Genomic DNA, 110457 nt, shown 5'->3' with positions numbered 1-110457 from the left:
CCAGGGGGCGCGTGCCTGACCGGGTCACCCGCCCGGCCGTTCATCAATGGGCGGCCGGGCGGGCGCACTGATTGGCTGGCGGGACGGGGTTTCCGATCCGCCAGGAGGTCAGGCAGTGCGTCCCAACAGCTTCATCGGTGCCGTGGTCGCCACAGCGGCCACGGCACTGCTGTGTTCCGCGGGCCCCTCGGTGGCCTCCGCTCCGCGCGAGGCGGCGTGCACGGCGCCGGCCGGACCGTACCAGCGGCAGCTGGAGAAGCATCTCGGACTGCCCGTCGACGGGCGCCAGTCCGCCGCGGACTGCCGGGCCATCCGCGCCTTCCAGACCGCGCACGACCGCCCGCACGCGGACGGTCTCGCCGACCTCGGCACGTACCGCACCATGCTCGTGGTGGAGGCGACCCCGAATCCGAACGCGGCCGGGCACTGCCCGGTGGAGTCCTCACGGGTGACGTGCGTCGACATGGACCGGCAACTGCTGTGGGTGCAGAAGGGCAAGACGGTCGTCTTCGGGCCGGTGCCCACCCGTACCGGCCGTGACGCCCAGGAGACTCGGCCCGGCCGCCACACGATCTACTGGCGGGACCGCGACCACGTCTCCACGATCTACGACAACGCGCCGATGCCGTACTCGCAGTTCTTCGACGGCGGGCAGGCGCTCCACGGGCACCCGGGCGATCTCTACGACGGCGGCGGCTCCGCAGGGTGCGTCAATCTCACCGTGGACGACGCGGCGAAGCTGTGGGACCTGCTCGCTCTGGACGATGTCGTCTATGTGTGGGGAGTCAAGCCCGGGACCGGCGACTGAGCCGGGTCCTGAGGTCGGTGTCCAGGAGGCGGACCAGTTCGCCGACGCGTCCGCCGCCGTCCGGGGCCGCGGGGAAGCGGGTGAGGACGTCGACGACGAGCGGAGTGGCGTGCCGTGCCAGTTGCCGGAGGTGGCGGGGGCCGACGTTCCGGTCGTCGTCGGCGAGGAGTTCGGCCGTCCGCGCCGCGTGGGCGCCCGCTCCGAGGATGTGCTTGACCTGGGTCGCCCTGGCCAGGGGGTGGAGGTACGCGGCGGCGGCCGCGGACATGGCCGCCCAGGCGGCCTGCCGTCCCGCCTCGGTCTCCGCGCACTTGGCCGCTCCGAGGGCCGCGGTCGCGGTGTCCCTCAGGGCCTTTCCCCGTGCGCCGCCCCTCGCGAACTCCCCGGCGGCGGCAAGGGCGTCGCGGGGCCGGGTGTCTCCCGGCCGATCGTCCTCGAAGGCGCCGAGCGCCCCTTCCGCGCACGCGGCGGCGAACGCGGTCACGGCGCGCAGATCCTGTGTGCTGAGGGCGATCGTGTCGCTGTCTTCGGTCATCCGGCCATCCTCCCCGAAAGGCGGGCCGGGGGCCGCCGGGTCCCGTCGTCGCGGGGCGGGGAGTGCCTGCCGCGAAAGCCGGTTGAGCCGGGGCCGGGTGTCGGCGAGAGTCGTGCGCATGGAGTTCATCTGCTATCACCGCGACCGGCCCGGTTCCCTCCCTCTGCGTCAGGCGTTGATCGAGGAGCACTGGTCCTACATGGACCGGTTCGAGAAGGAACTGATCGCCCGCGGCCCGGCCTTCGACGCCGCCCGCGAGGTGCCCGTCGGCAGCGTGCACGTCGTCGCCCTGCCGGACCCCGCTGCCGCGCGGGCCTTCGCCTTCGACGAGCCCACCTACCAGGCCGGTGTCTACCGCGACGTGCTGCTGCGCCGGTGGCGCAACCTGCTGGGCCGCACGATGTGGGAGTTCCCGGGGGGCACGGAGGGGGAGGACCGCTATCTCGTACTCGGACTCGGGCAGGGGCAGGCGGTCGACCTCGACCCGCCGGCGAACCGGGACGACCTGCTGGCGTACGGACCGCTGCTGTCCGACGACGGTGGGACCTGGCTCGGCACGGCGGCGCTCCTCCGGGCCTCGGGCCCCGAGGCGGCGCGGGCCGTCCTGACGCCCGACGCGTACGCGTCCGTCGAGGTGCGGCCCTGGGAGTGCGGCGGGCGGCGTTAGCGACGAGGGCACCCCGGCACGAGAAGGGCCCTGAGGCGGAACGTGCCGCCGTCCGGCCGGGCCTGCACGGGCAGGTCCGGCGGGACGGCGGCGGGGCCGGGCAGGTCGGTGCCCGGCCCCTGGGAAGGGAGTTCACGGACCGTCACGGGGTGGAGGTCCGTGAACTCCCCTCCGGTCGGTGGGGTGGTCAGCGCCGGTGGTGGTGGCGGTGGCCCCGGCCCCAGGACTCGGTGTCGACGGTCCGGCCCCGGCTGTCGCGCAGGGTGGCGGTGTCGGTGTAGTTGTCCCAGACGTAGTCGCGACGGTCCTGGTAGAGGTCGGTGCGGGTGTCCCGGCCGTGTCCGGTGTGGACGCGCACGGTGGCACGCCCGGCCAGGCGGACGTCGTCGAAGCGGTAACGGTGCCCGTCGGAGCTGCGGAGGGTCCAGCCGTCGAGGTTCACCGCGTGGCGGCCCCGGTTGGTGAGCTCGACCCATTCGGCGTTCAGGGACCGGTTGGACCCGTCGTCGCGTCCGGGGCTGTCGGCCCGCACGTCGCTGATGACCACCTGGGCGCGGGAGGGATGCCGGTCGTGGTCGTGCGCGGAGGCCGGCAGGGCCGCGGCCGAGACGAGGGCGCCCGCCGTCAGGACGGTCGCGGCGATTCGGCGCGGGGTCGAAGAAGCAGACAAGGTGATGTCTCCTCAGGAACAGTGCCCCGGATGGTCCGGCGTGGGCCGGCCGGGGCGGTACGGGTTCCCGGTCCGTTGCGGGCCGGGAGCCAGAACTCTGCGCCTCGGGACGCCGCCGTGTCGGGCGTCGGCGGCCCGGTTACCGTTCGCGGACATTTCCGCAACTCTCGGCTGTATCCGGCACACATATGCGCCGGGCGTGGCCCTGACATTCACTGAACGTCGCACCGACCCGTTCAACGCTCAACAGGAAGCCCTTTCGGTCACGCTCCGACCGGCGGGGTTCCTCCCCCCAGGCATCCGATCGGGCCGCGGCAACCACGTAACGGCTGTTCTGCACGTTTCTTCGCACACAAGGACTTATTCAGCGCATGCCACCGATTACGGGTGGAAGGGTGCGGATCAGCGCGTGGTCGGGGTGAACTCGGGCTGGTCGAGAAGACGCAGCCAGCTTCCGTCCGGCTGGCGGCGGACGACCTGGGCCCGCGCGCCCGCGCCGTCCCTGGGCGGGGTCGAGGTGAGCGCGATCCCGTCGCTGATCAGGGTCGGCAGCGGCTGCTCCTGCTCGAAGCGGGGCCGGTTCGCGAGCACCTTCTCCCACAGGGCGCGGATCGCCTCACGGCCCTCCGTCCTGCTTCCCGCCGGATAGGCCATCACCGCGTCCTCCTCGTAGAGCGCGGCGACCCCCTCCGCGTCACCGGCGTTGGACCGCTCGACGAAGAGGCGGGTGATGTCCTCGGGGTGCATGGCCTTCTCGTACTCGGTCATGTCCGTCTCCTTGAATGAGCCGCACCGGGAGCCCCTTCACGGGCGAACGGTGCGGCGCGTGCCGTTGTGCCTCCCAGCCTGCGCGGAGTCCAATGAGAAGTCCAACAGATGGTTCTTGTGCGAGCTAGAATTACCAGTCATGGAACTGAGGCAGCTGGAGTACTTCGTCGCGGTCGCCGAGGAACGCAACTTCACCCGGGCCGCCGCGCGCGTGCACATCAGCCAGTCCGGTGTCAGCGCGCAGATCCGGCAACTGGAACGGGAGTTGGGCGCCGAGCTGTTCGACCGTTCGGCGCGGACCGTCACCCTCACCGTCGCGGGGAAGGCCGCGCTCGGCCACGCGCGCGCGGCGCTCGCCGCAGCCGGGGCGGTCGGTCAGGCGGTGGGCGAGGTGACCGATCTGATCCGGGGGCGGCTCACCGTCGGCATGGTCGTCGGCTGCACCCTGACGCCGCTGTTCGACGCCCTCGCCGGGTTCCACCGGGCGCACCCCGGGGTGGAGGTCTCGCTGCTGGAGGACACCTCGGAACGGCTTGTGGAGGGAGTGCGTACGGGGGCGCTGGACCTGGCCCTCGTCGGGGCGGCGAGCGCACCGCCCGAGGGCCTGGAGGCGCTCGTCCTCATCAGCGAGCGGCTGGTCGCGGCGGTCCCGGCCGGACATCCTCTGACGTCACGGCCGGGGCTCGCCCTGAGCGATCTCGTCGCCCATCCCCTTGTGTGCATGCCGCCCGGAACCGGGCTGCGCACCGTGCTCGACCAGGCGTGCGCCGCACGGCGGCTCACGCCGCTGGTCACCCTGGAGGCGGGCGCCGCGGACGCCATCGCCGCCCTGGCCGCGCGGGGGCTGGCCGTCGCCGTCCTCAGCGAGTCGATGGCCGCGGCCTACCAGGACACCCTCGTCGCCCTCGCCCTCGACGACGTGGACACCCCCGCCCTGCTCGCCCTCGTCTGGAAGGGCACGCACAGCCCCGGCATGCGCGAGCTGCTGGTGCACAGCCGGCGCGCGTTCGCGCTGCCCGAACCCCCGCCGCCCGCCGCCTGACGGGGCCCGGCGCCCTCAGTCGAGGCAGAACTCGTTGCCCTCGATGTCCTGCATCACGAGGCACGACTCGTTCTCCTCGTCCGCCTCCATCAGATACAGGCGCTTCGCGCCCAGTTCGGTCAGGCGCGCGCATTCCGCTTCGAGCACCGCCACCCGTTCCGCCCCCACCAGACCGGTGCCGACGCGGACGTCCACATGCACCCGGTTCTTGACCACCTTGCCCTCGGGCACCCGCTGGAAGTACATCCGCGGCCCCACCCCCGTCGGATCCATGCACACGAACCCGGCGTCCCGGCGCTCCGGCGGCAGCGTGCTCTCGTACGCGTCCCAACTCGCGTACCCGTCCGGGGGCGACGGAACGACATACCCGAGCACCTCGCACCAGAACCGGGCCACGCGCTGGGGCTCCGCGCAGTCGAAGGTGATTTGGACTTTCTTGATCGTCGCCATGGGGCCACCCTAGTCGGGCGCGTTCACGCGGTTCCGTGGCAGGGATGCCGGGCCGGTCGGCCCCGAACGCCCTCCGGCCGGGCGCCGCACCGCTCTTGACCCTGACGCGCGGGTCAGGGGTTAGCGTCGCCGCACCTCGTGGCCGGTGGCGGTCGTGCCGTCGGCCGGGTTTCGGTCAGGAGTGGTCCATGGGTACATCGCTGCCGCGCGTCACGCGGGAAGTCCGGCTCGTCTCGTCGCCGGAGGGGTTGCCGAAGGCGGCGGACTTCCGGGTGGTGGAAGCGCCGTTGGGGGCGGTCGGGGACGGTCAGGTGGTGGTCAGGAACCGGTTCTTCCTGGTGTTCCCGGGGCTGCGGACCCTGATGGGCGACGAGCACGACGGGGTGCCGCTGCCGCCGCTGCGGAAGGGCGACGCTCTGTTCGGGCCGGCGGTCGGGGAGGTGGTGGCGGCGCCGGAGGGTGCTGCGGTGAGGGTCGGGGACCTGGTGACTCATCTGCGTGGATGGCGGGAGTACGCGGTACTGCCGGCCGGTGAATGCGCGGTGGTGGGTGAGGAGTTGCCGGACCCCGTGGCGCATCTGGCTCAGGGATCCTCGGGATACGGCGCGTTGACGCGACTGGCGGGTGTGCGTGAGGGCGATGTGGTCTTCGTGACGGGGGCCGCCGGGGCGGTGGGGTCGTTGGCGGGGCAGACGGCCAGGCTGCTGGGCGCCGGGAGGGTGATCGGCAGTACGGGCTCCGCGCGGAAGGCGGAACGGCTCGTGTCCGAGCTGGGGTACGACGCGGTGGTGGTGCGCGGAGCCGGTCCGATCGCGGACCAGTTGGCCGTCGCGGCGCCGGAGGGGATCGATGTGCTGGTCGACACGGTGGCGGGCGAGCAGTTGGTCGCGGCGATCGGCGCGGCACGACAGGGAGCCCGGTTCGCGCTGGTGGGGGCCTTGTCGGGGCAGTTGTCCGCACGACGGGGCGGGGGCAGCGCGCCGGTGGAGGTGGACGCCTACCGCCTGGTAGTGAAGGGGATCTCGCTGCGCGGGTACGCCGGCCTGGACCACCCCGCTGTCGAGAAGGAGTGGGTCGGCCGTTTCGGCGACTGGCTGCGCTCCGGGCGGATCACCTTCGCGCACAGCCGGATTCCGGGCATCGATCGCGCTCCCGGGGCGTTGCAGGAACTGATCGAGGGCCGCCATTTCGGTTCCGTGGTCGTGGAGTTGTGACCCGACCCGACCCGGATCCGGTGGCGGCGGTCGTGGACTTCGGGTCACGGGAACGGGAGTGAGAGCGGTGCGGATCGGTGAGGCGGCGGCTGCGGCCGGAACGACGGCCAGGGCCCTGCGGTTCTACGAGCAGCGGGGGCTGCTGCCCCCTCCCGAGCGGACGGCGTCCGGCCAGCGGGAGTACGGACCCGACGAGGTGGCGCGGGTCCGGGTGATCCGTGATCTGCTCGGTCTGGGGCTCACGGTCGAGGATCTGCGCGGCTGCGCCGACCGTCTGCATCTCGTGACCGAGGACGTCTCGCCCCGGTGCGGATCAGCCGGGGCCGGAGGCGCGCCCTCCGGCGTCGTCGGCCGCAGACTCGCGGCCCTCGACTCCGAGATCGGCCGACTCGTCGCGCTCCGCGAGAACCTGGCACGACGAGCCTCCGGCCGCTGATTCCCGCCGGACACGGTGGGGGCTCCTCCCGGCGGAGTGGAAACCCGGGAGCGCGCGGGTCGGCCCGGCGGACCCAGCAGGTTGGCGGGCCGGCACACAGGGCAGACCCGGCAGACCCGACGGGTCCGACAGAGCGCCGACCCGCCGCGCCCGCCGGCCCGCGCCCCCGTCCCCGAGTTCGCCGCCGGTTCATCGCGTCTTCTGGCCCGGTTGTCCCCGCGCTGCTGCACTGGCCGGAGCGGCCGAGATCCACACGGTGCCTGCGGGCCCCTCCGGATCGGCCGCCCGCCCACGATCAAGCTTGACGTGCACACGTCTTGACTCATGGTCACTTTCGCAGCGACCTTTACTGAGCCGATCTTTCCCCGGGGAGACATATGAACAGCAAGGTTCTCGGCGCGGCCACGACGCTCGCCCTGTTGGCCGTGGTGGGGACCTCGCCGTCCCCCGCCGCCTCCGCGTCCCGTACGGCCCCCTCGGCCGGTCTGCCGCTCGGTGCTCCCGGGCTGACCGAGACGCGTACGACACGGACCCTGCAGCCGGGCGTCACGCTCACCCGGATCGTGCGGGGCGCCGATGCCGCCGCGCTCGCGTGGACGGTCGAGTTGTCGATCCCCGGCGGAGCGACCTCGCCCGACCCGGACGCGCCGCCGTCCGCGCTGAAGGACCGGGCCAGCGCCGACGAACTGGCGGCCGGTGTCCGCGCCCGCGGCTTCGACGCCCGCGTGGAGGACGTACGGACCCCGGCCGTCGCGGACTTCGCCGGAGGTTCGCTCGGCTGGCGGGTCCGGGTCGGCAGGTACGACTCCCAGGCCTCGGCGGCAGCGGGGCTGGCCGCGCTGAGGAAGGCCGGGTTCACCGGGTCCGCCCTGTACACCGGCTGGGACGGCGAGGCCACGGACCGCGGGCCCTGGCGCGTCGACGTGCTGACCATCGATCCCCGGCGGTTCCGGGGCGGTCTCACCGCGTCCTACGGGCCCGACCTGGAGAACCGGGAGACGACCAGCGCCCTGGCCAACGCCTCGGGCGCGACCGCGGCGGTCAACGCCGGGTTTTTCGTCCTGGACCCGAAGGCGGGCGCGCCGGGTGACCCGGCCGGCGCCGGCGTGTACCGCGGGCGGCTGCTCAGTGAGCCGGTGAGCGGGCGGCCCGCTCTGGTCCTCCGGGACGACGCCCGCGCCACCGGTGTCGCACGGTTCACCTGGACGGGCCGCGTCACCGCGCGGGGCTCCTCGCTGGCTCTGGACGGCATCGACCGCGTCCCGGGGCTCATCAGGAACTGCGGCGGCACGGCGGACGACACCCCCACCTCGCTCCCCCTGCACGACGTGACCTGCACGGACGACGACGAACTCGTGGCCTTCACCCCGGAGTACGGGCAGCGGACCCCGGCCGGCGAGGGGCTGGAGGCCGTCCGCGACGCCCGCGGCCGGGTCGTGGAGCTGCGCTCACCGCGCGGCGGGGCGCTGCCGGCCGGTGGCTCCTCCGTCCAGGCGACCGGCGACCGGGTCGCCGCCCTGGCGGCCCTGGCCCGGACCGGCCGGCCGTTGCGCGTCGAGACCGCGCTGCGCGACGACAAGGGCCGCCGGATCACCCCCTCCCCCGCGACCAGCGTCGTCAACGGGGGCCCCGAACTGGTCCGCGACGGCCGTACGCACATCACGGCGGCGGCCGACGGCATGGTGCAGCCGGACAATCCGAGCTTCTACTACGGCTGGGTGCACAAGCGGAACCCGCGCACCCTCGCCGGGGTGGACGCGGCCGGCCGGACCGTCCTGGTCACCGCCGACGGGCGCGACACGGACGCGCTCGGGCTCAGCATCCCCGAGGCGGCGGCCGTCGCGCGCTCCCTCGGACTGCGTGACGCGATCAATCTCGACGGCGGCGGGTCCACCACCCTGGTCGCCGGCGGCGAGGTGCTCAACGACCCGTCCGACGCCGCCGGTGAACGGCCCGTGAGCGACGCCCTGCTGATCCTGCCGGCCCGGCGGGAAACCGCCCCGCGGTGACGTGAACCGGCCCGGCCGAGCCGCACGGTCCCGGCCGACGGCCGCGACCTTCCCACCACCAGGAGACGACGATGACCGCGATCCCCGTCCGCAGAGCACGTCTCGTGCTCGTCGTGGCCGCACTGCTGCTGACGCTGGTGACGGCGCCGCCGCTGACGGCCCCTGCCTCGGCCGCCCCGCCCGGCACGGGGACGGGGACGGGGGCCGCTCCCTCGCGGGGCGCCGAGGTCGTCGGGGTCACCCGGGTCGCCGACCGGCAGGTCGACCTCTCGGTCCGTTCGGCGGCGCTCGGCGGGCGGACGGTCAAGGTGCGGCTGCTGACGCCCGACGGCTGGGCGCCCGGTGAGCGGAGCCGGCGCTGGCCGACGCTATGGCTGCTGCACGGCTGCTGCGGCGACTACACATCGTGGACGGCGCAGACGGACGTGGCCCGGACGGAGAGTCTGCGCAACGTCCTGGTGGTGATGCCGGAGGCCGGCTGGAACGGCTGGTACAGCGACTGGTGGAACTACGGCGAGGGCGCCGACCCGGCCTGGGAGACCTTCCACACGAAGGAACTGCGTTCCCTGCTGGAGCACGGCTGGGGTGCGAGCACCGACCGCGTCGTCGCCGGTCTGTCCATGGGTGGTCAGGGCGCCCTGCTGTACGCGGCCCGGCACCCGGGCATGTTCAAGGCGGCAGCGGCGTACTCGGGTTCGGCGCATCCGCTGCTCGACGACGAGTCGGTCGGCCGCATCATGGGGTTCTTCGCCGGGCAGGGCAACGACCCGCTGAGGGTGTGGGGCGACCCGGTGGCACAGCGCGAGGTGTGGGAGGCCCACGACCCGTACCACCTGGCGCGGCGGCTCACGACGCTGCCCGTCTATCTGTCGTGCGGTGACGGCAGCGCCGGTCCGTTCGACCCGCCGGGCAGCACCAACGCGCTGGAGGCGGACTTCAACCGGCAGAACCAGGCCCTGGCGGACGAGCTCCACCGCCTCGGCGCCAAGCGGCTGACCACGAACTTCTACGGTCCGGGCACCCACGGATGGAAGTACTGGCAGCGCGAGCTGCACGCCTCGCTGCCGATGCTGCTCCACGCCCTGCGCGCCGACCGCTGACGCGGACGTCCGGTCCCCGGCATCGGGTGATGCCGGGGACCGGTCGTGTGCGCGGGGAGGTGCGGGGTCAGGAGGCGACGAATCGCGCGATCTGGCCGAGGACCACGGTGTCGGCCAGGTAGCCGATGTGGGTCTGGCAGAGCACGTTGTTGTTCGTCGCTCCGCTGAGCTTGGTGCTGGTGTACGGGAGGATGATGCCGTCGCACGCCGAGTACCAGGTGGCGTACTTGGTGTCGCCGGGCGTCTCGTCACCCGAGGTGATCTGGGAGATGAACGAGGAGCCGGGGTACATCTGCTGGCACGTCGTGTAGATCAGGCAGGCGCCGGCGTACGTGGTTCCGTGGTTGGCGCCCGCGATGGAGGCGAGGTGGCTGACGCTGGTGTTTCCGCCCAGGACCTTCAGGTAGTACTGGCTGACGAGGCCGCCCATCGAGTGGTTGACGATCGCGACCTTGCTCGCCCCGGTGCGCGCCTTCACGTTGTTCACGAAGGCGGCCAGGCCCTGGGCGTTGGTGATGTTGTTGCCGTAGGAGTCGTACTCGTACGCGAAGAGGTTGGAGCTGGACCAGCCGTTGAGGCGGAAGACGCTCATGGCGGTCACCCAGTTCGAGGCGCTGCCGGTGTAGCCGTGCACGAACACGACCGGCGTGCTGGTCGACAGCGGCTGCACGGCGGCCGCGGTCGCCGTGGCGGGGGTCCGGGCGGGGGCCGCGCCGGCCGCGGAGGCCGAGGAGAACAGGGTGAACGCGACCGTGACGGCGGCGAGGGCGCCGAGAAGCCGGCGTGGTGAACGACGACGCATGGGGGACTCCTGACGGGGATGGGTGCGGACGGATGTCCGCCCGGTCCAGAGTCGGGGCGCCCGGCGCCGCCGCCATCGGTGAAATCACCGGCCTTCGGCCGAGAACGCCGGGGAGCTACCGGGGCGGGTCGTGGGTGATCAGCTCGCCCGGCTGGCAGTCCAGGACCTCGCAGATCCTCGACAGGGTGGAGAAGCGGATGGCCTTGGCCCGTCCGTTCTTCAGGACGGAGAGGTTGACCACGGTGATTCCCACGAGAGCGGAGAGCTGGGTGAGGGTCATGCCGCGCTCGGCGAGGACCCGGTCGAGATGGATCCGGATGGCGTGGTGCTCCTCCTCGGCCATCAGATGGTCCCTTCGAGGTCCTCTCGCATCCGTACGCCCTCGGTCATGATCTTACCCATCACGACCGCGGCCAGACCGGCCAGGATGAACTCCTGCGCGCCCACCACCTCCGGTCCGGACCCGACGACGGGGTCCATGCTCCCGGCGAGCCAGGACTGCGACCAGCCGACCACGAGTCCGGCGAGCGGAGTTCCGGCGGTGACGAACCAGCCGAGAACGGAGAGCCGGCGTGCCACGGCCCGGGTGAACGGCCCCTGTTCGACGACCGCCTTCATCATGCGGGAGAAGAGGAACAGGGCGACGGCGGCGAAGAGCAGCCACGGCAGTTCGCCACCGAGGTCGGCGGCGCGCTGGGCGGCGGACGGGTCCTCCTGGCACAGGCGGGTCGTGCTGCTGGTCGCCGTGACACCCGGACCTCCCGGGGTCCGGTCGGAGGCCAGCCGGGCGTTGTGCCAGAAGTCCGTCTCCACGCAGACCGCGCCGTCGTCCAGCATGTGCGTGGCCGCCGTACCGAGGAAGGCGAGCCCGAAGAGCACCGCCAGCACGGCGGTCAACGCGCCCAGGGTCCTTGTCAGTCGCGTGTTCACCGCACCCTCTCCTTATCGTTTTTCGATATGCCGAAGACTAGCCCGACCTATCGATATTCGACAAGTCGAGTGAGGGTGGACCACGGCGGGAATAGCGGCGGCCGGGCGCTGTTGACGCCAGCATGACTTCTGAGACGCACAAGGACTTCGGACGGATCGGCATCTGGAGCGGTGCCCTGCATCCGTCGCGGACCGACGACGCGGGACGGGCGGCGATCGCCGAAGCCCTGGCCGAGCTGGACGAGTTGGGCTACGGAACCCTGTGGCTCGGCAGCAGCCCCTCCCCCGAGGACGCGGCCGAGATCGTGACCGCGACGCGCAGGATCACCGTGACCACCGGGATCCTGAGCATCTGGAACCACGACGCGGCACAGGTCGCGGCACGGATCGCCGCACTGGACCCGGCCGACCGCGAGCGGTTCGTGCTCGGCCTCGGGGTCAGCCACGGTCCTCTGGTGCCGCGGTACGCGAAGCCTTACAGCGCGATGGTGGCGTACCTCGACGAACTGGACGCGGCGGCCGAGCCCGTCGGATCCGGCCGGCGGGTGCTGGCGGCGCTCGGTCCCCGGATGCTGAAGCTGGCCGCCGAGCGGGCGCTCGGCGCGCATCCGTATCTGGTGACCGCCGAGCACACGGCGGAGGCCCGCACGGCGCTCGGCTCCGGCGCGCTGCTGGCCCCCGAGCTGACCGTCGTGCTCGGTACGGACCTGGACCTGGCCCGCACGACCGCCCGCGGCGTACTGAGCCGCTATCTGCAACTCCCCAACTACACCGACAACTTGCTGCGCCTCGGGTTCACCGAGGACGACTTCGGCGGCGGTGGCAGTGCGCGGCTGCTGGACGCCCTGTTCGCGCTGGGCGACGCCGGCCGGGTGAAGGAGCGGGCCGGGGAGTACTTCGCGGCGGGCGCCGACCACGTGGCGCTCCAGGTGTACACGGCCGGGGACGACGGCTCCGCGCTGCCGCGTGCCGCCTGGCGCGAGCTGGCCGAGGCCTTCGGCGACGAACTGTAGGACGGCGGGGGCCGGCCGGGGCGCCCGGGGCCCGGCCGGCCCGCGTACGGGTGCGGGCTACGGCGTACGCAGCAGCGCGCAGACGAAGTCCTCCTCGACGGCCCGCAGCCGCTTGAGCAGGGCGGGTTTGTTCGTCTTGTTGACCTGGGTGGTGAGGGAGAGCGTCAGGGACCGTTCGCCGTCGGGGGTGGCGGCGATCAGCTGGGTGTAGCCGGGGAAGTTGCCCGTGTGGCCGTACACGACACCGCAGCGGGTGGCGTAGCGGAAGAGGGCCAGACCGGCCCGGTTGGTGCCGGGGCCCGCGGGCTCGGAGGCGCCGTCCACCCAGGTGCGCTGGTCACGGCGGGTCGGGGCCGAGAGCAGGGTGCGGCCCGCGTAGCCGCGGACGAAGGCCGTCATGTCCTCGGGGGTCGAGACGATGCCGCCCGAGGCCCAGACCCCCGACGCGCTGAGCACCTCGCTGACGTCCTCGGGCCGGGTCGGCGGGGTGCCGACGTCGTAGCCGTGCATGAAGGGGACCGGCATGCGGTAGCCCTGCGGCAGAGTGGTGTCGCGCAGGCCGAGCGGGCGGTACACGAGCCGGGCCAGCAGGTCCTCGTAGCGCCGGCCCGTCGCCGCCTCCGCCATGAGCGCGACGGCGATGTTGTCCGAGTTGGAGTACGCGTAGCGGGAGCCCGGCCGGAAGAGGAGCGGGCGGTCGGCGACGTAGTCGAGGAGCCGGCGGGAGTCGAAGTGGCGGCGCGGGTCCTCGGTGACCAGCGCGAGGAACTCCGCGTCCTGCGAGTAGTCCGGGAGTCCGCTGGTGTGCTGGAGGAGCTGGCGCAGGGTGACCCGGTGCCAGGCGCGCGGGAGCCGGGGAAGGACGCGGCCGACGGTGTCGTCGAGGCGCAGGCTCCCCCGGTCGACGAGGCCGAGGGCGACGGCGCCGCTGTAGGCCTTCGCGGTGCTGGCGATCCGCATGTGGTCGGTGACCCGGAGCGGGCGGCCGGTGCGGATCTCGGCCGTGCCGGCCCGGTGCACCTCGGTGCGGGTTCCCCGGCGCAGGACGGCGATGGCTCCGGGCGGGCCGCCGGGTGCCGTGGTCAGCTCGCGCAGCCCGCGGTCCAGTGCGTCGCGGCGTCCGTGGTCCGTGTCGGCGGCGGCGCCGGTCGGGGCGAGCAGCGGAGCGGTCAGACAGGCGGCGGCCAGCAGGGCGATCAGGGGACGGCGGACGCGGGGTGGGACGGTGGGCGGCACGGGCGGGCTCCTGGGGCGTGGACGCGGTGGGGCGTCCAGCTTCGCCCCGGGTCCGGCCGGTGGCGCGGGACCGTGCTCCATCCGGCCGAGGGCGGGCGGGCAGACGCCGGCCACCGTGCCGGGACCGGGGAGGACGGGAGCGCGGCGGTTCCGCCCTCCCCGGTCCCGGTCCCGGCGGCCCTGGGGTCAGCCGCTGTTGCGGACCGTTCCGGAGGCCTTCACGTCCGCGCCCGTGCCGTCCGCCGGGGTGGCGGTCAGCTTCCAGGTGTAGTTGCCGGACGGCGCGGCCGTACCGGCGTCCGTGGTCCCGTCCCAGGTGACCCGGACCGTGCCGGGGGTGTGCTCCCCGGTCCAGGTGCGCACGACCGTCCCGGTCGACTGCTGGGTGAGCGTGAGACGCCAGGAGGCGGCCGGCTTGGAGAGCCACCAGGCGGCGGCCCATTCGCCGGTCCAGGCGGGCGGGGCCTCGGTGCGCGCGACGCGCAGGGCGGAGACCGCCTGCTGCGGCGCGGTGATGTGCACGGTGTCGTCGGCGCCGACCGTGACGAGCTTGCCCGCGGCCTCGTCGAGGGTCCAGGTGGTGCCGCGTCCGTCACCGCTCGCGGGCTCCTTGACGTCCGTCACGGTGCCCAGGTCGGAGGTGGTGCCGTCGGCCAGGAGCGCGGTGAGGCGGATCCCGGTGCCGGCCTCGCGCCGGGCCAGGAAGTGGTCCCCGAGCAGGACGCCGGAGGCCGGGGCTTCGTACGTCCGCCCGGTCGCCAGATCCCGGACGCCCGCGGCGTTGCTCGCACCGCACGCCCAGTACAACAGGGTTCCGCTGAGCTGGAGTTCGTCGGGGACGCAGGCCGTCCCCAGCGCGGTGGTGCGGGTGACGGTGCCGGTGAGCAGGTTGATGGTGTTCACCGTGCCCGGCTTGTTCGGCGCCGCCTTGAGCAGGCGCTTCTGGTCGAGCACCGAGGCCATGGCGGGCTGTTCGCGGACGATGAGGTCGCGGACGGTGTCGACGACGTACTGGCGGCCGGATGCCTCGTAGAGGACGAAGTCCGGTGCCGTGTCGACGATGCGGCCGTCCGTGCCGGGCAGGGTGAAGCGGTCCGCCGGGTGCTCCGGGTCGTCGCCGGTCACGAGGACGTCGGCTCCGCTGTCGGGATCGGCCACGAGACGGGCGAACCCCTCGTCGTTGCCGTCGGCGAAGCGGCCCGCGGCCAGGCCCGGGAACTCCGGCAGCGGTTCGCCCTCGACGGGGTCCAGTCCGGTGCCGATGTTCCTGCCGTGGAGCGTACGGGTGCCCTGGAGGGCGTTCACGTAGCGCAGGCGTCCCCGGTCGAGACCCAGCGCCTCGATCGAGCCGTCGGCGGTCTTGACCTTGGGCACCTCGTGCAGGGGCAGCGCGAAGACGCCGCCCGAGCTGGTCCAGCTGAGCAGGCGCACCGCCCGGTCGCCGTCCGGCTTCCTGCCGAGCGCGAACAGGGTCGACTCCTCGGCGCCCTGGAAGATCTGCTCGATGTCGTCCAGCGGCGTGCCCAGGGCGGCGGATCCGTCGAGGGGGCTGAACCACAGCGGTCCGTCGCCCTCGCGCCAGGCGACGCTCTCCCGCACCACGTACGTCGTGACGTCGCTGTCGGGCGACCGCGTCGGCAGCGGGAAGATCCGGGGCGCGGCGCTGCTGCCGCGCTGCATGATGCGCACGCCCGGCTCGCCCGAGCGGGAGTACCAGCTGATGGTGGTCTGGGTGATCCGGACGTTGGTGGCGTCCGCCTCGACGGGCAGCGGGGCGACCGTGCCGTTGTAGGCGGTGAGGATGCCGTGGCCCGGTGTGCCGTCGGCCTTGCGGTAGCGGATCAGGAGCTGGTTGTCCCAGCCGCTGACCACGTCGGGCACGGCGCCCGTGGTGGCGCCGGCGGGCAGTTGCACGACCGGGTCCGGGTACGGGGAGCCGACGCCGCGCACGACGCGCAGCTGGTACGTGCCGTCGCCCTGGTCGACGGTGGCCAGCGGCCAGCCGCTGACGATCCGCAGGTTGAGGTAGTTCGCCGGGACCACCGTGACGCCGGAGTTGCGGGGGTCCTCGACGCCGATCTTCACGATGTCGGTGCCGCCGTCCTCGCGCGGGCGGAGGTACATGACGCGGTTGTACCCGTCGTGGCCGCTGACGATCGCGTCCTCCGCCACACCGTCGAGGTCGGTGATACGGGTGGTGGCGCTGTTGTACGTGTTGGTCCACAGGTAGGCGTCGCCCTCGCGGTACAGGACGCCGTTCCTGCCGGTGGCCAGCAGCTTCGCGGAGCCCTCCGCGTACGCGTCGGGCGCGGGTATCGCGACCTCGGCGGCCTCGGCGGCGTGGGCCGTGGCCGGCAGTACGGTCGTCAGGCCCGCGGCGAGCACGGCGGCGACGGCTGCGGCGGTGGCCGTGGTGCGCGTGCGCCGGGTGCGGTGTGTCGTGCGCAGGTGATGAGACACCTGACCCCCCTCTTGGTAACCGCACACATGTGCGTGATGCGGTGATCGCGGCCAAAGATACCCAGCTGTGCAGGAGTTGTGATCGGATTGTGCGTACTCCGTGTGTCGTGGAGGGACTTGGCGGCTACGCGGTTCATCGCGCGTCCGTCTTCCCTTTCCTCAACCGTCTCTCCTCGGGCTCCCGTTGATCCCTCACGGGGCCGTACGATGCGCGTGCGACCGGGGGAGGCGTGATGCCGGGTGGAGCGTACGGGGGCCGTTCGTCCGTGCTGCCCGAAGAGGTGCGGGACGTACTGCCGGAGGGCGTCGAGGTGTACCGCCTGGGGCCGGGCGGGCGGATCGAGCTGGCCCGCCGCGACGGGGTGCGGGAGTTGGGGCCCGAGCGGGAGTTCCTGAGGTTCATCGACGACGGACAGTTCGCCCGCTATCTGGTGGGCGACGCGGCGACCTCTCCCGAACGGCCCTCCAACGCGACGGTGAAACTCGGCGTCGTGGGACCACGCAGCGCCTTCACCCCGCACGCCCACGGCGGGGAACACTTCGTGCTGAGCCTCGGTCACGCGGCGTGCGGGCTGTCCGACGTGCGGGCCGGGCGCGTCGTCGACGTACCGCTGCGGCCCGGCATGCTCATCCGGATTCCGGAGCTGATGCCGCACTCCTTCGCGAACCGGGGACGGCGTCCGCTGACGATCCTCGCGGCCAACACCGGATACGGGATCGATCACGAGGACTACGCGATCACCGCGGCCGAGGCCGAACGGCGCGCCACCGAGGAGCCTCCCGCCGGCCGGCCGCTCGCGGTCGCCGCCCCCGTGGACTTCCGGGCGATGGGCGCGGCCCTGCGGGACATCGAACGGCTCCAGCGCGAGCGCGGCATCGGGGCCGTCACCGTGCGCGAACGGGCCGCGGCCGGCCTGCGCAGGATGGCGGCCGTGCTGGAGGGCCACCGGTGATCTGTCCGCACTGTGCCCAGAACCTGCTGTTCAAGGAGCGGCCGGGCCACACGTGCTCCAAGTGCGGCCGGGCGTTCGCGCTGGATCCGAGGACCAACGCGCTCGGGCTGAGCGATCTGCGCGTGCGACGGGTCCTCGCGAGGATCACGCGGGAGGGCACGGTCACGGTGACACCGGACCAGTTGTGGTACGCCCTCGCGCGCACCCGGCTGGAGGAGTCCCGGATCCCCCGGGGGCGCGGCGGGGCGTTCGTGCTGATCGGACTGGTCGTCGGGGTGCCGGGGCTGGCCGTGGGGGCGGCTCCGATGCTCGTGGTCTCCGGTGTGCTGCTGGTGATCGGGGCCGGCTGTGCGGCGGCCCGGATGGCGGGGGCGGGGCGCGGACGGCCGGTGATGGACCGGGCGGCGTTCAGGAAGAAGGCGCTGGGCGCCTGGCGCCGGGTGTACGGCGGGCTGCCGCCCGGTGTGGCCGACGACTCCGCTCCCCCGGCGTTCACCGCCCCGGGCGGGGCCACCGCGCAGGACTGGTCCGGGGGCGTGCTGCTGTGCACCGACCCGGGGATCAGGACGTTCCTGGCCGCCAACGGGCTGCCCGACCGGTGCGGTGTCGCGCTGGCGGGCCGTCCGGATCTGCTGCCGGCACGGGCGTCGGACGGTCCGGTGGTCGTGCTGCGGGACGCGGACGCCTCGGGCGAACTCCTGGCGCGTGCGGTGCGCGAGGCCCTGGCCCCTCGGCCGGTGATCGACGCGGGGCCGGATCTGCGCACCGCGAGAGCCCTCACCCGGGCCGTTCCGCTGCGCGAGCGCGGGGCACGGCCGGGACCGGCGGCGCTGGCGCGGCTGACCGCGCTCGGCGGGTTCACCGAGCAGGAACTCGCCTGGCTGGGGAAGGGCTGGCGGATCCCGCTGATCGCCCTGCCGCCGGCCCGCCTCCTGGAGACCGCCGCCCGGCGGGCCGGGCGGGCCGTGGGGCCCGGTCCGGAACGCCGTCGCGCGGCGGCCACCGGATTCATGACCTGGCCCGCCCAGGAGACCGAAGACGGGACGGGGGAACGATGATCTGTCCGCACTGCGCCGCCTCCCTCACGCGCCGGGAGCGCACCGGGAACGTCTGCGAGCACTGCCGGAGGCGGTTCGCGCTCGATCCGGCCGTCCACGGGCCGGGTATGACGGACGTCCGGGTGCGGGCCGTCGTGGAGCGGGCCACGGACCGCGGCCGGCTGACGGTGACACTGGGTCAGCTCTGGTACCTGGCCCGGACGCAGAACCACGCGTGGGCGGGGCGGGAGGCCTCGGGGGTGCCGGGCTGGGTGCGGGCCCTGGTGGCACTGCCGGTGGCCGGTGCGCTCTTCGTGTGCACGGCGCCCGCGGACGGTCCCCTCGCCGTCGCGGCCGCGGTGGCCGGATGCGCCGTCCTCGTCGCCGCGGTGGCGCTGCGGCACCGTCCGGCCCGGCCGGACGTGTCCCGCGTCGTTCCGTCCGAGGACGCCTTCCGGGCGCTCATGAAAGGTGCCTGGACCACCACGTACGGCCGGCTGCCGAAGGGGGTCGTGGACGACGCCCTTCCCGATCGGAAGCGGTCGCGGACGGGCGGGACGGGGTCCGTGCCCCGGGCGGTGATCCTGTGCACCGACCGGGTGGTGGCCCGCTTCCTGGCGGTGAACCGGATTCCGGACCGGCTCAACGCGCTGCTCGTGGAGCCGGGCGGACGGACGAGGAGGGCCGCGTCACCGTTCCCGGAGAGCGCCGGCATCCTGCTCAAGGACGCCCTCGACGCGCTCGCGCCGTACAGCGGCGGGCTCCCGGTCGTCGTGCTGCACGACGCCGATCCGGCCGGGGTGCTGCTGGCCCCGATGCTGCGCGCCGCCGCACCGGAACGGGTCGTCGTGGACGCCGGGCTCCCCGTCCCGGACGCGAGGACCGCCCCGGGGGCCGTCCGGCTGTTCCGCAGGGACGACACCGTCGACCCGGCCGTGCTGAGCGGCCTCGGCGGACTGGCGGAGCGCGACGCCGCGTGGCTGGCCGAGGGATTCCGGAGCCCGGTCGCGGCGGTTCCGCCCCGCGTCCTGGAGTCCGTGGTGACGCGGGCGGTCGAGCACGCCGCGACCGCCGCGGTACCCGCTACGGGGGCGGGCCGCGAGAACGGCTTCCTCTCCTGGCCCGAGGGCCCGTCCGCCGTCCGCACGCCCGGGAGGAAGGGGGCGGACGGCGCATGACCCCGCACCGCTCGTCCTCCGCACCGGCCGCCGGGCCCGGGGCGCGCCTGATCGGCGCGGCGCTCGTGCGTGCCGCCGCCCGCGCGGCGGGCCCCGGCACGGTGAGGTTCACAGGGCGGCAGCTCTACTACGAGACCTGCCGGGTCCTGGATCCCGCGTCGTCGCTGCTCCGCCGTGTTCCGCGCACCACCTCTCCGCTGCTGCGCCCCGCCGCCTTCGCCCGCGCCCTGGAGGCCCGGGGCCCGGAGTCCGTGCCGGGGCTGCTGCCGCCGGCCGGGGTCCACCCGCCCAGGGACCCGGCCGACGCGCCGGAGCCCGATCTGTACGCGTACGGACTGCCGCGCGTCCTGGTCTGCCAGGACCCGGAGATCGCGGCGATGCTGCTGGCCAACCAGGTCCACCTGGAGGCGGCCTGCCCCGTGCTCGCCGCCGGGCACGCGCTGCCGCTCGCCCCGCATCTGCGCGCGGCCCTGGAGCGGGCGGAAGGGGCCGTGGTACAGGTGCTGCACGACGCGAGCCCGGCCGGGATCGCGCTCCCCGCCCGGATCCGGGAGGCGCTCGGGCCCGTGCCCGGGGTCCGGGTCGTCTCGATGGGGCTGGTGCCCCGGCACGCGGCGGCGCTCCGGCTGCCCAGCGGCAGGGGGCCCTCGCCCGCTTCCGGGGCCGGGGAACGGCCGCCGGGGCTCACCCCACGCGAGTGCGCCTGGCTGGACCGGGGGCGCTTCGCCGAGGTGGCGGCCGTACCCCCGCCGTGTCTGGTGCGCACCGTGCTCCAGCTCGCCCGGGGGCCGCGGCCGCCCCGGTCCTCCCTGCGGTCGGACCTGCGCGGGCTGCGCACCGCGGGCTTCCTCACCTGGCCCGCCCCCTGAGACCTCGTCCCGGACGGCCCGTTGCCCGTCCGGGCCCGCCCCTCCGACAGACCCGAGGACGCCCACGATGATCCGGCCCCAGGAGATCGGCTACTCCGACGAACTGCTCGCCGACGGCAGCGTCCACCGGCGCTACGAGGACGGCCGGGAGGAGTGGCGCCGCCGCGCGGACGGCACCGGCCGGCTCGTCCGCTGGAACGACGACCGGGGCGGCTCCGGCACCGATGAACTGCTCGGCGGGCGCGTCGTCAAACGGACGCTCGCCGACGGCACCGTGACGTTCGCCCGCGACATCGGCTACGGGCGCACGGTGTGGGGGCGCGGGGAGCGCGTGACGGTCAACCGGACCTCCTTCGGCGGCCGGATGGGGGTCCTGCTGGCCGGGCTGGGCGTGGCGGGTCTCGTCGTCACGGCCGCGCAGTTGCCGCCCGTGAGCCTGACACCGGAGGAAGAGGAGGAACTACGGCAGCAGGCACGGGCCCAGTCCTCGTCCGCGGGCGACGGAGGTGACGGGGGCGACGGCTGGGACGCGGACTGGGACCACGGCGAGGACACCTGGAGCGACGACGACTTCGGCTGAGTGCGCGGGCACGCCCCGCACCCGTGCGGAGGACCGGCACGGACGCACACGACAGGGAACAGGAGGAGGGCGGCGGTGACACGGTTCTGTGTCTGCCTCTCCCCGACGACCGGGCGGGCCCGGACGGAGATCGAGGCCATGACCGGGGCGGACCCGGTGACGGTGGAGGGTGCGGAGGGTTTCGCGCTGGGGCTGCTCCGGGACGAACCGGGGCGCGCCGAGGGCCCGTTCACGGCGGACGGGGTGACGGCGGCCGGGGAGGTGACGCTGCACAATCGCGCCGAACTGGTGGCCGCGCTGCGTGCCTCGGGGGCCGTTGTGCCCGAGGGCTGCCGGGACGGGGAGGTGCTGCTGCGCTGCTGGTCGCGGCTGGGTGAGGCGGGCGTGGCGCGCGCCGAGGGGATGTTCGTCCTGGTCGTGCCGGACCGGGCCGGCCTGGTCCTGATCCGCGACCAGGTGGGCGCACGCACCCTCTTCTACGCGCGCGCCCGCGGTTCCTGGGCGGCCTCGACCTCGCTGCGGGCACTGCGGCGCTGGCCGGCGCTGGGCACCTCGATGAATCTCGCCGCGGTCCGCTCCTTCCTCACCTTCGCCTATCTGCCGGGCGAGGAGACCCTGCTGACGGGGGTACGGGAGGTGCTGCCCGGACGTGTGGTGCGCCTGGCGGCGGACGGCTCGGTGACACGGTCGGTGTACTGGGAGCCGCGCGAACGCGTGGCGCGGCCCGTGCCGGAGGATCCGGCGGAGTACGTGGCTACGCTCCGGTCCCTGCTGGAACGGGCGACGGCGGACCGGCTCCCGGCAGCGGAACCGGCGGCCGTGCTGCTGTCCGGCGGGATCGACAGTTCGCTGGTCACCGCGCTGGCGGCCCGGCTGCACGACCGTCCCGTGCGCACGTACTCGATCAGCTTCGGTGACGGTCTCCCCAACGAGCTGGGGTACTCGGGCCTCGTGGCCGCGCACTGCCGCACGCGTCACCGGGTCCTGAGCGTGACGGGGACGACGGTCGCGTCCCGGCTCGCGGACGCGGCGGCGCTGCTGGACAGTCCGGTGGGCGATCCGCTGACCGTGCCGAACCTGCTGCTCGCGGAGGCCGTCGCGGCGGACGGGGCGACCTGCGTCCTCAACGGCGAGGGCGGCGATCCGGTCTTCGGCGGGCCGAAGAACCTGCCGATGCTGGTGCAGGAGATGCACCGCGTGCCCGGTGCCCCCTGGGACGAGGACCGGGCGACGGCCTATCTGCGCTCGTACCGCAAGTGCTGGACGGACCTCCCGGACCTGCTGACGTCGGGCGCGCTGGAGGCGCTGCGGGACGCCCCGCTCCCGCAGCGGTTCGTCGCGCCGTACCTGGGCGGCGGGGCCGAGGATCCGTACCGGATGGGCCATCTCCTCAACCGGCTCCTGCACTGCAATCTGCGGACGAAGGGCGCGCACCACATCCTCACCAAGGTGGAACGCCTCACCGCTTCGCAGGGCATCGAGGGGCGGTCGCCGCTCTTCGACCGCCGGGTGATCGACCATGCCTTCGCCACTCCGCCGGAGTTCAAGCTGCGGGGCACGGCGGAGAAGTGGATCCTCAAGGAGGCGGTGCGCGATCTGCTGCCGGCGACGGTCGTCGACCGGCCGAAGAGCGGGATGCGGGTCCCGGTGCAGCAGTGGCTGGCGGGGCCGCTGCGGGAGTTGGGGCACGATCTGCTGCTGAGCCGGCGGGCGGCGGCGCGCGGGTTGTTCCGCCGGGACACGGTGCGGACCTGGATGCGGGGCGAGGGCACGCTGCTGCCCCGCCAGGGCGGCAAGCTGTGGCTGGTGCTGACGCTTGAACTGTGGCTGCGCTCCTACGCGTTGTAGCGTGGGGACCACCGCGGCGGCGCCCGGTCCCGCCGGGCGCCGCCGCTCCCTTCCGGAGGGTTACGGCGTCACGACGCTGCCCCCGAAGGTGACGACGAGCCGGCCGTCCGAGGCGAACGACCAGCCGAGGGCGCCGTCGTACGCGGCGCAGCGCGAGCCGTTGGACCCGGTCCAGAACTGGTTGGAGCCGTCGGCATCGCCGACGGTCTTGTCGTTGGAGCCGCTGCCGTCGCGGCAGGACGTGTTGTCGCGGAAGACGGAGGTGCCCTTGTCGAAGGAGAAGTTGCGTTCCTCGTTGTCGATGCCGACGTTGTCCGAGATCGTCATCGAGCCGGGGTTGCTGTTGTACGTGAATCCGTGGTGCCCGTTGGCGTAGGCAATGCTGCGGCGCACGACGTGGTCGACCTCGATGCCGTCCCCGCCGAGCTTGTAGCCGTTGCGGTCGCCGTCCTCGTTCACCGTCCCGTCCGAGAGCGTGCCGTTGTGGTAGGAGAGGGAGTCCTCGATGGTCACCGGGCCGATGGGGCCGGTCTCGTTCTTGGTGTAGAGGTCCCAGCCGTCGTCGATGTTGTTGTGCGACACGGTGTACCGGAAGACGTTCCCGGGGCCGGAGGTGAGCTTGGAGGCGAAGCCGTCGGCGTCCTCGCCGTCGGAGTCGGCGTTGTCGTGCGATTCCGAGCTGAGCACGAGGTTGTCCGACGGCCAGTCGTCCTCGGGCGTGGTGGAGGCGATCCGTGAGATCTGCAGCCCGGAGTCGTGGTTGAAACGGGTCACGACGCGTTCGATGACGTTGTCGCTGCCGCCGACGAAGATCCCGTTGTCCCCCGCGTGCTCGACGGTGATGCCGTTGAGGTGCCAGTAGTCGCCGTTCACGGCGAGCCCGCGGTTCGCCGGGTCCTCGCTCATGGCCGCGAAGTTCAGCACGGGCTTCTCGCCCGGGTAGGCGGCCATGGTGGTGCGGGCCGCCGAGGTGCCGTCGTTCCCCGGCGGAATGGTGACCGTCGTCGCGTAGTGGTACGTGCCGCCGCGCAGGTAGATCGTGCCGCCGGAGGAAACGCGGGCGATCGCCGAGGAGAGCGTCGTCGGATCCGATTCGGTGCCGGCCGCGGAGTCGGTGCCGTCGGGCGCCACGTACAGGGCACCGGCCGCGAGCGCGGCGGGGACGGCCGAGGCGCGGGCGGCGGTGGGGGGCGCGGCCTGGGCGGTGGCGGCCGGCACGGCGGCGAGCGAGCCGGCCAGCAGGCCGAGACCGACGAGGACGGGTTTGATCTGCATCGTTCGACTCCAAGTGGGGGTGTGGTTTCGACGAGTGCGCGCATGTGTCTGTTCGACTCCATGAACGGACCCGGGTGTGGGGGTTGCCCCAGATCCGCACAAGCGCTTTCTATGGACCCTAGGCATGCACCATGTTCACGTCAATGAACATGTACATGAATTTCGTTTACGCATATGACCCACGAATCATTCGCCGCACCCGGTAACGCACATGCATTTGTTCGTTCTCCCATCAGAGTGATAGAAAATGGCCATGAGTGTCGCCCATCGCCTTGACCTGACCCTGCGCCTGGTGCAGGGATCGACGCGTGTCTCCGTCGCCGAACTCGCCCAGCGTCTCGGGGTGTCGGAGATGACCGTGCGCCGCGATCTCGACGCGCTGGAGGGCCGGGGGCTCGTGCGCCGCGTGCACGGCGGGGCGGTGGCCACGCGGTCACGCGCCGAGGACGCCGGGTTCGACGCGCGCGCCTCCTGGCAGGCGGCCACGAAGGACCGCCTGGGAGCAGCCGTCGCCTCGCTCGTCGAGCCGGGCTCGCGGGTGCTGCTGGACGCGGGGACCACCACCGTCCATGTGGCCGAACAGCTGGCGTCCCGGGGGCCGTTGACCGTGGCCGTGCTGAGTCTTCAGGCGGCGGTGCGCCTCGCCGACCGGCCGGGCATCGACCTCCTGGTCGTGGGCGGGCGCTCCCGTCCGGGCGAACGGTCCTTCGTCGGCCCGCTCGCGCTCGCCACCCTGGAGGAACTGGCCTTCGACTGCTTCGTGATGTCGATCGGCGGTGTGCACGCCGAGCACGGCTGGTCGGAGTTCTCGCTGGAGGACGCCGCCGTGAAACGGGCCGGGATCGTCCGGTCCGCACGCACGGTCGTGGTGGCCGACGCGACCAAGCTCGGGGTCCGGGCCTTCAGCCGCGTCGCCCCGCTCGACTCCGTGCAGCAGTTCGTCACGGACAGGGCGGCGGCCGACTCCGACACCCATCCCGGCGGGCCGCAGACCCTGGACGCCCTGCGCGAGGCGGGCGTCGACACCGTCCTCGCCTGAGCCGCGCCCGCCCTCCGATCCTCATCGTTTCCCGTTCCCTCCGTACCGAGGAGTGTGCCGCCGTGGCCACCGCACCCCGTCCCCTGATGATCCTGGTCGCCGGTCCGTACCGGTCGGGCACCGGGGACGACCCCGAGAAGCTCGAAGCGAACGTCCGGGCGATGAACCGCACGGCCCTCGCGCTGTTCCGGGCCGGGCACCTGCCCGTCACCGGCGAGGCGCTCGCCCTCCCGCTGCTGGAGAGCGCCGGGGGCGCCCGGCCCGGCGATCCGCTCTTCGACGAGATCTTCCACCCCGTCGCCGAACGCCTCCTCGCCCGCTGCGACGCCGTGCTGCGCATCGGCGGCCCCTCCGAGGGCGCGGACCGGATGGTGGCCCTGGCCCGCGCCGGCGGCAAGGCCGTCCACACCGCTCTGGCCGACGTCCCGGACGCCCGATGACGGCCGGGATCGACACCCCCGACCGCCGTGGTCGCACCGGCCTGGACCGGCAGGGCCTCGGCCTGACCGGCAACCCGCGCGTACGGATCCGGCAGGTCGAGGTGCTGTCCTGCGACTGGTACGTCCTGCGCCGGACCACGTTCGACTACGAGCACAGCGACGGGCACACCAGCCGGGAGCGGCGCGAGACGTACGACCGGGGCGACGGCGCGACGATCCTGCTGTACGACGGGGAGCGCGGAAGGGTGCTGCTGACCCGGCAGTTCCGGCTGCCCGCCTACGTCAACGGGCACCCCGACGGCATGCTTCTGGAGACCGCCGCCGGGCTGCTCGACGGGGACGGGCCGGAGGAGGCGATCCGCCGCGAGGCGGCCGAGGAGACCGGGCACGTCATCGGCACGCCCGAGCACGTCTTCGATGTGTACATGAGCCCCGGCTCCGTCACGGAGCGCCTGCACTTCTACGCCGCTCCCTACGATCCGGCGGACACGCCGGACGGGGCGACGGGGGTCGCGGCGGAGGGCGAGGACATCGCCACGGTCGAACTTCCGTTCGCCGAGGCCCTGGCCATGGTCCGGGACGGCAGGATCGCGGACGCCAAGACGATCATGCTGCTCCAGTGGGCCGCGCTGGACGGCCCGTTCCGCCCCGCCGGGCCGCTCCCCCGCCAGGGCTGAGGCACAGCCGCCACGCCGTCGCTCAGAGCGCGGTGAGCAACGCGTCGAGCGGGGCGGGCACGCGATCGGCGTCGAGCGCTTCGACCAGGACCCTGCCGTACTGGATCTTCCGTCCCTTCTTCGTGCCCAGGAAGCGGCGCAGCTGGCGCTCCGGCGGGCGGCCCAGCTGGGCGGGCTGGCGCTGGAACGTCCGGAGGGCGCGCAGATCGCCCTCGGCCCGTACGGCCTCCTCGGTCCGGAGCACGCCGAGCGCCCGGATCAGTTCGTCCTCCAGATCGGCGGAGCAGACGAAGAACTCCCCCTGTCCGGCTCCGGACCGCTCCAGCCCCCGTGTGTAGTAGGGCAGTTCGGCCTCGTCGCAGAGGCCGGTGAGGCGCAGGTCCAGGCCCGGGGGTCCGAGGAGGGCGGTGAAGCGTCCCACGCTCATCGCGCCGCCCATCGGCAGGACACAGACCCCCTCGTCCTCCAGATCGCGGCCCCGGCGCCCGGCGAGGGCGTCGACCGCCGCCGCGTCGCTCGGCCCCTCCAGCAGGACGACGGCGCGGACGGGCAGCCGTGCCGCCAGGTCGCAGGCGGGGCCCGGCGGGCCTCCGGCCGCCCAGGCGATGACCGCGTTCCGGAAGAGATTCATGTCCGACATGGGACGAGTCTGCGCCGGAACCGGCTCGGGCGACACGGAATTTCACCGCGCCGGGACCGGGGCCGGCGCGTATGGCGGCCGGCCGGGTCCGGGGCGGCGGTGCGTCTACGCGTCCCGGGTCATGTCGCGGACCAGGGCGCGCGGTTCGTACCCGGCCGCCCGGTACGTGGCGACGGCTGCGGTGTTCGACGCGGGGGTGCAGACCATCGCGCTCGACGCGCCCATGTCGCGCAGCGCGGCGGCGGCCGCGACGCTGATCGCCCGGCCGTGGCCGCGTCCCCGGTGGTCGCGGTGGACGCCCATGGGCTCCAGCAGTCCGGGGCGGCCGGCGCCCGCCGACCACACCGTCACACAGGCGACGGCCGCGCCCCCGTCGTCGTACGCGAGAAGCGTCCGGGCGTCCGCGAAGGGCAGTCCGGCGGCCATGGTGTGCCAGCGCTCCTCGGTGAACGTCGAGCCGTCGAACGCGGACCGGTGGACGGCGGTGCTCTCGGCGGCGAGTCCGGGGCCGACGCGTTCGACGCGCACACCGGGAGGGGGCACCGGCTGCGCCAGGTCGCGGTGGAGCGGGGTCCAGGGCTCGTCGGCGTGCCACCCGGCCCCGGCCAGCAGGTCCTGGAGACGGGCGGTCATCGGGGCCTCGATGCTCGCCCTCCCGGCGGGCAGCACGCCGCGGTCCGGGTCGGTCACGTCGGCCAGCATGCTCCGCGCCAGTTCCTCGTCCCGCCGGGCGTCGCGGGCGATCGTCAGGCGCAGGAGTCCGGGCCCGTCCAGGAGTCCGACGGCGAGGATCCGGCCGTCGCGGCTCCAGGTCCGGACGGCGGTGGCGGTCGCCTCCGGCCCCGCCCTCCAGAACCAGCCGAGGTCCCCGGGGTGCAGTTGCAGCGGTGACGCGTCGGACTGCCAGCCGCGCAGTGCGGCGACGGCCTCGCCCAGTCCGTTCACGTCCGGCTCGCTCAGCTCGATCGACATGAACCGATCAGACACCAGCCGCCGCGCCCGTCGCATCCGAATTCCTGCCGAGCGTGCGGTCCAGCACGGTCAGGAGCAGGTAGACGACGCCCGCGCCGAGCATGAACCAGGCCAGGTGGTGCATGCCGCCGGTGGTGACGTGCGGTCCGAAGGAGAGCGCGGCGGTCGCGGAGGCCACCATCGAGCCGATGTAGGCGAAGGTGCGGAGCAGTCCCGCCGAGGAGGCGATGCGCTCGCTGTCCGCCTGGGCGTAGACGCAGTTCTGCAGGGCGAGGCTGTTGAGCCCCTGCGGCACGCCGAAGACGAGGGCGACGAGGACCAGCGTCCAGACGGGGCTGTCACCGGCGAGCGTCAGCATGACGACACAGGCGGCGACCTGCCCGAGCGCGCCGACGAGCAGCTTGCCGCGGACGGCGGTGCTGCGGCCGGAGAGCAGGGAGACGCCGATGGCCACGAGGAACATCGGGATCTGGACGAGTCCGGCGTGGAACGGGGAGAGCCCGTAGCCCTCCTCGGTCCACTGGGTGAAGCCGTAGAGGAAGGCGTAGGAGACGGTGTAGGTGACCAGGGCGCGTCCGTAGGTGACGAGCAGGGGTGTGTTGCCGCCCAGGACGCGCAGGTCGATGAAGGGTGCGGGGGCCCGCAGTTCGCGCCGGACGAATCCGGCACCGGCCGCCGCCCCGATCACCGGGAGGTACCAGTCCTCCGGGCGCAGATTCATCAGGAAGAGCAGCAGCGCGACGAGCATTCCCGCGAACAGGGCCATGCCGGGCAGGTCGAGCCGGGTGGCGAGGCGCGTCCGGGGTGCGGTGCCGGCCGCCGGGGCGTCGCTCCCGCCGGGCGGGGTGTGCCGGGGCAGCCGGAGCAGTCCGAGCGCCACGGCGAGGGCGGCGAGGGGGACGTTCAGCGCGAAGGTGGCGCGCCAGCCGCCGACGGAGACGAGGAGTCCGCCGAGCAGCGGGCCGATGACGGCGATGGTCTGGTTGGCGACGGCGAGGGCGGTGAGGACCCCGGCGGGGCTGCGGATTCCGGTGCGGCGCTCCTCGCTGCGCAGCAGGGCCATGGCTGCGGGGTAGCCGGCGCAGGTGCCGAACCCGAGGAGGACCCGGGAGCCGATCAGGACGCCGAGGTTCGGGGCGAGGGTGCCGACGACGCCCGCGACGCCGACGAGCGAGGTGCTGATCAGGAAGAGCCGGCGCGGTCCGAAGAGGTCGATGAGGCGGCCGACGACGGGCTGGCCGAGCGCGGTGGCGAGGTAGAGGGCGGAGACGAGCCAGGCGGTCTGCGAGGGCGGGACGCCCAGTGCGTTGCCGATGGGTATGAGGGTGACGGCGATGATCGTCGAGTTGACCGGGTTGAGGACGGAGCCGAGGATCATCGGGGGCAGCAGCCGGCGGTCGAATCCGGTGGCCGTGGCGCCGGTCCGTGCGGTGGTCGTCCGCTCAGTCATGGGTCAGTCGTTCCAGAACGGTCATGGCGGTGATGACCGCGCGCCGCTCCTCCTCCGTGCACCGGCTCTGCAGTTCGCCGGCCAGCCATTCCTGCCGGGCCTGGCGTCCTTCCGCCACGCGCCGGCGCCCCTCGGGAGTGAGGGAGACCAGCATCCGCCGCCCGTCTTGCGGGTCCCGGTGCCGTTCCACGAGGCCGAGCTTCTCCAGGGCCGCGACGGTGGACGTCATGGACTGGTGGCGCACCCCTTCGGCGGCGGCGAGGTCGCTGGCGGTGACACCGCCCTCCAGTCCGGTCAGCCGGGCCAGCACGGAGGCCTGTCCGAGGGTCATGTCCTCCGGTTCCGCCGCGTTCAGGATGCGGCGGCGCAGGCGGCTGATGACCGCGCGGACCTGCTGGGACGCCTGGACCGCCGAGGGCGAGGGGCGGGGGTTCTTCTCGTTCACGTCTCCAGGCTAGAACCCACAGTTTGAGTTGTACAGTTTCACCTGTGGATTACGGCCGGGCGGACCGCCGCGGCCGGTTCGGCGCTCCCCGGGGACGTCCGGCGGACGGCTCGGGCGACCGTGACGCGTTCCAGGACCCAGAGCACCACCGTGCCGGCGGCGAGGGAGGCTCCCAGGACGGAGACCCCGGCCCACCCGGCGCCCGCCCAGACGACCGAGGTCAGCGCGGAGCCGGCCGCTCCGCCGACGAAGAACGAGGTCATGAAGGCGGAGTTGATGCGGTTGCGGGCCTCGGGGCGGAGCGCGTAGATCACGTTCTGGGTGCTGTTGAGCACCGCCTGGTGCGCCAGGTCCAGGACGACGACGCCGATGAGCAGCCAGACCAGCGAGTGCGATCCGGCGGCGACGGCCGCCCAGGACAGCACCAGCAGGACCGTGCCGGCGCCCGTCACCTTCTGGACGTGTCCGCGGTCGGCGAGCCGTCCGGCGGCCATCGCGGTCACCGCGCCCGCCGCGCCGACCAGACCGAACAGGCCGATGCCCGATTCCGACCAGCCGTACGGGGGCCGCACGAGGAGGAAGGTGAGGGCCGTCCAGAGCACGCTGAACGAGGCGAGACTGAGGGCACCGATCCCTGCGCGCCACCGCAGCAGCGGCTCGTACCGGAACATCGCGAGCGTCGAGCGCAGCAGCGCCGGGTACGACAGCCCGTCACCCGTGCCGCCCAGTCGGGGCAGCCGTGTCCGCAGAAGGACGGCGGTCAGCGCCATCAGCCCGGCGTCGGCCCAGTAGACCGTGCGCCAGCCGCCCAGTTCCGAGAGCGCGCCGGAGGCGGTCCGGGCCAGCAGGAGGCCGAGGAGCAGCCCGGTCATGACGGTGCCGACGACCCGGCCGCGTTCCGCCGGGGCCGCCAGGGAGACGGCGAAGGGGACGATCACCTGCGCCCCCACGGAGGTGAGCGCGGTCAGGGCGGTGCCGATCAGGAGCACGGTGCCGTTGGCGGCGGTGGCCGAGACCAGCAGGAAGAGCGCGGTGGCCCCGTACAGGGCGACCGCGAGCCGCCGGCGCTCGACGAGGTCGCCGAGGGGCACCAGCAGGATCAGGCCCAGCGCGTAGCCGAGCTGCGCCACTGTCACCAGTAAGGCCGCGGCGGTGGTCCCGAGGCCCAGTTCACGGCCGATCAGGTCGAGCAGCGGCTGGGCGAAGTAGTTGCCCGCGACGGCGAGGCCGGTCGCGGCGGACATGAGGAGGAGAAGCCCGCGGGAGAGGCCGCCTTCGGAGGCGGTGGGTGTCGTGGTCATGGATGCAGCTTCGCGGGAGTCTCATTGATGAGTCCAACACATGTTTGTCATCGGAATGATCGTGGTTCACGATGGATCGATGGACCTTCAGCAGATGCGGTACGTGGTGGCCGTGGCGGAGACGAGGAACTTCACGCGCGCCGCCGAGCAGTGCCTGGTCGTGCAGTCGGCGCTGAGCCATCAGATCGCCCGGCTGGAACGCGAGCTGGGGGCCCGGCTGTTCGAGCGGACCAGCCGGAGGGTCCGGCTGACCGCCGCCGGTGAGGCGTTCCTGCCCGCGGCCCGGCAGTCGCTGGAGGCGGCCGACCGCGCCCGCGCCGAGGTGGCGGCCGCCGCCGGGGTGATCCGGGGCCGGCTGGCCGTCGGGACCATCCCCACGGTGACGGCCGTCGATCTGCCCGGGGCGCTCAAGCGCTTCCACGTCCGCCACAGCGAGGTGGGGATCACCCTGCGCTCGGGGGCGAGCGAGGAGCTGGTCGAGGGCGTGCGCCAGGGCCGTCTCGACGTCGCCTTCCTGGGACTGCCGCCGGGCCCCCGGCCCCGTGGGGTGCACGGCAGGGAGTTGGGGCGCGGCCGGCTGGTCGCGGTGCTGCCGCCGGACCACCCCCTGGCGGGCCGGGAGAAGGTGGGGCTGGAACGGCTCGCGGACGAGACCTTCGTCGACTTCCCCTCCGGTACGGCCGGGCGCGTCCAGTCGGACAACGCCTTCGCCGGGGCCGGGGTGCGCCGCGAGGTCGCCTTCGAGATCACCTCGCCCGGTTCCATGGTGCAGCTGATCCGGCTGGGGCTGGGGATCGGAATGCTGCCGACCGGTTTCGTCTCGGAGTACCCCGATCTGCCCTTCGTCGAGGTGCGCGACGCGCCGACCCGGGTGGAGCACCTGGTGTGGAGCGGCGCCCGCCCCTCCCCCGCCGCCGCCGCGTTCCTGGCGATGCTCGACGCTCCCGGGCCGGAGGCGTCCGCCGGCGGGGAGGGCGGGGCGCAATCGTAGGCGCACCGGTCCGGTGGGCCGATCGCGGCACGTGACGCACGCCATCCTTTGCGCCCGCGATCTCGGGGAAGGTCTCCGGTACGGTGTCGAACGCTCCGGCCCGAGAACGCCCGGGGCGCTCCGTCCTCCGCACCGCCACCCGACCACCGGATGCCGGACCGTGCATCCCGTGCGACACCGTCCGTTCCGGGGCCACCCGCCCGTGACACGTCTGGGGAGTTGGATGTTCGACAAGGTACTGGTCGCCAACCGCGGGGAGATCGCGATCCGCGCGTTCCGCGCGGCGTTCGAGCTCGGCATCTCCACGGTGGCCGTCTATCCCCACGAGGACCGCAACTCCCTGCACCGGGCCAAGGCGGACGAGGCGTACCGGATCGGGGAGCCCGGACATCCGGTACGGGCGTACCTCTCGGTCGACGAGGTGATCAAGGCGGCCCGGAAGGCGGGCGCCGACGCGATCTACCCGGGATACGGCTTCCTCTCCGAGAACCCGGACCTGGCGGCCGCCTGCGCCGCGGAGGGCATCACGTTCGTGGGTCCGCCCTCCTCGGTGCTGAACCTGACGGGGAACAAGTCCCGTGCGGTGGCCGCCGCGCGGGAGGCCGGGGTTCCCGTGCTGAGGTCGTCGGAGCCGTCGGAGGACGTGGACGCGCTCGTCGCCGCGTCGGCGGACATCGGCTTCCCGGTCTTCGTCAAGGCCGTGGCCGGGGGCGGCGGCCGGGGCATGCGCCGGGTCGCGGAGCCGGGCGAGCTGCGCGAGTCCATCGACGCGGCGATGCGGGAGGCCCGGTCCGCGTTCGGGGACGCGACGGTCTTCCTGGAGCAGGCGGTGATCAACCCCCGCCACATCGAGGTGCAGATCCTCGCCGACGCCGAGGGCAACGTCGTCCACCTCTACGAGCGCGACTGCTCGGTGCAGCGCCGTCACCAGAAGGTCGTCGAGATCGCGCCCGCGCCCAATCTGGACCCGGCGCTGCGGGAGCGGATCTGTGCCGACGCGGTCGCGTTCGCGCGCCACATCGGATACGTGAACGCGGGCACCGTCGAGTTCCTGGTCGACGAGCGCGGCCATCACGTCTTCATCGAGATGAACCCCCGGATCCAGGTCGAGCACACCGTGACCGAGCAGGTCACCGGACGCGACCTGGTGATCGCCCAGCTGCGCATCGCCGCCGGGATGACGCTCCCGGACCTGCGGCTCACCCAGGACGTGATCACCCTCAACGGGGCCGCGCTCCAGTGCCGCATCACGACGGAGGACCCGGCGAACGGCTTCCGCCCGGACACCGGCACGATCTCCGCCTACCGCTCGCCGGGCGGGCCCGGTGTCCGGCTGGACGGCGGCACGGTGCACACGGGCGCCGAGGTGTCGGCCCACTTCGACTCGATGCTGGTGAAGCTGACGTGCCACGGGCACGACTTCGCCAACGCGGCCCGCCGCGCGCGGCGGGCGATCGCCGAGTTCCGCATCCGGGGCGTGGCCACCAATCTGCCGTTCCTGGGCGCGGTGCTGGAGCAGCCGGACTTCAAGGCCGGGCACATCACGACGAGTTTCATCGACGAGCACCCGGAGCTGATCCACGCCCGCCCGTCGGCCGACCGGGGCAGCCGGATGCTCAGCTATCTCGCCGAGACGACCGTGAACCGGCCCTACGGGCCCCGCCCCTCGGTGATCGACCCGGCGGACAAGCTGCCCCCGCTGCCGCAGGGGACCCCGCCGGCCGGTTCGCGGCAGCGGCTGGCCGCCCTGGGCCCGGAGGCCTTCGCGGCCGAACTGCGGGCGCAGTCGGCGGTGGCCGTCACCGACACCACGTTCCGCGACGCCCATCAGTCGCTGCTCGCCACCCGGGTGCGCACCCGCGATCTGCTGGCCGTCGCCCCGCATGTGGCGCGTACCGTCCCGGAGTTGCTGAGCGTCGAGTGCTGGGGCGGTGCCACGTACGACGTGGCGCTGCGCTTCCTCGCGGAGGACCCGTGGGAGCGGCTGGCGAAGCTGCGCGAGGCGGTGCCCAACATCTGTACGCAGATGCTGCTGCGCGGCCGGAACACGGTGGGCTACACGCCGTACCCGACCGAGGTCACCGAGGCGTTCGTCGCCGAGGCCGCGGCCACGGGCATGGACATCTTCCGGATCTTCGACGCGCTCAACGACGTCTCGCAGATGCGTCCGGCCATCGACGCGGTCCGCGCCACCGGGACGGCCCTGGCCGAGGTGGCCCTGTGCTACACCGCCGATCTGTCGGACCCGTCCGAGTCCCTGTACACGCTGGACTACTACCTGCGGCTCGCCGAGCAGATCGTGGACGCGGGCGCCCATGTCCTGGCGATCAAGGACATGGCCGGACTGCTGCGTCCGCCGGCCGCGCGCACGCTGGTCACCGCGTTGCGCGAGCGGTTCGATCTGCCGGTGCACCTGCACACCCATGACACGGCGGGCGGTCAGCTGGCCACGCTGATGGCGGCCGTGGACGCGGGGGTGGACGCGGTGGACGCGGCCGTCGCCTCGATGGCGGGCACGACCAGCCAGCCGCCGCTGTCGGCGCTGGTGGCGGCCACCGACCACACGCCGCGCGCGACCGGGCTGTCGCTCCAGGCGGTCGGCGACCTGGAGCCGTACTGGGAGGCGACCCGCAAGGTGTACGCCCCCTTCGAGTCGGGGCTGGCCTCGCCGACGGGCCGCATCTACCACCACGAGATCCCCGGCGGTCAGTTGTCCAACCTCCGCCAGCAGGCCATCGCCCTCGGTCTGGGCGACCGCTTCGAGCTGATCGAGGACTGCTACGCGGCTGCCGACCGCATGCTCGGCCGGCTGGTGAAGGTGACCCCGTCGTCCAAGGTCGTCGGTGATCTGGCGCTGCATCTGGTGGGCGCGGGCGTGGAGGCGTCCGACTTCGAGTCCGACCCCGGCAAGTTCGACGTCCCCGACTCGGTGATCGGCTTCCTGCGGGGCGAGCTGGGCGACCCGCCCGGCGGCTGGCCGGAGCCCTTCCGGACGCGCGCCCTCCAGGGCCGCCCGAAGAAGGCCGCGACGCCGGAACTGTCGGACGAGGACCTCCGGGGTCTGCGGGACACCCCGCGCGCCACGCTGAACCGGCTCCTCTTCCCGGGCCCCACGAAGGAGTTCACCGCGCACCGCGAGGCGTACGGCGACACCTCCGTGCTGCCCACGCAGGACTTTCTGTACGGCCTCGAAGCGGAGACCGAGCACACCGTGACGCTGGAACCGGGTGTCACCCTGCTCATCGAGCTGGAGGCCGTCTCCGAGGCGGACGAGCGCGGTTTCCGCAGTGTGCTCGCCACCCTCAACGGCCAGATGCGCCCGGTCTCGGTCCGGGACAGGTCCGTGGCCACCGAGGTGAAGGCCGCCGAGAAGGCCGACCGCGCGAACCCGGGCCATGTGGCGGCGCCGTTCGCCGGGGTGGTGACCCTTCAGGTCGAGGAGGGGGCGTCCGTGTCGGCCGGTCAGACGGTCGCCACGATCGAGGCCATGAAGATGGAGGCGTCGATCACCGCCCAGTCCGCCGGAGTGGTCCGCCGGCTGGCGATCGGCCGGGTCCAGCAGGTCGAGGCCGGGGATCTCCTGATCGAGATCGCCTGAGCGAAGCCGCCCCGCCGTCCGTCCGGAGAGCCGGGCGGGCGGCGGGTGCAATGACCGGGTGTCAGGGCCGGTCGCGTGCCAGGGCCGTGCAGACGCACGCCTTGTTGCCCTCGGGGTCGGCGAGCACGACGAACGACGGTGCCTCGGAGTCGTCGACGAGCGTGCCGCCCGCGGCGAGGGCCGCCGCGATCCGCTCCCGCGCCGCCTCGGGCGCGAGCCACAGGTCCATGTGCCAGCGCTGGCGCGGCAGGGGGTGGGCGTCGGTCTGCTGGAACCACACGGCGGGGACGCGGTCGTGGGTGTCGAAGACGGAGTCCCGGACGGGCCGGCCGTCCGCGCCGCCGAGGAGCGCCGCCCAGAAGGGTCCGGCCGCCGCGTGGTCCGCCGTGTCGAGGGCCATCTCCAGCTGGGCCACCTCGCCGGGGGCCGCGGTCAGATCGAGGCGGCGGGCGAGTGCGCTGAGCGTGGCCGCGAGTTCGAGGTCGCGGGCGGTGATCCACCGCCCGCCCTCCTCGTCGACACTGCAGAGGGTCACGTCGACCCGCCCATCACCCCCCAGCCTGATCCCGTGCACCGGGTGCCCGGCGTCCGCCGCCGCCCGCGCGGCGGCGGCGACGAACGCGGCGGCGGCCACGGCGTCCGGGCCCCGGAAGCACGCGGCGAGGGGCTGGGCGAGTCTGCGCCAGTCGGGGAGTCGGGCGTCGATGGCGGCGAGGACCGCGGTGTTGCTGACCTTGTCCATCCGCCCATCGTTCCAGCGCGGACGGACGCACGGCGGGCGTTCCCCCGTGTCGCGTACGGTCTGCGGGACCGGGTGCCCCGGAAGGGCTCCGGGTTCACCGGTCCACGGACGCGCCGGAAGGGCTCCGCGTCCACCGGACCCACGGACGGGGCGGCAGATGTCATGTGCCCGCCCGGTCCGCGGAGTGCTCCTTCAGGAACGCCCCCGCGTGGGCCGCCGCCTCCTCCCTCGTCGCGCACGGGGCGTCCGGGGCGCTCGCGCCGCGCACCCCGTCGGCGCCCTCGCCCGTCCACGACCAGTGGCCGGTGGAGGGGACACGGGCCAGTCCGGCGGTGCCTCCGAACAGGTCGAGGGCCACGTTCTCCCGCCCGGGGTCCGGGGCGGGCCGGGTGACCGCGCCGGGCCACTTCTTGCGGGCGCCCTGACGCGTGATGCCCCAGGCGGCGCCCAGTTGCTCGTAGTTCGCGCCGTAGGCCCCGGCGGTGCCCGCGGCGATCGCGGTCAGCCGCTTCACCTCCAGGTCCACCGCCTTCCAGGCGGTCAGCACGGAGAGGGCCACCTCCACCGGGTCCGCGTCCCACATGCGTTCCTCGGGCAGTCCGGTGGCGCGGGAGCGCATCGACACGGCGAGCGGGTGGAGCGCCTCGCCCAGCGCCTTGGTGAGTGCGGTCTGTTCGTCCGGGGCGATCTCAGGCATCGTCACGCGACAACCATAGTTCACGAACACCTTATCGACAACCTTAGTTACCGCGCATGTTCCGCAGGCCCTCGAACCAGCGCACGAGCGAGGAGGTGGCGGCGACGTTCGACCCCACATGGCGGGAGCCCTGGTAGTCGACCGGGCCCATGTCGAGGACCGGCGCGTCGACCCCGTTCCCCGCCAGGTCGGACCGGCAGTGCTCGGTGTTGACGGTGGTCGCCTGCTCGTCACCGGTCGCCATGTAGAGCCGGACCGGGGCCTCGGGCGCCCAGTCGCACACCGCGTCGGTGGTCCGGAGCGCGTCGGCGAAGGGACCCGACGGGTGGGTGAGCAGGGCTCGGCCGTTCTCCGTCAGCAGCTCGTCCAAGGTGCCGGGGGTGCTCGCCATCACTTCGGGGCCGGTGTGCGTGCCGTCGAACAGGGCCTCGACCGTGTCGGCGTAGGGCGCCCGGAAGACCTCGCCGGGCCGGTCGTAGAGGTGGTGCAGCCGATTGAAGGCGACCAGGGTGTACGCCGCGTACACCACGCTCGACTTGGGTTCGAGGCGTCCCGCGACGAGCGCGGGCAGTTCGGCGCCGCCGAAGTCGTACGCCCCGCTGACGGGGGCGAGCGCTCCCAGCCGGAACCACGGGTCCTCCCCCGCCTCCAGGGCGCGTCCGAGTCCGAGCGCCGCGGACGCGCCCTGCGAGAAGCCGGTGACCTGGACCTCGCGCTCCAGCCGGTGGCCGGTGCGCGGCGCGAAGGCGCGGGCCGCCCGCAGCATGTCCAGGGAGGCCGTGGTCTCGGAGGGCACGTCCATCCAGGGGTGCGGGCCGGGCCCCTTGCCCATGCCCAGGTAGTCGGGCCCGACCGCCGCCGCGCCGGACGCCGCGTGCGCGAGTACGGACGCGGAGACGAACGAACGGCGCTTCATGGAGGGCGCGTCGTCCTTGTGCACACCGGTGCCGTGGGCGAACGAGACCGTGGGCACGGTGCCTCCGGCGCCGCGCGGCACCATGAACAGCCCGCTCGCCGTGGTGGGCCGCCCGTGCGCGTCGACGGTCCGGTAGATCAGCCGGTACGCGACCACCCCGTTGCGGACCGTGTCCACCGGGAAACCGGCGGCCCGCAGTTCGGCGGCGACCGCCCCGCGGCCCGGGAGCGTGTAGAGCCGTTCGGCGTGGACGAGCGTTCCCCGTCCGGCCGCCGGATGCGCCTCGGCCGCCCGCGCGCCGCGGCCGGAGACGGCGGGCGCGGTGGCGGCGACGGCGGCCGGCCCGGTCAGCAGGAGCCCGCAGCAGACGGCCGCGACGGGCAGGAGGCGCCGCGAACGGGTGCGGCGGGCAGTCGCGCTGGTCATGTTGCTCCCCCAAGTACGTGGTGACGTCGGTCCGTTCACCCTCACGCGTCGAAGATCGCGTCGCACTGGTGCGGACCCCCGTGTCGCGCTGACGTCATCCCCCGGCGCCGGACGGTGGCTGCCTCCGGTGCGCACCGTCGACCTGCGGGTACGGCGGTCGGGAGGAGCCGCACACGAGCGGGCCCGCACCGAAATTCACAGGCCGTCCGGTCGCACCCACGGCAGGATGCCCCCGTGGATCCTGTGCTGTTGGGCCTGGCCCGCAACCCCGCTCTGCCCCGGACGCTCGTCGCCTCGTTGACCGCGCTCGCGGCGGCGGACCCCGACGACGAACTCGCCGCGCGGCTGGCCGGCCGCCCGGATCTCGACGGTGCCCAGGTGGCCGCCCTGGCCGCACAGGTCCCCGCGAGCCTCGTCCCGCTCGTCCGCGCGGGCCGGCTGACCGCCGACGACGTCGACCCGGCGGCCCGCCCGGACGCCGCGCTGGCGCTGCTCGACGAGGGGCGCGGCACCCCGGCGTGGGCGCGGAGGTTCGCGGCCGACCCCGACCGCGCGTACCGGGAGGCCCTGGCCGCCTGCCCGGGGCTGCCGCCGGACGTGGTGGACGTACTGGCCGGGGACCCGGACGTGCGGGTCGTCGCGGAGCTCGCGCTGTGGGGTGCGCCCGGGATGGCGGCCCGGCTCGCCGCGCATCCGTCCGCGCAGGTGCGGCGCGCGGTGGCGTGCGACGAGGCGGCCCCGCCGGACGTGCTCACGGCGCTGGTCACCGGGGAGGGGATGCCTCCGGTGCGGCGGTGCCAGGTCTGCGACCAGGAGGAGGTCCCGTTCGCCCACGATCCGTCGTGCCCCCGGGCGGACTGCGAACTACCGGCCGGGGCGTCGTGCGACGGCACCCACGCCTCCGCGCTGCACGATGTGGTCCTGGCGGCCCTGCTCAACCCGGCCACACCGGCCGACGGCGTGTCAGGCCTCGCGGCCGATCCGTCGTCGCTGCTGCGCGCGGCCGTGGCCGCCCGGCCGGGTCTGCCGCGGGACGTGTACGCGCGACTGGCGGAGGACCCGGTGCCGGGCGTGCGCGAGAGCCTGGCCGGCAATCCGTCGATCGAAGCGGGCGTCTTCCGTACGCTCGCCGGGGACCGCTACGACGAGGTGCGGCGCGCGCTGGCACATCATCCGCGTGTGCCGTGGGACGTGCTGGCCCGGCTGGCCGCCTCCACGCGCGTCGGCGCGGTGCTGCTGCCGCGTGTCGCCGCCGCCTCGCCCGCCGAGGTGCGTGATCTGGCGGCTTCGGCGCGCCCCGAGCTGCGGGTGCTCGTCGCCCGGCGGCGCGATCTGCCCGCCCCGGTCCGGGACGCGCTGGCCGGCGACGCGGACGCGAAGGTGGCCGGGGCCGTCGCCGGGCACCCGGGCCTGCCGGAGTCGCTGCTGCGGATGCTGACACGGCGTCACGGCGACCGGGTCGCCGCCGCGGTGGCGTCCCGTCCGGACGTCCCGGCGGAACTGCTGGAGGAACTCGCCCTGCGTGAACCCCCGGTGCGCAAGGCCCTGCGGGCGACGGCCCGGCAGCCGCACGCCCCGGGCCCGGCGCTCCTCGTCTGCCTCCGTGACGCGCGGGCACGGCAGGACGCCGCCGGGCACCCCGGCCTGCCGCCGTCCGTCGTCACCGGACTGCTGGACGATCCGGACGAGGCGGTGGCCGAGAAAGCGGCCGCCAACCCGTCGCTGCCGCGTCCGGTGATGGCGGCGCGGGTCCTCGGGTGACCGGGCCCGCGCTCAGGCGTCGTCGGCCGGAAGGGCATACAGGCGGGGCAGGTTGACGACGATCGCCTCCTGGGTGCTGCGCGCGATGACGACCACGGCCTCCTCGGTGGGGTCGGGGTTCTCCTCGCGGTGCGGGACGAAGGGCGGGACGAAGATGTAGTCGCCGGGCGAGGTGCGCAGCCGCACCTCCTCGGGTTCGTCGCCCGAGCCGTCCAGGAAGACGAACTCCGGGTGCCCGCTGACCACGTGGATGGCGGTCTCCGACTCGCCGTGGTGGTGGTCGGACGAGGCGGTGGCGGGGGCGACATGGGTCTGGCCCATCCACAGCTTCTCGGAGCCGACGGTCCGCCCGCTCACCGCGGCGAACCGGCGCATGCCCCCGGTCTGCGCGGTGTCACCGTCGAGGGCGTCCGCCCGGATGTGGTGCACGCGGGTGCGCAGCGGGGCGTCCGGGCGGCCCGGGGTCTCGTGGAGGTGCGGGTGGAAGCCCTCACCGGGGGTCGTCAGCGGCTCGCTCATGGCAGGGACGCTAGGTCGGCCCGAAAAAGGATGTCAAGAGGTGTCCATTGGCGTTCACCTGCGGCAATGTTCCCGCAACAGGACGAGGGGCCCGGGATGTCCGGCCGGGGGCAACTGCGTTCATCGCCTCTCGGAGACGGGGCTTCGGGGGCATGATGGCGGCCATGCATATCTCCGCGAAGGCGGACTACGCCACGCGAGCCCTCCTGGAGCTTGCGCGTGAGCCCGGCCGTCCTCTGACCTGTGAGGCCATCGCGTCCTCGCAGGAGATTCCGTTCCGGTTCCTGAAGTCCGTGGTGGGCGAGTTGCGCAGAGCGGGTCTGGTGCGCAGCCAACGTGGGTGCGAAGGGGGGTACTGGCTGGGCAGACCGGCGGGCGAGATCGCCCTGCTGGACGTGGTGCGCGCCGTGGACGGCGAGGTGATCACGCTGCGCGGCGCGTCGCTGGCCGGTCTGGTCTACCCCGGTCCGGCGACGGCGCTGCCCGGGGTGTGGCGCCGCGTCGAGGCGGAGGCCGTCGCGGTCCTCGGCGGTCTCACGCTGGCGGAGCTGCTGCCCGGCGAGGCGCGCACCGAGCCGTCCGGGGTCGGCGCCGCATGACGGGCGCGCTCCCGGCGTCCGGGGTGGAGGTGGTGGAGTACACGGATCCGATGTGCCCGTGGGCCTGGGGCTCCGAGCCGGTGTTCCGCGCGCTGCGCGCGGCGCTGGGCGGCCGGGTGCGGTGGCGGCGCGTCTACGCGATCCTCTTCGACCACGACGACGATCCGCCGCCCGATCCGAGCGCCGAAACCGCCTGGTACGCACGGCACGTGGCGGAGATCGGTGTCCACACCCGGGCTCCGTACGCGGTCCGGCTGAGCCGGGTGGCGGTGAGTTCCTGGCCGTCGTCGCTGGTCGCGAAGGCGGCGGAACGGCAGGGCGCCGACGTCGCCGACCGGGTGCTGCGAAGACTGCGCGAGAGCGTGTTCGTGGTCGGTGAGCCCGCCGACACCGAGGGGGGCGCGCTGGCCGCCGTCCGGGGTGTGCCGGGGCTGGACGCGGAGCGGCTGCGGTCCGACGCCGCGTCGGACTCCGTGCTCGACGCGGTGCGCGCCGACCGGGCGGAGGCCCGCCGGCCGGTGCGGGAGGTGCTGTCCGTCGCGGAGGACTCCCCGCACCCGGGCCTGGCCAAGGAGACCGCCGAGGGCGCGGTGCGCTACGCGCTGCCGACGCTGCTCGTCCGCTCCCCGGCCGGCCATCGGGCGGTGCCCGGCTGGCGGTCGTTCGCCGCCGGTGCGCGGGCGCTCGACGCGCTGTGTCCGGGGGTGGTCGCGGACGGTCCGCGGCTGCCGCCGGGCGAGGCTCTGGAGCGCCTGCGCAGCCTGACCGGGCCGGAGGCCGAGCTTCTGGTGGAGGGCGGCCGGCCCCCCTCGTACGCGGTCCGCGTCGACACGGCGAACGGACCGCTGTGGCTGCATCCCGAGGAGGCCGCCGTGCGCTCCGACTCCATCCGCCGGGCGGTGTCAGGGCTCTGACCTGCGGTCAGTTCCCGTCCCACCGAATGAGACACCAAATGGTGTCCATTGACAGATGCCCGCGACGGCCCCCAGGATGTGCCCATGCTCACGACGCACCCCGGTGTGGAGTGCCGATACGTGGATCTTCGGCGCACCTCCAGCGCACTCTGTCGCTGACCGCCCATCCGCTCCGATCCGCAGGCGCCCCGTCGCCGGCCGCGGCCCCCGGCCGCCCGCCGCACGGAACCCGCCGCGTGCTCCGGCCGCGTCACCGCCCCCCTCGCGTCTCACCGTGACGCGCCCCACTGTCCGAGGGCGTCGTCATGTCCGGGGTCCGGGTGTCCCGGCCACCCGTCGGAGCGCTTCCTTCCGGGACTCGTACCGCTGACGCCTCCTGTCCCACGGGGGCGCCGCGCCGGTTCCGTACGCCCGGAACGCCTTCCCTCCCCCGGCCCGTCCCGGCGGACGTCCCGTCCGCCGCACGGCCGCCCCGTCATGCCTTCCTCCCGGCACCTCCGCCCGCGGTCCGGCCTGCCCTGATCCGGGCCGGGCCCCGTCACAGAGAGAACGAGATGTCCCCACGACGCACCACACGGGCCACCGCCCTCGGCGCCGCACTCGCCGCCCTGCTCACCCCCTCCCTGACCGCGTGCGGCGGGGACGTCTCCGCCTCGTCCGGCGGAGCGACCCTGAAGTGGGCCTCTTCGTACTTTCCGGCCCACTGGGATCCGGTGGTGTCGGGCAGCGGTGCGCAGTTCCGTGAACTCGCCCTCGTTTACGCCTCGTTGACGCGCACCGACGAGAGCGGCAAAGCCGTGCCGGATCTCGCCGAGAGCTGGGAGTACAACAAGCGCGGCGATCTGATCACCTTTCATCTGCGTCCGGGACTGAAGTTCAGCGACGGGGAGCCGGTCGACGCGCTCGCGGTCAAGGCCGCCGTCGAACGCGCGCAGAAGCAGAAGAACTCCGCCCTGTTCGGTGATCTGACGTCGATCGTCTCGGTGGAGGCCAAGGGGCTGGACGCGGTGCTCCACCTCTCCCAGGTCGACTACCAGATCCCGCAGTTGCTCGGTGAGCGCGTGCTGCAGATCGCCAGTCCCGAGGCGGCGAAGGACCCCGCAGAGCTGGACCGCAATCCGGTGGGGGCCGGCCCCTTCGTCGTAAAGCAGCTGATCCCGGGCACCAAGGCCGTCCTGAAGAAGAACCCCGACTACTGGGACGCGGAGAACATCCACATCGACGATGTCGAGCTGGACTCCGCACCCGACGCCTCCACGGTCGTCTCGGGCCTGCGCACCGGCGTGTACAACTTCGCGGATCTCGACCCGAGTCAGGCCGACGCCGCGAAGAAGGCCGGTCTCGACGTCTTCTCCCAGCCCGGATTCAACGCGGCCAACCTGAGCCTGAACATCAACAAGGCACCCTTCGACGACGACCGGGTGGTGGACGCGGTCCGCCACGCGGTGAACCGTCAGGAATTCGTCGACAAACTGACCTTCGGCTACGGGGAGGTGACCGACCAGCCCTTCCCGAAGGGGTACGTGGCCTACGACCCCGCGTCGGAGAACGCCTACCCGTACGACCCGGCGAAGGCGAAGCGTCTGCTGTCCGAGGCCGGCCACCGGCCCGGTGAGCTCAAGCTCGACCTGGTCATTCCGTCGGAGGACCCGCAGGCGGAGATCGTCCAGTCCCAGTTGGCCGCGGTGGGCATCGACGTCACGATCAGGATCGACAAGAACTGGGCCACCCCCTTCTTCGCGAAGGACCTGGCGTTCTCGCTGTACTCGACGACGGGGCGCGACTCCGCCGTGCAGACCCTCACCGCGCACTTCGGCCCGCACGGCCCGCTCAACCTCAGCAGCCCGTACGAGCCGAAGGGCTTCGCCGAGGCCGTCGGCAAGGTGCGGCGGACCCCGCTGGACGACCCCGCGTACACGACGACCCTCCGCGAGGCGACCCGGGCCGGGCTGCGGAGCAGGGCCCTGGTGTTCACGTACTCCTCGCCCAACCTCTTCGCGAAGAGCAAGCGGATCTCCGGACTGCCCAAGAACCCCGCGCACATCGACTGGACCGGTGTGACCGTCGACGGCTCCCGCTGACGGCCCCTCGTACACGTACGCAAGAGAGGAGGAAGCCCCATGCCGACGCACACCCATGCGTATCCGGCCGGCGCCACGGATCCGGACGGTCCCGCACTCCGGAAGGGGGCGGCCGCGGCGCGGGCCCGGCACGCGGCGGGCCGGGTCCTGGCGGCCCTCGGCCGGTCCGTGGCGATCATCGTCCCGGTGTTCCTGGTCGCGACCTTCGTGACGTTCGCCCTGCGGTCGATGAGCGGACTCAGTCCGGCCCGGATCCAGCTCGGTGAGAACGCGACGCCCGAGGCGATCGGGCGCGTCGAGGCGCAGTGGGGGCTCGACCGGCCCTTCCTCGCCCAGTACGGCGACTGGTTCACCGGCGTGCTGCACGGACAGCTGGGCACCAGCTGGGTCAACGGTGCCGACATCTCGACCCTGATCGGACTCGGCCTCGGCGTGAGCCTGTCGGTCGCGACGTTCGCCCTGGTCATCGGGGTGGTCGTCGGTTTCGGCCTCGGCACCCTGGCCGCACTGAGGCGGACCACCCTCGTCGACCGGGCGATCACCGGCTTCGTCACGGTGATCTCGGTGATGCCGGCGTTCGTCGTGGGGATCGTGCTGGTCGCGCTGTTCTCGGTCGGCGTCCCGCTGTTCCCCTCGGCCGGATACGTCCCCGCCGAGCAGGGCATCGGTCCCTGGCTCTCCCACATCACCCTGCCCGCGCTCGCCCTGAGCTTCGACGTCGTCGCGGACGTGGCGCGCCAGCTGCGCGCCGGTCTCGTCGCCGCGTACGACGAGAACTATGTGACGGGTGCCGTGGTCCGGGGGCTGAGTCCGCGGCGGATCTTCTTCTCCCATGTGCTGCGCAACGGCGTCGGGCCCGCGCTCGCCACGCTCGGGCAGAAGTTCCCCGCGCTCGTCGGCGCCTCCGTGGTGACGGAGTGGATCTTCGGTCTCCAGGGCTTCGGACGGTTCGCCAACGACTCGGCCCAGGCCGGCGACGTGCCCGCCGTCCAGGGCGTCCTGGTGGTCTCGATCGTGCTCGTCGTCTCGTTCAACCTGATCGTCAATCTGGTGCTGGCGCGTGTGATGCCGGCATCGCAGCGGGGGGTGTGACCCATGGTGCGCCGCGTTCTCTCGCTCACCTCCGGACGGATCGCCGTCGGAATCCTCCTGGCCGTCGCGCTGCTGGCCCTGCTCGGGCCGTGGCTCGCCCCGCAGGACCCGCTCGCCGCGGGGAGCCCGCCGCTCGCGGAGGCCTCCGGGGCCCACTGGCTGGGCACCGACTACCTGGGCCGCGATGTGTTCAGCCGGCTCCTGGACGGATCGCGCGTCAGCGTCCTCGGCTCGCTGGAGGTCGCGCTGACCGCCCTGGCCGTGGGGGCGGTGCCCGGCATCCTGTCGGTGTATCTGGGCCGGGCCTTCGAATGGCTGACGCTGCGCCTGGCGGACACGCTGGTGGCACTCCCCTTCATGCTGTTCGCCATCGCCGTGATCGCCCTGCTCGGCAACGGGATCACCCAGGCCATGCTGGTCACGGGCGTGCTGGTGTCCCCGCTGTTCTACCGGGTGTCACGCGCGGCCACCCTGGCCGTCGCCCGCTCCCCGTATGTGGAGGCCGCGATCGTCTCGGGCGCCTCGCTCCTGTGGATCGTGCGGCGGCACGTGTGGCTGAAGGTGCTGCCGCCGCTCGCGGTGGCGCTCGCGCAGACGGTCGGCGTCGGCTTCGTCATCGTGTCGAGCCTGACGTTCCTGGGCATCGGCGTCCAGCCACCGGCCCCGACCTGGGGCGGGCTGCTCGCCTCGGACCTCGGCTATCTCAGCCACCGCCCGTGGGCGCCCGTCGTCCCCGCCCTGCTGATCATGATCACCGTCTGGGCCTGCAATCTGCTCGCCGACGCCATCCGCGACGTGTCCGGCGAGGCCGGCCGGGCGCGGGCCGCCGCACGGCGCGGGACCCGGCACGACCGCCCCCGCACGACCGGTTCCGTCCCCGCCGGAGGTTCGCTGTGACGACCCTGTCCCCGCACACCGCTCCCGCCCCCGCCGCGACCGGCGGCGCCCCGGCGGCCGCGCCCGTGCTCGAACTGCGCGACGTCCGCATCACCGACCGCGCCGCGGGCCGGGAGATGGTCCACGGGGTCGGCTTCGCGCTCACCCCCGGCAAGGCGGTCGGCATCGTCGGCGAGTCCGGCAGCGGCAAGACGCTCACCTGCCGGGCCGCGCTCGGCATCCTGCCCCGGCATTTCGAGGTCAGCGGCGGCACCGTCGAGATCGCCGGAACGGACATCGCGACGCTGACGCCCCGCCAGTGGACCGGACTGCGCGGCTCCACGATCGGTGCCGTCTTCCAGGACCCCGCGTCCTATCTCAACCCGTCGATCCGCGTCGGCGCCCAGATCGCCGAGGTGCTGCGGGCCAAGCAGGGTCTGGGCAGGCGCGAGGCGCGGCGCCGCGCCGTCGGACTCCTGCACGCGGTCCGGCTGCGCGATCCGGAACTCGTCTACGGGCAGTACACGTACGAGCTCTCCGGGGGCATGCTCCAGCGCGTCCTGATCGCGGCGGCCATCGCCCTCGAACCCCGCGCCCTCATCGCCGACGAGGCCACCACCGCGCTCGACGTCACGGTCCAGGCGGAGATCCTCGACCTCCTCGCGGATCTGCGCGAACGCACCGGACTGGCCCTGGTGGTCGTCTCGCACGATCTGGCCGTCGTGGCCCAGCTGTGCGACGAGGTCCTGGTGATGCGGCAGGGCGAAGTGGTCGAGCAGGGCCCCACCCGGACCGTCCTGCGGACACCGCGCCACGCGTACACCCGGCTCCTCATCGACGAGCACCACCAGTACGGACTGGAGAAGTTCCGCACGCCGAAGGGGGCGTCATGACCACCGGACCCGCCGCACCGCAGAAACCCGCCGCCGCACCGGACCGCACGGACGCGACCCCGACGGCCCCCGTTCTGGAGATCACGGACCTGGAGGTCCGCTACGGCCGCGGCCGGCGCCGCCGCCCCGCCCTGCGCGGGGTCTCGCTGAGCGTCGTCCCCGGGGAGACCGTCGGGCTCATCGGCGAGACCGGCTCCGGCAAGTCCACGCTCGCCCGCGCCGCCCTCGGGCTCGTGCCCGTCACGGCCGGATCGGTGCGGATCGCGGGCGAGGAGGTGAGCGCGTACGGCCCCCGGCAGTGGCGCGCGCTGCGACGGCGCGGAGTGGTCCAGTACGTCTTCCAGGACCCGCTGCGCAGTCTGGACCCCGACGCCACCGTCGAGGACTCCCTCGTCGAGCCGCTGCTCGTCCGGGGAACGGCGCGCACGGAGGCGGTCGCTCGGGCCCGTGCGCTCCTGGACCGGGTGCGGCTCGACGCGCGTCTGCTGGAACGACTTCCGGGCGAACTGTCCGGCGGCCAGCGGCAGCGCGTCGCGGTGGCACGCGCCCTGATCACCGAACCCCGGCTGGTCGTCCTCGACGAGCCGGTCAGCGCGCTGGACTCCGCGAACCGCGTCCAGGTCCTGGAGATCCTCAAGGACCTCCGCGACACCGGCACCGCTCTCGTGCTGATCTCGCACGACCTGGGGTCCGTGGCCGGGACCGCCGACCGGATCGCCGTGCTCTACCGGGGCGAACTGGTCGAGACCGGCGCCGCCCGGGACGTCATCGACGAGCCCCGCCATCCGTACACCCGGCTGCTCGTCGGCTCGGCCCCCACGCTCGACACCGGCCCCGCCGACCGCGCCGAACGCGAGGCCCTGCGCGCACTCCTCCACGCCTGACCCCACAAAAACCGCCCCCCTCCCGGAAGGACCCGTCATGTCCCGCACGATCCACCTCGCCCTGCACCCGTACGGTGTCGGCGGCCCCGGCCAGCACGGGCTCTGGAAGGACCCGCGCGTCGCCAAGAACGCGAGTATCGACATCACCTACTACATCGAGCAGGCCCAGGCCGCCGAACAGGCCCTGTTCGACGCCCTGTTCATCGTGGACAGCCAGTTCATCAACGCCACCTACCCCTCGCACTACCTGAACCGGCTGGAGCCCCTCACCCTGCTCTCCGCCGTCGCCACGCACACCCGGCACATCGGCCTGGTGGGCACGGCCAGCTCGACATACAACTCGCCGTTCAATCTGGCCCGCCGCTTCGCCTCCCTCGACCACATCAGCGGCGGTCGCGCCGGCTGGAACGTCGTGACGAGCTTCGACACCGGCACCTCCCGCAACTTCGGTCTGGACGAGCATCTGGACTACGCCACCCGGTACGGCCGGGCGCTGGAGTTCGTGGAGGTGGCCCGGGGGCTGTGGGACTCCTACGAGGACGACGCGTTCCCGGCCGACCCGGAGCGCGGTGTCTTCCTGGACCCGTCGCGGCTGCACGCCCTCGACCACGAGGGGGAGCACTTCAAGGTCGCGGGCCCCCTCAACCTCTCGCGCTCCGCGCAGGGCCAGCCGGTGATCTTCCAGGCCGGTGTCTCACCGGAGGGACGGGACCTCGCGGCCCGGGTGGCCGAGGGCATCTACGCCCCGGGCGGATCCCTGGAACAGGCCCGGGACTACTACGCGGACATCAAGGCCCGCACGGCCGCGTACGGCCGTGACCCCGACCACATCAAGATCTTCATCCACGGCGGTCCGGTCGTCGGCGCGACGGACGAGGAGGCCCGGCACCGGGAGCGGGAGATCTTCGAGGAGGACAACGACTTCGCCAGTAATCTGGCGCTGCTGGGGCGGTCGTTCGGCGCGTACGACTTCAGCGTGCACGATCTGGACGCGCCGTTCCCCGACGTCGCCCATCTGGCCGAGAAGGGCGGTCGCACCGGGGCCGCGCAGATCATCGAGCGGGCACGCACGGAGAACCTGACGCTGCGCCAGGTGGCCGACTCCGTCAACGCGTTCCGCCGCTCCCCGTTCGTCGGCTCGCCGGAGACCGTGGCGGACACCATCGAGCGCTGGTTCGCGGCCGGCACCTTCGACGGCATCAACCTCGCGTTCCGCAACAACGACGACCTCGGCCGTTTCGTCGAGGGTGTGGTGCCGCTGCTCCAGAAGCGGGGTCTGTTCCGTACGGAGTACGAGGCCGACACACTGCGCGGCAACCTGGGCCTCCCGGTGCCCGGCAACCGCCACACGCTGGCGCGCGCGGGCGCGCGCGACTGAGCCCCCTTCCCCTCTTCCACCCCCGCCCCGCCCGCCCCGCCCCGCCCCGTCACCAGGAGCCCGCATGTCCGAGTCCAGCGAGTACACCGACCACTTCGGCCCCGAGGGCCTGCGCGTACGCGGCACCGTCCTGGTGGTGCCCGGCCGGGGCGAGACCAGGGCGTCCTACGCGCGCTTCGGCCGTCGCCTCGCCGCCGACGCCTACCGGGTGCGCGTCCTCGACGCCCCGGCGCTCGACGGCACGGACCTGCCCGCCGCGCTGTCCGCCCTCGCCGTCCGGCTGGCCGACGCGCTCGAAGGAACGGCCGGTGACGACGGCGTCGCTCACCCGGTCGTGGTCGTCGGCGCGGATTCCGGGGCCGCCGCCGCGGCCGCCCTGCTCGGTCGGGCCGGAACCCGGCGACCGGAGGGCGTCGTCCTCGCCGGACTCCCCGGGCGGGGCTCGGCGTCCACGGGGACGTGGGACGAGGAGCTGGACGTACGCACCGTCTGCCCGGCCCATCGCCGGGTGCTCACCGAGGACGCGACGGTGCGGCGGGGTTCGCTCGCGGAGCCCGTTCCGGCAGCCCTGCTCGACGCGGCGTACGCGGAGGAGACCGGTCCGGGCACCCCCGGGCCGGCGGTGCCGGCCCTGCTCCTCGTCGGCGACGAGGACCCGCTCGCCGACCGTGCCGCACTGGCGCGGATGGCCAAGTCCCGCTCCAGGACGCGTCTTTCGGTGGTCCGGGGCGGCCGCCACGACGTCCTCAACGACCTCCAGCACCGGGCGGTGGCGGCGGAGGTCGTCACCTTCCTGGAGACCCTGCGCAACGATCTGACCCCGGTGATCGCGGTGGAGTCCAGCGCCTGGTGAGGCGCCCCTCCCACCCGTCCTTCCTCCCTGTGCCGAAAGGTGTTCCCGTGTCCACTGTTCTCTCCGTCTCCGGCAGCCCCTCCGCGACCTCCCGTACGTCCCGTCTGCTGCGCCACCTGGACGACCGGCTCAGGGACCAGGGCCATGAGGTGATAGCGCTGGAGGCCCGGTCGCTGCCGCCCGACGCTCTCCTCGGCGGCGACTTCGGCCATCCGGCGGTCGTCGGCGCGGCCGATCTGTTCGCGCGGGCGGACGGGGTGGTGATCGGCACGCCCGTGTACAAGGCCGCGTACTCCGGTCTGCTGAAGTCGCTGCTCGACGTGCTGCCGCAGTACGCGCTGGCCGGCAAGACCGTGCTTCCGCTGGCCACGGGCGGCAGTGTCGCCCATGTGCTGGCCATCGACTACGCGTTGCGCCCGGTGCTCAGCTCCATGGGCGCCGCGCACATCGTGCCGGGCTGGTTCACGCTCGACAAGGACATCACCGTCGGCCGTGACGGCTCGCTGACGGTGGCACCGGACTCCGCCGAGGCACTGGGGCAGGTGACGGACGCGTTCTCGGCGGCGCTCGGCGGGCGGCAGGCCGTACTGGCGGCGGTGCAGTAGGTGGAGGTCCGCGGGTGGGCGGCCGGGACAGCCTCAGGGTCTTCCGGGCAGCCCCAGTTCGCCCGCCCGCAGGCCTGCCTGGAACCGTGAACCGGCTTCCAGAGTGACCATGAGGTCGGCGACGCGGCGGCGGTAGGTGCGCAGTGAGAGGCCCAGGCGCCGGGCGGCGGACTCGTCGGTGAGACCCGAGCCGAGGGCGTTCAGGATCGTGCGGTCGCCGGCGTCGAGACGGGGGACGTCCTGCCGCAGATAGGCGTCGAGGTCGGTGGAGGTGTCCCAGACCGCCGAGTAGAGCGTGTGCACGCCGTCGATCATGGTCGGTGAGGTCGTCACGGTGTACGCGCGCCCGGTGGGCGACTCCCGGCCGGCCAGGATCATCACGCGCCGGTCGATGAGGATCGTCTCGTGCGGCAGGGGGGACGCGCTGATGCGGACCTCGGCACCCCGGCTGCGTACGAGCGTCAGATGCGCGCGGGCCGCCTCGTCGGCGAGGGCGAGCGGGCTGAGGAGTTTGCGCGTGGAGAGCCCCGGTCCCCTGCCGGTGCGGAGCCGGTCGCGGACGGCGGCGCGGGCGGACGGCTGGGCCCAGGTGTCGAGGTCGCGGGCGGCGCAGAGGAATTCGGTGCGGGCGGAGGCGAAGAGGTGACCGGCGCGCGCGACCAGCTCCCCGTCCCCGTGCACGGTGAAGATCTGTTCGTTCCGCATCCGTCCAGTGTGGCAGCAAACTGCCACGTGCTGTCCCGCGCGGACGGCCGCGCGGACCATGGACGGCATGACGATCAAGACATTCCCCCTCGGCGGGGACCTCACCGTCCGCAGGCTCGGCTTCGGCGCGATGCGCCTGGCGACGGGCACGCTCCACGGTCCGGCACGCAGTCCCGAGAACGCCGTCGCGGTGCTGCGGCGGGCACGCGAACTGGGTGTGGACCACATCGACACGGCGGGCTTCTACGACCGCGGCACGGTCCGGGCCAACGAGATGATCCGCACGGCCCTGTTCCCCTATCCCGACGATCTGGTGATCGCGACGAAGGTCGGTCCGCTGCCCGGCCCCGGCGGTGTGCCGAGCGGCCAGGCCACCCCTGACCGGCTGCGCGCCCTGGTGGAGAGGGATCTGCGTGACCTGGGCCTGGACCGGCTCGATCTCGTCTACCTCCGGGTGGGCGGGACGACCGGCCCCGGTGGCGAGTCCCTCGCCGCTCGCTTCGAGGTCCTGGCCGGTCTCCGCGAGGAGGGGCTGATCCGCCACCTGGGCGTCAGCAACGTCGACGCCGCCCAGTTCGCGGAGGCCCGCGCCATCGCTCCCGTGGCCGCCGTGCAGAACCACCAGGACGACGACGGCCTGCTGGCGCGGTGCGAGGAGGCGGGCATCGCGTACGTCCCGTTCTTTCCGCTCGGCGGTGGCGGCAACCCCCTCGACGAGGCGCGCCTGGGCAAGATCGCGGCCCGCCACGGAGCGACCGTCCCCCAGGTGCAACTCGCCTTCTCGCTGGCCCGGTCCCCCGTCGTGCTGTCCATCCCGGGCACCGGGACACTCCGCCACCTGGAGGAGAACCTCGCGGCGGACTCGCTCGTGCTGGACGCGGAGGATCTGGCGTATCTGCGGGGCGAGGGCTGACCGTTCGCCGCTGAAACCGGTGGGGATGTGCGGGGTGGTCTGCCACGATCCCCGTATGGGTGCACTTGACGCAGTGGCCGCCAGAGTCGCCGGCGGCAGCACGGTGACGTTCCGCCCCAGCGGTTCGTCGATGGTTCCGCTGATACGCAGTCGGCAGCGGGTGGTGGTCGCCCCGGTCGATCCCTCGGCCGTGGAGGTCGGCGACATCGTTCTCGCCCGTGTCGCCGGGACGGTGTACCTGCACCTGGTGTCGGCGGTGGACCGTGCCCGGAAGCGGGTGCAGATCAGCAACAACCGCGGCCGGGTGAACGGCTGGACGGGCCACGACCGGGTCTTCGGGATCTGTGTCGAGGTCGACGGCGTCGCGCGGTCGGGTGCCACCGGCAAGACGACCGGGGCCGGCCCACCGGCATCCGATGACCCGCCGGGGCGGCGCCCCGGGCCGTTGAACCGTCCGTAGCGTCAGAACCCCTCTGTCCGGCACCGGTTCTCCCGGATCCATGCCACCGCGTGGGTCACCGCGTCCGGCAGGCCGAAGAGCCGGGAATCCGCGCCGCCCACTCTGCCGCGCAGAACCGGGTGGGTCTTCTCGAAGTCCGCGCCCAGGTCGTCGAAGTCGTCGGAGGAGATCGCGGTGTCCTCCACGGTGGTCCAGCGACGCCCCTGCGGGGTGGTGACCGCGAAGGAGTTGGTCACCCGGGTCGCCGGAACACGGTATTCGGCGAGGTGGAAGGCGGAGCAGGAGTCGAATCCGGCGCCGAGCAGCAGAATTCGGGCTCCGGCCTCCTCCAGTCGCGCCAGGGGGCTGTGCTCGCCGAAGCGGCAGTCGAGGGCGTGCCCGTCCACGATCCCGGCCGCTCGGGGGCCGAGGGCGGCAAAGGACGTCTGCGGGTGCACGCTGCGCAGGGCGCCCGGCCAGGTGCGGAGCGTCTCGGGGACGACGCCGACGCCCAGACTCCGCGTGGTGCGGGTGTCGAAGGCGGGGGTGGATGCGCGGATGCCGTCCCACCAGGACGCGGGCACGGGCGGGTTCTGCCAGGCGGCCGGGTCCAAGTTGTCGGCGGAGTGTGTCGGGACGACGAGGGTCCCCCGGGGGCCGAGGACGTCGAGCAGCGCTTCGATCACGGCAACGGGGCCTCCGCAGACCCAGCCCAGTGAGCTGAGCGAGGAGTGCACGAGAAGGGTCTCGCCGGAGCGCACCCCGAGGGCGCGCAGTTCGGACGCGAGGGATTCACGGGTGCACAGAGGGCCGGTCTGGGGCTCGATGGTCATGACCGGTCAGTCTCCGGCCGGTCCCCTCCCCGCGCCACCGATTTCCCCGCGCCACAAGGTGGCCTGTTCTGTTCGGTGACGGATGGTGCGTCCGTGAACAGGCGTTGCGTCAGTAACACTCTGGCCTAGGCTGGTTGCCTCGTTCAGCCGTGTGAGGAGTACGCGTATGCCGGTCGCGCTCGGTCTCGGTCTGCCCCAGACGAAGCAGTACGCCCTCGGGCGGGACGTCGCCGCGGTGGCACGCGCCGCCGAGGCGGTGGGCTACGAGAGCCTGTGGGTGTTCGAGCGGATTCTCGTCCCGGAACCGGCCGCGCAGGGCCTGTACGGGATCCCGGGGATGCCCTGGCCCGAGCACTACCGGGGTGTCGCGGACCCCCTGGTCACCCTGACGCTGGCCGCGGGCGCCACCGAGCGGATCGGCCTCGGGACCAGCGTGCTGGTCGCCCCGCTGCACGTTCCCTTCCAGCTCGCGCGGTCCCTGGCCTCGCTCGACGTGGCCAGCGGGGGCCGGGTCCTCGCCGGGCTGGGGACGGGCTGGTCGCACGACGAGTACGCGGCGGCGTCCGTCGCCCCGTTCGAGCGGCGCGGCGCGGTGCTGGACGAACTGCTCGACGTGTGCGCGGCGGTGTGGGGCCCCGACCCGGTGTCGTACAAGGGTGAGCTGACGACGATCCGGCCGTCCGTCGTAGGGCCCAAGCCGGTCCGCCCCATCCCGGTCTTCCTTCCCGCGAACGGCCCGCGCGCCACGCGTCGGCTCGTCGACCGGGCCGACGGGTGGATGCCCGTGGCGCGGGGTGCCGACGCGCTGGCCGAGCAGTGGCGGCACGTCCGTGACACCGCCGCCGAGCGCGGGCGCGAGCGTCCGCTCGACGTCTGCCTCCGCGCCAACGCGCGCTACAGCGCACAGCCCGTGGCGGGCGGTGACCGGGCGTTGTTCCACGGCAGTACCGACCAGATCGTCGAGGACCTGGCCGCACACGCCGCCACGGGCGTGCCCCGGATCCTGCTGGATCTCCAGGGCCCGTTGCGCGACGCGTCGGAACTCGTCGACGTGGCGACCGATGTGTACGAGACGGCCCGCGCCGCCGGGATCTGACCTGCCGGCACCGGACGGCGGCGGGCGGGCACGGGCCCTCCCGTCCGCCGCACCGGTCCTCCCGCCGCCGCACGGGCCCGGCACCGTCCGGACACACGCCCGGACACGTCTAGTCCCGCTGTGCCGTGCCGGTGAAGACCAGTGACACGTTCTGCCCGCCGAACCCGAAGGAGTTGGTGAGGACCGCGTCCTGGGGGATGTCGCGTCGCTCCGCGACGACATCGTGGGCGATGTCGGGACCGACCCCGGCGTCAAGGTTCCGGGTCGGCGGGACGACCCCGTGTTCCACGCTCAGGACCGCGAGCAGTGCCTCGATCGCGCCGGCCGCGCCGAAGAGATGGCCGAGCGAGGCCTTGGGGGCCGTGACGGTGGCGCGGCCGAAGACCTCGCCGATCGCGCGTGCCTCGGCCGCGTCGCCGACCTCGGTGCCGGTGGCGTGGGCGTTGATGTGGCCGATGCGTTCGGGGCCGAGCCCGGCCTGGGCGAGGGCCTTGCGCATGGCGGCGATCTGACCGGAGCCGTCGGCGGCGGGCGCCGTGATGTGGTGGGCGTCGGCGGCGATGCCCGCACCGGCGAGCACCGCGTGGACGCGTGCGCCTCGCGCGGCGGCGTGTTCGGCGCTCTCCAGCACCATGACCGCCGCGCCCTCGCTCAGGACGAACCCGCTGCGGTCGGCGGCGAACGGCCGGGAGGCCGAGGCCGGTTCCGCGGTGTGCCGGGACAGGGCCTTCGCCTGGACGAAGCCGGCCACGGTGATCGGGGTGATGGCCGCCTCCGTGCCGCCCGCGATCACCACGTCCGCCTCCCCCGCGCGGATGAGCCTCGCTCCCAGGGCGATGGCCTCCGCGCCGGAGGAGCAGGCCGAGACCGGCGTGTAGGCCCCGGCGCGGGCCCCGTACTCGATGCTGACCAGGGCCGCCGCCGCGTTGGGCATGAGCATCGGGACCGTACGGGGCGAGACACGCCGTACCCCCGACGCCTCCAGGACGTCGTCCTCGTTCAGCAGCGTCCGTACGCCGCCGATGCCGGTGCCGATGGCCGAGGCGAGCCGGTACGGGTCCACCTCCGGGCCGCCCGCGTCGCTCCAGGCCTCGGCCGCCGCGACCAGGGCCGCCTGCTGCGAGCGGTCGAGCCGTCTGGCCGTCACCCGCGGCATCAGGGTCGCGGGGTCGACGGCCATCGTGCCCGCGACGACCCCGGGCAGGACCCCTTCGCCGAGGCCGGACGCGCCCGCCAGCAGCGCGTCCCAGGTGGACGCCGTGTCCGCCCCGAGCGGGGTGATCGCGCCGAGTCCGGTCACCACGACTTCAGTCCCGTACATGCCCTTCAGCCTTTCTTGTATGCCATACAAGTGAACGTCTTTGTTGTATCACATACAATTCCGGGGTGGAGAAGAAGCGAACCGAGACCCGTCCGGCCCCGGCCCGGTCGCGCGACCGCGGTCGGGTGACGCGGCGCCGGCTGATCGAGGCGACCGCCCGGCTGCGCGAGGAGCGGCCCGGCGCCGATCCGAGCGTCGCGGAGATCGCGCACGCGGCGGACGCCTTCCCCAACCAGGTGACCTACTACTTCGGTTCCAAGGACGCGCTCCTCGTGCACGCCGCGTTCCTCGGTCTGCTGCACGACGCCCGCCGCGTCGAACGCGTCGGCCGCCAGGCCCCCGACGCGGCGGCCTTCCGGCGCAACATCGCCCGCGCCGTCCTCGCCATGCCCTCGCTCCCGTCGGTCACACGCGCCCTCGCCGCCGCCATCGCGCGCCCCGAACTCGCCCCCGTCGTGGACCGGCACCTCCAGCTGCTCTTCCGCCAGTCCGAGCGCTTCGTGGGCCAGCTCATCGACCGCCGCGGCTGGGCGGCCCGGCGCCCGCTCGACGTGGAGGCCCGAACGTTCTGGAGCACCGCGCTGGGGGCCGTGCTCCTCGTTCGCGCCGGGGCGCACGGCACGGTCTCCGACCTCGACCTCGCGGGCGCGCTGACGATTCACGACGGCGATGCGCCCACGTAGCCGGACTCACTCGAAGGGGCCGTTCCGCCTCCGGGCCGGCTCGGGCACCCGCACCTGACCGGCCCTCACTGTCAGACCCCTGTGCGAGGGTTCGGAGAAGAGGCCGGCGATCCGTCCGGCACCGACTCCGCCCGTCGTACGGCGCCACTGCCCGAGGAGCCCCCCTTGTCCGCACCCGACGAAGCCCGTTCCTCCCTCGCCGCCCTTGCGGGGCTCCTCGCGCCCGGCGTTCCGGCCGTGGCCGCACAGGTCCTCCGGGCGTACGACCACCCCGAGGCGTATGTGCGCGAATTCGCCGACCGCCTGCAGGACCGGGGCATCGAGGAGCCCTTCGCCGGTCTGGCCTGGATATCCCTGGTCGACGCCCTCGCCGAGTACGACCTGCTCGCGGAGTTCGACTGGAAGGAGGACGCCCACGAGATCCGGGCCCGACTCGGAAGTCTGGCGTCGCGCCCGCCCGTGGACCCCTGGGTGCTGATCGAGGACGCCGAGTGGGGTCTGCTGACGGCCGACTTCCTCGCCGCCTGCGGCAGGCACTACGCAGAGGTCGGGGCGGCGCTCGCGGTGCTCGACATCGAGTCGGACTGCTATCCGGTGGTCTGCCTCAGAGCCGCGCAGACGGACCGGCTCACCGCCCTGGCCGCGCAGGCGGGCTGCGTGGCGGTGCCGCTCGGCGCGTGACCGGCGCGGGCGCGGAGCAGGACGTCTGACATGCTCGGGTCGGACCGTCCACCCGTGAACGAAAGGGCCCACACCATGGATGTGTACGAGGCGGTGGACAGCCGCCGGGCCGTGCGGTCGTTCAGCGACACGCCGGTGCCCCGCGCTGTACTCGAACGGGTGCTGGCCGCCGCGACCCGGGCCCCGTCGAGCGGGAACCTCCAGCCGTGGCAGGTGTACGTCGTGACGGGCGAGCCGCTGGCCGAGCTGAAGAGGCGGGCGACGGCGAGGGCGTTGGCCGGGGACCCCGGGGACGCACGGCAGTATCCGATGTACCCGGACGGGCTGGCCTCGCCGTACACCGACCGCTTCGCCGCGGCTGCCGCCCAGCGGTACGGGGCCCTGGGGATCGAACGGGCCGACCCCGAACGGCCCGTGAAGATCGCCGCGTTGAACTCGGACGCGTTCGGTGCGCCGGTCGTGCTGTTCTGCTACCTCGACCGGACGATGGGGCCGGGACAGTGGGCGGACGCGGGCATGTACCTGCAGACGGTCATGCTGCTGCTGAGAGCCGAGGGACTGCACAGTTGCCCGCAGGTGATGTGGACCATGTTCCACGAGACCGTCGGCCGGGCGGTCGGTGCCGACGACGGGCTCGTGCTGCTCTGCGGGGTCGCGGTCGGCTTCGAGAAGGAGGGTGTGCCGAGGCTGCGCACCGGGCGGGCGGATCTGGCGGAGACCGTCAGCTTCGTCGGGACGTGATCCGCCGGACCGGCGGCCGGGCACGCGCTCACTCGGGGCGGGACTCCGCCCGCCGGTAGCTGACGCCGTCCTTGGTGCGGCTGAGCTGTCCGCCGATGATCAGATAGCGGCGGAGCGCGGCACAGTCCTCGTGCACGGTGAGCAGCGCGTCGTTGACCTCGCGCTCGGAGTAGGTGCGCCCGGGGGCGAACAGGGTCTCCGCGAGGTGGTCGAGGAGCTGCTGACGGCGGGCGGCCCTGCGCGGGATCGCCGTCAGCCGGCCGTGGGAGAAGAGGTCGGCCACCCCGCGGGTGGGGGCTGCCGTTGCGAGTGAGTCGGACATGGGCCGCAGCCTCTCAAGCCCGCGCCGGGGCGGCAACACAATTCCGGGGCGCCCCGGTGCCGGACGGCGCGTCACTCCTGATCCGGGTTGACGTGCGTCCGTGCCCACGGTTGCCTACTGCGATGACCGCACTCCGTATCGAACCGGTGGCCGACGACGCCGCCCTGCTGGACTGGCAGCGGGTTCACAACACGATCATCCCGACCGCCGTGCTCTCGCTCGACGAGGTCCGTGAGCGCGCCGGGCGCAACCGGCTCTCCGTCGCGTACCTCGGGAACACCACCGTGGGCTGCACGACCGTACGTCCCCCGGCCGGGGACAACGCGACGGCCACGGTCATCGCCCGGGTGCTGCCGGGTCACCGGGGCCGGGGGTACGGCAAGGAGTTGTACGGGCACGGTCTGGCCGAGGCGCGCGGGCTCGGGGCCGAGGTCATCGAGACCTGTGTCCTGGAGTCCAATCCGGAGGGGCTGCGTTTCGCGCTGGACCGCGGGTTCGTCGAGATCGAGCGCTACGTTCTGCCCGGCGACACCGTTCCGTTCATCGATCTGCGGCTGGCGCCCCACGCGTGAGGCCGCGGCAGGGCTGCCACCCCTCACGGTGGCAGCCCCGTCCCGCGCGTGATCCGGCCGTCAGGCCGTGTGCAGGGTCAGCCCGTACCGGTTGAGGATCTCGTTGATCGGCTGGAACCAGGTCTCACCGCCCGAGGAGCAGTTGCCCCAGCCGCCCGAGGTGACACCCTGCGCCTGGTCGCCGCTGATGAAGGAGCCGCCCGAGTCGCCGCCCTCCGCGCACACGTTCGTCTTGGTCATCTGGTAGACCGCGCCCTGGCTGTAGTTGACCGTCTCGTTGGTGGCGAGGACGGTGCCGCAGTGCCAGTGCGTGGTGGAGCCGGAACGGCAGACCGAGGAGCCGACCGGTGCCACGGCCGAACCGCGGACCAGCTGGTCGGAGACGGTTCCCCAGCCCAGGACCACGGGGACCGTCCACCAGCCGCTGCCGACGTTCACCCAGGCGTAGTCGTCCCCGGGGAAGGACGAGCCCTGGAAGTTGCCGATCCCCGAGCCGTCCCAGCCGCGCACCGAGGCGCCCGCCCGGCCGCAGTGGCCCGCGGTGACGAAGCCTCCGTGGACGGAGAAGCCGATGGAGCAGCGGACGTTGCCGGTGTAGTAGGGGTCGCCGCCCACGGTTCCCGCGGCGAAGGTCTGCGGGGACCCGGCCGCCTGCTCGACGGTCACGGGCCCGGCCGCGCGGGCGCGGGACACGAACGCCCGGACATCGTTGTCAGCACGGGCGGACCGGGCGACGTTCACGACGACCGTGTTGGCCTTCGGGTCGACGTGCCAACTGCTCACGCCCGCGGGCGCGTCGAGGCGGTCGAGCTTCGCCTTGACCGCGTCGAGGGTGCGCGCGCTGTGCGTGACGAGGCGGACGGTGGCGCCCGTCGCCCGAACGGCGGCGGCCTGTTCCGTGCCGGTGACGGCGACGGTGAGAGCGCCCGTCGACGGGTCGAACCACGAACCGCCGTACGCGTTTCCGGCGGCGTGCCGGGCCCGGGGTTCGAGTGCGGTGGCGGACTTCTCGGCGGCGAGCCGGGTCCGTGCCTGGGTCTCGGTGAGGCCGAAGTCCCGCCGCATGGCGGCCAGCAGACCGGAGGAGGCCGGTTCCGCGGCAGTGGACCGCGGTGCGGCGGCGGGGGTGTCGGCGGCCGTGGCGGACGGGAATCCGGCGCCCGCCCAGGCTCCGACGAGGAGCACGGCGGACAGTGCGGTGCGTAATGCCGTGGTGCGTCTCAAGGCAGTGGCCCTTCTGTTGTTCCGCTGATGTGGGGGAGGAACAGCAGGCGTCCGGGAGGCTCCTCGTTTTGAGAGCGCTCTCAGAGTGTGCCGTTCCGGACTGTAGCGGAGAGTTGTAGGCAGGTCCATGCCAATCACGGACGCGGATCCCGCCGCCGGACTCCCCCGCGACCGGGTGACCGGGCGCCCCGGCTGAGTAGATGTACTCATCCGGCGGGGGCCAACTCGTCCTACCGTCGCATCGGATGACCGGAGCGGGGCCGTGCCGAGGCGCGCGCGGCCCGACGGGCGGGAGGGGAACGGACATGGGCGCGATGCGCGGCAGGCACGGGATCAGGGCGGGAGTGGCCGGTGCGTTGTTGTGTTCCGTCGCCCTGCTGCTCTCCGGATGCGGGGTGCTCAGCACGAAGGACGACCGGCGGTACGCGGAGAAGCTCGCCAACGAGCACTACCCCGGCCTGCTCCGGGTGATCGGCGCGCGGACACTGTTCCCGCAGTCCGAGGGCTCCGAGATCTCCTTCGCCGTGAAGGACGACCCCGACGCGGTCGTCCGCCTCCGCGTCGACGCCGGCAAGGGCACCTGCAACTCCCATCCCTGCCGGGGAGTCCTCGACGAAGCGGTGACGCGCGGCCGGGCCGAGGCGGAGCGCATGAGGCTGATGATCCGTACGTTCACAGCGTGCGGGTACGAGGTGATCGCCTACGAACCCGCCTCCGGGGCGCCCTGGATCGTGGGATCGCTCACCAACGCCACCGTGCGGGCCACCCTCGCGGACGTCGGCTCCTGCGTCCGCACCTGGCGGCAGGCCGAGGCGAGGACCGACGCGGCCGCGGGCGCGCGCGGGGCGGCCGTCAACCTGGCGTCCCCCTCCGTCGCCGCGAAGCGACCGGCCGGCAAGTCGTCCGATCCGACCGCCGTACGGCTCACCGACACCCGGCTGCTCGCCTCCCTCCAGTCGCACCCCTACTACGCGCTGGGCTACGCGGCCCCGGAGGGCAGGCTCGACACGACGGGACAGGCCCGGATCGTGCGCCCCTTCGAGGTTCAGGAGAAGTTCGGCGCGAACGTCCGGAAGTCCGTGCGCGAACGCCTCCGCGCCGGCCACCCCCGGGTGCAGATGAGCACGTACCAGGGGGTGTGGCGTCTGGAGCCGGGGACCGTCGACCGGCTCACCGGGTACGTGCTGTACTGCGAGGAGCCGGACGGCGACCTGACCTGCCTCGGCGACATGGCCGTGGAGGTCACGACCGATGTCCGGGGTACGCCGGTGGGCGACCTGCGCCCCGTCGGCTCCGTGCGCGAGGGGCGAGGACCGCTGCGGCTCCCCGCACGCTGACGGTCCGTCGCACGGCTTGTCTCAGGGGGCGGCGGGGCCGTACGCGTAAGAACTCCACAGGCCACGCACCCGGTCGCCGTCCCGCCAGGGATCGGGGCCGGCCGCCGGGTCCGGCGTCCCCCAGATCCTGACCGTCTCCTCCGGGTCCCCCTTCGGACGCCAGCCGGGGTCGCCGTCCGCCGCGAAGCCGGCCCAGGCGGCGCGCATCCGCGCGGACAGCCGCCGGTCGTCCTCCGTGGGCGGGCCGCCGATCAGGAAATGGACGCTCTCCTCGTCCAGGGTGCCGAACACGAAGGGCACGTCCGCGCAGTGCCAGGCGTACACCGGCGCCTCTCCCCCGCGCTGCCGGGCGAAACGGGACAGGAACGTGCGCCCGCCGGCCCGTGCGTGCGCGTCGGCGAGGCGGTTGCCGTACTCGCCGAAGGAGAGGTCCCCGTACAGGGCGAGCTGGAGTTCGCGCGGCGATGCGGAGGGGAGCAGCCGGCGGTACCCCTCCACCAGGGAGCCGGGGAGGCCGAGATCGTGGGCGAAGCCGGACAGTTCCCCGTGGTCGGCCACGGGGGCGAGGCTGTTCACGGCGTCGAACAGCCAGTACTCCTGCGTGGTGTGGCAGACGAGGAGGTCGATGTCCGGGGCCGCGCCGGAGCCCATCAGCTCCACCGGGTCGGCGCGCAGGACACGGCCGTCGGCGACCGGGCCGAAGACGACCGGGTCCCAGGAGAGGGGGCCCGTACCCGGGGCGTTGCGGTAGCCGTCCACGACGGCGTCGGCCGCGCGCACCAGCGTCTGCGGAGAGGCGGCGGCGAGTCCGGCCGCAGTGGCGGGGACACCGGCCGCTCCGGCGATCCGCAGGGTCAGTTCCTCGGCCGGTCCGGGGGCGAAGACGGGGCCCACCGCGCTGTGCGCGACGGCGCGACGGAACAGTCCGCGCGCGCCGTCCATGACCATCAGGCAGGCCACCGAGGTGGCCCCGGCGGACTGTCCGGCCACGGTGACGCGGTCCGGCGCCCCACCGAAGGCGGCGATGTTGTCACGGACCCATTCCAGTGCGGCGATCTGGTCGAGCAGCCCCCGATTGGGCGGGTGGAGGCCGTCGCCGTCGTCGGGGACATGACCGAACCCCTCGAAGCCGAGGCGGTAGTTGAGGGTGACGACGACGGTCCCGGCGCGGGCCGGGACCGTGCCGTCGAAGTCGGGCTGGGCGCTCGATCCGAAGGTGTAGGCGCCGCCGTGGATCCACACCAGCACGGGCAGCGGCCCGGCCCCGGCCCGGACGGCGGGCTCGGGGGTCCAGACGTTGAGGCTGAGCACGTCCTCGTCACCGGGCGACCAGACGGGTGCGCCCGGAAGCTCCGCCGACTGCGGGGGCACGGGGCCGAAGCGCGTGCAGTCGCGCACGCCCGTCCAGGGGCGGCGGGCGCGCGGCGCCGCGAGCCGGTTGTCGCCGAACGGGGGTTCCGCGTACGGAATCCCCAGCACGGCGACCGCTCCCCGGTGCGGAGCCCGCCCGCGCACCCGCCCCGCCACCGTCTCGAACACCTCGGTCAACGCCGCTCCACCGTCCCTCGTCCGGGGCCGCCCGGCCGGGCGGCTCCATGATCAGAGTGACAGGAGGGCGTACGCGCACGCGAGCGGATTGACCGGGCGGGCGTCAGGAGCCGACCCTGCGCTTGTTGTAGACGTCGAAACCGACCGCCGCGAGCAGGACCAGGCCCTTGATGACCTGCTGGTAGTCGGTGCCGATGCCGACGAGGGACATCCCGTTGTTGAGGACGCCGAGCACCAGTCCGCCGATGAGGGCGCCGAGGACGGTGCCGACGCCCCCGCTCATCGAGGCGCCTCCGATGAACGCGGCGGCGATGGCCTCCAGTTCGAAGTTGGTGCCGGCCTGGGGAACCCCGGCGTTGAGGCGGGCGGCGTAGACGATGCCGGCCAGCGCCGCGAGGACGCCCATGTTGACGAAGACCAGGAAGGTGACGCGGCGGTCCTTGACGCCGGAGAGCTTTGCTGCGGCCGCGTTGCCGCCGAGGGCGTACACATGGCGTCCGATCACGGCGTTGCGCATGACGTAGCCGAAGCCGATGAGCAGCGCGGCCAGCAGCAGCAGGACGACGGGGACGCCCCGGTAGCTCGCCAGGGTCAGGGTGAAGGCGAGCACCGCGGCGGCCAGGGCCGCGCACTTCAGCAGGAAGAGGTTGCGGGGCAGGACGTCGAGGCCGTGGCGCTGTTGGCGGCGGCGGCCGCGCGCCTCCTGGAGCAGGGCGAGGGCGAGCAGGGCCGCACCGAGGAGCAGGGTGAGGTTGTGGTAGTTGGTGACGGGTCCGACCTCGGGCAGATAGCCGGTGGAGATCTTCTGGAATCCCTCGGGGAAGGGGCCCAGTGAGCGGCTGCCGAGCAGGATCTGCGTACCGCCCCGGAAGAGCAGCATCCCGGCGAGGGTGACGATGAACGAGGGGATGCCGACGTACGCGATCCAGAAGCCCTGCCAGGCGCCCGCGACCGCGCCGAGGAGAAGGGCGAGGACGAGGGCGAGGACCCAGGGGACGTCGTGCTCGACCATCATGACGGCGCAGGCGGCGGAGACGAAGGCGGCGAGCGAGCCGACGGAGAGGTCGATGTGCCCGGCGATGATGACGATCATCATGCCGATGGCGAGGACCAGGATGTAGCTGTTCTGGAGGACGAGATTGGTGACGTTGTTCGGCTTGAGGAGGACGCCGTCGGTCCATATGCCGAAGAGGACCACGATCAGTCCGAGGGCGATGAGCATGCCGTACTGGCGGATGTTGCGGCGCGCCGCCTCGCGCAGGATCACGCCGGTCGTGAGCGCGGCGGGGGCGTCCTTGCCGAGGGCGGGCCGTCGGGTGCCGGTGGGGGCCTGGGCCATGTCCTGCTACCTCTTGTCACTGGTCATATGGCGCATCAGGACCTCCTGGGTGGCCTGGGCGCGCGGGACTTCGCCGGTGAGCCGGCCGGCCGCCATGGTGTAGATCCGGTCGCACATGCCGAGGAGTTCGGGCAGCTCGGAGGAGATGAGGACGACGGCCCGGCCCTCGGCGGCGAGCCGGTCGATGACGGTGTAGATCTCGTACTTGGCGCCGATGTCGATGCCGCGGGTGGGTTCGTCGAGCACGAGGATGTCGGGGCCCGCGAAGATCCACCGGCTGAGCACGACTTTCTGCTGGTTCCCGCCGGAGAGGCGCCCGGTCTGTTCGAACACGCTGGGCGTCTTGATGTTCATGGAGGTCCGGTACGACTCGGCGACGCGGGTCTCCTCGTGCTCGTCGACGATTCCGTGGCGGGCGACCTTGCCGAGAGCACCGAGGCTGATGTTGCGGCTGATGGTGTCGATGAGGTTCAGGCCGTAGTGCTTGCGGTCCTCGGTGACGTACGCGATCTTGTGGCGGACGGCCTCGGCCACGGTGCGGGTGCGGATCTCGCGGCCGTCCTTGAGGACCGTTCCGCTGATGTCCGTGCCGTAGCTGCGGCCGAAGACGCTCATGGCGAGTTCGGTGCGTCCGGCGCCCATCAGTCCGGCGATGCCGACGATCTCGCCCCGGCCGGCCCGCAGCGAGACGCCGTCGACGACCTTGCGGTGCCGGTCGATCGGATGGTGGACGGTCCAGTCCCGGATCTCCAGGGCGGGGTGGGCGTCCGGGTCGCCCTCGTACGGGGTGCGCGGCGGGAAGCGGTGGTCGAGATCGCGGCCGACCATGCCCCGGATGATGCGGTCCTCGGTCGCCGCTCCGGCGTGCGCGTCGAGCGTTTCGACGGTCCGGCCGTCGCGCAGCACGGTGACCGAGTCGGCGACGGAGGTGATCTCGCCGATCTTGTGCGAGATGATGATCGAGGAGACGCCCTGGTCCCTCAGTTCGCGGATGAGGGCGAGGAGATGGGCGCTGTCCTCGTCGTTGAGGGCGGCGGTCGGCTCGTCGAGGATGAGCAGTTCCACCTTCTTGGAGAGGGCCTTGGCGATCTCGACGAGCTGCTGTTTGCCGACGCCGATGTCCGCGACCCTGGTCTGCGGGCGCTCCCTGAGGCCGACGCGCTTCAGCAGGGCGGCGGCGTGGCGCAGGGTCTCGTTCCAGTCGACGAGGCCGCGGGAGGCGTGCTCGTTGCCGAGGAAGATGTTCTCGGCGAGGGAGAGGTAGGGGATCAGGGCGAGTTCCTGATGGATGATCACGATGCCGCGTGCCTCGCTCGCCCGGATGTCGCGGAAGGCGCAGTCCTCGCCGTCGAAGCGGATCTCGCCCTCGTAGCTGCCGTGCGGGTGCACCCCGCTGAGGATCTTCATCAGGGTGGACTTCCCGGCGCCGTTCTCCCCGCAGACGGCGTGGATCTCGCCCCGGGCGACGGTCAGGGAGACGTCGGCGAGGGCGGTGACGCCGGGGAAGGTCTTGACGATGGACCGCATCTCCAGGATCGGGGCGGCGGCCACCGGTTCGGCCGTCGTGGCGGTCATCGCAGGTCGCTCTCCTTGAGGTAGCCGGAATCGACGAGTTCGGCGCGGTAGTTGCTCTTGTCGACGCTCACCGGGTCGAGCAGGAACGAGGGGACGACCTTCTTCTCGTTGTCGTACGTGGTGGTGTCGTTGACCTCGGGCTTCTTGTCGTTGAGTACGGCGTCGGCCATCTGGACCGCCTGTTTGGCCAGGGCCCGGGTGTCCTTGTAGACGGTCTGTGTCTGCTGTCCCGCGATGATCGACTTCACGGAGGCGATCTCGGCGTCCTGGCCGGTGACGACGGGGTACGGCTTGGCCGCGGTGCCGTAGCCGTCCGACTTGAGCGCCGAGATGACACCGATCGAGATGCCGTCGTACGGCGAGAGCACCGCGTCGACGTCCGCCGAGGAGTAGGAACTCGTCAGCAGGTCGTCCATGCGCTTCTGGGCGGTGCCGCCGTCCCAGCGCAGGGTGGTGATCTGGTCGAGCTTGGTCTGCTTGCTGCGGACGACCAGTTGCTGCTTGTCGAGATAGGGCTTGAGGGTCTTCCAGGCCCCCTGGAAGAAGTAGCGCGTGTTGTTGTCGTCCGGGGAGCCGGCGAACAGCTCGATGTTGAACGGGCCCTTCGCGGTGCCCGATTCGAGTCCGAGCCGGTCGAGGATGTAGCCGGCCTGGAGCTCGCCGACCTTCTCGTTGTCGAAGGAGGCGTAGTAGTCGACGTCGGGGCTGCCGAGGATGAGGCGGTCGTAGGCGATGACCCTGATGCCCTGCTCCCCCGCCTGGCGCAGGACGTCGCCGAGGGCGCGTCCGTCGATGGCGGCGATCACCAGGACGTCCACCCCCTTGGTGATCATGTTCTCGATCTGGGAGACCTGCTGGTCGACGTCGTCCTCGCCGTACTGCAGATCGGTCTTGTACCCGAGCTTGTGGAACTCGGCGGCCATGTTGCGGCCGTCGGCTATCCACCGTTCCGAGGACTTGGTGGGCATGGCGATCCCGATGGTGGAGCCCTTGCCCCCGGACTTCTCCGCCTTGCTGCCGCCGTCGCTGTTCTGGCCGCAGGCGGCGAGGGACGCGCAGAGGGCGAGGGCGGTGAGGACCGTCGCGGTCCGTGCGGGGAGGGTGCGTGAGGAACTGCGCATGGTCGATCCTCCGGTGCGGGGGCGGCGGCCGGTCGGGCCGCGCTGCCCTCATCGATGGTTCGGTATATCGGACACGGTTCGGGAAACGTGGCACGCGGAGGCATGCGGGAGGCCGCCCCATCGACGGCATCACCCCTGCGCACCAGGACTGCGAAGCGGCGCTGTTCGAGATTTCGTCATGCGTTCGAAATGTGGGCGTGACGGTAGTGAGCGGCCGGGGAGACTGTCAATGGGGCGGGCGCGGAGCGCGTGCTCAGCCGGCCTGGCCGATCGCGCCGCGCAGCATCGCGACGGTGGTCGCGGCCGCGGCGCGCTCCGCCGGATCGTCGGTGGCCCGCACCCGCTCCTCCAGCAGCACGACGGCCGCCTGGAGCACTCCCACCCGGACCGGAACGCTCTGCATGGCGGTCAGCACGGCCGCGGCCTGCTCGGCGGGGGTCGCGGACGCCGACTGCGGGATGAGGGTGGTGATCCCGCGCCCGAGGGCGCGGTCACGGGACGGCTGGGCCGAGGGACTGGTCATCGCAGAAGTCTCCCGCACCACACGGCCGGATACCGTCAGCGACCTGCCCGCCGCACCGCCTCGCCCCGCTGGACATGGTCGTGGACGCGCTTCAACAGGCGGGCCAGCTGCGTCCGTTCACGGGCGTTCAGCGGGGCGAGGACGTCCTCCTGGATCTCCGAGGCCTCGGCCAGGAGGTGTTCGAGCACCTCCCGGCCCGCCGGGCTCACGGTGACGGTCATCCGTCGCCGGTCGGCGGTGTCGCGCGCCCGCTCCAGCAGCCCGTGCGCACCGAGGTCGTCGACGAGGCTCACCATGTCGCCCCGGTCGATCGACAGCCGCGACGCCAGCTCCCGTTGTGCGTGCGGTCCGAAGTCGCAGAGCGCGGCCAGCACCGCCATGTGCCGCAGCCGCAGCCCCCGCTCGGCCAGCCTCTTCGCGAGCCGGGTCCGGGCCGCCCTTCCGGTCCGGGACATCAGGTAGGTGGTGTGCTCCAGAAGGCTGGGCGGCGTCACGTCGTCGTTCACCCGTCGATCGTAGGCGTACGCCCGTACGGGAAACACGCCCGGTACGCGGGTGGTGGGCCGCTCACGCCGGGGCGCGGCGCAGGTCGAAGACGAGACGGCCCGGCACCTTGCCGCCGAGCACCTCGTCGATCGAGGCGTTGATGTCGGCCAGGTCGCGGCTCTCGCGCACCACGCGGGTGCGGCCCAGACTGTGCAGACGGAAGACCTCGGCCAGGTCCTCGCGGGTACCGACGATCGAGCCGAGGATCTTCGTGCCGTTCAGCACGGTGTCGAAGACCGGGATCTCCAGCTTGCCCTCGGCGGGCAGCGCCACGAGGACGAGGGTGCCGCCGCGTCGCAGCGCGGCGTACGCGGCCTCGAAGGACGCGTTGCTCACCGCGAGCGAGATCGCCGCGTCGGCCCCGCCGAGCCGTCGGGTCTCCTCCGCCACGTCCTGGACGCGGGCGTCGATGACATGGTCGGCACCCAGCTCCCGGGCGAGGGCCAGCTTCTCGTCGGTGACGTCGACCGCGATGGTCTCGGCACCGAAGATCCGCGCGTACTGCAGGGCCAGATGCCCCAGGCCTCCGATGCCGGAGACCAGCGCCCTGGTCCCGGGGCGCGCCCCGGAGAGCTTGACCGCCTTGTACGTGGTGACGCCCGCGCAGGTCAGCGGTGCCGCGTCCAGCGGGTCGATGCCGTCGGGTACCGGCACCACGTACGTCCCGTGGGCGAGGGCGTACTCGGCATGGCTCCCGTCGACCGAGTAACCGCTGTTCTGCTGCTGGAGGCAGAGCGTCTCCCAGCCGGACACGCAGTGGTCGCAGTGTCCGCACGCCTCGCCGAGCCAGGGAATGGCCACCCGGTCCCCCACCGCGAGGTGGGTGACCTGGTCGCCGGCCGCCTCCACGATGCCGATGCCCTCGTGGCCCGGGACGAACGGCGGGGACGGCTTGACCGGCCAGTCGCCGTGCGCCGCGTGGATGTCCGTGTGGCACAGCCCGGAGGCCTCCATCCGGACGAGGACCTGGTGGCCGGCGGGGGTGGGGACCGGCCGGTCCTCGACGACCACCGGTTCGGTGAAGCTGCGGACAACGGCGGCTCTCATGGGGAATCTCCTCCGCTTCGATGCGCGCGCCCGGTCCGGCCCGCCGCTTGCGGCAGTGGGGCGCACAAGCCTCGAAACAGACTATTTCGGATGGCCGGTTCCTGCCCCTTCTCCCGGAACCGGCCGGAGCCCCACCGCCGTCCGGCCGGTCGGTCCCCCAGGGTCTTTCGTTTGGATCAGGCTGGATCAGGGAGCGGGGTGTGGTGCGTGCGGCCGCAAGGCGGAGGAGGGCGTCAACGCGGAGCGTTGGCAACCGACGACAACGCCGCAGACGCGCGCACCACACCCCGCGAGCCCAGCATGATCCAAACGAAAGACCCTAACCCCGGGAGGCCCAGACCCGCATCGCCTCACGGGAGGAGAAGTCCGCGACATCCTTGTCCAGCGGCTGATCGGTGTACTGGTGAATCCGCCACGACGCCTTGATGCGCGGCTCGCCCGGCGTGACGTAGTCGGCGATCCAGAGGCCGTCACCGGCGTACGAGGTGGTGTCGTGATTCAGCCAGAAATAGCGATTGCAGTACAGAAGAACCCGGTGGCCCGGCCGTAGGCGTTTCACCGTCCGGATGAAGCTGTCCTTCTCGGCGTTGCTCGCACGCGTTCCCTCGCCGTTCTCCTCCCAGTCGACGGCCAGGAGTTCCCCCTCCTTCTCCGGGGCCTTGCTCAGGAAGTATTCCGCCTGCTCGGTGATATTCCCGGGCCACAGGAAATGGTAGAAGCCGACCACGCATTCGGCGTCACGGGCCCGTTTCGTCTGCTCGGACAGCCGGGGGTTCACGTACGAGCGCCCCTCGGTGGCCTTGATGAGGACGAAGTCCACGCCGTCCCCGTCGAAGGACGACTGATACGCGCTGACATCGACTCCGTGCAGCATGAGGACCTCCTTCACAGTTGGTTCACCTGGTTCCGTTTCCTTGTTCTGTTACGTGCCCGCCGGGCGGGGAGCCCATCCGTGCGGCGCGCCGGGAAATCTTCCGGCGCCCTTCGGAATAGCTTTCGACGGACATCAGTTGGTGAACCGTCGAGACCCGTTCACGTACCGCTTCGCACCATCGAAAGGTCGGATCCATGAAGATCGGCATCATCGGGGCAGGGAATATCGGCGGCAATCTCACGCGCCGTCTCGCGGCGCTCGGACATGAGGTGTCCGTCGCCAACTCGCGCGGTCCGGAGACGCTGGCGGCCCTGGCCGAGGAGACCGGGGCCAGGGCGGTTCCCGCGTCCGAGGCCGCGCGGGGCGCCCAGGTCGTCGTCGTGACCGTGCCCCTCAAGGCGGTCCCCGCGCTGCCTTCCGGATTCCTCGGCGAGGCGGCCGACGACGTCGCGGTGATCGACACCGGGAACTACTATCCGCGCGAGCGCGACGGGCGCATCGGGGCGATCGAGGACGGGCTGCCGGAGAGCCTGTGGACGCAGCAGCAGATCGGGCACCCGGTCGTCAAGGCGTTCAACGGGACGTACGCGCAGGACATCCTCGACAACGGTACGCCGAGCGGCACCCCCGGCAGGCAGGCGCTGCCGGTGGCCGGGGACGACGCGGCGGCCAAGCGCAGGGTGCGCGAGCTGATCGACGAGCTGGGCTTCGACACGGTCGACGCGGGCGGGCTCGACACGTCGTGGCGCCAGCAGCCGGGGACGCCGGTGTACGGCAACCGGGGCGATGCCGCCGCGATCGAGAAGGCCCTGGCCTCGGCGTCCCCCGAGCGCACCGCCGACTGGCGGGCCTGACCCTCGTCGAGCTCGTGGGCGGCGGGATCTCCCCCGCCGCCCACGGCGCCCGGGACCGGGTCCTCGGGCGCCCTCGTGTCCGGCGCGCCGCCGCTCAGCCGTTGAAGCCGGTGCCTCGGCTGACCTTCTCCCAGGCCAGCACCTCGTCGCGGGAGGACTCCAGGCTCGCGAGGACCCCGTCGGTGGCGTCGTTCCCGAGCGGCAGCCGGAGCGGGGTGTCCTCGGCGGCGAGCGCGGTCAGGATCGCGGCGGCCGCCCTGTCCGGGTCGCCCTCCTGCTTCCCGTCGGAGTCCGGGAGGCCGGTGCGGACCGGGCCCACGGTCTGCTCGTACGCCGGAAGGGCCGGCGACCGCCGCAGGGCGCCGCCCCCGGCGAAGCCCGTGCGGAACGAACCGGGCTCGACGATCAGGACCTTGATCCCGTGCGGGGCCACCTCGGCGGCCAGCGCTTCCGACAGGCCTTCCAGGGCGAACTTGGTGGCCGAATAGCCGCCGACGCCCGGGAAGGTGAACCGGCCGCCCATGCTGCTCATCTGGACCACGGCGCCGGAGCCGGCCCGCCGCATGTGCGGCAGCACGGCGCGCACCAGCGCGGCGGGGCCGAAGAAGTGCAGGTCCATCAGTTCGCGAAGCTCGCGGTCGCTCGTCTCCTCCACGGCGCCGACCAGACCCATTCCGGCGTTGTTGACGACCACGTCGATCCGGCCGTACCAGAGCACCGTGTCCGCGACGACCGCCGCGATGCGCGCGGTGTCCGTGACGTCGAGCTGTACGGCGACGGCCCGGTCGGGGTGCGCGGCCACCAGGTCCTCCAGGACGTCCGGCCTGCGCGCCGTGGCGACGACGGTGTCGCCCGCCGCGAGCGCGGCCTCGGCGATGGCCCGTCCGAAGCCGGACGAGGCTCCGGTGATCAGCCAGACCCGGCCCGGGGCGCGGTCGCGGGCGGGGGCGGGGGCGGCGGATGCGTTGTTCATGTACAACTCCATTGATCTTCTTGGCCGTTGCGATGACCCAGTTATGTCATCCGACCTCCGGAGCGGTCCAAGACAAGGACCCTCACAAGCGATAAACGCGCCTTATGATCGCTGGATGGAGCTGCGCCAGTTGCACTATCTGACGGTGATCGCCGAGGAGGGGAACCTCGGCCGGGCGGCCCGGCGCCTCTTCGTGAGCCAGCCCGCCCTGTCGTACGCGCTCAAGAGCCTGGAGACGGAACTCGGCGTGCGGCTCTTCGACCGTCACGCCGGCGGGGTGACGGCGACGGCCGCGGGGCGCGAGGTGACCGCCGAGGCGGTGCTCACGCTGCGGCAGTCCGCGCGGGTGACGGAGGCCGCCCGGCGCCATGTCCGGGGCGAGGCGGGCGAGTTGCGGGTCGGCTTCGAGGCGAGCGGCGCGGGCGAGCTGACCACACGGGCGCGGGCGGAGTTCGCCCGGCTCCATCCCGGGGTGCGGGTGGTGCCCAAGCGATACGACTGGGGCCAGGAGGCCGAGGCGGTGCGCGACGGCGGGGTCGACGTCGCGTTCGTCTGGCTCCCCAACGATCTGACCGGCCTGCACACCGAGCCGGTGCACACCGAACCGCGCGTGGTGGGCCTGCCCTCGGGACACGCCCTGGCCTCCCGTGCCGGTGTCTCGGTCCTGGAGGTCGGCGACGAGCCGCTGCTGTGGACGCGCCGGGCACCGCGCGAGTGGGTGGACTGGTGGGCCGTCAACCCCCGGCCGGACGGGTCGAGTCCGGTCTGGGGGCCGACCAACGACAACGTGGAGGAGATGCTGGAGCAGGTCGCGGAGGGAGCCGCGATCTGTTTCGCCCCGCTGAGCATGACCCGGTACTATGCGCGCCCCGACCTCACCTGGGTTCCGCTGACCGATGTGGAACCGCTGCGTGTGGTCCTGGCCTGGGCGCAGGGCACGGACGACCCGCTGGTCCGCGGGTTCGCCCGGGTGGTGCGGGAACTGGCCGCGGCCCCGGTGCCGGCCGGGGAGGCCGGCACCGGCGGAACCTAGTCCGTGCCGTCGGGAGCCGGCGGGAGGCTGTCCATGAAGGAGCTGACGGAGAACACCGCGCGGCCCGCTCCGGGCGGCCCATAGCCGGGGGGCGAGCTGAGGCCGAACTCCTCCATCGTGGCGCGGTAGGCGTCGAGCAGGCGGATGTGGTACTCCAGCGGCGCGCCGTCCGGGTTGGTCTTCCCGAGCGGGGTCGTCGGCTCAGGGCACCAGGTCGTGAAGCGCGGGGTGATTCCGTGCGACATGAAGAACCGCAGACCCTCGGTGGTGGAGTCGATGGCCTCCTTCACCGTGGTGAAGCCGAAGGGCTCGGCCATCTCCACGCCGGCGACGAAGTTGGGGATGACATTGCGGGCGCCGAAGACGTCGGCGGAGTCCAGGATGCGGCGGTGCCATTCGTCGCGGCCGACGTAGCGCTCCTTGCCGGGGCAGTACAACTCGAAGAGCCTGCGGTCCCACACCTCGTAGTTGGGGTGGTAGATCTGCACGCCGTAGTCGTGGAAGCGCTGGACGTCCGCCTTGGGCAGGGCCTGGGCGACGACCTTGCCGATCCAGCGGCCGGGGAAGCGCTCCTCGATGGCCTTGGCGTACTGGCCGTAGAAGTCGGCTTCGTCGCGTCCGCCGATGTGGGAGGTGATCGCTCCGCCGGTGAGGGTGTAGGCGGTGGACGTCTTGGCCGTGTCGTAGCGGTCGATGAGGGCCAGCGCCTCCAGGACCTCCTCGACCGGCTTCACACCGGTGTAGGGACGGCCCGCCGCCTTGTGCTGGCGCCAGTTGTGGTTGATGTCGCAGTACTGGCACTCCTCCTTGGCGCCGAAGTACTGGCAGACGCGGAAGACCGTCAGATAGACCAGGTAGCCCCACTGGATGGTGGGCGCGACCTCCATCACGGACTTGCCGTTCTCCAGGGTGTGCCGGTAGTAGTCCGGCATGGGCGGCAGGCCGACGTCGGAGATCCGGCGGCCGTCGAGGTAGAGCCCGAGCCGGCCCTCGGCGTCGGCGGCGACCCGGTACGGCGACGCCGGGTTGACGCGCACGGAGACGACGGTGCGCCGGAGCTCGTAGGGGCCGCCGGTGAGCACGATCTCCTCGGGCGGGCGGCGCAGCGCTGCCGCGCCCAGTTCGGGCAGGGTGCCGTGGTCGAAGGAGAAGATGAAGTAGGACTTCGGCTTGACGTCGCCGTCCTCGTTGTCGCTGAGCGCGGACTCGTCGAAGGCGAGGCCGCCGCGCAGCAGGTCCTCCTTGATGACGGCCTCGCGCGGCACGTGCGGGAACTGCTCCATGAGCCGCTCGACCAGGCGGGTGCGGCTCGTGTCACCGCCGGCGGGGGCGGTGCGGGAGGCGTCGGCTGGGGTGGGCATGTGCGGGGCTCCTCGGTCCGTTCGTCGAAAGGTGTTCCGGGTGCGCCGTCCCGTCCGACGAACGGCGGACGCGCCGCGTTCCCGGGCGGCCGGCGCCTGAGCGGTGTCCCGCAATCCCTGGCGGGACACCCCTTGGTCAACCCGTCCAGTGGGCGGGACGGTCGAGCGCGTCGGGAAGTCGCGTGGCCCGGTCGCCGCGTGCGGCGTTGAGCTGGGACTGCGTCAGGAAGACCGCTCCGGTCAGGTCGGCGCCGGACAGGTCCGCGTCCCTGAGGTCGGCGCCGATGACGACGGAGAGCCGGAGATCGGCGCCGGAGAGGTCCGCCGCGATGAGGTAGGCACCGCGCAGATCGGCGCCGCGCAGGTCCGCGCCCTGCATGCGGGCGCCGATGAGGTCGGCGCCGCGCAGGGCGCGCTTCTTCCTGCCGGGGGCGGTGGCGCGGACGAGTTCCCCGGCTCGGGCCAGCAGGGCGGCGACGCCGTCCCGGTGCGCGTCCACGTCGAGGTCCGCGAGAGCGTCCGCGTCGAGGCGGGTGAGGCGTTCCGTGGCGTCGAGCGCGTCACGGATCTCGCGGCGCAGCGGGCGGGCCGGGGCCAGTTCTGCGGCCTCCGTGAGGTACCACAGGAGTTCGTGGAGCCGGCGCATCACCGGGAAGACCGTGAACATCGCATGGGCGGTCTCGGGACGGGCGCGCCAGTCGTGTCCGCCGAAGGTTTCCCGGGAGGTCTTCTGTCCGGCGCCGAAGCAGTCGTACACGGTGCACCCGGCGAAGCCCTCCCCGCGCAGCCGGGTGTGGACGGAGCAGCGGAAGTCGTCCTGGAGGTTGTGGCAGGGGGTCCCGGCCTCCTTGTCGACGGCGAAGTCCGCGGAACGGGTGAGGGTGAGGGCGACGCAGCACAGGGCGAAACAGTTCGCGCAGTCCGCCCGCAGGGCGGACCGGTCGACGGTCGTCGCGCGGCCGGCGGTGTCCGTGCGGCCGGCGGCGGGGGTGCGGGCGTCATGGGGCACGGCGTGGAAGTCCTCAGCTGTCCGGGAACACTGCTGCGTCGAGCCTACCCACGGCCTGCGGGGCGGCCCGCGGCGCGGGTCGGACGGGCACGGGTGCCGGGACGGGGTCCCCGACCGGACCGCCGCCGTCGGGCCACGGACGCGCAGCATAATGATGGTACGTACATCTTTTTGGAGGTGGCCACCCCGTGGCGAACACACCGGTCGACACCCTTCCGGCCCGTCGGGTCCTCACCGATCCGGCGGGCCTGGTCCGCTACCAGCACGACGAGGCCGAGTGGGCCCCGTACGGGACTCCGGCGGCGGTGGTGCGGCCGCAGAGCACCGAGGAGGTGCGGGACGTGGTGCGCCACTGCCTCGCGCACCGTATTCCGGTGGTGCCGCGCGGGGCCGGGACCGGACTGTCCGGCGGGGCCAACGCCGTGGACGGGGCGGTCGTGCTGTCCTTCGAGGACATGAACCGGATCGTCACCATCGACCGCGCCGAGCGGCTGGCCGTGGTCCAGCCCGGTGTCGTCAACGACGATCTGAGGGCGGCGGCCGGTGAGCACGGGCTCTGGTACCCGCCGGATCCGGCCAGTTCCCCCTGGTCGACCATCGGCGGGAACGTGGCGACCAACGCCGGCGGCATGTGCTGCGTGAAGTACGGCGTGACCCGGGACTACGTGCTCGGTCTGGAGGTCGTCAACGGGCTCGGCGAGGTGGTGCGGCTCGGCCGGCGCACCGCGAAGGGCGTCGCGGGCTACGACCTGGCGGGGCTGATGGTGGGCTCCGAGGGCACGCTCGGCGTGATCACGGAGATTACCGTTCGGCTCCGCCCCGCGCGGCTCCAGGAGCGCACCGTGGCGGGGTACTTCTCCTCGGTGGTGGCGGCGGGCGAGGCGGTCGGCGCGGTGACGGCGTCGGGGGTGATCCCCTCGGCGCTCGAACTGGTCGACCGGCACTGCCTCGCCGCCGTCGACGCCTGGAAGAAGATGGGGCTCTCGGCCGATGCCGATGTGGTGCTGCTGGGCCGCGTGGACACCCCCGGGGCCGAGGGGGACGCCGAGGCCGAACAGGTCCGCGCCTGCTTCGAGCGTGCCGGGGCGACCTGGGCCGCGGTCTCCACCGACCAACAGGAGGCGGACGCCCTGTTCCAGGCCCGCCGGCTGGCCTACCCGGCACTCGAACGGCTCGGACCGGTCCTCACCGAGGACGTCTGCGTCCCGATGGCGGCGGTCCCGGAGATGCTGGCCCGCATCGAACGGACGGCCGCCCGCCACGACATCCTCGTCGCCAACATCGCGCACGCGGGCGACGGCAACCTTCATCCGCTGATCATCACCCCGCCGGGTGACGAGGCGGCCCGCACCCGCGCGCAGGCGGCCTTCGAGGACATCCTGGACGACGCGATCGCGCTGGGCGGCACGGTCACCGGTGAACACGGCGTGGGGCTGCTCAAGATGCGCGGCATGGACAAGGAACTGGGCCCGGCCGTGCTGGCCATGCACCACGCGGTGAAGGCGGCACTCGATCCGCACTGCATCCTCAACCCCGGCAAGGTCCTGGGCGTCTGACCCGGTCCCCCGAGGCCGTTCCGGGCCCGGTTGTCAGTGGTGCGGCGCACACTGGCGGCAGTGCCGCCCGGAGAAGGGGAACAGGGATGAACGGCGAGGAGAGGGGCGGTTTCGAGCCCGCCACCGGGGAGGGCGTGCCGCCCGCGGAGACGGCGGAGGCGCGCGCGGCCTCGGTGCGCGCCGCATGGGCCGGGCTGCTCCAGATCCGGCGCCTGACGAACGGTCCGGACGAGGCGGCGGAGTCGGTGCCGGCCGACTGGGAGCGGCACCGGCCGGTGCGGTCCGTCGCCCTCGCGCTGGAGGCGGCGGGGCTCCCCGCGTCGGCCGTCGACCTCTCGGGGCGGCGCGTCGCGACGGGTTATCAGGTGACGGACGGTCCGTCACCGGGCACCGCGCGGGTGGAGTGGCTGGGCCCGCCGGGCAGTGGCGCCGTCCATGAGGAGGAGGCCGAACTGGCCCGGTGCGTGGCGGCGCTGCGGGAATGCGGCTGGACCGCGCTGCTCTACCGGGGGCCGCGCCGGCGGCGCTTCCTGGAGGTGGAGCCGGCCGGCTCCCCTCGGCGTTGATCCGCCCACCGGACCGTGCCCCGGACAGCCGACAGGAGGCGCGTCGCGGCGCGGGTCGGGGACCGTTGTCAGACCCGTGGGGGATGCTGGTGGGTCCGACACCTCTGACGGGGAGATGCTGAGATGCGCAACCACGAACGCGCCGCGGCGCAGGCCTACCTCCGTTTACTGGAGGCGACGCGAGCGGCGCTCTCCGATCCCGACGAGGCCCCGCTCTACATGCCCCTCCTCGCCTCTCCCATCGAGGAGGCCGACGGCGCGCTGCGCCGGGCGGGGCTCTCGGGCAACGAGGCCCATTTCTTCGCGCTCGTGAGCGCGGTGCGGTCCGGCGTTCCCGACGTGGAGCGCTGAGCGGCCCGGGCGCCGGGGCCGTCGGCCGGCCCTTCGGCCCCGTTTCGGGGTGAATTGATTCAACCGGTATGAAGACCCGTCCACTTCTTGACTAGTGAGCGTGGCCCTACCTAGCGTACGTTGCGATGAAACGATTCACATCATGTCGACGGTCATGATCGTCGGGATGACCTGCCTACGAGGTGTTCATGTCTGAGGTGTCGGCCGTCAAGGCAGCCCTGAAGTCCCAGGTGATCGAGACCCCGTCGTGGGGGTACGGGAATTCCGGGACGCGCTTCAAGGTGTTCGCGCAGCCCGGGGTGCCGCGCGACCCGTTCGAGAAGATGGAGGACGCCGCTCAGGTCCACGCGTTCACCGGAGTCGCGCCGAAGGTGTCGCTGCACATTCCCTGGGACAAGGTCGCGGACTACGCCGCCCTGGGCCGCCACGCCGAGACGCTGGGGGTGCGCATCGGCGCGATCAACTCCAACGTCTTCCAGGACGACGACTACAAACTCGGCTCGGTCACCCATCCCGACGCGGCGGTCCGGCGCAAGGCCGTCGGCCATCTGCTGGAGTGCGTCGACATCATGGACGAGACCGGTTCGCCCGATCTCAAGCTGTGGTTCTCCGACGGCACGAACTACCCCGGGCAGGACGACATCGTTGCCCGTCAGAACCGGCTGGCCGAGGCGCTCGCGGAGGTGTACGCGCGACTGGGCGCCGATCAGCGCATGCTCCTGGAGTACAAGCTGTTCGAGCCGGCCTTCTACACGACGGACGTCCCCGACTGGGGCACGGCGTACGCGCACTGCCTCAAGCTCGGCCCGAAGGCGCAGGTCGTGGTGGACACCGGGCATCACGCGCCGGGCACCAACATCGAGTTCATCGTGGCCCTGCTGCTGCGCGAAGGGCGGCTCGGCGCCTTCGACTTCAACTCGCGGTTCTATGCGGACGACGACCTCATGGTCGGGGCGGCCGACCCGTTCCAGCTCTTCCGGATCATGCACGAGGTCGTGAAGAACGGCGGCCTGCTGCCCGAGACGAACGTCAACTTCATGCTCGACCAGTGCCACAACATCGAGGCGAAGATCCCCGCCGTGATCCGCTCGGTCGCCAATGTGCAGGAGGCGACGGCCAAGGCCCTGCTGGTGGACACCGGGGCGCTGGCCGCCGCGCAGTCGGCCGGCGACGTGCTGGCCGCCAACGCCGTCCTGATGGACGCCTACAACACCGATGTGCGTCCGTTGCTGGCCGAGGTCCGCGAGGAACTGGGGCTGGCCGCCGATCCGTTCGCCGCCTACCTCGCCTCCGGCAACCAGGAGCGCATCGCCGCCGCCCGCGTGGGCGGCACGCAAGCGGGCTGGGGAGCCTGACCGCCGTTCCGCCCGCTTCCGGCGGCCCCCGCTCCCCGTTCCGCCGCGGTGGTGCGGTCCGCCCCATCCGTCTCGTCCGTCTCGTCCGTCCCGCTCCTCTCGTTGTCCCCGTCCCGTTCTCCTCGTCCCGAAGGAAGGCCCATGACGTCCCCGACCCCTCCCGAGGTCGCCGCGCTCCTGGAGCGCGCCCACCGGATCGGTTCCGACCCCCGCAACACCAACTACGCGGGCGGCAACACGTCCGTGAAGGCCACCGGCCCCGACCCGGTCACGGGTGACGACACCGCCCTGATGTGGGTGAAGGGCTCCGGCGGCGACCTCGGCACCCTGACGGAGAACGGGCTCGCGGTGCTGCGGCTCGACCGGGTCCGCGCCCTCAAGGAGGTGTACCCGGGGGTGGAGCGCGAGGACGAGATGGTGGCCGCGTTCGACTACTGCCTGCACGGCAAGGGCGGCGCAGCCCCCTCCATCGACACCGCGATGCACGCACTGGTCGACGCCGCCCATGTCGACCATCTGCACCCGGACTCGGGCATCGCCCTGGCCTGCGCCGCCGACGGCGAGAAGCTGACCGCGGAGTGCTTCGGCGACAAGGTCGCCTGGGTGGGCTGGCGGCGTCCGGGGTTCCAGCTGGGGCTGGACATCGCCGCCGTCAAGGAGGCCAACCCGCAGGCTGTCGGCGTGGTGCTGGGCGGACACGGCATCACCGCCTGGGGCGACACCTCGGAGGCGTGCGAGCGCAACGCGCTGTGGATGATCCGCACGGCGGAGACCTTCCTGCGGGAACACGGCCGTCCCGAGCCCTTCGGGCCCGTACTCCCGGACCGCACGCCGCTGCCCGACGCGGAGCGCCGCGCGCGGGCGGCCGCCCTGGCCCCCGTGATCCGTGGTCTGGCCTCCACCGACCGCCCCCAGGTCGGCCACTTCACCGACGCCGGACCGGTGCTGGACTTCCTCTCGCGGGAGGCCCACCCGCGCCTCGCCGCGCTGGGCACCTCGTGTCCCGACCACTTCCTGCGCACCAAGGTCCGCCCGCTGGTGCTCGACCTTCCGGCGGACACTCCCCTCACCGAGGCGGTGGAGCGGCTGAAGGAACTGCACGCGGAGTACCGCGGGGCGTACCGCGCGTACTACGAACGGCACGCCGTGCCCGGCTCCCCCGCGATGCGCGGCGCCGATCCGGCGATCGTCCTGGTGCCGGGGGTGGGGATGTTCTCCTTCGGCAGGGACAAGCAGACGGCGCGGGTGGCCGGGGAGTTCTACCTCAACGCGATCCAGGTGATGCGGGGTGCCGAGGCGGTCTCGGCGTACACACCGATCGAGGAGTCCGAGAAGTTCCGGATCGAGTACTGGGAGCTGGAGGAGGCCAAGCTGCGGCGGATGCCGGCACCCAAGCCGCTGGCGGCCCGGATCGCGCTGGTGACCGGGGCCGGTTCGGGGATCGGGCGGGCCGTGGCGCACCGGCTGGTCGCGGAGGGCGCGTGCGTGGTGGTCGCGGACGTCGACGCGGCGAAGGCGGCCGGGGTGGCGGAGGAACTGGGCGGCGCCGACCGGGCCGTGGCCGTGACGGTCGACGTGACCAGCGAGGAGCAGATCCAGGAGGCGTTCCGAGAGGCCGTGCTGGCGTTCGGCGGGGTGGACCTCGTGGTGAACAACGCCGGGATCTCCATCTCCAAGCCGCTGCTGGAGACGACCGTCGGCGACTGGGACCTCCAGCACGCCATCATGGCGCGCGGCTCGTTCCTGGTGGCGCGCGAGTCCGCCCGGATCATGCGGGAGCAGGACCTGGGCGGGGACATCGTGTACATCGCCTCGAAGAACGCGGTGTTCGCGGGTCCGAACAACATCGCCTACTCGGCGACCAAGGCGGACCAGGCCCATCAGGTCCGGCTGCTGGCGGCGGAGCTGGGTGAGCACGGGATCCGTGTCAACGGCGTCAACCCGGACGGTGTGGTGCGGGGTTCGGGCATCTTCGCGGCGGGCTGGGGGGCCCAGCGGGCGGCGACGTACGGCATCGAGGAGGAGCGGCTGGGCGAGTTCTACGCGCAGCGAACCCTGCTCAAGCGCGAGGTGCTGCCGGAGCACGTGGCCAATGCGGTGTTCGCGCTGACGGGCGGCGATCTCACCCACACCACGGGGCTGCACATCCCGGTCGACGCCGGCGTGGCCGCCGCCTTCCTGCGGTGACGGGAACACGGTTCCCATGGCTGTGAACGGGTACGCGGACGGGGCCGGCCGGGCCGTCTTCGCCGCCGTCGATCTCGGTGCGACGAGCGGCCGGGTCATCACCGGCCGGGTCGGGCCCGGAACGCTCGACCTGGTCGAGGTCCACCGGTTCGCCAACACCCCGGTGCGGCTCCCGGACGGCCTGCGCTGGGATGTGGCGGGGCTCTACCGGGGCATGCTGGAGGGTCTGCGAGCGGCGGGGCGGAACGGCCCGGTCGTCTCCGTGGGCGTCGACACCTGGGCGGTGGACTACGGGCTGCTGGATGCCGACGGTGCCCTGCTGGGGCTGCCGTTCCACTACCGGGACGCACGCACGGCGGGCGTCGCCGGCCGGTTGCCCGAGGGCTGCGGTCCGGCCAAGCTGTACGCGGTCGGGGGCTTGCAGCATCTGCCGTTCAACACGGTGTTCCAGCTGATGGCGCACCGGGAATCGGCCCAGTGGGACACGGCGCGCACACTGCTGCTGATGCCGGATCTGCTGGTGCACTGGCTGACGGGTTCGGTGGGCGCGGAGGTCACCAACGCCTCCACGACCGGGTTGTTCGACGCGCGCGCGGGCGCCTGGTCCGACGCGCTCATCGGGCGGCTGGGCCTGGAGCGTTCGCTCTTCCCGCCGTTGCGGGAGCCGGGCGCACCGGCGGGGCGGCTGCTGCCTCATGTCGCCGAGGCGACCGGGCTGCCGGCCTCGACACCGGTGACGACGGTCGCCTCGCACGACACGGCGTCGGCGGTCGCGGCCGTCCCGGCGACGGAGGAGGACTTCGCGTACATCTCGTGCGGCACCTGGTCGCTCGCGGGGCTGGAGCTGGACGCCCCCGTTCTGTCGGAGGAGTCCAGGGCGGCCGACTTCACCAATGAGCGCGGGGTGGACGGTACGGTCCGCTATCTGCGCAACATCATGGGGATGTGGCTGCTGGAGGAGTGCCGCCGGGTGTGGGAGCGCTCGGGTGCGGACCCGGGCCTGGACGGGCTGCTGTCGCGGGCCGCGGCGGCCCGTCCCTTCGCCGCGGTGATCGACCCGGACGACCCGTCCTTCCTCGCCCCCGGCGACATGCCGTCCCGCATCGACGCCTTCCTGCGGCGCACCGGTCAGCAGCCGGTGCCGGAGCCGGGCGCGGTCGTCCGGTGCGTGCTGGAGAGCCTGGCGCTGGCCCACCGCCGCACGGTGCGGGCCGCGGCCGCCCTCGCCGGGCGCGCTCCGACCCGTATCCATCTCGTCGGCGGCGGCTCCCGCAACGCCCTGCTCTGCCAGTGGACGGCCGACGCGAGCGGACTCCCGGTCACGGCGGGGCCCGCCGAAGCGACGGCCCTCGGCAACGTGCTGCTCCAGGCCCGCGCCCGGGGTCTGGTCGGCGATCTCCCGGCCCTGCGCCGTCTGATCGCCGCCACCCAGCCGCTCCGGCACTACACGCCGCGCGGCAACCCCCGTGACTGGGACCGGATGGAGGCCCGCCTGACCGCCGAACGGCCCGGAGCGGTCGCCGCCGAAGGGAACGGGGAAGGGGAAGGGGACGGGCGAGGGGTCTGAAGCGGGTGGGTACGGGACGGGCGCGGCCCGAACCCACCCGCCGGCCGCGTCACCGACCTGCCGAACAGGACGTCAGGCGCGGAGCCCCGCCGCGAGTCCGAGTTCCTCGTCGCCCAGCGCCGCGAAGTGCCGTTCGACCTCGGCGTCGGTGACCTCCGCCAGGGTGGCCGGGGTCCAGTGGGGGTCGCGGTCCTTGTCGACGATCTGGGCGCGTACGCCCTCGACGAGGTCGGGTCCGGTGAACGCCACGGAGGAGACGCGGAACTCCTGGTCGAAGACGGCCTCCAGGCTGTCCAGGCGGCGGGCGCGCCGGACCGCTTCGAGGGTCACCTTGAGGGCGGTGGGCGATTTGGCGACGATCGTCGCGGCGGCCTGCTTGGCGGCCGGGGCCCCGTGGGCGTCGAGGCGTTCGACGATGTCCTCGACGGTGTCCGCCGGGTAGCAGGCGTCGATCCATTCCCGTTGTGCGGCCAGCGTGCCGCCGGGGGCGGTGGTGGCGAACCGTTCCACCGCGGCGCGGACCCCCTCGGCGGTGGTGGAGGCGTTCAGGGCGGCGAGCAGCGCGGGGAGGTCGTGGAAGGGGACGTAGTGGTCGGCCAGTCCGCACAGGAGGGCGTCGGCCGCGCCGACCGCGTCGCCGGTCAGCGCGAGGTGGGTGCCCAGTTCGCCGGGGGCGGCGCCGAGCAGGCGGGTACCGCCCACGTCGGGGACGAAGCCGATCCCGGTCTCGGGCATGGCGACCCGGGAGCGCTCGGTGACGATCCGCGTCGAGCCATGGGCGGACACGCCGACGCCGCCGCCCATGACGATGCCGTCCATGAGGGCGACGTACGGCTTGGGAAAGCGGGCGATCCGGGCGTTGAGCCGGTACTCGTCGCGCCAGAAGCCGAGGGAGGCGGTGCCGCCGGCGAGGGCGTCGTCGCGGACCGAGCGGATGTCGCCGCCCGCGCAGAGGCCCCGCTCGCCCGCACCCGTGAGGACGACGGCGACGACGGAGGTGTCGGCCTCGGCCTCGTCCAGGGCTTCGGACAGGCGCAAAACCATGGTGTGGTTCAGGGCGTTCAGAGCGCGTGGCCGGTTCAGCGTGAGGTGGCGGATGCGCCCCTCGGTGTGCAGCAGGACGGGATCCTCGTGGTTCATGCGTGCGCTCCGGTCAGCCCCAGTGCCTACCGTCCGCCGTGGCGGACGATCTTCCGCTGCCATTGTGCGCGGGCGGCCGCGCGGCGTGGCGCGAGGGGGTCGCCGCCGGCCGCTCGGAGCGCTGTACGGGCGGTCTCCCGTTGTGGCAGGGGTGCGGGAGCGGCCAGACAATTGAGTCACGCCGTACGGCAGCCCGCCGGACGATCCTCGGAGCCAGGAATGACCGATCACGACCGGCCCCCGTACATTCCCGTCCCGCCCCGCCCGCCGGCCGACAAGGCGCAGGGCGGGGAGACGGGTACGGACGAGCGGCTTGCCCTGAACCGGACGGGCAGTTTCGAGTGGGACCTCGACGCCCGGACGGTCGATGTCGACGAGGCCGGGCTGCTGGTCTTCGGCCTGGATCCGAAGACGTTCGACTCCCGGCCGGAGACGCTGCTGGAGCGGCTGGAGCCGCCGGAGCGGGTCCGGCTGGAGGACGCCGTGGACGAAGCCATCAAGAGCGGCAGCGCCTCCTACAGCGTGCACGTCCGGGTGCCGGTCGCGGGCGGCGACCAGTGGACCCACGTGCAGGCGCGCATCCTGCGGCACAACGACGGACAGGCGCACCGGGTGATCGGTCTGGTGCGGGACGCGACGGCCGAGGTCACCCATTCGGCCTTCGTGCTGGCTCTGGAAAAACGCCGGCAACGCCAGACCGACATCGTTGAACGCACAACGAGCGCTCTGTCCCGCGCGGTGACCGTGGACGACGTGACCGCCGCGCTCACCGGTCCGGGCGGTCTGGCGCGCCTGGGCGCGGACGGGCTCGCGCTCGGCCTGCTCGACAACACGGCGCTGAACGTCATCGCGCTGAGCGGGGACTCGCTGGAGGTCGTGGACGAGCTGGGCTCGGGCCGGCTGGACCCGAAGTTCCCGCTGGCCGACACGGTGCTGAGCGGCCGACCCCGGTTCGTGAGCTCGCTGGGCGCGCTCACCCGCCGCTATCCGGTGCTGGAGCCGTTCGTCGGACAGCTGAAGTTCCAGGCCGCGGCGTATCTGCCGCTCGTCGCGCAGGCCCGCACGCTGGGCGGTCTGGCGCTCTTCTACCGGGAGCGGACGGCCTTCAACCCCGATGAGCGCAATCTCTGCCTGGGGCTGGCCGCGATCATCGCCCAGTCCCTCCAGCGGGCCACGCTCTTCGACGAGGAGCGCGAGTTCGCCACGGGTCTCCAGTCGGCGATGCTGCCGCGCCGCATCCACGACATCGAGGGCGGTGAGATCGCCGTCCGCTACCACGCGGCCTGGAGCGGGCGCCAGGTCGGCGGCGACTGGTACGACGTGATCGCCCTGCCCAAGGACCGCTTCGGCATCGTGGTCGGCGACGTCCAGGGCCATGACACGCACGCGGCGGCGATCATGGGCCAGTTGCGCATCGCGCTGCGCGCGTACGCGGCCGAGGGGCACCCTCCGTCCACGGTGCTGGCCCGCGCCTCCCGCTTCCTCTCCGAACTCGACACCGACCGGTTCGCCACCTGTGCGTACGCCCAGGTCGATCTGGCGACCGGAACCGTGCGCGTGGTGCGGGCGGGGCACTTCGGCCCGCTGATCCGGCACACGGACGGCCGCGTCGGCACCCCGCAGGTGCGCGGCGGTCTCCCGCTGGGCATCTCGACCGACTTCGGGGACGAGGAGTATCCGGAGACCCGGCTCGACCTGGTCCCCGGCGAGACCCTGGTGCTCTACACGGACGGGCTGGTGGAGGAGCCCGGAGCCGATATCGAGGCCGGGGTGCGCACCCTGATCGCCGAGGTCAGCGCGGGACCCGCGGGCGCCGAGGCGCTGGCCGACCATCTCTCGGACCGGCTGTGGGAACGCTGGGGCTCGGGTGACGACGTCGCGCTCCTGGTCCTGCGGCGCAGCCCCGACCCCGGTTCGCCCCGCGCGCCCCGGCTGCACCAGTACATCCACCAGGCCGACCCGGAGGGGCTCTCCGAAGCGCGGACCATCGTGCGTCAGGCGCTCACCGACTGGGACATGGCCGAACTCGCGGACGACGCCGAACTGGTGACCGGCGAGCTGCTGGTGAATGTGCTCCTGCACACGGAGGGCGGCGCGGTCCTCACCCTGGAGGTGCTGCCCGAACCGGTGCGCCGCGTCCGTCTGTCGGTGCAGGACCGCTCCAGCGCCTGGCCGCGCCGCAGGACGCCGGGCGAGACCGCGACCTCGGGGCGGGGCCTGCTGCTCCTGGACGCCGTCGCCACCCGCTGGGGCATCGAGCCCCGCGGCGAGGGCAAAGCCGTCTGGTGCGAGATCGGCCCGTCGGTCCCGCCGACGACGGCGCCGGCACCACCTGACCCCGATCCCGCCCCCGATCCCGCCCCCGGCACGGACCCGGACCCGCCGGAATCCTCGAAGCTCCCGGAATCCCCGGAGCCCGAGCACGGTACGGCGTACGGCACGAACGGCAGGACGCCGAAAAGCTGAGGGGTGTGCCGGCCCACCCGGGCACGGCACACCCCCGGCCCGCGAACGGAGCGCCGAGGCGCCCGGTCACCGGCCCGCTCGACTACTGCTGCGCGGTACGGCGCTTGCGCACGGACCACATGATGCCGCCACCGGCGAGCAGCACGACGACGGCCGCACCCGCGATGATCGGCGTCGCGGACGACGAACCGGTCTCGGCCAGATCCGGCGAGCTGGGGCTCGGCGCCGGAGCGGCGGGCGCGGGCGACGACTCACTGGGGGTCTCGCTCGGGGCGGGCTTCTCCGGGGAGGGAGTCGCCGTGGTGGGCGTCCCGGAGGGCTTCGTCTCGCTCGGGGTCGGGGTCGGGGTCGGCGTGCGGCCCTCGCAGACCGGCGCCTGCTTGGTCTCGTCGCGCGAGTACTGGTCGCCGTCGCCCGCCTTGACGACCAGACGGACCGTCAGCTCCTTGTCGTGGTCCGGCAGGGCGAGCTTCTTGTCGAAGCTCTTGCCGAACGTCTCCGTCGGCAGGAGGTCCTTTCCGTCGACGGTGACGGTCACCTGGTTGGTCACACCGCTGTTGTACGCGGTCAGGTGCAGGCTCACTTCGTTACAGGTCACGTCCCAGGTGGGGGTGTGAGCTGCGGCCGGACCGGCGGTGAGGACCACTCCGGTCAGGCCGGCAATCGCGGCGGCGGCGAGGGTCCCCGCCGCGCGCCGCGATCTCCTGGGTATGGTCATGGGATTCTTCCTCCGCAAAGGTTTCAACGCCCGAGTGGCGGTGGGGCGCACAGTACTGCTCCACTCCCCCATGCGTGCACCCGCCCCACAGACCTTGTGACGTCACAACCGGCCGCACTTCATAGCCGGTTGGGGCAACCCGGACACGTCCCGCCCGGCTCGGTGCGTTCGTTCACTGGCGTGAAGTGACCGCCCCGGACGGCCCGCCCGGTTCAGAGCGGCCGGTACATGATGTGCAGCCCGACGAACCCCTTCTCGGGGTGCTCGAAGCCCTCCGGCAGGGTCCCCAGCACCTCGAAACCCAGCGAACGGTAGAGCCCGACCGCGGCGGTGTTGGTCTCCACCACGGCGTTGAACTGCATGGCCCGGAACCCCGCCGCTCGGGCCCAGTCGATCGTGTACGTACAGAGGGCACGCCCCACGCCCTTGCCGGAGTGACGGGGGTCGACCATGTAGCTGGCGCTGGCGATGTGCGCGCCGTTGCCCATGTGGTTGGTGTTCATCTTGGCCGTGCCCAGCACGGTCCCGTCGTCGGAGACGGCGACCACCGTGCGATGGGGCGGCTCCAGCAGCCACCAGCCGGCCGCCTGTTCCCTGCCCAGGTCGAGCGGGTAGGTGAACGTCTCGCCGGCGGCGACGATCTCGTGGAAGAAGGGCCAGATGGCGGGCCAGTCCTCAGAAGTTGCTTCCCTGATCAACATGGCGGTCAGAATGCCTGGTCCGGGCGCCGGACGCGAACTCTTTGCGTCGCCCCGGTCCGCTCCCGCGAGGACGCCTGCCGGGACGCGACGCCCTCGGCCACAGCCGCGCGAGGATGCCGGAACGCCCGCGCCCCGCGCCCCGGCGCCGCGCTCCGGACGGGCCCGGCTCCGTCGCCCGCGGCTCCGGCGCGCACGACGGCTCGGCTTCCCCCACCGCTCCTGGCGGCGGACTCGGCACCCCGGCCCCCGGCGGCCGGGGCTCAGCATGCCGCGCCGGACTCCCCTCGCGCCCTCCGGGCCCCGCCGCGTCGCCGGGGCGCGGCGCCGGGCACCGCTCGCGCGCGTGATCCAGCTCCATCAGCAGGGCGATCCGCCGCCAGAGGATCTCGTCCGGGTCGTCCGCGAGCATCAGACGGGCGAACGCGTCTCGGCCTGCGGGTGAGCCGGGGTGACCGAGGGCGGATTCGGGGCGGGAGCGCGCGAGATGGGCGCGCTCGTACGGATCGTCGACCACCTCCGCGAGCTGGAGCGGGTCGAGCGCCTGCGCCACCACCGCCGCGCGCGCCCACGGCTCCTCGGTGAGCGCGAGCAGACGCTCGATACGGCGCGACCGCCAGTTCCGCGCGCGGAAGTCGTCGCCCTCCTCCACCCGGTGCCGGATCCAGGCCGGGCTCACACCCGTCAGCAGCTCGGGCGAGCGCTCGGCCAGTGCGTGCAACTCCCGGGCGAGGTAGAGCCAGACCACCGCCCGGTAGCGGTTCAGGTAGAAGGCGATCGGGGTGACGCAGCCCGCCCTGGCCAGTCGCGCGAACCGCACGGGGGTGATCCCGAGCAGCCGGGCCCCTTCCGCCGTCCCCACGGTGTGCACCTGCTCCCGCAGCGCTTCCGGGAAGCCGGGCTGCTCCCGGAGGCGTTCGATCTCGGTGCGTCGGAAGCGGAGCCTGCCCGGTCCGCGCGCGTCCGGCTGGACGAGCCCGAGATGGACCGCGAGATCGAACTCGCCGCGTCGCAGCTCCAGTTCAGTCGCAGCCCGGCTCGCCGCGAGTGTGGGCACGCCGCCGTCGCGCACCGCGTCCGTCATCGACATGATGGTTCTCCCCCGTGAGACACGAATACTCTCCGTGATCACGGTAACCCGGAGCGACAGAACGCCGCCCGGCCTGTGGATAACTCCCGGGCCGGGCGGCGTACGCGTCCTTCGCGCCGGGTCAGATCCGGTGCGCCACACCGCCGTCCTGCCGCGCGGCCACCGCGAGATGTTCGCCGACCCGGTTGACGAGCAGCGTCATCTCGTACGCCACCTGACCCACATCGGCATCGGCCTCGCTCAGCACGCACAGGCAGCTGCCGTCGCCCGCGGCGGTGACGAACAGCAGGGCCTCGTCGAACTCCACCATCGTCTGACGGGCCCGGCCCGCGCGGAAGTGCCGTCCCGAACCCCGCGCGAGACTGTGCAGCCCGGACGAGACCGCTGCCAGATGCTCCGCGTCCTCACGGGCCAGACCCGTACTCGCCCCCGTGACCAGGCCGTCGTTCGACAGCACCAGAGCGTGCCGGATGTGCTCCACCCGGCTGGTGAGATCGTCGAGCAGCCAGTCGAGTCCCCTGTCCAGCGCCATTCTGTTCCTCCCCGCTCATACGTTCCCCGTGCCCCGCTTGTGCGCAAGCCTTGCGTACCGGTCACGCGGGGGCAAGCACTCCTCTGCGCAAGAGCGGTCGGGATCAGGCCACCTGGCTCAGCCGACGGTGTCGAGCATGCGGGCGGTGTGCATCCGGCCCGCGTACTCGACCATGCGGATCAGGACCTCCTTGCCGGAGTCGCGGTCCCTGGCGTCGCACAGCACCACGGGGGTCCCGGGATCGAGATCGAGGGCCCGTGAGACGTCACCCTCCCCGTACGCGCGGGCGCCGGCGAAGCAGTTCACGGCGACGACGAAGGGGATCCTGCGGTGCTCGAAGTAGTCGACGGCCGGGAAGCAGTCCTCCAGTCTGCGGGTGTCGGCCAGCACGACGGCGCCCAGCGCTCCCTGGGACAGCTCGTCCCAGAGGAACCAGAACCTGTCCTGGCCCGGCGTCCCGAAGAGGTAGAGGGAGAGCCCGGAGCGGATGGTGATGCGCCCGAAGTCCATCGCCACGGTGGTCGTGGTCTTGTGGGCGACGCCGTCGGTGTCGTCGACCGACTGACCCGCCTCGCTGAGCAGTTCCTCCGTACGCAGCGGCCGGATCTCGCTCACCGCGCCGACCAGGGTCGTCTTGCCGACCCCGAACCCGCCCGCGACGAGGATCTTCAGGGCCAGGGCGTCGGCCGGGGCGGTGGTCCCGGCCGTCTCCCGTGTGCTGTCCGCGTGGTCGGTCGACATCGATCACTTCTCTCACCAGTGGGTCTCGGGACGTCGACGACGCAGGTCAGTGGCGTCTTCGGGGGATCGGATCCGTGGGTCGTCGGCGCGCGTACGGCGACAGCATGGCAAAGCGGAACGCGCCCCGGGCAACGCGATCGCTAATTTGAGGATGTGACTGTTTGGGTCCGTTCGATGCCAGGAACGGGACCGAACGCGGTGTGATTGTCAGTCATTCCGCGGCTGCTTCTCGCCGTCGGCCTCGGCACGGCGGAGATCGATACCGGCCGGCCGGGCCCCGGCCGCCGCGGTGGCCCGGTCGTCGTGGAGGCCGGCCGGCAGGAGGGGTGGGTCCGTCTCCGTCCTCGTCCGGGCCGCGCGGCGACCCCGACCCGGCGCATCCCGGGGCCCCGGGGGCGCCGCCTACACTGGTCGTCTCGGGTGCGGGAACCGGACCCGGTCGAACGGAGCAGGACGGACCACGTCCTCCCCGGTCCCGGCCCGAGGGCGATGCGGTGCACGCGGACGGGAGCGGAGAAGTGTCGACAGGTGCCGGCGGCGGGTTCCAGGATCCGCCCGCGGACGTGCTGGCCGAGGCGGCTGCCGCGTTCGGCCTACTGGCGGCGCCCGCGCGTCTGCACATCGTCTGGGCGCTGGCCCAGGGGGAGAGCGATGTGACCGGTCTGGCCGAGCGGGTCGGCGGCACGCTTCCCGCGGTGAGCCAGCATCTGACGAAACTGAAACTGGCCGGGCTCGTCCGGTCCCGCCGTGAGGGCCGCCGCCAGGTCTATCTGGTCGACGACCCCGGTGTCGTGACCGTGGTGCGGCTGATCGTGGGGCAGCTCGCCGAGCGGGCCGGGTATCCGTCCGAGCCGCCCGCGCGCCTCCATGAACTCGGTGCCTGAGGACGCTGCGGCGGAGGGATCCGGGGCCCCCGGCGAGCGGTCGGCCGTGGTGATCGAGCTGCCCGGCGCCGCGTCCGCTCCCCCGTCCGTACGGCCGCCGTCCTCACCGACCGCGCTCCAGGTGTTCCGCTCGCTGGACAGCGGTCCGCGCGGGCTGCTGGAGTCGCAGGCACAGGAGCGGCTGGCCCGGTTCGGCGAGAACACGCTGCCCGGCCGGCGCCCCGTCGCCCGGCCCACGCGCTTCCTGCGTACGCTGCGGGATCCTTTCACCTCGGTACTGCTCTGCCTGGGGCTGGTCTCCGCGCTGGTGAGTTCCTGGGGCACGTCCGCCGTGATCGCGGTGCTGGTCGTCGTCAGCTGTCTGCTGCGGTCCACCCAGGAGCACCGGGCGGACCGGGCCACGGCCGCGCTGCGCGAGCTGGTGGCGACGACCGCGACGGTGCTGCGCCGGGACGGACCGGACGACGCGCCCCGGATCCGCGAGATACCCGTCGGAGAGCTCGTCCCCGGCGATGTGATCCGGCTGGCGCCGGGCGATCTCGTGCCGGCCGACGTCCATCTGCTGCGGGCCCGCGGCCTCACCGTGCACCAGTCCGCGCTGACGGGTGAGTCCGTACCCGTCCCCAAGCATCCCGACGGTGCCGGTCCCGCGCCCGGGGCGGTTCCCGGGCCGCGTCCCGTGTCCGGCGAGGGGGACGGGGTGTTCGCCCGGCCCCAGGAGTGCTTCCAGGGCAGCAGCGTCGCCACGGGGAGCGGCACCGGGGTGGTCGTGGCGACCGGGGGCGCGACCCGGTTCGCCGCCGCCTACGACCGTTCGGCGCGCCGGCGGGGCGCGAGCGCCTTCGACCGGTCCGTCCAGGGGATCTCCTGGACGCTGATCCGGTTCATGCTCCTCACCCCGCCGCTGGTCCTGATGGCCAACGCGGCGCTGCGCGGGCGCGGACTGGAGACGCTGCCGTTCGCGGTGGCGGTCGCCGTCGGTCTGACGCCGGAGATGCTGCCCGTCATCGTCACCACGGCGCTGGCCCGGGGCGCCGCGCGGCTGGCCAGGGAGCGCGCGGTGATCGTCAAGCGGCTGCCCGCTCTGCACGACCTGGGCGCGGTGGACGTGCTCTGTCTGGACAAGACGGGCACCCTCACCCAGGACCGGCCGGTCGTGCACCGGACGTACGGGCAGGACGGGGACCACCGTCCCGAGGCGCTGCACTGGGCTGCGGTCAACGCCCTGTGGACGCTTCAGCTGGCGGAGCTGCCCGAGCCGGACGCGCTCGACGAGGCGGTCCTCGACGCCTGCGAACCGCTCCACGGGCCGCACCCGGACTCGTACCTTCCGATCGAGGAGTACGACGCCGTGGCGGTGCTGCCCTTCGATCCGCAGCGCCGGCTGGCCACGGCCGTGGTGCGCCATCCCCGGCGGCCGGGCACCCATGTCCTGGTCGTGAAGGGGGCGGTCGAGGCCGTTCTCGACCGGTGCGCGCTGGAGCCCGGGGAGCGGGCCCGGCTGGACGCCCTGGCGGCGCGCGAGGCGGCGGACGGTCTGCGGCTGCTCGCGGTCGCGCGCCGCGAGCGAAGGGCCGGGTTCGGTCCGTACACCCCGGCCGACGAGCGCGGGCTGGCCTTCCTCGGCTTCGTCGCCCTGCGCGACGCGCTCGCGCCCAGCGCCGCCGGCGCGCTCGCCGTCCTGGCGCACCGGGGCGTCTCGGTGAAGCTGCTGACCGGTGACCATCCCGGCACCGCGGCACGGGCCTGCCGGGATCTCGGGCTCGCGCCGGGGCGGGTGATGACGGCCGAGGAGGTCGACGCGCTCTCCGACGAGCGGCTGGCCGGGACGGCCGGGGGCACCGCGGTCTTCGCCCGGTGCACGCCCGCGCACAAGGCGCGGATCGTGGACGCGCTGCGGACCGCGGGCTACACGACGGGATTCCTCGGGGACGGCGTCAACGACCTGCCCGCGCTCCACGCGGCGGACGTCGGCCTCTGTCCGCGCAACGCGGTGGACGTGGTGCGGGAGACCGCCGATGTGGTGCTGGCCGAGAAGGACCTGGGGGCGATCGCCCATGCGATCGGCGCGGGCCGGCTCAGCAGCGGCACGATCGCCACGTATCTGCGGATCACGCTCTCGTCCAACCTCGGCAACGTCCTCGCGATGCTCGCCGCGGGTCTGCTGCTGCCGTTCCTGCCCATGCTGCCGGGGCAGGTGCTGGTGCAGAACCTGTGCTTCGACGCGGCGCAGCTGGCGTTCGCCTTCGACCGGCCCTCGCCGTCCGTACTGCGGCGCCCCGCGGTGCTGCGGCCCCGGGACTTCCTCCGGTTCATCACCGGGTTCGGGCTGCTGAACGCGGCGGCCGACCTCGCGACCTTCGGGGTCCTCGCCCTGGCCCTGCGCGGTGCGGCGCCGGACGGTCCGACGGGCTTCCACTCCGGATGGTTCACCGAGAACCTGCTCACCCAGGCCCTGGTGATGGTGCTCCTGCGCACCGGCCGGAGCGCGGCCGAGGGGCGCGGCGGGGGTCCGCTGCGGGCGGCCGCGGCCGGTCTCGCCGCGGTCGGTGTGCTGCTGCCGCTCTCCCCGGCGGGCCCGCTGCTGGGGATGAGCGCTCTGCCGCCGCTCTATTACCTGTTGCTCGGCTCGGTCCTCGCGTTGTACGCATGCGGTCTCAGCTGGGCGCGCAGGCGCTACGAGCGTGGACGGAGGAACACATGACGACCGCGGTGGGCGGGGACCGGGATGTGGCCGATGGGGCCGAGCGGCGGCGGGTGCGCCGGGCGACCGCCGACGACATCGGATCGCTGGTCCGGTTGAGAGCACGGATGCTGACCGACATGGGCGTGGACGTCGGGGGCGAGGACGCCGCGTGGCGTTCGGCCGCGGCGGACTGGTTCGCGGAGCGGATGGCCCGGGGCGACGGGTTCGCCGCGTTCGTCGTCGACGATCCGGAGCTGGGTGTCGTGGCCTGCGCGGTGGGGGCGTGCGACGCGCACGCCCCCGGTCCGGCCGGTCCGAGCGGGCTGTACGGCCACGTCTCCAATGTGTGCACCGATCCCCGGCGGCGCAGGCGGGGTCACGCCCGTGCCTGTATGGACGCGTTGCTCGCCTGGTTCCGGGACGAGACCCCGGTCTCGGTGGTGGGGCTGAACGCGACGGGGGACGGCACCGCGCTGTACGAGTCCTTCGGCTTCGCCCCGCCCCGCTTCCCGTACCTGCAGTTCAGGCCGGAACGGGAGGCCCCGCCCGCGGGCTGAACCGCCTTCCTCCGGAGCCGTCTCAGCCGTACGAGAGGTCGCTGCACACGTCGTCGTCAGCGGAGCGGGCCCCGTCGGCGATGTCGGCCGGGACGGTGGAGGCGCTGCGGACGGGTCCGGGGGCGGGTGAGGGGTCGGCGGCGTAGTCGCGTCCCACGATCACCTGGACCCCGGGGGTGGTGGAGGCGCTGATCCGTACGCCGCCGAACAGCCGGGCGGTCGTCTCGGCCTCGCTCTGCTTCCCGGGTCCGTAGGTGACGACGGTGGTGGCCTGGTCCTGGGCGTTGGCGGTGGCGGCCCCGGTGACGGTGAAGCCGTGGTCGCGCAGGAGGCCGGCGGCCTGGGCGGCGAGGCCGGTCACGGTGGTGCCGTTGTAGACGGCGACCTGGATGCCGGTGCCGGAGACGGGTGCGGTGGGCGCGGGAGTGGCGGGGTCGTCCTTCGGGCCGCCCTTGCCGTTCGCGTTCTTGCCGTCGATGGTGCGGTCGGCCTTCAGCACCGCCCAGAGCGCGTTCGCCTCGGACTCCACGAGGGCGACGCGGGCGCCCTCGTACCGCCAGGGCACGGTGACGAACTTGGTGTTGTGCAGGTCGATGTTCTTCATCGACAGGGCGAACCTGAGGAGTTTGTCGGCGGAGCCGAGGCCCGGGTCGACGGTCATCGCGTCGGTGGCCGCGTTGGCGAGGGGCAGCAGCGTGGTCGGGTTCAGCCCGCGCGACTTGACCGTCTTGACGAGCGAGCCGATGAAGGCCTGCTGCCGTTTGATACGCCCTATGTCGGACCCGTCGCCGATGCCGTGCCGGATGCGGACGTAGTCGAGGGCGCGCTGGCCGGAGACCTTCTGGGGGCCCTTCGCGAACACCCGCTCGCCCCGGGTGGGGCGCTTGGGGTTGAGGTCCTTCTGGTAGATGTCCTGCGGGAGGCAGACGGGGACGCCGCCGACGGCCGAGGTCAGCGCGGAGAAGCCGGCGAAGTCCACGACGACCGTGTGGTCCACTCGGAGTCCGGTCAGATGTTCGACGGTGTTCTGTGTGCACGCCGGGTTGCCCTCGGCGGTCTCGCCGACCGAGAACGCCGCGTTGAACATGGTGTTGCGCTGCGGAGCCGTCCATGTGCCGTCGGGTTTCTTGCAGGCGGGGATGGTCACGAGGGAGTCGCGCGGGATGGACACGCCCACGGCGTGCCGGCGGTCGGCGTAGACGTGCAGCAGGAAGGCCGTGTCCGAGCGGCCGACCGCACCCGTGCCGCCGCCGAGTCCGCTGTTGGCCCCCGAGCGCGAGTCGGATCCGATGACCAGGACGTTCTGCCCGCCGGAGCCGTCCGGGCGGTCGCCGGAGATGCCGTCGGCGCCGAAGGTGTCGATGCTGCCGGTGAGCTTGAGGTAGCCCCAGCCGACCCCCGCCACCAGCAGGACGAGGAACGAGCATCCGACCAGGGCGGTACGCCGCAGCCGGCCTCCCCTCCCCCGGGCCGCCGCGCCCTTGTGGCTCCCTGCCATCGAACTCCCCGTTCCTCGCTGCCACGGAGGAGGCCGTGAGCCCGGTCCCCCATGGTTGTACAGTTGCGCAATGTAGCAAGTGTCCGTGTCCGCCTGGATCAACGGCCCCGTCCATCCTGGGCCCCAACCGGCGTCCGCGAGCCCCTGCCGCACACATTGACCGGAACGGACCCGAAGAAAGGGGCGTGACGCGCATGCTGCGCAACGGCCTCGAACCCTGGCACCTGCTGATCGTGGTGATCGTCGTGGTGATGCTGTTCGGCTCGAAGAAGCTGCCGGACACCGCCCGCGCCCTGGGCAAGTCCATGCGGATCCTGAAGAGTGAGACCAAGGCCATGAAGGAGGAGGCGGCCCCCGGGATCGCCTCCGGCGGGACCGGGTCCACCGGCACGGGCACGGCCGCCGGGTCCGCCCCGGAGGCGGCGCCCGCCAACCGCGGCACCGCCGCCACTTCATGACCTGCGCAAGCTGGGAACCGTAGGGACAGGGCCGCCGTCCTCCTCGATGGCGGCCGAAGACACGCTGATCGACGCGATCACCGGATCATTTGGAGGAAGTTCATGGGTGTGAGCCTGGCCAAGGGCGGCAACGTCTCCCTGTCCAAGGAGGCGCCCGGCCTGACCGCGGTGACCGTGGGCCTGGGCTGGGACGTACGGACGACGACGGGGGCCGACCACGACCTGGACGCCAGCGCGCTGCTGTGCGCGGCGAGCGGCAAGGTCCTCTCCGACCTCCACTTCGTCTTCTACAACAACCTCAACAGCCCGGACGGATCGGTCCAGCACACCGGGGACAACCTGACCGGTGAGGGCGAGGGCGACGACGAGTCCATCAACGTGGACCTGGCGACCGTACCGGCGGACGTGGCGAAGATCGTCTTCCCCGTGTCCATCCATGACGCGCAGGCCCGGGGGCAGAGTTTCGGCCAGGTGCGCAACGCGTTCATCCGCGTGGTGAACCGGGCGAACAACGTCGAGCTGGCCCGTTACGACCTGAGCGAGGACGCCTCCACCGAGACCGCGATGGTCTTCGGCGAGCTGTACCGGCACGGGGCGGAGTGGAAGTTCCGCGCGGTGGGCCAGGGGTACGCGTCCGGCCTGGCCGGCATCGCCTCGGACTACGGCGTGAACGTCTGACGGACCGGCAGCACGGGCCCCTGCCCGCACCGTTCAACGGTGCGGGCAGGGGCCCTCGCACATCACCCGTCCTTCCCCGCAGGCACCGCCCCGCCGCGCCCCGTCCGGCTGATCCGGCCCGGCCACCAGGCCCGCGCGCCGATGTCCACCACCAGGGCGGGCACCAGCAGCGACCGCACCACCAGCGTGTCCAGCAGGACGCCGAAGGCGACGATGAACGCGATCTGGGCGAGGAACGCCAGCGGGATCACGATCAGCGCGGCGAAGGTGGCGGCCAGCACCACACCGGCCGAGGTGATGACCCCGCCCGTGCTGATCAGCCCCCGCAGGACGCCCTCCCGGGCCCCGTGCACCTCCGCCTCCTCGCGGACCCGCGACATCAGGAAGATGTTGTAGTCGACGCCCAGCGCCACCAGGAAGACGAAGCCGTACAGCGGAACGGAGGCGTCCGTGCCGCTGAAACCCAGCACATGGGTGAAGACCAGCGACGAGACCCCCAGCGTCGCCAGGAAGTTGAGGCCCACGGTCGCCACGAGGAGGACCGGGACGAGGACGGAGCGCAACAGCCCCATCAGGATCAGCAGAATGATCGCCAGGACCACGGGCACGATGATGCCGCGGTCGTGCGCGGCGGTGCGCTGGGTGTCGTCCTGCTGGGCGGTGTAGCCGCCGACGAGGGCGTCCGCCCCGTCGACCGCGTGCACCGAGGCACGCAGCCGCCGCACGGTGGCCTTGGCCGCGTCGCTGTCCGCGGCGTCGTCCAGCGTCGCGTCGATCCGGACCCGCCCGTCGACCACCAGCGGCGGTCCGCCGCCGGGGCGGCCCGACGCCGTGACGGGCGCCGCCGATGCCACTCCCTCGGTGCCCGCCGCCGCGGCCGTCACGCGGTCCGCCCGGTCCGCGTCCGCGAGGATCACGGCCGGGTTGCCCGAGCCGCCCGGGAAGTGCTTGCCCAGAGTGGCCTGGGCCGAGACGGAGGGGGCGTCGTTGACGAAGATCTCGTCGAGCGGCACGCCCTTGGAGCTGAGGGTGGGGGCGAAGGCCGCGCAGGCGACGAGGACCAGCGTGGTGGAGACCCAGACCGTGCGCGGGGCACGGTCGACGCGGGCGGCGACCCGGCGCCAGACGCCGTGCCCCTGGGCCGCGTCGTCCGCCGGGCGCGGGGCGGCGGGCCAGTAGGCGGCGCGGCCGCACAGGACCAGTACGGCGGGCAGGAAGGTGAGGGTGCTGAGCACCGCGCAGACGATGCCGATGGCACCGACCGGGCCGAGGGCGCGATTGTTCGTCAGATCGCTGAGCAGCAGCGCGAGCAGGCCGAGGGCGACGGTCGCGGCGCTCGCGGTGATCGCGCCGAAGGAGCGGCGGATCGCGGCGAGGGCGGCGGCGCCCCGGTCGTCGTGCCGGGCCAGTTCCTCGCGGAAGCGGGCGGTCAGCAGCAGCGCGTAGTCGGTGGCCGCGCCGATCACCAGGATGGACAGGATGCCCTGCACCTGCCCGTCCACGCGGACGATGTCGTGGTCGGCGAGGACGTAGACGACGGCGCAGGCGAGACCGAGGGCGAGGACCGCGCCGATGATGATCAGGAAGGGCAGCAGCAGGGAGCGGTAGACGAGCAGCAGGATCACCAGGACGGCCGCCAGGGCCACGCCGAGGAGCAGGCCGTCGATGCCGGCGAAGGCGTCCTTGAGATCGGCCTGCGCCGCCGCGGGGCCGGCGATGCCGACCGCGGTCCCCGGCACCTCGGCCGCGGCGCGCACCCGGTCGAGGGTGCCGGGCAGGGCGTCCCCGAGGTCCGAGCGGAGCTGGACGACGCCGGACAGGGCCAGGCCGTCGTCGGAGGGAAGCGCGGGCGAGGGCGCCCCCACCACGCCGGGCTGCCCTTCCAGCGCGGCCAGGGCGCGGGTCGCGGACCGCTGTCCTCCGGCGGGAAGTGCGCCGTCCCGGCCCGTCCACACGACGATCGCGGGCACGGTCTGCGAGGTCTGGAAGGCCTTCTGCTCCTCGGACACCCGGGTGGATTCTGCGCTGCGCGGCAGGAAGGCGGCCTGGTCGTTCGTGGCGACCTCGCCGAGCTTTCCGGCGTACGGTCCGAGGGCTCCTCCGATCCCGAGCCAGACGACGAGCAGAGTCACGGGCACCAGCCAGCGGAGCAGGCGGTGGTGCGAGGCGGGCTTCATTGCTTCCCCTGGGGTCGACACACGGCACATATCTCTCAGTCATCGACTATCTCAATGATTGAGAGATATTACTCTGGGGGGATGCACACCGCAGACACCGGCCCGGACCGAGGCATGAGCGACGACCCCACCGGGCTCCAGTCCTTCGCGGTGCTGCTGCGCCGGATGAACAGCGAATTCAACCGCATCACGCACGAGTTCGCGCAGGCCCAGGGGCTGCACGCCACGGACGTCCAGGCCCTGATCGCCATCCTGGACGCGGAGCGGGGCGGCGCCGAGGGCGCGATGACGCCCGGCCGGCTGCGGGACCAGCTGGATCTGACCTCGGGCGCGGTGACGGCGTGTCTGGACCGGCTGGAGCGTGCGGGGCACATCCGCCGGGTCCGGGACACCGGGGACCGGCGGGTGGTGCATCTGCACTACGCGGCGCCGGCCAAGCGCGTCGCGCGCGACTTCTTCCAGCCGCTGGCGGCCGGCACCGACGCGGCCCGACGCCAGTTCGACGAGGACGAACTGCGTGTCGTGGTGCGCTTCCTGGAGGCGATGAACGACGAGCTCACGCTGTTGCGCGGGGCCGGGCGCCGCCCGTAGCGGACGGCGCCCGGCCCGGCTCACAGGGCCCGCAGTCCGTTGATCACCTCGCGCAGGATGCGTTCGTCGGGGAGCTGGGCCGGGGGCACCGGACGGCTGACCGTCACATAGCCGGACTCCAGCAGGTCGCCGAGGAGGACCCGGACGACACCGACGGGCAGATCGGCGTCCGCCGCGAGTTCCGCGACGGACTGCGTCTCGGTGCGGCACAGCTCCAGCAGCGTGTGGTGCTCGGGGCCGAGCAGCGCGTCCTCGCCGCGGCCGGACGCCGTGTCGTCGTACGTGACGAGCGCGATCAGATCGAAGTGCGCGGCACCCGGCCCCGGGTCGGTGCGTCCTCCGGTCATGGCGTACGGCCGGACCAGCGGGCCGGCCTCGGCGTCGTACCACTGGCTGCCCGGCAGCTCGTACGGGTCGGTGTCCGTCGTGGACATGGTGCTCACCCTCTCCTCAGCCGGTCGCCGTGGGGTGGGTGGCGAACCGGGCCGGGGTGCGCAGATGCTCGCCGACGCGTTTGACCAGACGGGCCATCTCGTAGGCGACCAGACCGATGTCGGCGAAGGCGGTACTGAGCACGGCGAGGCACGAGCCCTCCCCCGCCGCGGCGACGAACAGGAAGCCGTCGTCCATCTCGACCATCGTCTGGCGCACGTCGCCGGCCCCGAAGTGGCGCCCGGCGCCCTTGGCGAGGCTGTGGAAGCCGGAGGCGACCGCCGCGAGGTGATCGGCGTCCTCGCGGCTCAGGGCACTGGAGGCGCCGACCGCCAGTCCGTCGCCGGAGAGCACGACCGCGTGCCGGACCTCGCCGACACGGGTCACCAGATCGTCCAGCAGCCAGTCGAGTTCGCCGGATCGGCGGGGCACCCCGGTCCTCTCGTTCGCGATCATGCGGGGTCTCCTTCGCTGAGCGGGCGTGGTGCGGGGACACGGGGAGCGGGCTCCGGGGCGCCGGGGGCGGAGCCGCCGCCGCGCAACCAGCCGGCGCGGTAGGCGGACATCCGGTCCCTGACCTCTTCGGGGGTGCGCGGGGCGGGGTCGGCGGCCGGTGCGGCGGGCGACGGTTCGGGGCTGGGCCGCTCGCGCAGTTGCGGGGCGAGACTCGCCTGCCTGACCCGGCGGGGCAGGTCGCCCTCGTCCCCGTCCGTGCCCGGGGACGGCGCCGGGGCGGGCCTCTCCGCCCGGTGCTCGGTCCGGCGCGGACGCAGGGAGGTGACCTGGGCGGTGGGTCCGGTTCCGCTGTCCAGGGCCGGTACGGCGACGGGGGCGGGGAACGCCGTGGTGCGGGGCCGGGCAGCCCGGGGGGCCGGTCCGAGGGCGGCGCGGTCGGGTTCCGCACGCCGGGGCGCCGGGTCCGGTGCGGGCGCGGGTGGTTCCTCGCCCGGCGGGAGCGCGCTCTGCAGGAGGTCCGTCGGCAGCAGGACCACCGCGGTCGTGCCACCGTAGGCGGAGGTGCGCAGCTGGACCCTGATGCGGTGGCGGACGGCGAGCCGGCTCACGACGAAGAGCCCGAGCCGGTCGCTGTCGAAGAGGTCGAGGGCCTCGGCCTGCTCGATGCGGCGGTTGGCCTCGCCGAGCAGTTCGGGGCCCATGCCCAGGCCCCGGTCCTCGATCTCCAGGGCGTAGCCGTTGCCCACGGGCTCGCCGGTGATGCGCACCTTGGTGTGCGGGGGCGAGAACTGGGCGGCGTTCTCGACCAGTTCCGCCAGCAGATGGGTGAGGTCGGCCACGGCGGCACCCTTGACCGCGCCGTCGGGGAGCCGGCTCACCTCGACCCGTGCGTAGTCCTCGATCTCGGAGACGGCCGCACGGACGACGTCGGTGAGGGAGACCGGCATCCGCCAGGCCCGGCCGGGCGCGGCGCCGGACAGGATGATCAGGCTCTCGGCGTGGCGGCGCATGCGGGTGGTGAGGTGGTCGAGGCGGAAGAGGTCGCTCAGCTCGTCCGGGTCGTCGGCGCGTCGCTCCATGCTGTCGAGCAGGTTGAGCTGGCGGTGCACCAGCACCTGGCTGCGGCGGGCGAGGTTGACGAAGACTCCGGAGATCCCGTCGGCGAGTTCGGCGCGTTCGACGGCGGCGCCGAGCGCGGCCCGGTGCACGGTGCCCAGGGCCTCGCCGACCTGGCCGATCTCGTCGTGGGCGGCGGGGCCGGGCGGTGCCTCGGCCCGGATGTCCAGTTCCTCGCCGGCGCGCAGCCTGCGCATGGCCAGCGGGAGCTTGCGCCGCGCGATATCCAGGGCACTGTTGCGGAGGCCGACCAGTTCCACGACGAGGGCCCGCCCGATGCGTACGGAGACCACGAGCGAGGCGGCGACCGCGACGAAGCCGAAGACGACGGCGGCGCCGGAGGGGCTGAACACCGCGTGGGCGAGCGGGTCGGCGCGGTCGGCCGCGCGTTCCCCCGCCCCGGCGGCGATGCCGTTCAGTCCGGTGCGGACCTCGTCGGAGGCGTGCCGCCAGTCGGCGGCGGGCACGGCGCGGGCGGCGGCCCGGCCGGGCTCCGCGGCGAGCACGGCGTCCTCGGCCGCGCCGACGGCGCGGGCGGCGGGCCGGGCGGTGAGCGCGTGCCAGGCGGCCCGTTCGGCGGCGGGCAGATCGGCGCCGGCGGTCGCGATCAGTTCGCGGCGGGTCTCGACGGCCCCGGTGAACAGGCGCAGCGGACGCCCCTCCAGCCGGCCGGTACGGAAGGCGGTGGTGAGCAGCGCGTCCTCGCGGGCCAGCATCTCGTCGGCTCGGGCCAGTTCGAGCAGGACCCGGGCGTCGGAGCCGAGGGCGTCGTCCTGGATGCCGGTGACGGCACCGGACACGGCGAAGGCCGCGGTCACCGCCGAGGTGTAGCGATCGTAGACCGTGTCCACGCCGTCCCGGGTGCCGTCCCCGGCCCGGAGGGCCGCGACGCCGGAGAGGAAGCGGTCGAGTCGCCCGGCCACGCCCCCGGGCAGCTTTCCGGTGTCTGCGACGGTGTGGCCGTCGTCCAAGCGGAGGGCGTCGAGCGCGGTGTCGGTGCGGGCGGCGGCGGACCGGAGGGCCGCGGCGTGGGCGGCGTCCGGGTCGGCCCGCTGGACCATGGCCGCCCCGCGTTCGGCCTGGAGCGCGGCGACCGCCGCGGCCACGGGCGCCCTGACCTCGTCGTCGACCCGCTGCAACTGGCGCAGCCGGGCCACGTCCTGGGCCGTGGACACGGTCGCGAACCCCCACAGTGCGAGCAGCGACACGACCGGCACCATGAGCAGCGAGATGATCTTCGCTCGGACGGTCCGGGGCCGCAGGCGCAGGGCTCCCCGGGGAGCGGGTCCCGGCTCGGGCCGTACGGCGGCGCGTTCCGCGCTCTCGTCGGCCGGAGGTCCGGCATGGGCGCGGCGGCCTCGGGCCGGCGGGGCCGGAGGGGTGCCGGGCCGGGCGTCGGAGGCACCGGTCTCCGGGGTCGTGCGGGATGGGCGCATGGCCTCCTCGTTCCGGGTCGGGTGTGGGTGGTGGGGGCGGGGGGCGAGGGGGTGGGGATCGGGCCGGCCGGTCAGCGTGTTCCGGCGGGGGCGGTTCCCGGGCGGCGGGTGGTGTGCCACGGGGTGGGGGCCGGTTCCGGGGCGGGCGGTGCGCCCGGGGCCGGCTCGGCGCGGCCGGCGCGGGCGTAGGCGGCCCGTTCCGGTGCGGTGGGCGAGAGCGCCACGAACGCGGAGGTGAGGAAGAGGTAGGAGCCGAGGCCGACCGCGAGCGGGAAGATGAACTGCATGGCGGTGGCGCCGGGGAGCGGGTCGGCCGAGGGGGTGACCCGTACGCTCACGGCCAGCATGCCGGTGTAGTGCATGCTGCTGACGGCCGCGCCCATGACGAGCGAGGCAAGGGCGACGGCCCGGTTCGAGCGGATGTTGAGGGCGGCCCAGAGCGCGGCCGTCGCGGCGATGACCGCGATGACGACGGAGAGGACGACGCGCAGCGGGTCGTAGTGGACCGTGCCGTGCAGTCGCAGGGCCGCCATGCCGAGGTAGTGCATGCTGGCGACGCCGAGTCCGGTGGTGAGACCGCCGAGCAGCAGTGCCCTGGTGCGGTCGCGGCTGTAGCCGACGGCGAAGACGCCGCCGCCGACCACGACCATGGCGCCGAGCAGGCTGACGAGGGTGAGCGGCACGTTGTAGCGGATGTCGGTGCCGTAGACGCCGAAGCCGAGCATCGCGACGAAGTGCATCGTCCAGATGCCCGAGCCGATGGCGGAGGCGGCCGTGATCAGCCAGTTGCGCCGGGAGCGTCCGGTCGTGTCGAGGGCGCGCACGGTGCAGCTCAGACCGAGCGCGGCGCCGATGCAGGCCATCGCGTACGACAGCACGGGGGTGAGCCAGCCGAAGCTGGCGTGGTCCAGGTGTCCCATGACTCGGGGACGCTAGTCGCGCCGGGGCGCTCACCCCCGGCGCATTCGAAAGCTGCCGGTATATGACAGAGAGATGCTCCCGAACGATCGCGCCGTGGTCGAACGTGTACACCGCTTCATGACGTTTCGTTCGCGGTGGGGCTGCGCGATCATGTCCGTATGACCGATGACCACACACATGTCCAGGAGTTCTTCGGGGCGCGGGCGGCAGGCTGGGACACCCGTTTCCCCGACGACGGTCCGGCCTTCGCGGCGGCGGTCTCGTCGCTGGGGCTGCGGCCCGGGGACGCCGTGCTGGACGCGGGATGCGGCACGGGGCGGGCCCTGCCCGCGCTGCGGGAGGCGGTCGGACCGGAGGGGACCGTGCTGGGCGCGGACCTCACCCCGGCCATGCTGGAGGCGGCCGTCCGGGCCGGGCGGGACCGGGACGGCCGGCTGGTCCTGGCCGATGTCGCACGGCTGCCCCTGCGTCCGGGCGCGCTGGACGCGGTGTTCGCGGCGGGGCTGATCTCCCATCTGTCGCGGCCGGGGCCGGATCTCGCCGAACTCGCCCGGGTGGTACGGCCGGGCGGGCTGCTGGCGCTGTTCCACCCCGTGGGGCGCGCGGCGCTCGCGGCCCGCCGGGGCCGCCGGATCACCGACGGCGATCTGCGGGCCGAACCGAACCTCCGCCCGCTGCTGGCCCGTTCGGGCTGGCGCCTCGTCTCGTACGCGGACGAGGACGCCCGCTATCTGGCACTGGCCGAGCGCTCCGGCTGAGGCGGGGAGCACCCGCGGGCCGGTCCGCCGGCCGGCGCGTCACGCCGTTTCGGCCTCGGCGTCCCGGAGGTGGCGGACCGGGCAGCCGCCGGTGCCGGGGACCGGGTACGTGCCGAGCGCGGACACCTCGTAGCCGTTCGGATACCCCTTGATCTCGGGGTTCTGCCGGGCGTAGTGCGGGGTGCGGCGCGGCGGGAGGAGCCGGACCGCGCGCGCCCTGAGCCGCAGGGCGCCCCGGGTGACGGCGCGCGCGGCGGGCCCTGGCGCCGGGTAGCGGAAGGCGCGCAGCAGCGCGTCGTCGAGGAGGGCGAGGCTCGCTCCCCGGACGAGGGGCGCGAGCGGGCGCGGATACCAGGAGGCCATCAGCGCCAGGGTCGCGTCCGAGACGGAGCGCGCCCCCTCGTCCCAGCCGAAGTGCGCGGCCTCGTAGCTGTCGAGGGTGTGCTCGAACTCCTCGTACGTGGCCGGCAGGTCCTTGATGCCCATATGGGCGCCGAGGGTCCGGTAGTAGGCCGCGCACGCCCGCAGTTCGTGGTCGGACAGCCGGCGCCAGCCGTACGCGTCCAGCCAGCGCTTCGGGCTGACGACGAAGGTGCAGAGCACATAGCGCATGTCGTCGTTGCTGATGTCGTAGCTGCGGTGCATCCGGTTGATGCGGCGGATGGCGGTGCGTCCCGGATCGCTGTCGAAGCCGTGCTCGACCACGGTGTCCAGAAGCAGCGCGGTGTCGTCGTACCGCTTCTGCGCACGGTCCGTCAGTTCGGCGGTCTCCGCCAGGAGCCGGCCGATCGAGGGCACCGCATAGGTGCGGTACAGGGCGAGTTCCAGGGCGCGGGTGAAGTCCCAGGGGAACTCGTACGTCGCGGTGATCCGGTAGATCTCCAGGAAGTCCCGCTCCGGATCGAGGCGTTGGATCTCCTTCAGCCGGTCGTAGCGCTTCACCGCACCGTCCCCCTCTGTCCAGGTCGAGTGTCCCAGCCTACGTGCGTGGGCAGGACGGTGAGTACGTACGCGCAACCCGAAAGGCGGTACCCATGACCGGCGTGAAGCACCTATGGCGCAGAGCCGTGACCCCGCGGAGAAGCGGCCCGACCACCGCTCCGGCCCGCCGGCAGCACAACCTGTTCGAGGCGGCGGCCACGTATGTGGGGGCCTCGGCGGAGAACGACCAGGACCGGATGGAGGAGGCGAGCGGCTGGGTGTCGCCCGAGGCGCTGTCCTTCGGTGTGAGCGAGCTGGCCTGCCGGGCCGTCGTCGCGCTCGCGCGGGAGCGCGGCGTCACACCGGAGCAGGCCGCCCGGACGCTGCTGGGTCTCGCCGACGAGTGATCCCGGCCCGGCCGCACACCACCGGGAGCGGCGGGACCGGCCTTGTCAGGGCCTCGACGGGCGGGTTACCCACTGGTTAAGGTGCGCCGACGACAACCGTGACGGAAGAGGAGGGTGCGGTGACCGGGACGGACGACGCCGTCGCCGACGACGACGCGCTGTATGTGCTGACCGCGGTCCTGCTGACTCCCGCGCAGTTCCCGAGCGTGCTCGGCGACGACTATCCGGAGGCCTGCGCGGCCCTGGGCCTCGAACCGTACGCGGAGGGGTACGGCCTGGTCATGGGCCAGGACGGCGACGGCGCGCGCTGGACGGTGGTCGTGGACGACGTGTCCCTGGTGGCCGTGGCGATCGCGTCCTGGGACTGCGGGATGGAGTACGACCTGTCGCCGGACGACCGCTCGGTGGTCTGCGCGCTGCCCGGCTGGCCGCTCGCCGTGGCCGTCGCCGCCCCCGGCGTGCCCGCGCCGCACGATCCGGGGCCCGACCCCGGGGTGGAGGGCGAGCCCCTGGCACCGCTCTCCCCGCCGGACACCGACACCTGGGGCCCCGCCCAGCGCCGGCTGGGCGCGGACGCGATCGCGTCGCAGTGGGCGGTCTGGCGGGAGCAGGTCGACGACGAGGACACGGATTCCGGGACCGCCCCGGGCGGGGAGGACGGGGCCGAGGGCGGAGGCGACGGGCGGCCGGACGCCTCCCGGGCCGAGAAGGGCGACGGCGCGGACGCGTCCGCCACCGGCGGCGGGCATCCCGGGGTGCGGCGGGCGCTGGCCGAGGCGGACGCGTACCGGACCAGCCCGCCGCCGCCCGGCCGGGTGCGTTCCTCGTTCGCCCCGGGGGACGCGCGGATGATCCGGGCCGACGGCCCCGGCTGGTCCATGGTCGCCCGGACCGACGACATCGCCTTCCTGCTGCTGGACGAGGTGCCCGGCGAGATCATGACCGTGAAGCGCGGCACGGCGCTGCCCGAGCTGCTCACGGCGCTGGACGCGATGGCCGTGCGGCCGTCCTGACCCCGGCCGCCCCGTACACGCGTGGTGCCCCGGACCGGTGGTCCGGGGCACCTCGCGTGCGGGTGTGTCAGACGCGCTCCAGCGGGCGGTGCGGCTCGGCCGGAAGCCGGACCTCGATCCGGTCGCCGGGCCGGACGACACCGCCGACGGCGACCACGCTCATGATCCCGGCCTTGCGGACGACGGCACCGGTCTCGTCCCGGCCGACGACCCGCTTGAGCAGTCCCGTCCGGAAGTTGTCGATCTGGAGGCACGGGTTGCGCAGCCCGGTGACCTCGACGACGGCCTCGTCGCCGAGGTGGAGACGGGTGCCGACCGGCAGCCCCAGCAGGTCGATGCCCCGGGTGGTGACGTTCTCCCCGAGATCACCGGGGGTGATCTCGTAGCCGGCCTCGCGCAGCTCGTCGAACAGCTCCGCGTGGATGAGGTGGACCTGGCGCAGATTGGGCTGGGTGGGGTCCTGGGCGATCCTGGAGCGGTGTTTCACGGTCACCCCCGCGTGGACGTCCCCCTCCACTCCCAGACCGGTCAGCAGGGTCACGCTGTCCCGGTTGGGCTTGGTGAAGCTGTACGTCTCGTTCCGGCTCACGGCGGTGACGGTGCCACTCACGGTGCGGGTCCCCTTGCTCAGCGGCCTATTTCCTTACGAGTGATCCTACGGAGCCTGCGCCGCTGGCCGGGATCCAGGGCCAGGTAGGCGATCGTGGGGACCCCGACGAGGACCAGCAGGGACAGCCAGAAGCCGATGAACGGCATCAGGACGACCGCGACGACAACTCCTCCGATGGCGATCTTCGCTGTGTTCGACATCGTCCACGCCTCCTCCGCGGCCCGTGGCCGCTTCTGATGGAAGAACGCCTGTGCGTGCTCCACGGTTCCTCATCGGCGGGAAACCCCTGGGCGGGGTGCCCCGCCCGTCCGTCATCGCAGCGGGGCGCCGACCTCGTGCATGTGCTCCAGGGCCTGCCGGTAGGACTCGATGAGCCCGGTCTCCGTGTAGGGCATGCCGAGCGCTTCGCAGTGGGCCCGGACGAGCGGCTGGGCGCGCCTGAGGTGGGGGCGCGGCATGCTCGGGAAGAGGTGGTGCTCGATCTGGTAGTTGAGCCCGCCGAGGAACCAGTCGGTGAGAACCGCGCCCCGGACGTTGCGCGAGGTCAGGACCTGCCGCTGGAGGTGGCCCCAGCGGTCCCCGTGGGGGTCGGGCATCTCCATGCCCTTGTGGTTCGGTGCGAAGGACATCCCGAGGTGCAGGCCGAAGAGGGCGTGGTGCACGAGGGCGAAGACGACGGCCTTGCCCGGGGACAGGACCGTGAACAGCAGGGCGGCGTACAGTCCGAGGTGCGCGGTGAGCAGCAGGGCGGAAAGGGCGCGTTCGCGGACGGGCTGGCGTCGCAGGTACTGGAATCCGGAGACCTTGAGCGCGATGCCTTCGAGCAGCAGCATCGGGAAGAACAGCCGGGCCTGGTTGCGGGTGAGCCAGCGGGCGAACCCCTCGCGCTGGGCCGCCTGTTTCGCGGTCCAGACGAGGGCGCCGACCCCGACGTCCGGGTCCTTGTCCACGTGGTTCGGGTGGGCGTGGTGACGTACGTGCTTGTCGTTCCACCACGCCTCGTTCATCCCGAGCAGCAGATTGGCGTGGAACAGGCCGATGGCGCGGCTCACCCGCCGGTCGCCGGTGATCTGGGCGTGTCCGGCGTCGTGGCCGAAGAAGGCGGTGCGGGACCAGAGGACGGCCAGGGGAAGCGCGAGCGGCAGCGTCCACCAGGTGTCGCCGAGGAGGACGATGCCGGCGAGCACCGCACCCAGGGCCAGCAGGTTGACGGTGATGCCGGCGGCGTACCAGCCGGTGCGCCGCTTGAGGAGACCCTGTTCCCTGACGGTCCGCAGCAGCGGTGCGAAGTCGCTGCCCGCACCCGGGCCGCCGGTGGGGTTCGTGGTGCGCACGGCGCCCTCACGGGGTGGTACGACGGCGATGGTCGCGGCCTGAGGCATGGCGTCTCCGGTCTTCTGGTCCTGGCTGACCTGAAAAAACGTACGATTCGCGGGAGTCGTGGAGCCATGGAGTCACCACCCGGGGTTCCCTGGTGCCAGCCCCCTCGCCCCATACGGGTGCTGGCACCACCGGGGAGACATAGAGGACATTTTCAAGTGATGCAGATCACGCCAGAAGCCCTTCCCCCGCGACCATCGGTGGGCTATCCTCGGCGACCTTCCACTAGTCAAATTTGAGGACTCTGCCATCGCTGTGCACCGCCTCCCCGCAGCATCGCTCTCCGAAATCTCCGCCCTGGCCGGCTGTTCCGTGGTCTTCCTGCCGGCGGATCCCTCCCGTACCGGCCGGGTCGCCTTCTGGTATCCGGACGGCAGCAGTCCGCCGGAGGCGCCGGGCACGGTCGAGGAGCTGACCGTGGCCGGTCCCGACGCGGCGCCCCGGCTCGTACCGGCCCGGATCCTCCCCGTCCGCGACGCCCTCGCCGTCCTCACCCGCGCCCGGACGGCCTCCCACGCCTCGCCCGCCGCGCTGTTCTGGGGGGCGGCCGGGCTGCTCGCCCTTCAGTTCGCGGCGCGCGGACTGCTGCTGCCGGGGCTCAGCGCGACCGACCACGACAGCTGGCGGGCCGGCCCGCTGACGGCCGACGACCAGACCCGGATCCGCTCCCTGGCCGCGTCCATGCCCCCGACCGCGCACGCGGTCCCGGTCGACGCCCTCGCGCAGCCCCTGCTCCTGCCCGAACCGGAGCGGCTCCTGCGGGCGTTCCTCGACGCGGTGGTGGACGGTCTGCCGCGCACCCCGGCGGCCCCGCAGGCCGCGGGCGGACCGGCCTTCGCCGCCGAGGAGCCGCAGCATGTGCCGGGTCAACGGGCCTGGCTCGCCGATGTGGCCGCCGTGCACGACGCGGGTGTCCGCCTCTCCCTGCGCGTCGAGGTGGCGGGCCTCGACCGGGCCGGATCGGAGGCCGACGGCGCGCACGGCCCCTCGTTCCGCGTGGTGCCGCAGATCCATGGCGTCGGCGATCCCACGCTGGTCGCCGACGCGGCCGAGATCTGGGCCGGTTCGGGTCCGGCCGCCGCGGCCTTCGGACCGCGGGCCCGGATGGACGCGCTCCTCATGCTGCGCCGGGCCGCGCGGGCCTGGCCGCCGCTGGCGCCCCTGCTGTCGGC

General features: G+C 73.1%; 108 protein-coding genes and 1 pseudogene (2 of these 109 running past the window's edge). 58 read left to right on the top strand and 51 right to left on the bottom strand.

The annotated features are described in order from the left end of the window. Together ACFVDM_RS11585 and ACFVDM_RS11580 are read left to right on the top strand one after the other, a co-directional pair. A protein-coding gene (locus tag ACFVDM_RS11585; protein ID WP_383636470.1) for a SpaA isopeptide-forming pilin-related protein crosses the window boundary here: on the top strand, positions 1 to 19 show its 3' portion. 2495 nt of this gene lie to the left of the window's left edge; the window shows 19 of its 2514 coding nt (coding positions 2496-2514); the start codon falls outside the window, past its left edge; the stop codon is at positions 17 to 19. A gap of 96 nt (positions 20 to 115) precedes the next feature. Then, on the top strand, positions 116 to 808 hold the full coding sequence (locus ACFVDM_RS11580; protein WP_383636467.1) for a L,D-transpeptidase: 693 nt from the start codon (positions 116 to 118) through the stop codon (positions 806 to 808). Here the strand turns inward: ACFVDM_RS11580 and ACFVDM_RS11575 are convergent. Next, positions 786 to 1343: a putative immunity protein gene (locus ACFVDM_RS11575; RefSeq protein WP_383636465.1), complete on the bottom strand. Its 558-nt coding sequence runs from the start codon at positions 1341 to 1343 to the stop codon at positions 786 to 788. The genes ACFVDM_RS11580 and ACFVDM_RS11575 overlap by 23 nt on opposite strands. 118 nt (positions 1344 to 1461) lie before the next feature. Here ACFVDM_RS11575 and ACFVDM_RS11570 point away from each other — a divergent pair, with 118 nt between their 5' ends. Beyond that, on the top strand, positions 1462 to 2010 hold the full coding sequence (locus ACFVDM_RS11570) for a YciI family protein (RefSeq protein WP_383636462.1): 549 nt from the start codon (positions 1462 to 1464) through the stop codon (positions 2008 to 2010). Positions 2011 to 2197: 187 nt separating this feature from the next. Here ACFVDM_RS11570 and ACFVDM_RS11565 read toward each other — a convergent pair whose 3' ends face one another. Both ACFVDM_RS11565 and ACFVDM_RS11560 read right to left on the bottom strand, forming a co-directional pair. Further along, on the bottom strand, positions 2198 to 2686 hold the full coding sequence (locus tag ACFVDM_RS11565; RefSeq protein ID WP_383636798.1) for a lamin tail domain-containing protein: 489 nt from the start codon (positions 2684 to 2686) through the stop codon (positions 2198 to 2200). Between the two features lie 396 nt (positions 2687 to 3082). Further along, positions 3083 to 3448, bottom strand: coding sequence for a YybH family protein (locus tag ACFVDM_RS11560; protein WP_383636460.1), 366 nt, complete (start codon positions 3446 to 3448; stop codon positions 3083 to 3085). Between the two features lie 139 nt (positions 3449 to 3587). On the opposite strand from ACFVDM_RS11560, the gene ACFVDM_RS11555 reads away from it, so the two are divergent. Then, positions 3588 to 4490, top strand: a complete 903-nt coding sequence (locus tag ACFVDM_RS11555) for a LysR family transcriptional regulator (protein ID WP_383636457.1) — start codon at positions 3588 to 3590, stop codon at positions 4488 to 4490. A gap of 15 nt (positions 4491 to 4505) precedes the next feature. Here the strand turns inward: ACFVDM_RS11555 and ACFVDM_RS11550 are convergent, their stop codons facing one another. Further along, positions 4506 to 4940: a VOC family protein gene (locus tag ACFVDM_RS11550; protein ID WP_383636454.1), complete on the bottom strand. Its 435-nt coding sequence runs from the start codon at positions 4938 to 4940 to the stop codon at positions 4506 to 4508. A gap of 188 nt (positions 4941 to 5128) precedes the next feature. Here ACFVDM_RS11550 and ACFVDM_RS11545 point away from each other — a divergent pair, with 188 nt between their 5' ends. The 4 genes from ACFVDM_RS11545 to ACFVDM_RS11530 all read left to right on the top strand — a co-directional run bounded on the left by ACFVDM_RS11545 (position 5129) and on the right by ACFVDM_RS11530 (position 9699). Further along, entirely contained in the window at positions 5129 to 6154 is a 1026-nt protein-coding gene (locus tag ACFVDM_RS11545) for an MDR family NADP-dependent oxidoreductase (RefSeq protein ID WP_383636451.1), read from the top strand. Between the two features lie 67 nt (positions 6155 to 6221). Beyond that, positions 6222 to 6590 (top strand): MerR family transcriptional regulator, encoded by a 369-nt coding sequence (locus ACFVDM_RS11540; RefSeq protein ID WP_383636448.1) that lies wholly within the window; start codon positions 6222 to 6224, stop codon positions 6588 to 6590. A 377-nt stretch (positions 6591 to 6967) separates the two neighbouring features. Then, positions 6968 to 8599 (top strand): phosphodiester glycosidase family protein, encoded by a 1632-nt coding sequence (locus ACFVDM_RS11535; protein WP_383636445.1) that lies wholly within the window; start codon positions 6968 to 6970, stop codon positions 8597 to 8599. A gap of 71 nt (positions 8600 to 8670) precedes the next feature. After that, positions 8671 to 9699: an alpha/beta hydrolase gene (locus ACFVDM_RS11530; RefSeq protein WP_383636442.1), complete on the top strand. Its 1029-nt coding sequence runs from the start codon at positions 8671 to 8673 to the stop codon at positions 9697 to 9699. A 67-nt stretch (positions 9700 to 9766) separates the two neighbouring features. On the opposite strand, the gene ACFVDM_RS11525 is transcribed toward ACFVDM_RS11530, so the two are convergent. From ACFVDM_RS11525 to ACFVDM_RS11515, 3 genes are all read right to left on the bottom strand, one after another. After that, a complete protein-coding gene (locus tag ACFVDM_RS11525; protein ID WP_383636439.1) occupies positions 9767 to 10501 on the bottom strand; it encodes an esterase/lipase family protein in 735 nt (244 codons plus the stop codon). A 115-nt stretch (positions 10502 to 10616) separates the two neighbouring features. Continuing rightward, entirely contained in the window at positions 10617 to 10844 is a 228-nt protein-coding gene (locus tag ACFVDM_RS11520) for a helix-turn-helix domain-containing protein (protein WP_383636436.1), read from the bottom strand. Then, a complete protein-coding gene (locus ACFVDM_RS11515) occupies positions 10844 to 11431 on the bottom strand; it encodes a DUF2975 domain-containing protein (protein ID WP_383636433.1) in 588 nt (195 codons plus the stop codon). The genes ACFVDM_RS11520 and ACFVDM_RS11515 overlap by 1 nt, the downstream gene beginning before the upstream one ends. A 122-nt stretch (positions 11432 to 11553) precedes the next feature. Here ACFVDM_RS11515 and ACFVDM_RS11510 point away from each other — a divergent pair, with 122 nt between their 5' ends. Beyond that, positions 11554 to 12444 (top strand): TIGR03620 family F420-dependent LLM class oxidoreductase, encoded by an 891-nt coding sequence (locus ACFVDM_RS11510; RefSeq protein ID WP_383636430.1) that lies wholly within the window; start codon positions 11554 to 11556, stop codon positions 12442 to 12444. A gap of 57 nt (positions 12445 to 12501) precedes the next feature. On the opposite strand, the gene ACFVDM_RS11505 is transcribed toward ACFVDM_RS11510, so the two are convergent. Then, complete coding sequence (locus tag ACFVDM_RS11505) at positions 12502 to 13761, bottom strand: serine hydrolase domain-containing protein (protein ID WP_383636427.1); 1260 nt, start codon at positions 13759 to 13761, stop codon at positions 12502 to 12504. Between the two features lie 105 nt (positions 13762 to 13866). Beyond that, complete coding sequence (locus ACFVDM_RS11500; RefSeq protein ID WP_383636424.1) at positions 13867 to 16140, bottom strand: FlgD immunoglobulin-like domain containing protein; 2274 nt, start codon at positions 16138 to 16140, stop codon at positions 13867 to 13869. Positions 16141 to 16373: 233 nt separating this feature from the next. Between ACFVDM_RS11500 and ACFVDM_RS11495 the strand changes: the two genes are divergently transcribed. The 6 genes from ACFVDM_RS11495 to ACFVDM_RS11470 all read left to right on the top strand — a co-directional run bounded on the left by ACFVDM_RS11495 (position 16374) and on the right by ACFVDM_RS11470 (position 22605). Next, a complete protein-coding gene (locus ACFVDM_RS11495) occupies positions 16374 to 17093 on the top strand; it encodes a cupin domain-containing protein (protein WP_383636421.1) in 720 nt (239 codons plus the stop codon). Further along, complete coding sequence (locus ACFVDM_RS11490; RefSeq protein WP_383636418.1) at positions 17090 to 18151, top strand: hypothetical protein; 1062 nt, start codon at positions 17090 to 17092, stop codon at positions 18149 to 18151. Before ACFVDM_RS11495 ends, ACFVDM_RS11490 begins: the two co-directional genes overlap by 4 nt. Continuing rightward, on the top strand, positions 18148 to 19308 hold the full coding sequence (locus tag ACFVDM_RS11485) for a hypothetical protein (RefSeq protein WP_383636415.1): 1161 nt from the start codon (positions 18148 to 18150) through the stop codon (positions 19306 to 19308). The genes ACFVDM_RS11490 and ACFVDM_RS11485 overlap by 4 nt, the downstream gene beginning before the upstream one ends. Further along, complete coding sequence (locus tag ACFVDM_RS11480; RefSeq protein ID WP_383636412.1) at positions 19305 to 20177, top strand: hypothetical protein; 873 nt, start codon at positions 19305 to 19307, stop codon at positions 20175 to 20177. Before ACFVDM_RS11485 ends, ACFVDM_RS11480 begins: the two co-directional genes overlap by 4 nt. Before the next feature lie 67 nt (positions 20178 to 20244). Then, positions 20245 to 20757 carry a hypothetical protein gene (locus ACFVDM_RS11475; protein WP_383636409.1) on the top strand — a complete coding sequence of 171 codons (513 nt, stop codon included), beginning with the start codon at positions 20245 to 20247 and terminating at the stop codon, positions 20755 to 20757. Between the two features lie 75 nt (positions 20758 to 20832). Further along, entirely contained in the window at positions 20833 to 22605 is a 1773-nt protein-coding gene (locus ACFVDM_RS11470) for an asparagine synthetase B family protein (protein WP_383636406.1), read from the top strand. A 60-nt stretch (positions 22606 to 22665) separates the two neighbouring features. On the opposite strand, the gene ACFVDM_RS11465 is transcribed toward ACFVDM_RS11470, so the two are convergent. Further along, positions 22666 to 23880: a right-handed parallel beta-helix repeat-containing protein gene (locus tag ACFVDM_RS11465; RefSeq protein WP_383636403.1), complete on the bottom strand. Its 1215-nt coding sequence runs from the start codon at positions 23878 to 23880 to the stop codon at positions 22666 to 22668. A gap of 253 nt (positions 23881 to 24133) precedes the next feature. On the opposite strand from ACFVDM_RS11465, the gene ACFVDM_RS11460 reads away from it, so the two are divergent. The 3 genes from ACFVDM_RS11460 (at position 24134) to ACFVDM_RS11450 (ending at position 26036) form a co-directional block, all read left to right on the top strand. Then, entirely contained in the window at positions 24134 to 24919 is a 786-nt protein-coding gene (locus ACFVDM_RS11460) for a DeoR/GlpR family DNA-binding transcription regulator (RefSeq protein ID WP_383636400.1), read from the top strand. Positions 24920 to 25005: 86 nt separating this feature from the next. Then, the gene (locus tag ACFVDM_RS11455; protein WP_383636795.1) at positions 25006 to 25359 is read left to right on the top strand and encodes a DUF4406 domain-containing protein; all 354 of its coding nucleotides are present in this window, start codon (positions 25006 to 25008) and stop codon (positions 25357 to 25359) included. Further along, entirely contained in the window at positions 25356 to 26036 is a 681-nt protein-coding gene (locus tag ACFVDM_RS11450; protein WP_383636397.1) for an NUDIX domain-containing protein, read from the top strand. The genes ACFVDM_RS11455 and ACFVDM_RS11450 overlap by 4 nt, the downstream gene beginning before the upstream one ends. Positions 26037 to 26058: 22 nt before the next feature. On the opposite strand, the gene ACFVDM_RS11445 is transcribed toward ACFVDM_RS11450, so the two are convergent. The 5 genes from ACFVDM_RS11445 to ACFVDM_RS11425 form a co-directional block, all read right to left on the bottom strand. Continuing rightward, positions 26059 to 26676 (bottom strand): TOPRIM nucleotidyl transferase/hydrolase domain-containing protein, encoded by a 618-nt coding sequence (locus ACFVDM_RS11445; RefSeq protein ID WP_383636394.1) that lies wholly within the window; start codon positions 26674 to 26676, stop codon positions 26059 to 26061. 105 nt (positions 26677 to 26781) lie between these two features. Further along, on the bottom strand, positions 26782 to 27648 hold the full coding sequence (locus ACFVDM_RS11440) for a GNAT family N-acetyltransferase (protein ID WP_383636391.1): 867 nt from the start codon (positions 27646 to 27648) through the stop codon (positions 26782 to 26784). A gap of 7 nt (positions 27649 to 27655) precedes the next feature. Next, entirely contained in the window at positions 27656 to 29098 is a 1443-nt protein-coding gene (locus ACFVDM_RS11435) for an MFS transporter (RefSeq protein WP_383636388.1), read from the bottom strand. Further along, on the bottom strand, positions 29091 to 29543 hold the full coding sequence (locus ACFVDM_RS11430) for a MarR family winged helix-turn-helix transcriptional regulator (protein ID WP_383636385.1): 453 nt from the start codon (positions 29541 to 29543) through the stop codon (positions 29091 to 29093). Before ACFVDM_RS11430 ends, ACFVDM_RS11435 begins: the two co-directional genes overlap by 8 nt. A 38-nt stretch (positions 29544 to 29581) precedes the next feature. Further along, positions 29582 to 30844 (bottom strand): MFS transporter, encoded by a 1263-nt coding sequence (locus tag ACFVDM_RS11425; protein WP_383636382.1) that lies wholly within the window; start codon positions 30842 to 30844, stop codon positions 29582 to 29584. Positions 30845 to 30923: 79 nt separating this feature from the next. Between ACFVDM_RS11425 and ACFVDM_RS11420 the strand changes: the two genes are divergently transcribed. Beyond that, on the top strand, positions 30924 to 31835 hold the full coding sequence (locus tag ACFVDM_RS11420) for a LysR family transcriptional regulator (protein ID WP_383636379.1): 912 nt from the start codon (positions 30924 to 30926) through the stop codon (positions 31833 to 31835). A gap of 223 nt (positions 31836 to 32058) precedes the next feature. Further along, positions 32059 to 35433: a pyruvate carboxylase gene (locus ACFVDM_RS11415; protein ID WP_383636376.1), complete on the top strand. Its 3375-nt coding sequence runs from the start codon at positions 32059 to 32061 to the stop codon at positions 35431 to 35433. 61 nt (positions 35434 to 35494) lie between these two features. Here ACFVDM_RS11415 and ACFVDM_RS11410 read toward each other — a convergent pair whose 3' ends face one another. From ACFVDM_RS11410 to ACFVDM_RS11400, 3 genes are all read right to left on the bottom strand, one after another. Then, on the bottom strand, positions 35495 to 36175 hold the full coding sequence (locus ACFVDM_RS11410; protein ID WP_383636373.1) for a VOC family protein: 681 nt from the start codon (positions 36173 to 36175) through the stop codon (positions 35495 to 35497). Between the two features lie 160 nt (positions 36176 to 36335). Next, a complete protein-coding gene (locus ACFVDM_RS11405; RefSeq protein ID WP_383636792.1) occupies positions 36336 to 36872 on the bottom strand; it encodes a hypothetical protein in 537 nt (178 codons plus the stop codon). A gap of 43 nt (positions 36873 to 36915) precedes the next feature. Beyond that, entirely contained in the window at positions 36916 to 38214 is a 1299-nt protein-coding gene (locus ACFVDM_RS11400) for a lipase (protein WP_383636370.1), read from the bottom strand. A 234-nt stretch (positions 38215 to 38448) separates the two neighbouring features. Here ACFVDM_RS11400 and ACFVDM_RS11395 point away from each other — a divergent pair, with 234 nt between their 5' ends. After that, positions 38449 to 39975 (top strand): hypothetical protein, encoded by a 1527-nt coding sequence (locus tag ACFVDM_RS11395; protein ID WP_383636367.1) that lies wholly within the window; start codon positions 38449 to 38451, stop codon positions 39973 to 39975. Between the two features lie 12 nt (positions 39976 to 39987). Here ACFVDM_RS11395 and ACFVDM_RS11390 read toward each other — a convergent pair whose 3' ends face one another. Further along, a complete protein-coding gene (locus ACFVDM_RS11390) occupies positions 39988 to 40494 on the bottom strand; it encodes a cupin domain-containing protein (RefSeq protein ID WP_383636364.1) in 507 nt (168 codons plus the stop codon). A 164-nt stretch (positions 40495 to 40658) separates the two neighbouring features. Here ACFVDM_RS11390 and ACFVDM_RS11385 point away from each other — a divergent pair, with 164 nt between their 5' ends. The 10 genes from ACFVDM_RS11385 to ssuE all read left to right on the top strand — a co-directional run bounded on the left by ACFVDM_RS11385 (position 40659) and on the right by ssuE (position 50669). Further along, the gene (locus ACFVDM_RS11385) at positions 40659 to 41093 is read left to right on the top strand and encodes an RrF2 family transcriptional regulator (protein WP_383636361.1); all 435 of its coding nucleotides are present in this window, start codon (positions 40659 to 40661) and stop codon (positions 41091 to 41093) included. Further along, on the top strand, positions 41090 to 42007 hold the full coding sequence (locus tag ACFVDM_RS11380) for a DsbA family protein (RefSeq protein ID WP_383636358.1): 918 nt from the start codon (positions 41090 to 41092) through the stop codon (positions 42005 to 42007). The genes ACFVDM_RS11385 and ACFVDM_RS11380 overlap by 4 nt, the downstream gene beginning before the upstream one ends. 554 nt (positions 42008 to 42561) lie before the next feature. Continuing rightward, positions 42562 to 44088 (top strand): ABC transporter substrate-binding protein, encoded by a 1527-nt coding sequence (locus ACFVDM_RS11375; RefSeq protein WP_383636355.1) that lies wholly within the window; start codon positions 42562 to 42564, stop codon positions 44086 to 44088. A 39-nt stretch (positions 44089 to 44127) separates the two neighbouring features. After that, entirely contained in the window at positions 44128 to 45180 is a 1053-nt protein-coding gene (locus ACFVDM_RS11370) for an ABC transporter permease (protein WP_383636352.1), read from the top strand. A gap of 3 nt (positions 45181 to 45183) precedes the next feature. Then, entirely contained in the window at positions 45184 to 46077 is an 894-nt protein-coding gene (locus ACFVDM_RS11365; RefSeq protein ID WP_383636349.1) for an ABC transporter permease, read from the top strand. Next, positions 46074 to 46949, top strand: coding sequence for an ABC transporter ATP-binding protein (locus tag ACFVDM_RS11360; protein WP_383636346.1), 876 nt, complete (start codon positions 46074 to 46076; stop codon positions 46947 to 46949). Before ACFVDM_RS11365 ends, ACFVDM_RS11360 begins: the two co-directional genes overlap by 4 nt. Further along, complete coding sequence (locus ACFVDM_RS11355) at positions 46946 to 47833, top strand: ABC transporter ATP-binding protein (RefSeq protein ID WP_383636343.1); 888 nt, start codon at positions 46946 to 46948, stop codon at positions 47831 to 47833. Before ACFVDM_RS11360 ends, ACFVDM_RS11355 begins: the two co-directional genes overlap by 4 nt. 37 nt (positions 47834 to 47870) lie before the next feature. Beyond that, the gene (locus ACFVDM_RS11350; RefSeq protein ID WP_383636339.1) at positions 47871 to 49211 is read left to right on the top strand and encodes an LLM class flavin-dependent oxidoreductase; all 1341 of its coding nucleotides are present in this window, start codon (positions 47871 to 47873) and stop codon (positions 49209 to 49211) included. A gap of 64 nt (positions 49212 to 49275) precedes the next feature. After that, a complete protein-coding gene (locus ACFVDM_RS11345; RefSeq protein WP_383636337.1) occupies positions 49276 to 50064 on the top strand; it encodes an alpha/beta hydrolase in 789 nt (262 codons plus the stop codon). Between the two features lie 47 nt (positions 50065 to 50111). Further along, a complete protein-coding gene (gene ssuE / locus ACFVDM_RS11340; RefSeq protein ID WP_383636335.1) occupies positions 50112 to 50669 on the top strand; it encodes an NADPH-dependent FMN reductase in 558 nt (185 codons plus the stop codon). 33 nt (positions 50670 to 50702) lie between these two features. Here ssuE and ACFVDM_RS11335 read toward each other — a convergent pair whose 3' ends face one another. Further along, a complete protein-coding gene (locus ACFVDM_RS11335) occupies positions 50703 to 51374 on the bottom strand; it encodes a DNA-binding response regulator (protein WP_383636332.1) in 672 nt (223 codons plus the stop codon). Between the two features lie 67 nt (positions 51375 to 51441). Between ACFVDM_RS11335 and ACFVDM_RS11330 the strand changes: the two genes are divergently transcribed. Both ACFVDM_RS11330 and ACFVDM_RS11325 read left to right on the top strand, forming a co-directional pair. Beyond that, a complete protein-coding gene (locus tag ACFVDM_RS11330; RefSeq protein ID WP_383636329.1) occupies positions 51442 to 52287 on the top strand; it encodes an aldo/keto reductase in 846 nt (281 codons plus the stop codon). Positions 52288 to 52342: 55 nt separating this feature from the next. Then, entirely contained in the window at positions 52343 to 52747 is a 405-nt protein-coding gene (locus ACFVDM_RS11325; RefSeq protein WP_383636326.1) for a S26 family signal peptidase, read from the top strand. Positions 52748 to 52749: 2 nt separating this feature from the next. Here ACFVDM_RS11325 and ACFVDM_RS11320 read toward each other — a convergent pair whose 3' ends face one another. Next, positions 52750 to 53559, bottom strand: coding sequence for an aminoglycoside N(3)-acetyltransferase (locus ACFVDM_RS11320; RefSeq protein WP_383636323.1), 810 nt, complete (start codon positions 53557 to 53559; stop codon positions 52750 to 52752). Positions 53560 to 53725: 166 nt separating this feature from the next. On the opposite strand from ACFVDM_RS11320, the gene ACFVDM_RS11315 reads away from it, so the two are divergent. Beyond that, positions 53726 to 54655: an LLM class F420-dependent oxidoreductase gene (locus ACFVDM_RS11315; protein ID WP_383636320.1), complete on the top strand. Its 930-nt coding sequence runs from the start codon at positions 53726 to 53728 to the stop codon at positions 54653 to 54655. A 109-nt stretch (positions 54656 to 54764) separates the two neighbouring features. Here the strand turns inward: ACFVDM_RS11315 and ACFVDM_RS11310 are convergent, their stop codons facing one another. Beyond that, complete coding sequence (locus tag ACFVDM_RS11310) at positions 54765 to 55976, bottom strand: beta-ketoacyl-[acyl-carrier-protein] synthase family protein (protein WP_383636317.1); 1212 nt, start codon at positions 55974 to 55976, stop codon at positions 54765 to 54767. Between the two features lie 65 nt (positions 55977 to 56041). Between ACFVDM_RS11310 and ACFVDM_RS11305 the strand changes: the two genes are divergently transcribed. From ACFVDM_RS11305 to ACFVDM_RS11295, 3 genes are all read left to right on the top strand, one after another. After that, positions 56042 to 56659 carry a TetR/AcrR family transcriptional regulator C-terminal domain-containing protein gene (locus ACFVDM_RS11305; RefSeq protein WP_383636314.1) on the top strand — a complete coding sequence of 206 codons (618 nt, stop codon included), beginning with the start codon at positions 56042 to 56044 and terminating at the stop codon, positions 56657 to 56659. 165 nt (positions 56660 to 56824) lie between these two features. Further along, complete coding sequence (locus ACFVDM_RS11300) at positions 56825 to 57340, top strand: DUF6630 family protein (RefSeq protein ID WP_383636311.1); 516 nt, start codon at positions 56825 to 56827, stop codon at positions 57338 to 57340. Positions 57341 to 57415: 75 nt separating this feature from the next. Next, a complete protein-coding gene (locus ACFVDM_RS11295; RefSeq protein WP_383636790.1) occupies positions 57416 to 58081 on the top strand; it encodes a nitroreductase in 666 nt (221 codons plus the stop codon). Positions 58082 to 58109: 28 nt separating this feature from the next. Here the strand turns inward: ACFVDM_RS11295 and ACFVDM_RS11290 are convergent, their stop codons facing one another. Further along, positions 58110 to 58403, bottom strand: coding sequence for a DUF2087 domain-containing protein (locus tag ACFVDM_RS11290; protein ID WP_383636308.1), 294 nt, complete (start codon positions 58401 to 58403; stop codon positions 58110 to 58112). Between the two features lie 122 nt (positions 58404 to 58525). Between ACFVDM_RS11290 and ACFVDM_RS11285 the strand changes: the two genes are divergently transcribed. After that, positions 58526 to 58975 (top strand): GNAT family N-acetyltransferase, encoded by a 450-nt coding sequence (locus ACFVDM_RS11285; protein ID WP_383636305.1) that lies wholly within the window; start codon positions 58526 to 58528, stop codon positions 58973 to 58975. Positions 58976 to 59035: 60 nt separating this feature from the next. Here the strand turns inward: ACFVDM_RS11285 and ACFVDM_RS11280 are convergent, their stop codons facing one another. Next, the gene (locus ACFVDM_RS11280; protein WP_383636302.1) at positions 59036 to 60199 is read right to left on the bottom strand and encodes a S1 family peptidase; all 1164 of its coding nucleotides are present in this window, start codon (positions 60197 to 60199) and stop codon (positions 59036 to 59038) included. A 305-nt stretch (positions 60200 to 60504) separates the two neighbouring features. On the opposite strand from ACFVDM_RS11280, the gene ACFVDM_RS11275 reads away from it, so the two are divergent. Next, positions 60505 to 61536 (top strand): SCO7460 family lipoprotein, encoded by a 1032-nt coding sequence (locus tag ACFVDM_RS11275; RefSeq protein WP_383636299.1) that lies wholly within the window; start codon positions 60505 to 60507, stop codon positions 61534 to 61536. Positions 61537 to 61557: 21 nt separating this feature from the next. Here the strand turns inward: ACFVDM_RS11275 and ACFVDM_RS11270 are convergent, their stop codons facing one another. From ACFVDM_RS11270 to ACFVDM_RS11235, 8 genes are all read right to left on the bottom strand, one after another. Next, positions 61558 to 63075, bottom strand: coding sequence for a carboxylesterase/lipase family protein (locus ACFVDM_RS11270; protein ID WP_383636787.1), 1518 nt, complete (start codon positions 63073 to 63075; stop codon positions 61558 to 61560). Between the two features lie 112 nt (positions 63076 to 63187). After that, complete coding sequence (mmsB, locus tag ACFVDM_RS11265) at positions 63188 to 64423, bottom strand: multiple monosaccharide ABC transporter permease (RefSeq protein WP_383636296.1); 1236 nt, start codon at positions 64421 to 64423, stop codon at positions 63188 to 63190. A 6-nt stretch (positions 64424 to 64429) separates the two neighbouring features. Beyond that, positions 64430 to 65998 carry a multiple monosaccharide ABC transporter ATP-binding protein gene (mmsA, locus tag ACFVDM_RS11260; protein WP_383636293.1) on the bottom strand — a complete coding sequence of 523 codons (1569 nt, stop codon included), beginning with the start codon at positions 65996 to 65998 and terminating at the stop codon, positions 64430 to 64432. Next, positions 65995 to 67119 (bottom strand): multiple monosaccharide ABC transporter substrate-binding protein, encoded by a 1125-nt coding sequence (gene chvE, locus ACFVDM_RS11255; protein WP_383636290.1) that lies wholly within the window; start codon positions 67117 to 67119, stop codon positions 65995 to 65997. Before chvE ends, mmsA begins: the two co-directional genes overlap by 4 nt. A gap of 253 nt (positions 67120 to 67372) precedes the next feature. Continuing rightward, a complete protein-coding gene (locus ACFVDM_RS11250) occupies positions 67373 to 67642 on the bottom strand; it encodes a hypothetical protein (protein ID WP_383636287.1) in 270 nt (89 codons plus the stop codon). A 35-nt stretch (positions 67643 to 67677) separates the two neighbouring features. Beyond that, entirely contained in the window at positions 67678 to 68148 is a 471-nt protein-coding gene (locus ACFVDM_RS11245; RefSeq protein WP_383636284.1) for a MarR family winged helix-turn-helix transcriptional regulator, read from the bottom strand. A 61-nt stretch (positions 68149 to 68209) separates the two neighbouring features. Continuing rightward, positions 68210 to 69235, bottom strand: coding sequence for an alcohol dehydrogenase AdhP (gene adhP / locus ACFVDM_RS11240; protein WP_383636281.1), 1026 nt, complete (start codon positions 69233 to 69235; stop codon positions 68210 to 68212). 319 nt (positions 69236 to 69554) lie between these two features. Beyond that, positions 69555 to 70109, bottom strand: a complete 555-nt coding sequence (locus ACFVDM_RS11235; protein ID WP_383636278.1) for a glycoside hydrolase family 25 protein — start codon at positions 70107 to 70109, stop codon at positions 69555 to 69557. A gap of 173 nt (positions 70110 to 70282) precedes the next feature. On the opposite strand from ACFVDM_RS11235, the pseudogene ACFVDM_RS11230 reads away from it, so the two are divergent. Beyond that, positions 70283 to 70963, top strand: a pseudogene (locus tag ACFVDM_RS11230) (NADPH-dependent F420 reductase); the annotation flags it as partial. Positions 70964 to 71057: 94 nt separating this feature from the next. Here ACFVDM_RS11230 and ACFVDM_RS11225 read toward each other — a convergent pair. Then, positions 71058 to 71936, bottom strand: coding sequence for an oxidoreductase (locus ACFVDM_RS11225; protein WP_383636275.1), 879 nt, complete (start codon positions 71934 to 71936; stop codon positions 71058 to 71060). A gap of 115 nt (positions 71937 to 72051) precedes the next feature. Between ACFVDM_RS11225 and ACFVDM_RS11220 the strand changes: the two genes are divergently transcribed. Continuing rightward, the gene (locus ACFVDM_RS11220) at positions 72052 to 72969 is read left to right on the top strand and encodes a LysR family transcriptional regulator (protein WP_383636272.1); all 918 of its coding nucleotides are present in this window, start codon (positions 72052 to 72054) and stop codon (positions 72967 to 72969) included. On the opposite strand, the gene ACFVDM_RS11215 is transcribed toward ACFVDM_RS11220, so the two are convergent. Together ACFVDM_RS11215 and ACFVDM_RS11210 are read right to left on the bottom strand one after the other, a co-directional pair. Further along, positions 72966 to 74330 (bottom strand): radical SAM protein, encoded by a 1365-nt coding sequence (locus ACFVDM_RS11215; RefSeq protein ID WP_383636269.1) that lies wholly within the window; start codon positions 74328 to 74330, stop codon positions 72966 to 72968. The genes ACFVDM_RS11220 and ACFVDM_RS11215 overlap by 4 nt on opposite strands. Before the next feature lie 136 nt (positions 74331 to 74466). Then, a complete protein-coding gene (locus ACFVDM_RS11210; protein ID WP_383636784.1) occupies positions 74467 to 75261 on the bottom strand; it encodes a pentapeptide repeat-containing protein in 795 nt (264 codons plus the stop codon). 266 nt (positions 75262 to 75527) lie between these two features. Between ACFVDM_RS11210 and ACFVDM_RS11205 the strand changes: the two genes are divergently transcribed. From ACFVDM_RS11205 to ACFVDM_RS11180, 6 genes are all read left to right on the top strand, one after another. Further along, complete coding sequence (locus ACFVDM_RS11205; protein ID WP_383636266.1) at positions 75528 to 76895, top strand: FAD-binding oxidoreductase; 1368 nt, start codon at positions 75528 to 75530, stop codon at positions 76893 to 76895. An 86-nt stretch (positions 76896 to 76981) separates the two neighbouring features. Continuing rightward, complete coding sequence (locus ACFVDM_RS11200; RefSeq protein WP_383636263.1) at positions 76982 to 77461, top strand: hypothetical protein; 480 nt, start codon at positions 76982 to 76984, stop codon at positions 77459 to 77461. A gap of 123 nt (positions 77462 to 77584) precedes the next feature. Then, positions 77585 to 77812 carry a hypothetical protein gene (locus ACFVDM_RS11195; RefSeq protein ID WP_383636260.1) on the top strand — a complete coding sequence of 76 codons (228 nt, stop codon included), beginning with the start codon at positions 77585 to 77587 and terminating at the stop codon, positions 77810 to 77812. 188 nt (positions 77813 to 78000) lie between these two features. Further along, positions 78001 to 79167: an L-rhamnose isomerase gene (gene rhaI / locus ACFVDM_RS11190; RefSeq protein WP_383636257.1), complete on the top strand. Its 1167-nt coding sequence runs from the start codon at positions 78001 to 78003 to the stop codon at positions 79165 to 79167. Positions 79168 to 79308: 141 nt separating this feature from the next. After that, entirely contained in the window at positions 79309 to 81354 is a 2046-nt protein-coding gene (locus ACFVDM_RS11185) for a bifunctional aldolase/short-chain dehydrogenase (protein ID WP_383636254.1), read from the top strand. A 16-nt stretch (positions 81355 to 81370) separates the two neighbouring features. Next, positions 81371 to 82921: a rhamnulokinase family protein gene (locus ACFVDM_RS11180; protein WP_383636250.1), complete on the top strand. Its 1551-nt coding sequence runs from the start codon at positions 81371 to 81373 to the stop codon at positions 82919 to 82921. 72 nt (positions 82922 to 82993) lie between these two features. Here ACFVDM_RS11180 and ACFVDM_RS11175 read toward each other — a convergent pair whose 3' ends face one another. After that, the gene (locus ACFVDM_RS11175; protein WP_383636247.1) at positions 82994 to 84061 is read right to left on the bottom strand and encodes an enoyl-CoA hydratase/isomerase family protein; all 1068 of its coding nucleotides are present in this window, start codon (positions 84059 to 84061) and stop codon (positions 82994 to 82996) included. Positions 84062 to 84280: 219 nt separating this feature from the next. Between ACFVDM_RS11175 and ACFVDM_RS11170 the strand changes: the two genes are divergently transcribed. After that, positions 84281 to 86527, top strand: a complete 2247-nt coding sequence (locus ACFVDM_RS11170; protein ID WP_383636244.1) for a SpoIIE family protein phosphatase — start codon at positions 84281 to 84283, stop codon at positions 86525 to 86527. An 82-nt stretch (positions 86528 to 86609) separates the two neighbouring features. Here the strand turns inward: ACFVDM_RS11170 and ACFVDM_RS11165 are convergent, their stop codons facing one another. The 5 genes from ACFVDM_RS11165 to ACFVDM_RS11145 form a co-directional block, all read right to left on the bottom strand. Continuing rightward, positions 86610 to 87245: an LAETG motif-containing sortase-dependent surface protein gene (locus ACFVDM_RS11165; protein WP_383636241.1), complete on the bottom strand. Its 636-nt coding sequence runs from the start codon at positions 87243 to 87245 to the stop codon at positions 86610 to 86612. A 212-nt stretch (positions 87246 to 87457) separates the two neighbouring features. Further along, positions 87458 to 87946, bottom strand: a complete 489-nt coding sequence (locus ACFVDM_RS11160) for a GNAT family N-acetyltransferase (RefSeq protein WP_383636238.1) — start codon at positions 87944 to 87946, stop codon at positions 87458 to 87460. Continuing rightward, positions 87921 to 89033, bottom strand: coding sequence for a DUF6397 family protein (locus ACFVDM_RS11155; RefSeq protein WP_383636235.1), 1113 nt, complete (start codon positions 89031 to 89033; stop codon positions 87921 to 87923). The genes ACFVDM_RS11160 and ACFVDM_RS11155 overlap by 26 nt, the downstream gene beginning before the upstream one ends. Positions 89034 to 89154: 121 nt before the next feature. After that, on the bottom strand, positions 89155 to 89565 hold the full coding sequence (locus tag ACFVDM_RS11150) for a roadblock/LC7 domain-containing protein (RefSeq protein WP_383636232.1): 411 nt from the start codon (positions 89563 to 89565) through the stop codon (positions 89155 to 89157). A 117-nt stretch (positions 89566 to 89682) separates the two neighbouring features. After that, positions 89683 to 90306, bottom strand: a complete 624-nt coding sequence (locus tag ACFVDM_RS11145; RefSeq protein WP_383636229.1) for an ATP/GTP-binding protein — start codon at positions 90304 to 90306, stop codon at positions 89683 to 89685. 518 nt (positions 90307 to 90824) lie between these two features. Here ACFVDM_RS11145 and ACFVDM_RS11140 point away from each other — a divergent pair. From ACFVDM_RS11140 to ACFVDM_RS11130, 3 genes are read left to right on the top strand one after another with little or no spacing between them, the layout of a single operon-like run. After that, the gene (locus ACFVDM_RS11140; protein ID WP_383636226.1) at positions 90825 to 91190 is read left to right on the top strand and encodes an ArsR/SmtB family transcription factor; all 366 of its coding nucleotides are present in this window, start codon (positions 90825 to 90827) and stop codon (positions 91188 to 91190) included. After that, positions 91174 to 93894 (top strand): magnesium-translocating P-type ATPase, encoded by a 2721-nt coding sequence (mgtA, locus tag ACFVDM_RS11135; RefSeq protein ID WP_383636223.1) that lies wholly within the window; start codon positions 91174 to 91176, stop codon positions 93892 to 93894. Before ACFVDM_RS11140 ends, mgtA begins: the two co-directional genes overlap by 17 nt. Continuing rightward, positions 93891 to 94433 (top strand): GNAT family N-acetyltransferase, encoded by a 543-nt coding sequence (locus tag ACFVDM_RS11130; protein WP_383636220.1) that lies wholly within the window; start codon positions 93891 to 93893, stop codon positions 94431 to 94433. Before mgtA ends, ACFVDM_RS11130 begins: the two co-directional genes overlap by 4 nt. Positions 94434 to 94455: 22 nt before the next feature. On the opposite strand, the gene ACFVDM_RS11125 is transcribed toward ACFVDM_RS11130, so the two are convergent. Further along, on the bottom strand, positions 94456 to 95931 hold the full coding sequence (locus tag ACFVDM_RS11125) for an LCP family protein (RefSeq protein WP_383636217.1): 1476 nt from the start codon (positions 95929 to 95931) through the stop codon (positions 94456 to 94458). Between the two features lie 194 nt (positions 95932 to 96125). Between ACFVDM_RS11125 and tatA the strand changes: the two genes are divergently transcribed. Together tatA and ACFVDM_RS11115 are read left to right on the top strand one after the other, a co-directional pair. Continuing rightward, positions 96126 to 96389, top strand: a complete 264-nt coding sequence (gene tatA / locus ACFVDM_RS11120) for a Sec-independent protein translocase subunit TatA (RefSeq protein WP_383636781.1) — start codon at positions 96126 to 96128, stop codon at positions 96387 to 96389. Between the two features lie 102 nt (positions 96390 to 96491). After that, entirely contained in the window at positions 96492 to 97067 is a 576-nt protein-coding gene (locus ACFVDM_RS11115; RefSeq protein ID WP_383636214.1) for a TerD family protein, read from the top strand. 62 nt (positions 97068 to 97129) lie between these two features. Here the strand turns inward: ACFVDM_RS11115 and ACFVDM_RS11110 are convergent, their stop codons facing one another. Continuing rightward, a complete protein-coding gene (locus ACFVDM_RS11110; RefSeq protein WP_383636211.1) occupies positions 97130 to 99244 on the bottom strand; it encodes an MMPL family transporter in 2115 nt (704 codons plus the stop codon). A gap of 81 nt (positions 99245 to 99325) precedes the next feature. Between ACFVDM_RS11110 and ACFVDM_RS11105 the strand changes: the two genes are divergently transcribed. Continuing rightward, positions 99326 to 99835 (top strand): MarR family winged helix-turn-helix transcriptional regulator, encoded by a 510-nt coding sequence (locus tag ACFVDM_RS11105; protein WP_383636208.1) that lies wholly within the window; start codon positions 99326 to 99328, stop codon positions 99833 to 99835. A gap of 20 nt (positions 99836 to 99855) precedes the next feature. Here ACFVDM_RS11105 and ACFVDM_RS11100 read toward each other — a convergent pair whose 3' ends face one another. The 4 genes from ACFVDM_RS11100 to ACFVDM_RS11085 form a co-directional block, all read right to left on the bottom strand. Then, positions 99856 to 100269, bottom strand: coding sequence for a DUF742 domain-containing protein (locus tag ACFVDM_RS11100; protein ID WP_383636205.1), 414 nt, complete (start codon positions 100267 to 100269; stop codon positions 99856 to 99858). Between the two features lie 16 nt (positions 100270 to 100285). Next, positions 100286 to 100723: a roadblock/LC7 domain-containing protein gene (locus tag ACFVDM_RS11095; protein ID WP_383636202.1), complete on the bottom strand. Its 438-nt coding sequence runs from the start codon at positions 100721 to 100723 to the stop codon at positions 100286 to 100288. Further along, entirely contained in the window at positions 100720 to 103275 is a 2556-nt protein-coding gene (locus tag ACFVDM_RS11090; protein WP_383636199.1) for a nitrate- and nitrite sensing domain-containing protein, read from the bottom strand. Before ACFVDM_RS11090 ends, ACFVDM_RS11095 begins: the two co-directional genes overlap by 4 nt. 71 nt (positions 103276 to 103346) lie before the next feature. Beyond that, entirely contained in the window at positions 103347 to 104195 is an 849-nt protein-coding gene (locus ACFVDM_RS11085) for an MHYT domain-containing protein (protein ID WP_383636196.1), read from the bottom strand. Positions 104196 to 104354: 159 nt separating this feature from the next. Between ACFVDM_RS11085 and ACFVDM_RS11080 the strand changes: the two genes are divergently transcribed. Then, positions 104355 to 104954, top strand: coding sequence for a class I SAM-dependent methyltransferase (locus ACFVDM_RS11080; RefSeq protein WP_383636193.1), 600 nt, complete (start codon positions 104355 to 104357; stop codon positions 104952 to 104954). Positions 104955 to 104993: 39 nt separating this feature from the next. Here the strand turns inward: ACFVDM_RS11080 and ACFVDM_RS11075 are convergent, their stop codons facing one another. Continuing rightward, the gene (locus ACFVDM_RS11075; protein WP_383636190.1) at positions 104994 to 105896 is read right to left on the bottom strand and encodes an oxygenase MpaB family protein; all 903 of its coding nucleotides are present in this window, start codon (positions 105894 to 105896) and stop codon (positions 104994 to 104996) included. 92 nt (positions 105897 to 105988) lie between these two features. On the opposite strand from ACFVDM_RS11075, the gene ACFVDM_RS11070 reads away from it, so the two are divergent. Beyond that, positions 105989 to 106282, top strand: coding sequence for a hypothetical protein (locus ACFVDM_RS11070; RefSeq protein ID WP_383636187.1), 294 nt, complete (start codon positions 105989 to 105991; stop codon positions 106280 to 106282). A gap of 119 nt (positions 106283 to 106401) precedes the next feature. Continuing rightward, complete coding sequence (locus ACFVDM_RS11065; protein ID WP_383636778.1) at positions 106402 to 107295, top strand: hypothetical protein; 894 nt, start codon at positions 106402 to 106404, stop codon at positions 107293 to 107295. Between the two features lie 67 nt (positions 107296 to 107362). Here the strand turns inward: ACFVDM_RS11065 and ACFVDM_RS11060 are convergent, their stop codons facing one another. The 3 genes from ACFVDM_RS11060 to ACFVDM_RS11050 all read right to left on the bottom strand — a co-directional run bounded on the left by ACFVDM_RS11060 (position 107363) and on the right by ACFVDM_RS11050 (position 109287). Beyond that, on the bottom strand, positions 107363 to 107905 hold the full coding sequence (locus ACFVDM_RS11060; protein ID WP_383636184.1) for an MOSC domain-containing protein: 543 nt from the start codon (positions 107903 to 107905) through the stop codon (positions 107363 to 107365). A 17-nt stretch (positions 107906 to 107922) separates the two neighbouring features. Then, positions 107923 to 108105 (bottom strand): hypothetical protein, encoded by a 183-nt coding sequence (locus ACFVDM_RS11055; RefSeq protein WP_383636775.1) that lies wholly within the window; start codon positions 108103 to 108105, stop codon positions 107923 to 107925. Between the two features lie 111 nt (positions 108106 to 108216). Beyond that, entirely contained in the window at positions 108217 to 109287 is a 1071-nt protein-coding gene (locus ACFVDM_RS11050; RefSeq protein ID WP_383636181.1) for a fatty acid desaturase family protein, read from the bottom strand. A gap of 253 nt (positions 109288 to 109540) precedes the next feature. Here ACFVDM_RS11050 and ACFVDM_RS11045 point away from each other — a divergent pair, with 253 nt between their 5' ends. Continuing rightward, positions 109541 to 110457, top strand: partial view of a DEAD/DEAH box helicase gene (locus tag ACFVDM_RS11045; RefSeq protein ID WP_383636178.1) — the beginning only. It continues 1987 nt past the right edge of the window; only the first 917 of its 2904 coding nucleotides appear in the window; the start codon lies at positions 109541 to 109543; its stop codon lies beyond the right edge, outside the window.

The sequence above is a fragment of the Streptomyces sp. NPDC057682 genome (assembly GCF_042799575.1).
Classification (GTDB): domain Bacteria; phylum Actinomycetota; class Actinomycetes; order Streptomycetales; family Streptomycetaceae; genus Streptomyces.
The sequence above is the reverse complement of the archived record's forward strand: the minus strand, read 5'-3'. Positions and strand labels throughout refer to the sequence as shown.

Bases quoted from the DNA above. Each gene is read 5' to 3' on its own strand.
- ACFVDM_RS11330 (WP_383636329.1), top strand. From the start codon at position 51,442: ATGACGATCAAGACATTCCCCCTCGGCGGGGACCTCACCGTCCGCAGG.
- ACFVDM_RS11285 (WP_383636305.1), top strand. From the start codon at position 58,526: ATGACCGCACTCCGTATCGAACCGGTGGCCGACGACGCCGCCCTGCTG.
- ACFVDM_RS11400 (WP_383636370.1), bottom strand. From the start codon at position 38,214: ATGACCAGCGCGACTGCCCGCCGCACCCGTTCGCGGCGCCTCCTGCCC.
- ACFVDM_RS11575 (WP_383636465.1), bottom strand. From the start codon at position 1,343: ATGACCGAAGACAGCGACACGATCGCCCTCAGCACACAGGATCTGCGC.
- mmsB (WP_383636296.1), bottom strand. From the start codon at position 64,423: ATGGCCCAGGCCCCCACCGGCACCCGACGGCCCGCCCTCGGCAAGGAC.
- ACFVDM_RS11235 (WP_383636278.1), bottom strand. From the start codon at position 70,109: ATGCTGCACGGAGTCGATGTCAGCGCGTATCAGTCGTCCTTCGACGGG.
- ACFVDM_RS11200 (WP_383636263.1), top strand. From the start codon at position 76,982: ATGAACGGCGAGGAGAGGGGCGGTTTCGAGCCCGCCACCGGGGAGGGC.
- ACFVDM_RS11450 (WP_383636397.1), top strand. From the start codon at position 25,356: ATGACGGCCGGGATCGACACCCCCGACCGCCGTGGTCGCACCGGCCTG.
- ACFVDM_RS11160 (WP_383636238.1), bottom strand. From the start codon at position 87,946: ATGTTGATCAGGGAAGCAACTTCTGAGGACTGGCCCGCCATCTGGCCC.
- ACFVDM_RS11550 (WP_383636454.1), bottom strand. From the start codon at position 4,940: ATGGCGACGATCAAGAAAGTCCAAATCACCTTCGACTGCGCGGAGCCC.
- mgtA (WP_383636223.1), top strand. From the start codon at position 91,174: ATGAACTCGGTGCCTGAGGACGCTGCGGCGGAGGGATCCGGGGCCCCC.
- ACFVDM_RS11185 (WP_383636254.1), top strand. From the start codon at position 79,309: ATGACGTCCCCGACCCCTCCCGAGGTCGCCGCGCTCCTGGAGCGCGCC.
- ACFVDM_RS11310 (WP_383636317.1), bottom strand. From the start codon at position 55,976: ATGTACGGGACTGAAGTCGTGGTGACCGGACTCGGCGCGATCACCCCG.
- ACFVDM_RS11520 (WP_383636436.1), bottom strand. From the start codon at position 10,844: ATGGCCGAGGAGGAGCACCACGCCATCCGGATCCATCTCGACCGGGTC.
- ACFVDM_RS11165 (WP_383636241.1), bottom strand. From the start codon at position 87,245: ATGACCATACCCAGGAGATCGCGGCGCGCGGCGGGGACCCTCGCCGCC.
- ACFVDM_RS11385 (WP_383636361.1), top strand. From the start codon at position 40,659: ATGCATATCTCCGCGAAGGCGGACTACGCCACGCGAGCCCTCCTGGAG.
- ACFVDM_RS11170 (WP_383636244.1), top strand. From the start codon at position 84,281: ATGACCGATCACGACCGGCCCCCGTACATTCCCGTCCCGCCCCGCCCG.
- ACFVDM_RS11130 (WP_383636220.1), top strand. From the start codon at position 93,891: ATGACGACCGCGGTGGGCGGGGACCGGGATGTGGCCGATGGGGCCGAG.
- ACFVDM_RS11115 (WP_383636214.1), top strand. From the start codon at position 96,492: ATGGGTGTGAGCCTGGCCAAGGGCGGCAACGTCTCCCTGTCCAAGGAG.
- ACFVDM_RS11090 (WP_383636199.1), bottom strand. From the start codon at position 103,275: ATGCGCCCATCCCGCACGACCCCGGAGACCGGTGCCTCCGACGCCCGG.
- ACFVDM_RS11110 (WP_383636211.1), bottom strand. From the start codon at position 99,244: ATGAAGCCCGCCTCGCACCACCGCCTGCTCCGCTGGCTGGTGCCCGTG.
- ACFVDM_RS11480 (WP_383636412.1), top strand. From the start codon at position 19,305: ATGACCCCGCACCGCTCGTCCTCCGCACCGGCCGCCGGGCCCGGGGCG.
- ACFVDM_RS11425 (WP_383636382.1), bottom strand. From the start codon at position 30,844: ATGACCACGACACCCACCGCCTCCGAAGGCGGCCTCTCCCGCGGGCTT.
- ACFVDM_RS11475 (WP_383636409.1), top strand. From the start codon at position 20,245: ATGATCCGGCCCCAGGAGATCGGCTACTCCGACGAACTGCTCGCCGAC.
- ACFVDM_RS11495 (WP_383636421.1), top strand. From the start codon at position 16,374: ATGCCGGGTGGAGCGTACGGGGGCCGTTCGTCCGTGCTGCCCGAAGAG.
- ACFVDM_RS11095 (WP_383636202.1), bottom strand. From the start codon at position 100,723: ATGATCGCGAACGAGAGGACCGGGGTGCCCCGCCGATCCGGCGAACTC.
- ACFVDM_RS11125 (WP_383636217.1), bottom strand. From the start codon at position 95,931: ATGGCAGGGAGCCACAAGGGCGCGGCGGCCCGGGGGAGGGGAGGCCGG.
- tatA (WP_383636781.1), top strand. From the start codon at position 96,126: ATGCTGCGCAACGGCCTCGAACCCTGGCACCTGCTGATCGTGGTGATC.
- ACFVDM_RS11375 (WP_383636355.1), top strand. From the start codon at position 42,562: ATGTCCCCACGACGCACCACACGGGCCACCGCCCTCGGCGCCGCACTC.
- ACFVDM_RS11315 (WP_383636320.1), top strand. From the start codon at position 53,726: ATGCCGGTCGCGCTCGGTCTCGGTCTGCCCCAGACGAAGCAGTACGCC.
- rhaI (WP_383636257.1), top strand. From the start codon at position 78,001: ATGTCTGAGGTGTCGGCCGTCAAGGCAGCCCTGAAGTCCCAGGTGATC.
- chvE (WP_383636290.1), bottom strand. From the start codon at position 67,119: ATGCGCAGTTCCTCACGCACCCTCCCCGCACGGACCGCGACGGTCCTC.
- ACFVDM_RS11150 (WP_383636232.1), bottom strand. From the start codon at position 89,565: ATGGCGCTGGACAGGGGACTCGACTGGCTGCTCGACGATCTCACCAGC.
- ACFVDM_RS11320 (WP_383636323.1), bottom strand. From the start codon at position 53,559: ATGACCATCGAGCCCCAGACCGGCCCTCTGTGCACCCGTGAATCCCTC.
- ACFVDM_RS11445 (WP_383636394.1), bottom strand. From the start codon at position 26,676: ATGTCGGACATGAATCTCTTCCGGAACGCGGTCATCGCCTGGGCGGCC.
- ACFVDM_RS11220 (WP_383636272.1), top strand. From the start codon at position 72,052: ATGGAGCTGCGCCAGTTGCACTATCTGACGGTGATCGCCGAGGAGGGG.
- adhP (WP_383636281.1), bottom strand. From the start codon at position 69,235: ATGAGAGCCGCCGTTGTCCGCAGCTTCACCGAACCGGTGGTCGTCGAG.
- ACFVDM_RS11455 (WP_383636795.1), top strand. From the start codon at position 25,006: ATGATCCTGGTCGCCGGTCCGTACCGGTCGGGCACCGGGGACGACCCC.
- ACFVDM_RS11155 (WP_383636235.1), bottom strand. From the start codon at position 89,033: ATGTCGATGACGGACGCGGTGCGCGACGGCGGCGTGCCCACACTCGCG.
- ACFVDM_RS11525 (WP_383636439.1), bottom strand. From the start codon at position 10,501: ATGCGTCGTCGTTCACCACGCCGGCTTCTCGGCGCCCTCGCCGCCGTC.
- ACFVDM_RS11105 (WP_383636208.1), top strand. From the start codon at position 99,326: ATGCACACCGCAGACACCGGCCCGGACCGAGGCATGAGCGACGACCCC.
- ACFVDM_RS11175 (WP_383636247.1), bottom strand. From the start codon at position 84,061: ATGAACCACGAGGATCCCGTCCTGCTGCACACCGAGGGGCGCATCCGC.
- ACFVDM_RS11290 (WP_383636308.1), bottom strand. From the start codon at position 58,403: ATGTCCGACTCACTCGCAACGGCAGCCCCCACCCGCGGGGTGGCCGAC.
- ACFVDM_RS11545 (WP_383636451.1), top strand. From the start codon at position 5,129: ATGGGTACATCGCTGCCGCGCGTCACGCGGGAAGTCCGGCTCGTCTCG.
- ACFVDM_RS11180 (WP_383636250.1), top strand. From the start codon at position 81,371: ATGGCTGTGAACGGGTACGCGGACGGGGCCGGCCGGGCCGTCTTCGCC.
- ACFVDM_RS11070 (WP_383636187.1), top strand. From the start codon at position 105,989: ATGACCGGCGTGAAGCACCTATGGCGCAGAGCCGTGACCCCGCGGAGA.
- ACFVDM_RS11325 (WP_383636326.1), top strand. From the start codon at position 52,343: ATGGGTGCACTTGACGCAGTGGCCGCCAGAGTCGCCGGCGGCAGCACG.
- ACFVDM_RS11390 (WP_383636364.1), bottom strand. From the start codon at position 40,494: ATGAGCGAGCCGCTGACGACCCCCGGTGAGGGCTTCCACCCGCACCTC.
- ACFVDM_RS11485 (WP_383636415.1), top strand. From the start codon at position 18,148: ATGATCTGTCCGCACTGCGCCGCCTCCCTCACGCGCCGGGAGCGCACC.
- ACFVDM_RS11555 (WP_383636457.1), top strand. From the start codon at position 3,588: ATGGAACTGAGGCAGCTGGAGTACTTCGTCGCGGTCGCCGAGGAACGC.
- ACFVDM_RS11420 (WP_383636379.1), top strand. From the start codon at position 30,924: ATGGACCTTCAGCAGATGCGGTACGTGGTGGCCGTGGCGGAGACGAGG.
- ACFVDM_RS11195 (WP_383636260.1), top strand. From the start codon at position 77,585: ATGCGCAACCACGAACGCGCCGCGGCGCAGGCCTACCTCCGTTTACTG.
- ACFVDM_RS11080 (WP_383636193.1), top strand. From the start codon at position 104,355: ATGACCGATGACCACACACATGTCCAGGAGTTCTTCGGGGCGCGGGCG.
- mmsA (WP_383636293.1), bottom strand. From the start codon at position 65,998: ATGACCGCCACGACGGCCGAACCGGTGGCCGCCGCCCCGATCCTGGAG.
- ACFVDM_RS11530 (WP_383636442.1), top strand. From the start codon at position 8,671: ATGACCGCGATCCCCGTCCGCAGAGCACGTCTCGTGCTCGTCGTGGCC.
- ACFVDM_RS11225 (WP_383636275.1), bottom strand. From the start codon at position 71,936: ATGAACAACGCATCCGCCGCCCCCGCCCCCGCCCGCGACCGCGCCCCG.
- ACFVDM_RS11380 (WP_383636358.1), top strand. From the start codon at position 41,090: ATGACGGGCGCGCTCCCGGCGTCCGGGGTGGAGGTGGTGGAGTACACG.
- ACFVDM_RS11460 (WP_383636400.1), top strand. From the start codon at position 24,134: ATGAGTGTCGCCCATCGCCTTGACCTGACCCTGCGCCTGGTGCAGGGA.
- ACFVDM_RS11250 (WP_383636287.1), bottom strand. From the start codon at position 67,642: ATGACCAGTCCCTCGGCCCAGCCGTCCCGTGACCGCGCCCTCGGGCGC.
- ACFVDM_RS11335 (WP_383636332.1), bottom strand. From the start codon at position 51,374: ATGCGGAACGAACAGATCTTCACCGTGCACGGGGACGGGGAGCTGGTC.
- ACFVDM_RS11100 (WP_383636205.1), bottom strand. From the start codon at position 100,269: ATGTCCACGACGGACACCGACCCGTACGAGCTGCCGGGCAGCCAGTGG.
- ACFVDM_RS11050 (WP_383636181.1), bottom strand. From the start codon at position 109,287: ATGCCTCAGGCCGCGACCATCGCCGTCGTACCACCCCGTGAGGGCGCC.
- ACFVDM_RS11055 (WP_383636775.1), bottom strand. From the start codon at position 108,105: ATGTCGAACACAGCGAAGATCGCCATCGGAGGAGTTGTCGTCGCGGTC.
- ACFVDM_RS11410 (WP_383636373.1), bottom strand. From the start codon at position 36,175: ATGGACAAGGTCAGCAACACCGCGGTCCTCGCCGCCATCGACGCCCGA.
- ACFVDM_RS11465 (WP_383636403.1), bottom strand. From the start codon at position 23,880: ATGCAGATCAAACCCGTCCTCGTCGGTCTCGGCCTGCTGGCCGGCTCG.
- ACFVDM_RS11405 (WP_383636792.1), bottom strand. From the start codon at position 36,872: ATGCCTGAGATCGCCCCGGACGAACAGACCGCACTCACCAAGGCGCTG.
- ACFVDM_RS11215 (WP_383636269.1), bottom strand. From the start codon at position 74,330: ATGCCCACCCCAGCCGACGCCTCCCGCACCGCCCCCGCCGGCGGTGAC.
- ACFVDM_RS11510 (WP_383636430.1), top strand. From the start codon at position 11,554: ATGACTTCTGAGACGCACAAGGACTTCGGACGGATCGGCATCTGGAGC.
- ACFVDM_RS11085 (WP_383636196.1), bottom strand. From the start codon at position 104,195: ATGGGACACCTGGACCACGCCAGCTTCGGCTGGCTCACCCCCGTGCTG.
- ACFVDM_RS11560 (WP_383636460.1), bottom strand. From the start codon at position 3,448: ATGACCGAGTACGAGAAGGCCATGCACCCCGAGGACATCACCCGCCTC.
- ACFVDM_RS11355 (WP_383636343.1), top strand. From the start codon at position 46,946: ATGACCACCGGACCCGCCGCACCGCAGAAACCCGCCGCCGCACCGGAC.
- ACFVDM_RS11350 (WP_383636339.1), top strand. From the start codon at position 47,871: ATGTCCCGCACGATCCACCTCGCCCTGCACCCGTACGGTGTCGGCGGC.
- ACFVDM_RS11295 (WP_383636790.1), top strand. From the start codon at position 57,416: ATGGATGTGTACGAGGCGGTGGACAGCCGCCGGGCCGTGCGGTCGTTC.
- ACFVDM_RS11415 (WP_383636376.1), top strand. From the start codon at position 32,059: ATGTTCGACAAGGTACTGGTCGCCAACCGCGGGGAGATCGCGATCCGC.
- ACFVDM_RS11345 (WP_383636337.1), top strand. From the start codon at position 49,276: ATGTCCGAGTCCAGCGAGTACACCGACCACTTCGGCCCCGAGGGCCTG.
- ACFVDM_RS11505 (WP_383636427.1), bottom strand. From the start codon at position 13,761: ATGGAGCACGGTCCCGCGCCACCGGCCGGACCCGGGGCGAAGCTGGAC.
- ACFVDM_RS11370 (WP_383636352.1), top strand. From the start codon at position 44,128: ATGCCGACGCACACCCATGCGTATCCGGCCGGCGCCACGGATCCGGAC.
- ACFVDM_RS11570 (WP_383636462.1), top strand. From the start codon at position 1,462: ATGGAGTTCATCTGCTATCACCGCGACCGGCCCGGTTCCCTCCCTCTG.
- ACFVDM_RS11435 (WP_383636388.1), bottom strand. From the start codon at position 29,098: ATGACTGAGCGGACGACCACCGCACGGACCGGCGCCACGGCCACCGGA.
- ACFVDM_RS11535 (WP_383636445.1), top strand. From the start codon at position 6,968: ATGAACAGCAAGGTTCTCGGCGCGGCCACGACGCTCGCCCTGTTGGCC.
- ACFVDM_RS11365 (WP_383636349.1), top strand. From the start codon at position 45,184: ATGGTGCGCCGCGTTCTCTCGCTCACCTCCGGACGGATCGCCGTCGGA.
- ACFVDM_RS11275 (WP_383636299.1), top strand. From the start codon at position 60,505: ATGGGCGCGATGCGCGGCAGGCACGGGATCAGGGCGGGAGTGGCCGGT.
- ACFVDM_RS11440 (WP_383636391.1), bottom strand. From the start codon at position 27,648: ATGTCGATCGAGCTGAGCGAGCCGGACGTGAACGGACTGGGCGAGGCC.
- ACFVDM_RS11145 (WP_383636229.1), bottom strand. From the start codon at position 90,306: ATGTCGACCGACCACGCGGACAGCACACGGGAGACGGCCGGGACCACC.